This is a genomic window from Ornithinibacillus liuyingii, assembly GCF_055550225.1.
Genome location: NZ_JBPWOS010000001.1, coordinates 403,000 through 518,342, shown reverse-complemented (window position 1 = coordinate 518,342; position 115,343 = coordinate 403,000). Strand labels below are relative to the sequence as shown.

Genomic DNA, 115,343 nt, shown 5'->3' with positions numbered 1-115,343 from the left:
GAGCCATAATTTGGACTTGTGTGGGAGAAATAATTGGAATTAATCATATCTTCAGCTTTTTTCTCTGCCACAGCTTTAATATCTGCACGGTGTTTCAACGGAGATAATCCAGCTTTAGCTCTTTCCTGATTTACTAGTTGGGCCACTTGCTCCTCAAAGGTAGTAGGACTTGGTGCAGTAGCCCTTAGTCGAATGACAGATCCAATCTGCATGTTTGTTGGTACAACATCTGGATTTAACCGCATTAGTTCTCTATAATCCAACCCATACCGTTTGGCTATAAACCAAAAAGTATCTCCCTTAGAGACTTTATAAAAATCAAATGGAGCCTCTTTAAACATTTTAACCTCGGCACTGACTCCTATAGGAAATGTAATCAAAATCGCAAGAACCAGGGAAATGGTTCGCTTTAACATAATAAAGTCACCTCAAGTTACGTAATTTAGCAATCCCCTGCTTCCTAATGCCTGGTTATTCTTGGTACATTCTATCTTAGAAAAACATGGTTAAACCAATAAGGATTATCATTATATCCGCACAAATATGAATCATCCATGAAGCCCAAATCGTTTGATTTCGTTCATTCACCTTATGGAATATAAATCCAATCGTCCATAGCCCTACAAAACAAAGTGCTATAATCAGCGGACTAAACCATAGCATAATCATCGGAATATGATAACTAGCAAAAAGTAACGGACTATAGATGTAGCCAACTTTTTTCGGTAAATTAAAAAAGATAAATCCTCTAAAAAAGTATTCCTCTAAAAATGAATTTGCGAAAGTAATATAAATACCAACTATAATATAAGTCGTTGTTGTAATTCCTAATCTCTCTGTTAAATCATTTTTAATGGTATGAAGATCAATAAATGGTGAAAATAAGAGATAAGCAAGTAATACAATTCCAGCAGAGGAAAAACCAAGAATCACAATTCGCTTCCATTCTCTGACTGATATCTTTTCCATGCGAACTGGATTTTTGAACCGATAATTCTTAAACAGCCAAACAAATGACCCTACTGTTAGAAAAAATAAAAGTATTTTTAACCCCGATTTTATTAAATAATTCATCTCGAATCCATGTTCGATGAATGCAAGCAAGATACATGTAAATAAAGTACTGCTTACTAAGAAGTAATGTTTTTTCTCCATAAATTCCCCTAATATAACGTATTTGACATTCTTTTTCTCGATTATGACATATTAAGGAAGAAATGGTCAAAGTAAAAAATATAGGATAATTATGTTAAAAAAAATGAATTAAAAAAGATTTTCGGGGTAACATACATTTTGTAAGGTGAAATGGACAATGTCTATTTCACAAAAAAATTATAGGAGGGTCAGAAAAATGGCGAAAAACAATAAGAATCGCAACAACAACAATAACAACAATGATAATGTTGAATTTGCGAATGAGTTTCTAAATGATAATTTAGATAACAACAACAATAACAATCGCAATAACAACAACCGCAACAATAACAACAACAACAATAATAACAATAACAACAATAATCGTTAGTAGTCTTCAAAGCAAAAACCTGTATTTTTTAATACAGGTTTTTGTTTCGGCTTTATGATAAGAGCTTTATTACACTTTTTACTTGAAGCTCTTCTAATCTTTTCACAACGTTCTCCCGATTATAATTCCAGGTAGCTTGTTCTAAAGGAACCGTAACTGGTACGTCACAACGAATTTCTGCCAGGCTTCTGGATAAATGAAGCATATCTAAATTAGATTTAATCTTGGTTTGTACTCCCTTTGGCAGCTGGTCAATATTCTCGAGCAATTGATCAATAGACTCATTTTCTTGAAGAAGCTTTAAGGCTGTCTTTTCTCCAATACCTTTTACTCCAGGATAATTATCAGATGTGTCCCCCATCAATCCTTTTAAATCAATAATTTGACGTGGTGCAAGTCCCTTCTTCTCCAAGAAATTCTCCTCATTAAATACTTCATAATTTCCTTGCCCTTTTCTCATAATCGCAACACTTATGCCAGGCTCTACTAATTGTAAAATATCTTGATCACCAGTTAGAATCAATACTTGATGTTCGTTAGAAAATTGCTTCGCAAGTGTGCCGATACAATCATCTGCCTCAAAATTTTCAATTCCAATGTTTGGCATATCAAATGCAGCAACAACTTCCTTCACTAAATCGAATTGTGGAATAAGCTCTTCTGGTGGTGCAGAACGATTCCCTTTATAATCCTCATACATCGAAGTTCGGAAGGTCTTACTACCCATATCCCAACAGCAAATAACATGAGTCGGTTGAAACGTATTGACGGCATCTAATAAATATCTTACAAACTGATAGACACCATTGGTAGGTACCCCGTTTTCATTCTTCATAAAGTTTCCTCGAATAGATGTTGCAAAAAACCCTCTAAATAGCAAGGCCATCCCATCTACTAATAATATAGATTGCTGCATGGTTTACACGTCCTTTAATTTATACTTTCTAGTAGTACAGCTAAATGCTCTTCTTTACTTGTTAAAAGATTGATATCAATCGCATCATCTAGAATTGCCATGCTACTTTGAACATATTGGTTAATTTCACTATTAATTTCTTCTGTTATCGTAGTAACAATCGTCTGCCATTGCTTCCCATATGCCTCTTTCATGATGTCTTCTGTTTGCATTAAATAGCTTTGAATTCCTGGTTGCAAAATCTCATAGATGGATTCCTTCATTTTTTCTTTTTCATTCTTTTCAAAGAAAGACTTTGTACTTTTGAACAAAGCATAGGATTTTTGAAATGCATTTAAGTCCAAGTCTTGAAGTGGCTGAATGAATTCTGGCGTATCTAAATTAACTGTATCGAAAGCTGGTAAGCCAAAATTCTCATCTAGCTTTGTTAGCGTATGCTTGAAATTGTCAATCAGATCTATTTGCTGTTCCTTCATAAAAGCCTCCATACGAAGTGAAACAGCTCTTGCTTCCTGTAATGTTTCATATCCGGTGTAGTCTAGCAAATCAATCGTGTTTTTTTGTAATTGATGTACTGCCTTACGACCCGATTCTGTCACTGTAGTAGGGTTAAACTTATCCTTAAACATATCATGAAAACGAATTCCAATTCGTTCCATAACATAATGCAATTGTTTCGCTATTTTTTGATTGATTCTTTCCTGATAGACCATTCCATCAACAGTAAGAACTTCCTTAGAGAGCATTTCCTGTTTATCCAGTAGTTCCTGTTTATATTTCTCTTTTTCTTGTTTGTTTAAATTTGCCTTTTGTTTGAAATGGTTTAGCAGCTGTCTTGTTCTATGCAACTCGTGTATGCAAGATTTGATTGCTAAATGAGATAATTCATTCTCAAGGAAATGATAGAAATCTTCTTCGAACGTACGGAGTTGCTCATTTATTGGAGCTTTAACTAATTTTTCTTCCAGTGATTTTTTACTAGAGACTGGATATAGTTTTGGATTACGAATACCTAATTTCGTTAACTGCTCCTTCACATAATTGGTGACGAGCTGTAATTCTGTTTGATCAGATGCTAGGTCTGCTGCATTGATGATGAAGAACATTTTGTCTAATTGGAATGACTCTTTAACACGCCCAAGCTGCATGACAAAATCTTTGTCTGCTTTCGTAATAGCATGGTTATAATACGTGACATAGAGAATCGCATCAGCTGTTTTAATATAATCAAAAGCTACATTCGTATGTCTAGCATTCACCGAATCAGCACCAGGTGTATCTACTAATGTAATACCTTTTTGGGTTATCGAGCAATCATAATATAAATCAATTGTCTCTACAAAACATGCTTTCGATTCATCTGTTGCATACGCTGCAAATTCATCTAACTGAATGGTTATAGTCTTACCAATTAAATCTTTATGCGCGTCATATCCTTTAATAAGTGCTTGTAAATAGCTCTGATACATCTGACTTAAATCTTCATGATATTGAATCTGATGTTGTTTAATCCACCCCACATAAGTGCTTATATCCGCTTTTGTTGGCGGTGAAAAATGCTTTAGAATATTTGCTAAATCCATAGAAAGGGTATGTTCATTCTTTAATTGAATGACTACCGTTCCATGCTGATATTCGTCTGTAACCGGGGTAATCCGATTAATTACCGCAGTAGTAGGATTTGGTGATGAAGGTAATACGCCTTCTCCAATCAATGCATTAGCAAACGAAGACTTGCCGGCACTAAACGCGCCAAATAATGCAATAGTCATGTCACGATTTTCCAATCGCTCTTTTCTTATCCTTAATTCTCTTGTAATGGACTCAAATCCGGGTAATTCTTCTACTAATTGAGCCGTTTTATCGATTGCTTGAATCACCTTTTGTACATGTGGAACGTCATCTTCATTTGTTATAACGGAAGGTCTTACTTCCTCTCGTTGCGTTTCCGTATTAGAAGCAAGCTCTGATATCGTCTCTCCCTTTAAAAATATGGTGCTTTCTAATTGCTTATTTAAAATAGACTCCGTTTCGTTGGAATACTCAGGAGAATGCAACTGATTTTCAATCCGGGATAATTGTATATGATACGCTTCCTTCCACGACGCAAGATCATCATGAACTTTAATTAGCTCTTTGTGTTCTCGTAATTGTTTTTCATATTGGGCAATGGTCTGATGCCCGTCATTTTCCATCACAGCAACAATTCTACGTAGGAGCTTACGACTAGCGTTGCGGTATTTCGTTTTTATTGAATGGCCAAGATCATTTGCGTAATTCAGTACATAATCGCCATTGACGGTTGCCCCTTTCTTTACATGGGCATATAAGTCATCGGGACCGATGTTTACTGTCAATTGTTGCAGATCCGTATTTAGATCTTGGTTTACAACAGCATATGTTTTTAGTAGTGCTGTGAATTTTTCACGTAATTTCCATTCAATACTAGCCTGCATGCTTTCTGTTACAGCAGTAAGAAACTCCGTTAACCGTCTCTCTCTTTCTTCCTCGGTCTTTTTCTTGGCACCAAGAAAACCAACCTTAAAGTCCTTTTGTTGGGATTCTAGAAAATCTAATGCTTTGTCACGTACGGTTGCTGGCATGAGGTAAGCATTTTTTAATGTTTGGTCCAATGCTTCGATAAAATCCTTTTCTAAATTTATTGGCTTTTGTTTAATCGTTTCGATTGAGCTTTGTAGATTTTCAACTTGATAGATTAAATCCTCCTCTGTCCCAACCCTACTAGAAAGCTCCGCAACAGACTCCTCTAACTTCTCTTTTAAAAACTGCTTATGTGCTTCGATAATAGTTCGTACGGAAGAATCAATGCGTTGAACGTTTTCCTCTAAAAATAATTCGTTCACTTTTGCTTTAATTTGTTCAAATTGATTTATTGCCATCTCTTTCTTGAACAGGGAAGAGAAATATACTTCTTGTGGTGATAAGCCCCATTGGTCAAACGTTTGTTTGACACTATTCTCAAAGGATTCAAAAGTTAGTTCTTGTTCATTATGCTTATCAATCTGATTGATAATAATATAGAAAGGAATATTCATAGCTTGAACATTCTTCAAGAACATTAAATTAACTTCAGATTGTACGTGATTATAATCCATCACATAAAACAACACATCAACGATATGCAAAGAGGATTCCGTAATAATTCGGTCGGTATCATCTGCCGCATCAATTCCTGGCGTATCAATAATGGAACAATTTTCTGGGATGATTGGCTGACTAGAACTAATCTCTATCTTTTCGATGGAATCTTTGTCTTTACAATACTCCTTAATCATATCTAAGTCATACGGCTCTTCGTATTCAATCGGTGCTTCTTGATGGAAGAAAACACGTGCTACCCCTCTTCCAGAAGAAAGCTTCACTATATTAGCACTAGTCGGAATGGGACTTTTTGGTAATAATTCAGTTCCAATAAGCGCATTAATCATAGAGGATTTGCCAGCGGAAAAATGACCAGCAAAACTAATGATAAATTCATTCCTTTGTTTTTTCTTGTATAGATCGACTATTTTATCGGCATTAAACTGATCACCATGTTCCTTCATCACATGATAGATGCCTAGTAAATTATCATAATTCAATACAGATGTATGTTGTTGAGTTGCCTTCACGAAACTAAACCCCTTTATTTCTTCTTGTATCCTTATTATAGCTTAATCTCGTATCGGATTACTATACCTTTGGAGACCTTTTATCATAACACATATTCATTGTTATGTAGATAGTGACAATAAATCTCCATATGATTAGGAGAAGCAATTAAACGTTTTAAAGCAGAAAAGAAAACGGGACAAAAGAATTTATCTTAAAGGAAAAACCGAATGATACGCAAAGCCCCCGCTCTGGAATATACTCGCGGTTGCTTCCAGCAAAGAGGCGACATCTGCTCGAAAAAGACCTCGCAGTGTCTTCTTTACACTTTATAACAGTATAAGTGCGACATCTGCTCGAAAAAGACCTCGCAGTGTCTTCTTTACCGCCGGGCTGCTGCCTTAGCCAGGCTAATACTTGATAATCTGCCTTGCTGCCTTGAACCGAGGAAGCCCGCTTCGTAGCTTTGCTAGTAGACACAGGTGCATCTGGGGTCTCAACCTTGCCCTTTCCTCCCGCAGGAGTTTTCCGGAGCTAATATCGTGTATCATTGGTTATACATTTAATTCTTTTCGTTATGTCTAAGCCTCACTTACCCCTGAATAAGCTCATTGGTAATATGTCGAAGTAAGTCCCCTCTACTGACTACTCCAACGACTTTCTTTGCGGAATCAATGACTGGGATCTTTTTGAATCGATAATGTGAAAACATACGAAGTGCATCATCTATGTCATGGTTTGGTCTTAGCGTTTTGATATCCTTTGTCTTCATCATACTGGACACTGGCTTTGTTAACGCGTATTGTAGCTTATCGGTTAGTTTTTCCTGCTCATTTACCATAACAACAGCAAACATATCAAAAATCGTTCTACTATTGGGCTTCAAATAGCGAATGACATCGCCATCGCTTATGACACCAACTAGAACATTATCCTCATTTACAACCGGAACACCACCAATTTTATGTGAAACTAATAGTTTTAATAGGGCCTTCAAAGTAGTATCTTCTTTTACACTGATAACATCCGAAATCATGAACTCTTTTATTAACATTTTGTCACCATCTTACGTTAGAATATAGTTCATTCATGATTAGTCCAATCTATCCAATATTATTACCTTAAATAACAAGATTAACACTAAATGGAAGAACTATTATCAGTTTACATAATAATAATATTGTTAATTAAGGTGATATAGCGTTGCTTATTATAGGATATGTCAATACAGTCATTTTGTTAGGCAAATACCTAAAAAAAATGACCCAAATAAGCTTAAGCTTATCTGAGTCATCTACCCTATTTATACTGGGTAAACACCGTGTTTTCTTTCTGTAAAAACTACATTTTTTGCTTCGTATATACGGAAGCGTTTCATTAATTCTTCCCTTAATTCATTCGGCTCAATAATCGCATCAATTACCATTTCACTGGCTAGTCGATAAATATCAATATCATCTCGATATTCATCTTGTTTCTGTTTAATGAATGCAGCTCTTTCTTCTTCTGGTAACGCTGCTATTTTATTGGCATATACGGCATTTACAGCAGCCTCTGGACCCATAACTGCAATTTGAGCAGTCGGCAGCGCAATACAGCAATCCGGTTCAAATGCAGGGCCAGCCATGGCATATAAACCTGCACCATAGGCTTTACGCACAATGACCGAAATTTTAGGTACAGTTGCTTCACTCATTGCCGCTAGCATTTTTGCCCCGTGACGGATAATCCCTGCACGTTCCACTTTTGTACCAATCATAAATCCTGGGACATCCATCAGGAATAACAACGGAATATTAAATGCATCACAAAGCTGAATGAATTTGGCTGCTTTATCAGCAGAATCGGGGAACAATACTCCCCCCTTCATTTTGGGTTGATTCGCAATAATCCCCACCGATTTTCCATTGATTCTGGATAGCCCTGTAATTAATTCTGGTGCAAATTTCTTTTTAATTTCACAGAAGCTATCTTCATCAATAATTCGATTAATAAGATCATGCATGTTAAATGATGCATTTTGATTCTCAGGAATAATTTCTTCTATTGTTTTTTCAAATTGTTTGGCAGCAATCGGTTCATATGCTTCTGGTTTATATCTAAAATTCTTAGGGAAGTATGTCAAATACTTTCGTACATACGTTATAGCATCTGGTTCTGTTTTTACTAGGACATCACCAACTCCAGATACGGAACAATGCATCTTTGCTCCGCCCATTTCTTCTAAAGTTACCTTCTCACCAATAACCTTTTCTGCCATTCTTGGTGAGCCTAGATACATAGAAGCATTACCGTCCACCATGACAACGATGTCACAGAATGCAGGGATATAGGCACCTCCTGCTGCAGATGGACCGAACAATAAACAAACTTGTGGAACACGACCAGATAACTTTATCTGGTTATGAAATATTCTACCAGCCCCTCTTCGACCAGGAAACATTTCGATTTGATCCGTTATTCTTGCACCCGCAGAATCCACCAAATAAATAATTGGTAATTCTAGTGTTAATGCTGTCTCTTGAATTCGTAGTATTTTCTCTACGGTGCGCTTACCCCAAGAACCGGCTTTAACAGTTGAATCATTTGCCATAACGCACACATCTTGCCCGTTAATCTTCCCTATTCCGGTGACAACACCGTCTGATGGTAAACTATCATCCATACAATTAGCAAAAAATGCATCTTCTATATCTATTCCCTCATCTAATAGTAATTCCAAGCGATTACGAACAAATAATTTTCCTTTTTCTTCGTTTTGCTTGTGGTATTTTTCATTTCCACCTTTTTCAATCTGTTGAACTCTGTTACGTAGCTCTTCCAAATATGACATGTACAGGCCTCCCATTGGTTAGTTTCCTTGGTATACTGGAGATCGTTTTTCTCGGAAAGCTTCCAAACCTTCCAGTCTATCGTTAGTTGGAATCGTTTCTTTATAGCATAGGTGTTCTATCTCTAATGCTGTAGCAAGATTCACCTGACTTCCTTGATTGATAGCTGTTTTTGCTTGTCGCAATGCTATTGGCCCATTCTTAGCAATATCTAATGCCATTTGTATTGCTACATCATGAAGTTCCTCATTCGAAACTACCTGTTCTACCAGACCAATGGAAAATGCCTCTTGGGCAGTGATTGGTTTCGCTGTATAAATTAACTGCTTCGCCCGACCAATGCCTATTAATCTAGGAAGTCGCTGTGTGCCACCTGCGCCTGGTATGATGGCTAGGGAAGTTTCTGTTAATCCTAACTTCACATGATCCGCTGCAATCCGAATATCACAGCAAAGTGCAAGCTCTAACCCACCACCAAATGCGATACCGTTTAAAGCAGCAATTACGGGAACCTTCATGGCTTCTACTTCTGAAACCGTCTTCCCAATATTTCGAACCGCCGCAATTACTTGATCATCCGCCATGCCCCGGCGCTCCTTCAAATCCGCTCCTGCACAAAAGGCTTTTACACCGGCACCAGTCAATACGGCACAGTAAATGTTAGGGTCATGATTTACCTTTTGTATAACTTGATTTAATTCATCTAGTAAAGCTTTAGACATAGCATTTGCTGCCTGGGGCCGATTTAATGTGATGACCGCCACGTGACTGTTTACGATTTCTAATTCTACTAGTGTCATAGAATCCTCCCAAATACTATTCTTTTAGTCTATTTCTATAATAGCTAACGTATCCCCTTCATTAACAAAATCGCCTTCCGCTACCTTAATTTCCGTGATGGTACCAGCCTCTTCAGCAGCTATAGGGATTTCCATTTTCATCGATTCTAAAATGACAATATCCTGATCCTCTTCTACTGTATCGCCCACAGATACTAAAACCTTCCATACGTTACCTGCCATCATTGCTTTTATTTCTTCCATGTTTCTTCCTCCTCGTATAATGAACTAGTTTCGTTTAACTGGACTGAAATACGTTTCTATAAATTTTGTTGTCGTTTTACCAGATTGAAAGGCTTCATGTCGTGCAATATCTAATAGTATTGGGACATTCGTTTTAATGCCTCCTATCGTTGTTTTTGCTAATGTATCAATCAATAATTCTATTGCTTCCTTTCGAGTTGCCCCTTTGACAATCAACTTACTAATCATAGGGTCATAAAAAGGGGTGACCTGATAATTACTTGTCACAGCACTCTCTAAACGAATATTTTTCCCCATCGGGATATCAAAGGTTGAAATATAGCCTGGTGATGGGAAAAATGTCTTTGGGTCCTCGGCATAAATTCTTGCTTCAATTGCATGCCCTTTTATTTCTAAATCGTCTTGTGAGATGGAGAGCTTTTGACCGTTTGCTATGTGAATCTGTTGCTCTACGATATCAATTCCAGTGATTTCCTCTGTGACCGGGTGCTCCACTTGAATTCTAGTGTTCATCTCTAGAAAATAAAAATGTTCCTTCTCATCCACTAAAAATTCAATGGTACCTGCATTGGTATATCCAATTGCTTTAGCAGCCTCAATCGCAGCATTTCCCATTTTCCTTCTCGTAGTTTCGGAAAGAAAAGGAGATGGTGCCTCTTCTATTACCTTTTGATTACGGCGTTGTATCGAACATTCTCGCTCAAATAGATGAATAACATTGCCAAACTTATCAGCAAGTACTTGTATTTCAATATGTCTAGCATCATCAATCTTCTTTTCCAGGAACATGGCCCCATCGCCAAAGAAGCTTTTTGCACGTTTAGCATTATTATCAAATGCTTTTCGTAGCTCTTCATCACTGTTTACAACTTGCATCCCAATGCCCCCGCCACCTGCTGATGCCTTTAACATAATGGGATAACCAATTTGCTTTGCTAATTCTACTGCTTCCTCAGGAGTTTCTATTGCTTCCTCTGTTCCAGGGACGATAGGAACATTAGCCTGCTTCATTACCTTCCTTGCTTCAATCTTACTGCCCATCATATCCATGACCTTGCTTGAAGGACCGATAAATGTAATCCCGGCTTCCTCACATTTCTCTGCGAATCTACCATTTTCACTTAAAAAACCATAGCCTGGATGGATGGCATCTGCCCCAGATTGCGTTGCTATAGAAAGGATTTTATCCACATGTAAGTAACTTTCATTGACTCGTGATGGGCCAATTAAATAGCTCTCATCTGCCATCTTTACAAACGGCGCATTTTCATCTGCCTCCGAATAAACTGCAACGGTCTCAATTCCCATCTTTTTAGAAGTGCGAATAACTCTAGCCGCAATTTCACCACGATTAGCAATTAGTACTTTAGAAATCATCTCTTCACTCCTATCTACATCGTATTTCTCCTTAGCTAGCATCCTAGTTGTCTAGCAATAACAAGTCTTTGAACCTCCGATGTACCTTCGCCAATTTCTAGCAGCTTAGCATCACGTAAGTATCGTTCTACCTCATATTCACGCATATAACCATATCCCCCGTGTATTTGAATTGCTTGGTTCGCAGCACGGAAGGCTGTTTCTGTCGCGAATAACTTTGCATAGGCAGATTCTTTCGTAAATGGTTGATTATTATCTTTTAACCATGCGGCTTTGTAGACCATGTTTCTAGACAGCTCTACTTCCATGGCGATATCTGCGAGTTTAAATTGGATAGCTTGGAAGTTCGAGATAGATTTTCCAAATTGTTTGCGTTCTTTTGCATATTGTAATGCTTTTTCTAGTGAGGCTTGTGCTATTCCCAACCCTAAAGCAGCAATTGAAATTCTACCACCATCTAGCGTATATAAGAATTGGCTAAACCCTTTTTGTGGATCACCTAATAAGTTGGCTCTAGGAACACGGACATTATCTAACACAATTTCTGCTGTATCTGATCCACGAACGCCCATCTTATCGTAATTACTAGTTATTTTTACCCCTTCTGTATCGGTAGGGACGATAATAGCGGAAATAATATTTTTACCTTTTTCGTTTTTTCCTGTAACAGCTGTTACGATTAATGTCTTGGCATAACTTGCATTCGTAATGAAGCACTTTTCACCATTAATAATAAAATCATCACCATCAATTACTGCAGTTGTCTTCGTTCCACCTGCATCAGAACCAGCATTTGGTTCCGTTAATCCAAATGATCCTAAAGCCTTTCCTTCTGCTAATAGCTTTAAATACTCCTGCTTCTGTTCTTCTGTACCAAAGTAATAGATTGGACTAGCTCCTAAAGAGACTGCAGCAGCATAACTTAAACCAGTACTTCCACAGACACGCCCAATTTCTTCTACAGCAATTGCGTAGGATAAGGTATCCCCACCAGAACCACCGTACTCTTCTGGAAACGGAATTCCAAGTAAACCTAGCTCTCCCATCTGTTCAAAAATATCTACTGGGAATTTAGCTTCTGTATCAATTTCTATTGTTCTCGGTTTAATTACTTCTTCTGCAAAATCACGTACCATTTTCCGAATCATCGATTGTTCTTTTGTTAAATTAAAATCCATAAGTTCCCCTCCTGTTATCGTATAAGACCGACTGGTTGGTCGGTATTCAACGGAAAAATATAGCTTTCTCTAAAGCTATGATGGAAGTAGCCAAACTATTTAACCGCTTACATTTTGTTGGTTTATAATCGACCGCATAATTAATTCAACATAGATATCGCCAATCTCGTCAATTGATTTTTCACCAGACTGCTTATACCACTTATATGTCCAGTTAACAATGCCTAGAATGGCCATACCTGTAATTTCTTCTGATAAGTCTTTTCGAAATTCGTTAGCTTGTTTTCCTTCTCGAATAGTATCAATGATAATGTTCTTAAATTGATCCCGCTTCTTCTTAATCAATTCCTCATAATTCGCTTTTAAGTATACATTTTCTTGATAAAACACTGAAATATGCGGCTTATACAAGTCAAAGACTTGAACAAAGCTTTTAATAATTTGTTGCAGTTTCTTCGTTGGAGAGTCGTAGGTGTTCTTGGCTATGTATGCTTTTTCGAGCACATAAGTGATAAAAGTATCGTGGATAACAAATAACAATTCATCCTTCGATGAAAAGTGATGATAGAATCCCCCTTTGGAGGTCCCAATACTATCAACAATTTCATTAACTGTCACACCATGAAAGCCCTTTTTCTCAAATAAATGTAACGCTGCATCGACAATTTTATCTCTTAAATTCGTTACAAGCCCTCCTCTCTCTTTTCCATTTTAGCTTATCATAATTTTCGCAATATAGAAAGTTAAAAATAATCAACGTACTTCAATCGTTCCATAGTGAAACAAGGATGTCTTTCTTTTAAACTGGGTAAAACCTAACTCTTGAAACCTTTTGCTTTTCCAATGATCTTTTAATACCACTCTCTCTTTTGCTACTCTTTTTGCTTCCTCTATAATCTCGGCTGTTATGTCTGATGTAATAGCTTGTTCTCTTATGGTATTGATGCCATTCGATTCTTCAATTCCTTCTTGGAACATTGGATCAAAATATACAATATCAAACGAATTCGTTTCTGCATGTTGAAGGTAATGTAAATGATCCTCACGGACTACTTGGATACGTTGCATTGCTTGGTCTATATCTAGTTTGCCGGTTATATGTGAAGCTAGACCCTCTTTTACTAGTAAATAGAGTAGTTCGTTTCCTTCAATACCTGTGACCCGACCTGTAGATCCAACTACAAGACTTGCAATAATACTGTCTGATGCTAGTCCAAGTGTACAGTCAAGAAAGGACATCCCTTTTTTTAATTTTGCAGTTTCGATTAGTGGCTCTGTTTCCCCTTTTAGAACCCGTTTTGCTCGGATCATTGCTAAATTCGGATGAAAAAACAGTCGCGTGTCACTGTTTTTTGGTGCAATAACTAATTGCTCCTTTCCTACAATAAGCACGTCCTCCTGATAGATCATCTTCATCTCTTCAATCGATAAACCTTGTCTTTCCTTAAATGGTATATGATAAGTTTGTGCTAGATTCATTGCTCTTCGAATTAATAGGCTTGTTGCTTTTCCTGCAGTCGTAATAATCATAGCTTCTCCTTGTAAAGTTGTCTGTCTTATTTATTTCCATCTTACCTTAATTCCGCTTTTAACTGAATACATTAGTAGAGCTTTCTTAAGGATTTACCTTGATATGCTCAAGATAAAAAGACAGACTGCGAATATACAGTCTGCCTCCATTATATTACTCCATTGTCGGATCAAATGGTTTTTCGTAATTGGCTTCTCTCCATGCTTTCAGAACTTCACCTTGATTATCAGAATCAATGACAAACGAGCCATTACTATATCGATCACTATTTGGTAACTCTAATGGGAAGATTTGATGTGTTTCCCCTTTTGATGTGGTAAAGGAAATCGTATCCTGCTCATACGTAGCAAAGAACCCTACAATTCGATGTGGTTTATTCTTAAGCTCTCTCAACATCAGCAGACCACGTTTAGCTCTACTTGATTTTTCAAATTCCCGAAGCTTCATTCGTTTGCATGCGCCTCGCTGTGTAATAACGACAAGTGATGGTTCTGATAAGTCATCAAAGACTTGTCCACCAACTACAGATTCTCCGTCTTTTAGCTGAATCGCTTTAACACCTGCTGCACGCTGGCCTACAACCGGAACTTCTGATTCATGATACCAAAGTCCATAGCCTTTGTCAGACGTAATAAATACGTCAGAGTAACCTTTCGTTTGGCATACACTTACCACTTCATCATCTTTTTTCAAATTAAGCGCAACTAACGCTTTTGAATAACGCTGTGCTTCATATATTTTTAATTCACTTCGCTTAATCATACCGTTTTTCGTAAAGAATATGAGATATTCTTCCTCTTTAAATTCTCTTATAGGTAAAGCATGGACAATATATTCATCTTTATCTATTGAAACAATATTCGAGACGTGCTGACCGATATCCTTCCAACGAATATCTGGTAGCTCATGTACTGGAATATAAAGATACTTTCCTTTGTTCGTGAATAATAGAAGCTTATCGGTTGTATTTGCTTCGATCAATCCTACTAAATGGTCGTCTTCCTTGATGGCGAAATCTTCTCCATTCGATGCAGCATAGGAACGAATACTTGTACGCTTAATATAGCCCTCTTCTGTAACAGAAATAAGGACATCCTCACTTGCTACCGTCACTTCAATGTCGATTTTCAATTCTTCAATTTCCTCTTCAATGACAGTTCTGCGACGATCGGAGAATTGCTTTTTCATTTGTTTCAAGTCCATCTTAATCGTTTCTAATAATTTCGCTTCACTAGATAAAATAGACTCGTATTCAGCAATTTTCTGTTTTAATACCTCTGACTCTTCCTGTAGCTGTGTTACATCCGTATTGGTTAAACGGTAAAGCTGTAACATCACAATTGCTTCGGCTTGTTTTTCCGTAAATCCATATAAATCCATGATTCTTTTCTTCGCATCCTGCTTATCTTTTGATGCGCGAATCGTTGCAACTAGTTCATCTAAGATTGAAATCGCTTTGATTAAACCATCCACAATATGAGAACGATCCTTCGCATGCTTCAAATCGAATTTAGTTGATCTTGTAACAACTTCCTTCTGGTGGGTAATATAAGCATCTAGCATATCGGTTAAAGATAATAGCTTCGGTGTTCTATCTAGAATGGCTACCATATTAAAATGGTACGTAACCTGTAAATCGGTATTTTTATAGAGGAAATTCAAGACCCCTTCACTATTCACATCTTTTTTCAACTCAATCACTATACGTAGACCAGTACGGTCTGTTTCATCTCGAACTTCTGCAATTCCTTCTACTTTTCGATCATAACGTAGCTCATCTATTTTCTTAACTAGATTTGCTTTATTAACCTCGAATGGAATTTCATCAATTACAATTTGCTCCCGATTTCCACGAATCGGTTCAACAGATGCTTTTCCGCGAACAACTATTTTCCCTTTACCTGTTTCATACGCTTTCTTAATTTCATCGACACCCTGTATGATTCCACCAGTTGGAAAATCCGGGCCTTTAATAATCTTCATTAACTCATCAATCGTAGCATTTGGCTTATCGATACGCTTGATGACTCCATCGATTACTTCTCCAAGGTTATGTGGTGGAATATCTGTTGCATAACCAGCTGAGATGCCAGTTGAACCATTTACTAATAGGTTAGGAAACTTTGCTGGTAATACAACAGGTTCGTGATCGGTATCATCGAAGTTAGGCATGATGTCTACAGTTTCCTTGTTCATATCACGAAGAAGTTCAGAAGCAATACTAGAAAGTCTTGCCTCGGTATAACGCATAGCGGCAGGTGGGTCACCATCCATACTACCGTTATTTCCATGCATTTCAATTAGTACATTCCGCATTTTCCAGTCTTGACTTAAACGCACCATTGCATCATAAACCGAGGAATCACCATGTGGATGGTAATTACCAATAACAGTACCAACTGTCTTTGCTGACTTACGAAAATGTTTATCATGGGTATTTTTTTCACGAAACATGGCATACAGAATTCTTCGTTGAACAGGCTTTAACCCGTCTCTTGCATCTGGTATGGCACGGTCTTGAATAATATATTTACTATATCTACCAAAACGATCACCGATTACTTCTTCTAATGGAAGATCGAGAAATTTTTCTGACTGTGACAAGTCATTTCCCCCTTCTTGTTACATTTGGTCTTTATTATTCTTGGTGAATTTTATCATTTTCTAAAATATTTGGATCATCATCTAAACCGAATTCCACATTGGATTCGATCCATTTTCTTCTTGGTTCAACTTTATCACCCATTAATGTCGTCACACGACGCTCTGCTCGGGCAATATCCTCAATGGTTACACGGATTAATGTCCGTGTATCTGGATTCATAGTTGTTTCCCATAATTGGTCGGCATTCATTTCTCCAAGCCCTTTATAGCGTTGAATAATATATCCATTTTTAAACTTATTGATTGCCTCTCGCATCTCATCATCGTCCCATGCGTAGATGATCTGCTCTTTCTTACCTGATCCTTTCGATATTTTATATAAAGGTGGTAAGGCAATATATATTTTACCTGCTTCAATTAATGGTCTCATATAGCGGTAAAAGAAAGTCAATAACAATACTTGAATATGGGCACCGTCCGTATCTGCATCTGTCATGATGATGATTTTATCGTAATTGGTATCTTCAAGATTAAATTCAGGCCCAATTCCAGCTCCGATAGTATGAATAATAGTTGAGATTTCCTCGTTTTTAAATACGTCTTGGAGCTTCGCCTTTTCCGTATTGATTACTTTACCTCGTAGTGGAAGAACCGCTTGGAACTTACGATCTCTTCCTTGCTTTGCTGAACCACCCGCAGAATCACCCTCTACTAAGTATAATTCATTTTTATCCGGGTTCCTCGATTGAGCTGGAGTAAGTTTACCACTTAAGATGGTTTCCTTACGACGTTTTTTCTTACCAGACCTTGCATCATCACGGGCCTTCCTAGCCGCTTCCCGTGCTTCTTTTGCTTTTATAGCCTTTTTCACTAATAGTCCTGAAACATCTGGATTTTCCTCTAAAAAGAAATTCAGTTTTTCAGATACGACTGCATCAACTGCTGAGCGAGCTTCTGAAGTACCGAGCTTACCTTTAGTTTGGCCTTCGAACTGTAATTTTTCTTCGGGAATTCTAACTGATACGAGTGCCGTTAACCCTTCACGAATATCAGTTCCTTCCAGATTCTTATCTTTTTCTTTTAAGGCATTGGTTCTTCTTGCATAATCATTGAAACTTCTCGTAATAGCAGCCTTTGCTCCCGATTCATGGGTACCACCATCTTTCGTACGAACATGGTTAACGAAGGATAACATATTTTCTGAAAAACCGTCATTAAATTGAAAAGCAAACTCTACTTCAATTTCTTGTTGTTCCCCTTCAAAAAATACTACTTCATGTAGTGGATCCTTATCTTCATTTAAATATTTTACGAAGGACTTTAATCCATCGGGATATTCATATACGTCATTTTCTTCTGTCCGCTCATCCGATACCTCAATACGTAAGCCCTTTAATAAAAATGCAGCTTCACGTAATCGTTCAGAAATGGTGTCATAGCTGAAAACAGTAGTAGAGAAAATGGATGCATCCGGCTTAAAGTGTATTGTGGAACCAGTCTTTTTTGTCTTTCCAATCTTCTTGCTAGTTCCAATGGGAGTTCCACCATTTTCAAAGCGCTGAAAATAGACTTCTCCATCGCGGTGAGAAGTTACTTCTAACCACTCCGACAAGGCATTAACAACAGAAGCCCCAACTCCATGCAATCCACCGCTTGTCTTGTAACCACCTTGGCCAAACTTTCCGCCAGCGTGTAATACGGTAAATATAACCTCCATTGTCGATTTACCAGTACTATGCTTACCAGTAGGGATTCCTCTACCGCTATCCTCTACTGAAATACTATTATCTTTATGTATGGTTACTTTAATATTATTTCCATATCCTGCTAATGCTTCATCAACTGCGTTATCAACAATTTCAAATACTAGATGATGTAATCCTCGATGGTCGGTGCTACCAATATACATCCCTGGTCGTTTCCGAACAGCTTCAAGACCTTCCAGTACTTGAATGGAATCATCAGAATAATGTAAAGGTTTCTTGTCCAATTCCGTTAGCTCCCTTCACCAATAGTTCATTGTCATATTTAATATAGTAGAACAGGTGTTTGTTTTTGTAAAGGTCAATTACCAACACAATATTAATAAGTATACTACAACATATTTTAAAATGTATAGAAGTTCTATAATGATAGCTATTTTATCATGGTTTTTCACTATATCTTATCACTAAATAGCTTAGTCAAGGATCTGTTATTTGAAATCGGCATAAAAAAACCGAACTATTCCAATCCTTATAGAAGAATTGCCAAAGTTCGGATTACACTATGATAATTTCTTTTTGCTCCGTATCTAACTTACTTTTTAACTAATACAGCATGTGCAACTTTTATACATAGATCCATGATTACAGTAAAACCTTTTTCGGTTAAATAATCATATGCTTCTTCATTGGTAATTCCTTGTTGAGCCCAGAAAACGTTACAATCCGTTTCTTGAGCTTCTTTCGCTATTTCAGGCAAAAATTCTGGTCTTCTAAATACATTAATAATATCAATTGGTTCCTTAATTTCTGATAAGGAATCATAGGATTTTTCCCCTAATACTTCGTCAACCGTAGGGTTAACAGGAATAATGCGGTACCCTACATCTTGCATTATTTTTGAAATCTGATAGGATGTTCTTTCGGGATTATCAGATAATCCAACCACCGCAATGGTTTTAGCTGATTCTAATATTTCTCTTATGACATTATTACTAGGATTCTGCATATTTGGTAACTCCTTTCATTTCGATTATACTTATTATTAGTTTATCATGTAAGTAAAACACCTTTTGTGTTAAGATTTTATTTATCCTTCATAATTTAGTACCTAATATTAATAGTTCATGATAAACTATATATATAATTTTAAAGAAGAAAGTAGGAAGTTAAATGGAATATGTTCTATTTGCAATAATTGCGTATCTCTTAGGTTCCATTCCATCAGCACTTATTGTAGGTAAACTTGGCTATAAAATTGACATTCGCGAACATGGTAGTGGAAATCTTGGCGGGACGAATACATTTCGTGTGCTAGGAGTAAAAGCTGGGATTATTGTTACAGCAGCAGACATTTTAAAAGGTACTCTAGCTACCCTCATTCCATTATTTTTTGATGCGGATGTATATAGACTAGCGATTGGGATTTTTGCTGTATTGGGACATACTTACCCGATTTTTGCTCGTTTTAAAGGTGGTAAAGCCGTCGCAACATCAGGTGGGATTATATTAGGTGTCAATCCAATTTTATTTGGTGTAATGGTGTTGACATTTCTAGTATCATTAAAAATCTCAAAATATGTTTCACTTTCTTCTATGATTACTGGTCTAGTATCCTTTATTGTTTCTATTTTCTTTGGGGATATTGGTTTAATGATTGTGATAGCTGTTTTAACACTTTTTGTCATTTATCGACATTTAGCAAATATAAAACGGATTATAAATAAAACCGAGCCTAAAATTAAGTGGATGTAAAAGCGGTATAATTGAAATCGAATGAATACTTGCCTTATACTTTGGACAGAGACAAGTCTTGCACTAGAAAGGGAAATAGTCATGAATTCAAACAACATACCGCGTAAAACATTACCTACAAAAGAAGAAAGACATAAATTATTTGGAACTGTAGAACCTGGTCCCAAGCACAAACCAGTGGAAAAAGAAAAAATGGCTGATTTACAAAATATACAAAAAGACTTTTTATTTGAGCTTGATGAAGTTGGTATTACGAATGTGAAATACCCTATTATAATCGACAGTGCTACTGCACCACATTCACAAACAAGTGTTGCATCATTTACCTTTACATCAAGTATCCAACAATCAAGTAAAGGTACGAATATGAGTCGGTTTATGGAGCAATTAGCTGCCTATAGTGTAAATGGATTTCATGCTGATTTTTCCATGTTAAAGGAATTCACTAAAGAGCTTGCTGAACGATTAGGTCAAAAAGATGCGAAGATAACGATACAATTTCCTTGGTTTTATGAACGCAAAGGACCTAGTACAGGTATAGCGGGGTTAAATCATGCCGACTTAACGATGGAAGTTTCCTACAATCAGGATAGTGGATACATCATGAATGTTGGAATGTCTGTCCTGATTACAACACTTTGTCCTTGTTCAAAAGAAATTAGTGAATACAGTGCCCACAACCAACGTGGAAATGTAAGGATGGAGGTTTCCCTCTCCAATGATTTCACTGATTTAGAGGAGGATTGGAAGCTTGCTTTATTAGAGGCTGCTGAGAGTAATGCAAGTGCTAGATTACACCCAATTTTGAAGCGACCAGATGAAAAAATGGTAACCGAGGAAGCGTATGAAAATCCCCGATTTGTTGAGGATATGGCGAGATTAGTAGCTGCTGATTTATACGAATTACCTTATGTGACAGGATTTAAGGTATCATGTCAAAATGAAGAATCTATCCATATGCATGATGCCATTGCAACTATACGCTTCAATAAATAATATTAACTCCTTTTTAAAGAAGGTTCGTATATGAAATATCTATTTATAGGCCTTATTAAGTTTTATCGTAGTGCCATTAGTCCCTTTACACCATCTACATGTCGGTTTTATCCAAGCTGTTCCGAATATGGACTTGAGGCAATACGGAAGCATGGGGCAATAAAAGGCGGATACTTAACAATTAAACGAATAAGTAAATGCCATCCGTTTCATCCTGGTGGAGTGGACTATGTACCAGAAAAGAAGCAAAAGAAAAAGCGCTAAAATTAATGTACTTTAGCGCTTTTTATAAATCAAATTTGGTTATATGATCCCATTTACCCTCTTGGATTAATACCTCTTTTTGCCTTTGACCAAATAGGTCGAAGTGAGGGTATCTTTCATCAAGGTGGATATAGTTAGGATTCAGATGATATTGATTGCCCCACTCTATTAACTTCTCAACGTCTTTGCAACCTACTTTCGTTACACTTGTGCAACCTGGAAAACGATCATCTAACCAATAATGGGTCAAAATGGCAATTTCCCCTTTTGCCACTTTTCTTTTCCATTCTATTAATTCGTCTCTGTTCAATCCAAAAGCCATTACTGTTCCCCTTCTATACTCTGCATATATCGTTCATGCCAATTAGGAAATGCTTTTTTTAAAGAAACAGGTCTAAAGTTATCCTTTTTCACGATAACGTGTTTAGTCGTTCCTGTTACCCTTATTTCCCCTTCTTCATCAATAATTTGGTAACCATACACGGTTCTTAGTCCATCATATTTTTCTATCCATGTCTCTACAAATACGTTATCACCATAACGAACTGGTTTTTTAAAAGAAACTTGCGCATCCAAGACAGGAGAAACCACATTATTCTTTTCCATGTTTACATAGCTTAGTCCTAATTGCTCGATAAATTTGGTGCGTCCAATTTCGAACCAAACTAGGTAGTTAGCATGGTACACTACTCCCATTTGATCGGTTTCTTGATATCTTACTTCGATTGGTATTTTTACTTTATTCAATTGAAGTCCTCCCTTATTATGTATGATTAGTTTAGCATATACCCTGGTCGAAACATAAATAAAGAGGCTTCAGAATTTATCCTATTTACTAAAGGGAAAACCGAACTACTATACCATTCTGTTCGATTTCATAATAGTTCGGTTTAATACTTCAACAAAATTATAGATTGGTGGCGTATCCATGTTTAGTATAATTAGCCTCTTCAAAAGATATAACAAGGACAGCTATATATTATGAGGCTTTTACCAAGTGACTTCACAAATATTCCTATGGCTAACGATCATGCGCTTCATCTTGAATTTCAGAACGGAAGCCTTCAATTGCTTCTTCTCGACGTTTATTTTTTTCGATAATGTTCTGCTTTTCCTCACCTGAAGCAAATTGCATGGTTTCATGCGCTTCCTCGATATTTTGAATCGTGTTTTGAACCATATTTTGTAGTTTTTCTACATTATCACTGCGATCATCTGGCTTTGGTGTATGATTTTTTTCCGTCATGTTCATTCCTCCTTGTTGTATTCGATTGCCATTGGCAATGTTATTGTTTGATTTTCTGCTATAACTATTCAAGAAAACAATAAGCACAAAATGAAAAAGCTCCACCCTATGTAACAAATTTGCTACACATAGTGGAGGTCTGAAGTACTTGATACAAATAACTATGCTTCTTTTCGTTTTGATAGTAAATCTCTGGCTCTCTTTTCTAGGTTTTGCTCAATTCGGTCCAAGATTTCTTTATCATCTAGTATTTGCTGTCTATTCGCTTGAACCAATTCTTCAAATGAAAGTCGTTTTTTCAAAGAAATGGTAATCACTCCCTTTTTAATAGAAGTATTACCATTTCTGTTGGTTTGTATAATAATTTTTAGAAAAATATAATCCTTTAGTTTAAGGAATTCATCATTTCCACCATAAAATCATATGTCATCGGACCGACTTTTCGCGGTACTTGTATAACACCATCCGTACCAATAAAATAAGAAGTTGGAATCGTGTAAGCCATATAATTATCTGTCGTATCGTTATTTTTGTCAATTGCTACTGGAAATGTGTAGCCATATTCATCAATAAAATCACGAACAGCAGATTCATTACGTTCTGAACCGGTGGCATTAATAGCTATAATCGTAATATCATCTCCATATTCTTCGTACAACTGCTGCATCTCAGGCATTTCCTCTTTACAAGGCGGACACCACGTCGCCCAGAAGTTAATCAGTACTTTTTTGCCCTTTAAATCTGAGAGCTTTACTACATCCCCATTTAATAACGGTAGTTCAAATTCTGGTGCCTGATCTCCGACATTTAAGCCGTTAGTACCAGGAGATACGATGGTTACGCCTTCAACAGACGTGTCACCTGTTACATCGACTAAATTAGGACCAGATGTCTCTTTATTATTTAAATCCAATACGTTAATGACTAACGCAATACCTAGAGCTAGTAAGATTGTAATACCTACAAACTTTTTTATCATTAGTTAAACTCCCAACATTATGTATTCCATCTCTGCTATCTATGCTTATAGTATACAATCTTAGCTAAAATAATAAAGAAATAAACCTATCTGTCAAAGAGATTTCACAAATACAACTATTTCGTACGTCGTTATTTGACATATAATACATTTTATCCATGTAAAAACGAGCCCCAAAGGAGCTCGCTTTCTTGAGTATTAGGCTAGTTTATTACGTAATACCATTTGTAGGATACCACCATGACGGTAGTAATCAATTTCAACTTCACTATCGAAGCGTACTACAGCTTTGAATTCAGTTGTTTTACCATTTTCATCTGTAGCAGTAACCTTTACAAGGTCATGAGGTTTAACATCTTCACCAATTTCTAGATTGAATGTTTCTTTACCTGTTAGACCTAACTTTTCAGCATTTTGACCTTTTTCAAATTCTAATGGAAGTACTCCCATCATAACAAGGTTAGAACGGTGAATACGCTCAAAGCTTTCCGCAATAACCATCTTAATACCTAGAAGGTTAGTACCTTTCGCTGCCCAGTCACGAGAAGATCCCATACCATAATCTTTGCCAGCTAGAATAACTAAACCAGTACCTTCTTCTTGATACTTCATCGCCGCATCATAGATTGGCATGATTTCGCCTGTTGGCCAGTAGGTTGTATAACCACCTTCAGTACCTGGTGCAATCTGGTTACGAATTCGGATATTCGCAAATGTACCACGCATCATGACTTCATGGTTACCACGACGGGAACCATAAGAGTTGAAGTTTCTTGGTGAAACTTCTTTTTCTTGTAAGTAAAGTCCTGCAGGCATATCTTTAGCAATTGCTCCAGCAGGTGAAATATGATCAGTCGTTACCGAGTCACCAAATTTACCAATAACACGTAGGTTGTTTAAAGGTTTTACAGTACCTGCATTTTTGGATAACCCTTCAAAGAATGGAGGGTTTTGAATGTAAGTAGAATCTTCATCCCACTCGAATAACGGTTCATCAGTTGTATCGATTTCGTTCCACTTCTCGTTAGAATTGAATACATTCTCATACTCTTTACGGAAGATTTCTGGATTAACGACACGATTAACCTCATTCTTAATCTCTTCCATTGATGGCCAAATATCATTTAAATAAATTGGTTCACCATCTGCATCTGTACCGATAGCATCTTTAGCTAAGTCGACATCTACTGTGCCAGCAAGTGCATAAGCAACTACTAATGGTGGTGAAGCTAGGTAGTTTGCTTTTACTAATGGATGAATTCGACCTTCAAAGTTACGGTTACCAGATAATACAGATGCAACCGTTAAGTCATTGCTTGCAATTGCTTCTTCAATTTCAGGTAAAAGCGGTCCTGAGTTACCGATACATGTAGTACAACCATACCCAACTAGGCTAAATCCTAATTTATCTAGGTACGGCATTAAACCAGCATCTTCTAAGTAACGCGTTACAACTTTTGAACCTGGTGCTAGAGAAGTTTTTACATAAGCCGGTACTTCCAACCCTTTTTCAACTGCTTTCTTAGCAAGTAATCCAGCACCTAACATAACATATGGGTTAGATGTATTGGTACAAGAAGTGATTGCTGCAATTGCAATAGAACCGGTTTTCATCACGGTCTCTTTACCATTTGAAAGCTTAATGGTTACTTCTTTATCAAACTCTGATTTATCTAGTCCAAAGCCTTGGTTACCTTGTGGTGCCGTAATTGCCTTATTGAATTCTTCTTTCATTTTAGAAAGTGGAATCAAGTCTTGCGGACGTTTAGGACCAGAAAGGTTTGGTTCTAATTCTGATAAGTTAATTTCAACAACCTCAGTATATTCAGGATCCGTTACTTCAGGTGAATACCATAGGTTATTTTCTTTACAATACTTTTCAACTAATTTAATATGCTCTTCACTACGTCCAGTTAAGCGTAGGTAGTTAAGTGCTTCTTCATCTACTGGGAAGAATCCACAAGTAGCACCATATTCTGGAGCCATGTTAGAAATAGTCGCACGGTCTGCAAGCGGCATATCTTTTAGACCTGGACCAAAGTATTCTACAAATTTACCAACTACATTACGCTCACGAAGTACTTGAGTAACTTTAAGTGCTAAGTCTGTAGCAGTAGTTCCTTGTGGGAAGCTGCCAGTAAATTTAACACCAATTACTTCTGGTTGTGGGAAGTATGAAGGTTGGCCAAGCATTCCTGCTTCTGCTTCAATACCACCTACACCCCAACCTAGTACACCTAGCCCGTTAATCATAGTAGTATGTGAGTCAGTCCCTACTAATGTATCAGGAAATGCATCATACTCACCATTTCCATTTTCTACTTCATGAACTACATTGGCAATGTACTCTAAGTTTACTTGGTGAACAATCCCAGTTGCTGGTGGTACTGCACGATAGTTATCAAATGCTTTTTGAGCCCAATGTAAGAACTCATAGCGCTCCCCATTACGTTTGAATTCTAAATCCATATTTGCTTGTAATGCACTTGGAGAACCATATTGATCGACTTGAACTGAGTGGTCAATTACTAAATCAACCGGTACCTCTGGGTTAATTTGTTCAGGCTTTCCACCTAAATCTACCATCGCTTTACGTAAAGAAGCTAAGTCAACTACTGCAGGTACTCCTGTGAAGTCCTGTAGGATAACACGTGACGGTTTAAAAGGGACATCTACCCCTTTACCATCTTTTGTTCCCCATTTTACTAATCCTTTTACATGATCATCATTAATTACACGGCCATCGTATTGACGTACGAGAGATTCTAGAAGAACACGAATAGAAAATGGTAATCTATCAATTTTGCCTAAGCCAGATTCTTCTAATGCTTTAAGCTGATAGTAGTTATAAGACTTACCATTAAGTTCGAATTTCTTCTTTGCATTGAAGACACTATTCTCCCCCATTTTCATAAACCCCTTTCAAAACGGAATTCTCTAGATTTGGAACGTTTACTAAGATAACATAATTTCAACTACACATAAGCGCTTCCAAAGTCTATTAGTTTTCTTACATACTCATCTTAAATGAAAATCGAGTATAAAACAATTGTTTCATACTCGATTTACTATACAAAAATCTTATTCAAGGTGATAAGCATTACTTATACACAAGTTCGAATTAATTTCCTACTTAATTATATCAATAGCAGTAACAATGAGTCCTATTTTGGGAAAATAATCCGAAATGTACTCCCTTTAATTTCATTTTGTAAGATTTCTAACTTTGCATTATGTCTTTCCAATAATTGCTTTGTAATCATTAAACCTAGTCCAGTACCTTGCTGTTTAGTAGTGAAGAACGGTTCACCTAGCTTATGGATAACTTCTTCATCTATGCCTGGCCCTTCATCGACTATGTCAATCTTAATCTCATCAGCCATATCCTTTAGTATTACCGTAATCTTTCCAGCTTCCTCCATTGCCTCAATTGCATTCTTAATAATATTGATTAGTACTTGTTTTATCTGGGATTTATCACAATAGATAAATTGTTCATCCCCAATTATTTCTATTAATATATTTTTCAGATTTGCTTGGGGTTTAAGTAATTCCATTACATCTTTGATCATTTGTAAGATAGATTCTTGCTTCTTATTATCCGTAAGCGGTTTGGAAATAAACAACAGCTCTGATGTAATAGTTTCCATTTTTTCAATCTCATCAATCATAATCTTATAATATACATCTTTGCGATTTACCCCAGCCTGTAGTAATTGAAGAAACCCTTTAATGGATGTTAGCGGATTTCTAATTTCATGCGCAATACCAGCTGCTAGTTGACCGGCAATAGACATTTTTTCTGAACGAATCATCATTTCCTCGGTTTCTTTTTTTTCTGTAATATCTCTTGTCGTGCAAATATAGAGATGTTCCTCAGTTGTTGGATCGGTAATTTTTGCAACTTTAACTTCACACCATATGTATTTTTGATCATAATTAACGATATGTACATTAAAGGTTTGGTTTGTAAACGTGTCTTGATTAAAATCCTTCTTTATGTATGCAACATCTTCAGGAAGTATAAAATCCTGAAAAGATTTACCTACTAATTCTCTAGGTTTTAAACCGAGTATATGTTCAATCGATTTTGAAAAATATAGACCTATACCTCTACTATCCCATAAAGAGAAAAACTCATTACTATTTTGCTCTATCCAATCTGTGATAAACTCTGGTAACATATGAAGACTATCCGTTTCTGATAATACGCTTTCAAAAGGGCTGATTACCACTGCTGAATTTTGCTCTATACTGTCTTTATTTGATTCTTTCTCCATTGGATCCGCCCCTTTACTACAAAATTCTTACAATCTCACAAGCTTACTATACTATATGTTGATATTTATCCAAATATGAAAGTTGTTTAAAAAGTAAACTATAATTATAATAATATTAGCATAGATAATTATTAAAAGTAATAAGTTTATCAGAATTTTAACGCTTAGTAGTAAAATTACATAACTGCTACCTATAATTCAACTAAATTTTGATACGATAGTAAAGTAAAATGAAGGAAAAAGGTGGATATTATGTCATATTTTATAGTGTTTTGGGGATTTTTTATGATTGGATTTATGGCAATCGGTGGATACTTTATGTTCCGCAAATTCTTAAAACAGCTTCCAAAAGAAGATGGAAAATCCATGATGGATTGGGAGCTCCATTATATAGAGAAGTCGAAGCATATGTGGAATCAAGAAGAGAAAGATCTACTTGAGGAGTTGGTCTCCCCCGTCCCTGAATTATTCCGAGATGTAGCTAGGCAAAAAATTGCTAGTAAAATAGGGCAAGTGGCGCTTGAACAAGGGATGAGTAAAATTAATCAGGATGTTGTCATCGAAGGATATATTCTCGCAACACCAAAGCGAGATCATAAATTCTTACGAAAAAAATTAAAAGAAAAACAAATCGATGTATCTCCATATGAACATCTATTTAAACGATCTAAAGAGGATTATAGAACGAACTGGCAAGCTAGTTATAAGAAAAGCCAATAAGTATAGTGTGAAGTGCTAGAGAATTAGATGTCGATGAACAATACGTTTCGAATAAGAAAGGTGCCCTCAAGAAGATGAAGGCACCTTTAATTCTTTTTCTAATTGTTTATACTTATATAACATCGCTAGTCTCCAACTACCAAGCATGCCAAAAGCTAATAAGAAAAACATTCCGCTTGTTTCTCCTAATGTAATTGTTCCTCCTAATGCAATCTTTAAAATTAATCTGGCTATCAGTAAGCCAACTAATATAAATATAAAGGCTTTGGAAGGAATCAAATATATTCTATCATTTCGTATTTCAAAGTTAGAGGTTTTGATAAGAAAAATCGAGAAAACAACTCCAACAGTAAGGGCTTCTAATACTTGAATCCACTTTATCTGAAACTCTGGGAAAAGAAACATCAATGCCCCAGTACTCATAAACAAAGGTGGTAAAATAATTCTTTTTACAGAAGCGGGCTTTCTGGATGCTTTTAAGCGAACAACAATCATGACAGAAGCCATCACAAATGCTACAACTGTACTTGCTATTATCCAAAACATAGTAACACTCTTTCCCGGTGTATAGATTAGCTTGTAATGTGTGATAATACGCGATTAACCGTCTCCAACACACGGTGTTCATCGAATGGTTTTACGATAAAGTCTTTTGCCCCTAATTCTATCGCTTCTACAACCACTTTCTGATGCCCCATCGCTGAGCAAACAAGAATGGAAGCATTCGAATCAATCTTCATTATTTCTTTGATAGCTTCGATACCATTCATAATCGGCATGGTAATATCCATAATAACTAAATCAGGTTTTTCCTTTAAGAAAAGTGATATTGCTTCCTTCCCATTCTCTGCTTCCCCTACAACATCATGGTTATCCTTGGTTAGAATCGATTGAAGAGTCGTGCGCATAAATTTAGCATCATCAACTACCAAAATTCTTGCCATTTAACAAATCCCCCAATTATATAAAATCAAACTTCTGCTTTTGTATCATTTGCTATATTTATTATAATTGTTACGGTTACACCTACTACTGTTAAATACACTCCCAAGTCAAACAACATTGCAGTCGCTAGTTCCACTTCCCCAAATATAGGAAATTCAAAGTAACCAAATGTATGTGATAAAAATGGAACATCAAATAAGAATGAACCTACACCTGTTAAGAATGCAACTAACAATCCGACTGAAATCAGCGCTCGAAAATTGATTGGCAATATTTTGTTTACAAAATCAATACCATATGCCATATATAGTAATACTACAGCTGCTGCTGTAACAAGGCCACCAATAAATCCACCACCTGGAGAGTTATGACCTGCAAAAAACAAATATACAGAAAACCCTAGCAGTATAAAGGCAATAAGTGCAGTTGCAGTTTGTAAAATTAAGTTATTGGGTTTGCTCAAAAATAACACTTCCTTATGTAGAATCTATAGGTATTATAATAATATAGTTTACCGTTAAAATCCATTGAAACCTATCCAACCAGCTAAGAAAGCAGTGAGTTTCGTCATCCAATCAAAAAATAGGGCAATACCTAAAGCAATCATAATATAACCGCCGACTTTAACTAATTTATGGCTATTCCGTTTAATCCAACCTAATTTCCCAATAAAGAAGGAAAGGACAAGGAATGGGACTGAAAAACCTAAAATATATGCAATCATCATCACCATACCTTTACTAGGATCGGTTGCAGTTAATGTAAATACTACTGCTAGTATAGGTCCTGTACAAGGTGTCCACCCTAATGAGAAGGCAAACCCAATTAAGGCAGAACCTAAAAAGCCTGACGGACGGTTTTTAAAAGTTACCTTCCTATCCTTCATTAAAAACTTAAAATTTAAAATACCGACAATGACAAGTCCAAAAAATATAATTAATAAAGCACCCACTTGTCTTATTATATCCTTATAAGTCAAAAGAAATTGAGCTATAGAGGAAGTCACAAATCCAAAAATAATAAAAATACTAGAAAATCCGATTAAAAAGCATATCGTATGAATAATACTATTACGATTTAACATTTTATGGTCATCTTTTATTTCACTAACACTCATTCCTGTTATGTATGATAAAAATGCCGGGTAAAGTGGTAATACACATGGAGAAATAAAAGAAAGAAATCCAGCACCAAATGCAAGAAAAATATTTATCTCAGACATACTTAACCTCCTAATTTGCTTCTGCCATCCATTATATCAGATGGTTGACCAATTTATGCATCTGGAATTTGACAATTAGGTGGATAACCTATTGACAAAACTCTTATATGGTTAAAAGGATAATTATACTATCGCATGAAAAAACCCCTACTAGGAATAGTACGGGGTATCTTTGTGCAATGTATACTTGATTTTGTATAACATGATTGCAGTATGCTATTTATCCATTTGATTATTCATTGCACGCATCATTTGATTGATTTTCTTCTGTGAAGGCTTTTGCCCCATTTGCATCATTAACGTGCGTAGCATTTGCTCATTAATAGGTGGATTCTTTTTCAAATAGCTCATCATATACTTTCTTGCAATAAAAAATCCAAGAGCAACACCAGCAATTAAAGCTGCTATAGCAATTAATACGACCCAAATTACGTCCATCTATTCGTTTCCTCCTTCGTGTTGTCTCTTATACAGTATAGTAAAACAGTCCTAAGAATACAATACTTGATCATTATTATACGCTGTAATTGTCTTTGCAGGCGAAATCCAACCATAATCTTCATATTCGCTATTCATAATGAATAAATATGGATGAAACCGTCTCAAAGTAGGAAATAATAATGCTTCAGCATCCTGTAATGTTTCACAACGAAATTTTATATGTTTTTCTTCAATCTGTAAAGTAATAAATTCCCGTTTATTACCAAGCTCTAGCATTTCGCTACTATTAATTTTTCCAAGTGTGTTTTTAGGCTGTCTCCATAATTGTGAAGTTAAAGAATCCTTAGGGAAGTTCTCCGTAATATAATGGAATTGCATATGTAAATCATTTCTTAATTGATTCAAATGATACTCTTTGATAAAACGATATAAAATATCACTTTTATAGTAATAGTGTTTAGCAAATTCTTCTTTTATCCAATAAACAGTATATTCTTTCATTTTCTATAGCCCCTCCCCTTTTTCATCTATTATACGTTTTCTATTAAAAAAGAATGTCAAACGGTGAAATATATTATCACTAGTTTTGTCGAATGGATTAATAGATGAAAAATAGGTTGGAACTACATTTATGTTATTTTTAAATAGCCCCGAATGTTTTTCAGTCGGGGCTATTTTGCTTTTGGTTATCTTTTAACTAGAAAGAATATCTATGAACTCACTGAAGCCTCTCCTTCTGTTTGAGCCTATGCAATTCCTGAGCTTGTATCATGCACTGATTTAAAATAGATACGCTTAATACCATCTAGATCTAGCATGATTCCATTACATAACGATATCTTTTACATGCTTTACTACATTTTCAACGGTAAATCCGTATTCTTCGATTAACTTTTCTCCACTTGCGGATGCGCCAAAGGTAGAAATGCCAATAATTTTCCCTTCTTGCCCAATGTAACGTTCCCAGCCAAGTGGAGAACCCATTTCCATTGCAATTCGTTTGGTAACAGATTTAGGTAGAACTTTTTCTTTATAATTTTCTTCTTGGCGTTCAAAACGATCCCATGATGCAAGGCTAACCACTCGTACATCTATATTGTCTTCACGAAGTACTTTTTGTGCTTCCACTGCTAATTGAACTTCGGAACCGGAAGCAATTAAGATCGCATCAGGGATTGCTTTATTGGAATCACGTAAAATATATCCACCACGTTTTACACCTTCATATGCCTGTTCCTTTGTACCCTCTAATGTCGGTAAGTTCTGTCGTGTTAATACGAGAAGGGTTGGTTGATCTGTCGATTCCACCGCAAGTCTCCAAGCAGCATTGGTTTCATTTCCATCTGCCGGTCGAATTACGGAAAGGTTCGGCATGCTTCGGAACGCTGATAAATGTTCAATTGGTTCATGTGTTGGACCGTCCTCACCAACAGCAATCGAGTCGTGTGTAAATACGTATGTAACAGGTGTATTCATAATAGCAGATAAGCGTATTGCTGGACGTAAGTAATCACTGAAGACAAAGAACGTACCGCCATACACCTTCACCCCGCCGTGAAGTGCCATACCATTCAGTGCAGCACCCATTGCATGTTCACGAACACCGAACCATATATTTCTACCATTATAATTCTCTCTAGTAAAGTCCTCTTCTCCGGTAATGGTGGTTTTATTAGAGCCAGCTAGGTCAGCACTACCACCAAGGAAATACGGAATGGCTTTAGCAATACCATTTAATACTTCGCCTGAAGAAGCTCGCGTTGCAAGAGACTTTCCTACTTCATATACTGGAAGGTTATCAGCCCATCCTTGCGGTAATTCACCTGCAATGGCCATCTCTAGTTCCTTAGCCTCTTGTGGATATTTATCTCGATAAGTGGCAAAAAGCATATTCCATTCTGCTTCTAGTTTCTCGCCTTTTATTTGTATCTTCTCTTTAAAATCAGCATATACCTCTTCCGGAACACGGAATTCTTCATGCTGCCACTGATAGAATTCTTTCGTTAACAAGACCTCATCCTCACCTAATGGGGCACCATGTGAAGCAGAAGAAGCTGATTTATTAGGAGATCCATAACCAATAACGGTTTTCACTTCAATTAGCGTAGGTTGTTCGATATTTTCTCTCGCGTCTTTTAATGCCATGCGAATCGTTTCTACATTATTTCCATCCTCAACCCGAATAACCTGCCAACCATAGGATTTAAAACGTTCTTCCGTATTATCCGAGAAAGAGCGGTTTAATTCTCCATCTAGCGAAATATCATTAGAATCGTATAAAACAATCAATTTACCGAGCCTTAGATGGCCAGCCAGGGAAGCCGCTTCATGCGAAATTCCTTCCATTAAATCACCATCACCAACTAAGCAATAGGTATAATGGTCTATAATGTTCATATCACTTTTATTATACTTAGCAGCTAAATACACCTCAGCCATCGCCATCCCAACAGACATTGCAATACCTTGGCCTAAAGGACCTGTAGTTGCTTCTACACCATCGGTATGATGAACTTCTGGATGGCCTGGCGTCCTAGAACCCCACTGGCGAAACTCCTTTAAATCTTCTATTGTTACGTCATAGCCCGATAAATGTAACAGACTGTACAGTAGCATTGATCCATGTCCAGCAGATAATACAAACCGGTCGCGGTTAAACCATTTAGAATTTTTAGGATTGTGATTCATTATGTCTGCCCATAACGTATACGCCATTGGAGAAGCACCCATTGGTAATCCAGGATGTCCTGAATTAGCTTTTTCTATGGCATCAATGGATAGGGTGCGAATTGCATTAATGGACATTTGCTCTATATTAGTAGACATACGTAATACTCCTTTCGGTCAGAAGAATAGTAATACTTGTTTTCTGTAAAATGTAGATAGTTAACAAGTACTAGTATTCCTTATTATGATATTACTATGTCTAATGTTTTTGGTTTCTTTCCTGCATGTCACGTAACTTTTTAGGAGTCACGTCATTTCCTGCTGGATCAATTACCGTCATGGTCTTCAATTGATTCTTAAAAGAGTTGCGGACATTCCCTAAATACTCTTCTCGTAGTTTTTTTCTCTCTTTTTCTTCATCCTTTGTTAGTCCTTCTGCAGTCTTTGCCTTTTTAGCCAGTGCATTAATACGATCTAATTTTTCTTTTGAAATCATCTCATAACCTCCTAGAATAAATCTATCTTATTCATCATTATTAATATTAAAAAGCAAGAACACGACACGTTCTTGCTTTTTAATATTACCTGTTCAACTTATCTGAATCAATTATTTGATATTCTTGGTATCTTCTATGGACAGTAGCCTTTGAGATAGAATATCCCAATCCAGTTAACGTCTTTGCAATTTCACTGAAGGTAAGGCCATTATTTCGTAATCGAATGATTTCCTCGATTGGTACTTCCTTTCTCTCCCTACCTGGAGCTAAATGCTGATTAGCAAGATTCTTAGCTGGATTATAGCCATTCTCTATCGCTTTTTTCATACCTCGTTTTATTTTTACATTGTGAATTTTGCGTTGGTATTCCTCCACTATACCGACAATCTGTAATACCATAGAATCTGATTCGGATAATTCTAGCTTTCCATCGTGAATCGCAGTGTAGATGGAAATATTCAACTTCGCTAATTGATGAAACAATGCTATTTTTGTATTTCCTCGACCTAATCTTGTTTCATCTTGAATAAGGAGAGCATCTGCTTGTCCACGTTCAAACGTTTCAAGCATGTCAAATATTCCATCTCGTTCTACTTCATATCCACTCGCTTGCTCCTCTATACATTTTACAACATGGAATTGATACCGATTTGCCAATTGGCATAATTCTTCCTTCTGTCTAGCTAATGACGTTTCCTGAACTTTTTTATCTGTACTTACTCTGCAGTATATAATGACATTCAATTTATTAACTCCTATTATGCACTAATTAATGATACGTATAAGAAACCTAATGTTACAGCAAAAGCAACAATATAAAATAAATCTGTCTTGTTTACTTTACCAAACATTTTTTCATCATCCCTTCTCGATTATATCACAAGAACCTTTGTTCGTATTTTTATTATATCAGAACATATGATCTTGTCAATGATTTTTCGAACGAATGTTTGCATTATATGCCATACGATGGTAAACTAGCATTAATAAATAATATGTGCGAGGTGTTTAATAGATGACAAAATTATCAACTAGACAACAAGCTATACTTGAATACATAAAAGAACAAGTCAAATTAAAAGGTTATCCACCATCTGTTAGAGAAATTGCTGAAGCAGTGGGCCTTGCCTCAAGCTCAACTGTTCACGGGCACCTCTCTAGATTAGAAAGCAAAGGTTTTATTCGCCGAGATCCTACTAAACCCCGAGCAATAGAAATACTAGATTTGGATGAAGAAAGTAATATACCTAGGGAAGAAGCTCGCTATGCACCCGTTATTGGTAAAGTAACAGCTGGTATACCTATTACTGCTGTAGAAAATATTGAAGAATTTGTGCCAGTCCCTAGCTCAACTGCAGGTCCTGATGAAAATCTATTTGTCCTAGTAATTGATGGTGAGAGTATGATTGAGGCTGGTATTTTAGACGGTGATATGGTAATAGTGAAACAACAGAGTACAGCACAAAATGGAGATATTGTTGTAGCAATGACGGAAGATGATGAAGCAACCGTAAAGCGATTTTTCAAAGAAAAAGATTATATTCGCTTACAGCCTGAAAACGCAACAATGGAACCATTAATATATAAGAATGTATCGATTCTTGGTAAAGTAGTTGGGCTTTATCGTCATATTCATTAACGATATATCGAAATACAAAAACGCATTTGCTCTTCTCTTAGCAAATGCGTTTTTAATAGGATCGGAAAGCTAGTGTAAATTCTATCAAAATAAACCGGTGAGCTAGGAGGATTCTCCTATACTCACCGGTTTTCTTTTCTATTAGTAGTTAGTTAAATATTGATCTCTTTCCCATGGATGTACGCTTGTGCGGAACATATCCCATTCGATTTCTTTTGCTTCAATATAATGTTCAAATAGATGCTCCCCTAATGCTTCTACAATAACTTCATCATTTTTAAGTTCTTGTAATGCATCAATTAGCGATGATGGTAAATCTTTAATTCCAACTTCATCACGTTCTTCTTTTGTCATAACATAAATATTACGATCAACCGCAGGTGGTGGTGTCATATTGTTACGGATTCCATCAAGTCCCGCTGCTAATAAAACAGATAATGCCATATATGGATTAGCTGCTGGATCAACACTTCTTGCCTCAACACGTGTACTTAAACCACGAGAGTTTGGAATACGCATAAGACAGCTTCTGTTTGCTGCAGACCATGCAACATAGCTTGGTGCTTCATAGCCAGGTACTAGACGCTTATATGAGTTAACTGTTGGATTGGTTATCGCTGTAAATCCAGTAGCGTGCTTTACAATACCTGCAATAAATTGATAGGCTGTGTCACTTAATTCTAAATCTCCACTCGGGTTGTAGAATGCATTTTCTCCACCTTTAAATAGGGACATGTTAGTATGCATTCCAGAACCGTTTACTCCAAATAATGGCTTAGGCATAAACGTTGCGTGAAGATTATGTTTTCTAGCAATTGTCTTAACAACTAGCTTAAACGTTTGAATATCATCCGCATGTTTTAATGCATCAGAATATTTAAAGTCAATTTCATGTTGTCCAGGGGCAACCTCATGGTGAGATGCTTCAATCTCAAAGCCCATTTCTTCTAGTTCTAATACAATATCACGACGGCAATTTTCCCCTAAATCAGTAGGCGCTAAATCAAAATATCCACCATGGTCGTTTAGTTCTAAAGAAGGATCTCCCTTTTCATCTAATTTAAATAGGAAGAATTCCGGTTCAGTTCCAATATTGAAAGCATCAAAGCCAAGCTCTTCCATTTTCTTCAAATTACGTTTTAAGTTATAACGTGGGCACCCTTCAAATGGTGTACCATCAGGACGATAGATATCACAAATAAAACGGGCAACTTTTCCTTTTTCTGAAGTCCAAGGGAACACGACAAATGTATCTAAATCTGGATATAAATACATGTCAGATTCTTCAATACGCACAAATCCCTCAATAGATGAGCCATCAAACATCATTTTGTTATCAAGTGCTTTCTCTAATTGACTTAATGGGATTTCCACATTTTTAATTGTTCCTAGCATGTCTGTAAATTGAAGTCGAATAAATTTAACATTTTCTTCTTTGATTTTTCTTTCAATCTCTTCTCTCGAGTAACCCATAAATTTCTCTCCTCCTAAATTATAATCAGTATATTTTATAGGAATTCACTTCCCCTATACCTACCTATTCACAAAAAATCTAGCAAGTTCCCCTTGTCGTAGATTAGCTTTACCAAATCGATTCGCTTCGGTAATTTCTTGTCTTAAAATCGCTCGAAGCTCCTTATCTGTTAGAACAGATTTCTTCTCTTTTGGTAATGCTTTTTCCTTTTCTTCTGTTTTTTCTACATTAGAATCTTCATCAGTTAGTAATAATTTAATCCCTGCAAGGTTTAGACCTTTATCTAGATAATTCTTAATTTCTAGTAGACGATCTACATCATTGAATGAGAATAGTCGCTGATTCCCTTTTGTTCGCTCTGGATGAATTAAATCATTTTCTTCATAGTAGCGAATTTGCCTTGCGGTTAACTCGGTAAGCTTCATTACAATACCGATTCCAAACAAAGGCATGGAGCGTCGATCCTTATCATTCATGACTATGACCTCCCTTATCTACAAAATTATTATAATAAATGTCAGTTATTCTGTCAACCAGATGTTAGGAAACTTAACATATACCATGTATGTTAAGTTCAACCGTTATTTCTTATCTATAATAGCTTGTACAGCTTCCATTAACGCAATCTTTACATGAGCATACGTAAGTCCACCTTGTACGAACGCCGTATAAGGTTTTCGAATCGGGCCATCTGCTGACAATTCTATACTTGAGCCTTGAATAAATGTTCCAGCCGCCATAATGACATCATCCTCATATCCTGGCATTTCACTAGGATATGGTGTTACAAATGAATTGACAGGCGAGTTTTGCTGGATTGCTTGGCAAAAGGCTATCATTTGTTCTGCTGTTTCGAACGTTACGGACTGAATTAAATCGGTTCTCTTTTCTTGGTAATGTGGTGTTGTAATAAATCCTAGCAATTCCAATAATCTGGAAGTAAAGACTGCTCCCTTTAATGCCTCTCCTACCACATGTGGTGATAAAAAGAATCCCTGATACATTTCCTGTAGTAAATGGAAAGTAGCCCCTAATTCCTTCCCAAGACCTGGAGCAGTTAAACGATATGCGCACAACGTCACTAAATCTTCTCTTCCTACAATATAGCCCCCAGCTCGTACAATTCCACCACCTGGATTCTTAATTAATGAACCCGCCATGATGTCTGCTCCAACATGTAGAGGTTCTTTCTCTTCCACAAATTCACCATAACAATTATCTACAAACACAATTACATCATCACGAATCTCCTTGACAAAACGAACCATTTCTTCTATCTCTTCTATCGTAAAAGAAGGACGATCGGCGTAGCCCTTAGAGCGTTGGATAGCAACCACTTTCGTACGATCATGGATTACTTCTTTTATTCTAGGGAAATTGATATGACCCTCTTCTGTTAATGGTACCTCGTTGTATGTAATCTGGAAATCCTTTAATGATCCTGTCTTCTCCCCTGTAATGCCAATCACTGTTTCCAATGTATCATAGGGCTTTCCAGTAATATAGACTAATTCATCACCTGGTCTAAGTAACCCATACAACACCGTTGTAATGGCATGCGTTCCCGATACCAATTGTGGTCTAACGATTGCAGACTCTCCACCAAATACATCGGCATAGACTGATTCTAGCGTATCTCGTCCAATATCATCATAACCATAGCCACTTGTAGAATTAAAGTGGCTATCACTAACTTTATTCCTTCTAAAAGCATCCAAAACTCGTTTTTGATTTATTTCTACTGTTTTATTAATCTCTCGGTGTATTTCTGCGATATCATTTTCTGCTTGTTCTACGAATTTCTCTAACATGTTACGTATTTTTCTCCTTTACTATTCCATTAAGCGGATGCTCTGCACGAATAAATCCACTTAAACTATATGATTCTGTTTCTTCATCAAAGTTTTTCTCCAAAAGAATTGTCTCATGCTCAAAGCGATTTAGCAAATCACCCTTTTCCACTTCTACTAAAACGCGATAAGAATTCCATTCAGTCGTTAATACTTCCTCTATCTTTTTTACTAATCGATGTAAATCCCTGCTTTCTAGTGCACTAAGGACAATATAAGGGCGATTTCTTGGAATAAAATCATCTTTTAGTAAGTCATTTTTATTATAAACAGTCAGCATAGGTATCGTACTACATTCTAGCTCATCCAATAATTTGAGCACTGTTTCTTGGTGTTGCTCATTGTCCGGATGTGAACTATCGACAACATGGAGAATGAAATCTGCCTCACTGACCTCTTCCAAGGTGGAGCGAAAAGCTGCGATTAAAGTGGTTGGGAGCTGTTGAATAAAACCTACCGTATCGGTTAATAGCACATTCAAACCAGACGGTAATTGCACCTTTCGAGTAAGTGGGTCTAGTGTTGCAAATAATTTATCTTCTTCTAAAGAATCGCTGTTTGTCAACCGATTAAAAAGGGTTGACTTTCCAGCATTGGTATACCCAACAATGGCAATTTGAAACACTTCATTTTGTTTTCTACGTTTCCGATATTGATCACGCTGTTTCACTACTTGCTTCAAACGTCTTTTAATATCATCAATACGTCTTCTAATATGTCTTTGGTCTGTCTCTAACTTTGTTTCACCGGGTCCTCTTGTGCCGATACCAGCTCCCAAACGAGATAATTGGACACCTTGACCACGTAATCTCGGTAATAAGTATTGCAACTGTGCCAATTCGACTTGAAGTTTACCTTCTTTCGTTTTTGCTCTTGCTGCAAAAATATCTAATATTAGCTGGCTTCTATCAATTACCCTTCTATCAAAGTAATCACTTAAATTCCGTGACTGACCTGCAGATAATTCATCATTCGAAATAACTAAATCAACATTTAGTTCCTCTATCCTTTGCTTTATTTCCTCCATTTTACCTTCACCAATGTAAAAAGCAGGATGAATTCGTTCCCTATTCTGCGTAATAACATCTACTACGTGACCACCTGCTGTATCGACAAGTGACACAAGTTCTTCTAGAGAAGACGCAAAATAATCATCCTGCAGCTGCGGCTTTTTTACAGCGATTACTACCACTTTTTCTTCAGGCATTGTGCTCATACTCTCCTTAAATTACTATTATGATTCGTTTACTCTTGTAAATGACACTTATTACCAAATCGATTGAATGTCTTCTAGCTTTAAATCATTCCCTGTAAGTAAGATAAGCTCATCTGGCGAAATGTCATCTTTATATAATAAACGTACAGCTTGCATACGAATGGCGTGTTCTACTACATTACGAATAAAACGAGCATTGGAAAAGTTACGATTAGGATCGTTCCTTTGTTTATAGAGGAAATTTCTTAACTTCCATTCCGCATCCTTGGATAATTGATATTCTCTTTCCGATGCCATTTGTCTTGTTATATCCATTAATTGATCCACATCATAGTCAGGAAACTCAAGAATAAATGGAAAACGAGATTTTAGCCCCGGATTTAATGTTAGAAATCGTTCCATTTCATCAGGGTATCCAGCAAGGATGAGGACAAAGTCACCCCCATTATCTTCCATATGTTTTACGAGTGTGTCAATTGCTTCCTTACCGAAATCTCTTTCACCACCACGGGCTAATGAGTACGCTTCATCGATGAACAGTACTCCTCCAAGTGCTTTTTGAATAAGAGCACGGGTTTTTTGAGCTGTTTGACCAATATATTCCCCAACTAAATCCGCTCTCTCCGCTTCAATAAAATGACCCTTTGACAGTAAATTCATATCAAAATAGATGTTAGCTAATTTTCTCGCGACTGTAGTTTTACCGGTACCTGGATTCCCTTTAAAAAGCATATGCAATACTTGCTTTGTATTGGAAAGCCCCATTTGACTTCGCTTTTCATTTATGATGATCGTGGCATAAATTTCTTTTATTTTACGTTTTAAATCCGTTAATCCAACAAATGACGAAAGTTCTTGATCAATATGCGCAAAAGGGTCTTTGCCTACATATTCCTCATGATTATTGTTATCTATCTTAGTAACTTTATTATCTTGTAAAACAATATTAATTTTACCATTTTTGTGATGAATCTTTTGCGTAGCCAACTTTATCACTCCTTAGTCATGTTATTATACGTTTAGAAGGATAAAGTTGTGACAAATGCCTATAAGACCATAACCCATAGAGCAGAATAAAGGTCTGACCTAGACAATACAACAGATGAGAAAGTTGCAATGTCAAGGACAGACCTATTGTGCTCCACACTTTATTTGAAGGATACACCCTGTTTATTCTTTATCAAGATTGACATTTTTAGCTGGTGCAAAAGTGGAAATTGCATGTTTAAAAATTAGCTGCTGCTTTCCTTCTGATTCTAACAATACGGTAAAATTATCAAACGCTTTGACGATTCCTCTTAACTGAAAACCATTCGTTAAAAATACAGTAACGGAAATATGCTCTTTTCTTAATTGATTTAAATATTGGTCTTGAATGTTTACTGATTGCGCCACCTAAGTTTCCTCCTCTTTTCTATCTATACTATTATATTTCTACTTAACTTTTAAGAAATCCTGCTAAATCATGTAAAATCTCATTAACTTTTTCACTTACGGTTAATGGTGTAACATGATACCAATGAACATCCATTTTGTTTTTAAACCAAGTATATTGTCTTTTAGCATACCTTCTTGAATTACGCTTTAGTAATTCAACGGAGGTCTCTAATGACGCCTCTCCCTTAATATATGGTATCAATTCTTTATACCCGATTGCCTTCATAGATGAAGCATTCTCATATCCACAATTAATCAATTGTCGAACTTCTTCTAACAATCCCGCACGAATCATCTCATCTATCCGCAGATTAATTCGTTCATATAACAAGGAACGCTCCATTTCCAAGCCGATTAACATCGAATCATAGGGCATTTCTTCTTGTTGTTGTGATTGATATGCAGTCATTGTTAGCCCCGTTTTCTCATATACTTCTAATGCCCGAATAACTCTTCGATAATTATTGGGATGTATTTTTTCTGCTTGTGTTGGATCAATTTGTTTTAAACGATCATACAATGGCTCTATTCCATACTTGTTCATTTCAGCTTCAAGTGATTTCGTTAAAGCATCATCTCGCTTTTCTTTAGAAAAGTGGTAATCATATAGCACGGATTGTATGTAAAGACCACTTCCACCAACGATAATTGGAATGTGGTTTCGTTCTGATATTTCCTTTATGTATTTTTGAACATAGTATTGAAAATCCGCAACCGAAAAACTTTCGTGAGGGTCTTTTATATTAATCATATGGTGCGGAATCCCTTGCATTTCCTCTTTCTTAATCTTTGCTGTACCAATATCCATGCCTCTATATACTTGCATGGAATCGCCACTAATAATTTCCCCATTAAACTTTTTGGCAACTTCTATGCTTAAGTTTGTCTTCCCTACTGCAGTAGGACCAACAATAGCTATAACCTTTTGTTTCATTCTTCTTCCCCTAATAATTCATTCTATTATTTATATGCGCGATATACGGATAGCATCCAAACATATTTTTCATAGCTTCCTACTAGCGTAATTAATAAGTCTTTTGTAGGCTCGTCATTTCTTTCGTCTGCAAGCTTAAAACCGACTTCTTTAATCTCTGCAATGAGTTGTTTGTAATCGTCATGTAGTTGATCAAGTATTTCATCTTCTTTATCATCTGCGTTTGCTTCTACTAACGTCGCTTCTTTTAAGTATTTTGACATTGTCGCTAATGGTTTACCATCAATCATCAGTATTCTCTCTGCTACTTCATCAAGGTCTTCTGCGAATTTGGCATACATTTCTTCAAACAATGCATGTAGTTGAAAAAAATGCCTTCCTTGAACAAACCAATGATAACGATGTAGTTTTACATACATAACAAATTGATTCGATAGTAATTGATTTAAAAAATTTATCAGCTTTTGATTTTCCATCTGCACTCCACCTCTTTTGCTACTAGAAAAAGCAGTACCATTTTAAAACAGGGCATATCATCCCTTATTCTTAGGCTTTTATTACTAGCATTATCGAAGTGCAGATGAAATATACCTATTACATCACACGTTTAAACATTTTTTCTAACTCATACGTAGAAAAATGAATAATGATCGGCCGACCATGTGGGCATGTAAATGGATCAGTCGTTTTTCTTAAATCTTCCAGCAAGCGAAACATGTCATCATGGTTTAAGTGATGATTCGCTTTGATGGAACGTTTGCATGACATTAAAATGGCCGCCTCTTCCCGTATCGACTCAACATTAATTCGTTCATCATGCATAATTTGATCTATCATTTCACGAATGACTTCTTCTTCAAATCCCTTTGGAAACCAGTTTGGATAGGATCGAATAATATACGTTTGATTACCAAAATCTTCGAAGAATAGCCCAACACTTTCTAATTCATCCCGGTAATGGTCGATAAAGATAGACTCCTGCTTCGAAAACTCGAATGTTAATGGAATTAGCAATTCTTGAACCTCATTGGTCGTTTTTCCTAACTTTTTCTTAAAGAATTCATATTTAATCCGTTCCTGTGCAGCATGCTGATCAATCATATAAAATCCATTCTCATTTTGAGCAAGAATATAGGTGCCGTGTAGTTGGCCAATTGGATACATGGTTGGAACTCGGTCTTCAGAAGGAATGCCTTCTTCTTGTACTACAGGAGTCGGTGTAATTACTTCTTCCGGCTCAGAACCAAATCGTTCTTCTTTTTCTTGAACATGATGGTGCTTTCCATCTTGATCTACTATAATATCTTGTTTTACTTCTGGTTGGTACGCTGGATAATTATCCAATTTATTCGTAGGTTCTATCGTTTCCTTTAAAATTGTAGCAGACCGATCAAAATCCATTGTATGTTGAATGGATGGTCTAGGCTTTACCACCGGTTTTTGTTCAATCTCTGGAATTAGTCTAGTTTGTCTAAATGTATCTTGTATCAATTGCTCAACTAGTGTAAACAATTCTTTATCTTTACTAAAACGGGCCTCCAATTTTGTTGGATGGACATTAACATCAACTAAATAAGGATCCATTTCGATTGCTAGAACTGCAATCGGCGACCGCCCTATAGGTAGCAGCGTATGGTATCCACGAATTATCGCTTGATTTAACGGTATACTTTTAATATAACGACCATTTAATAGAATAGAAATGTAATTTCGTGATGCACGAGTGATTTCTGGCTTAGCTATAAACCCACTAATCTTGAAATCTAAAGTCTCGCCTTTAATAGGTAACATCTTCCTCGCGACACCCATTCCATATATTTGCGCGATAACTTGTAGTAAATCTCCAGTACCAGGCGTTTTAAATAAAGATTTCCCGTTATGTGTTGCCTCAAACCGAACTTCTGGATGGGATAATGCTAGCCTATTTAATAGATCTGTAATATGACCAAGCTCCGTGTGAATAGTCTTCATATATTTTAAACGTGCAGGTGTATTATAGAATAGGTCTGACACTGTTATCTCAGTACCTTTTCTAGCATCACTTTTCCCCCGCTCCGTTACGATGCCACCTTCAAGGGATAAGTACGTTCCAGCAGCATCCCCTTGAGAAGTTCTAATCGTTAATCTACTTACAGACGCGATACTCGCTAACGCCTCCCCACGAAATCCAAGCGTATGAACATGGAATAAGTCGGATTCATTTCTTATTTTACTAGTTGCATGGCGAAGAAACGCCCGTTCCACATCCTCTTCAACCATCCCTTCACCATCGTCTGTAATTTTAATTTGCTCTAAGCCTGCTTCATGTAATTCTATTTTCACCCAGGTACTACCAGCATCAATACTATTTTCAACTAATTCTTTGACAACAGAGGCGGGTCTTTCCACAACCTCTCCTGCTGCTATTTTATTCGCTAGAGAATCTGGCATTTGAAATATTTTCATTAGAAAGAACCCTTTCTATTAATTACTACTTTGATATCATGTTTTGTTTCACTAATTTTTGCAAGCGATGTAATTCGTTCATGGCCTCTAACGGAGTCATATCAAATAAATCGATTTGATTTATTGCATCTACTAGTTTCCTATCTTCCAGAGGAGGTGTAATCTTCTCCTTCACTGGTTTTACTTCCTCCTCAAATAAGGAAAGCTGATTGGACTCCTGGATATTCTCCTTCACTTCATGATTTTCCAATTGCTCTAAAATAACACTCGCCCGTCCGATTAATTTATCTGGTAGGTTTGCAAGTTTAGCTACATGAATTCCATAGCTTTTGTCTGCTGCCCCTTCTTTTATTTGGTGTAAAAAGACGACATTTCCCTCATATTCTTCCGCACGAACATGAATATTACGTAATCTAGGTAGATTTTCTTCTAGTGCCGTTAGTTCATGATAATGGGTAGAAAATAAAGTCTTGGCATGAATATGATCATGTATATATTCTACAATGGCTTGGGCAAGAGCCATACCATCATACGTACTAGTGCCTCGTCCAATTTCATCTAACAGGATTAGACTCCGATCTGTTGCATGCTCAATGGCATGATTGGCCTCCAACATTTCGACCATGAAAGTACTTTGTCCGGATACAAGGTCATCGGCAGCACCAATCCGAGTAAAGATTTGGTCAAAAATCATCAGCTCCGCTTCATCACATGGTACGAAACAACCAATTTGCCCCATAATAGCGATTAATGCTAGCTGTCTCATATACGTGCTTTTACCAGACATATTCGGACCTGTGATTAATAGAATACTTTTCTCATCATCTAACACGATGTCATTCGGGACAAATGTTCCATCATTCATCACCTGTTCAATCACAGGATGTCTACCATTTTTCACTTGAAGCTTATTTTCCGAAAACGTAGGACGATGATAATTATTTACTTCACTGACTGTCGCAAAAGCTTGTAAAACATCAATTTTACTTACAACATCTGCCAAAAATTGAATTCTAGGAATTTGCGCTTTAATTTGCTCCCGTATTTCTGTAAATAATGTGTATTCTAATTCAACACTTTTTTCTTCTGCTTCTAAAATCAACTGCTCTTTTTCTTTTAATTCAGGGGTGATAAATCTTTCTGCATTCGTTAACGTTTGCTTTCGCTCATATTTTCCTTCAGGTAACAGGTGTAAGTTAGCCTTCGTTACTTCAATATAATAACCAAACACCCGATTATACCCAATCTTTAATGATTTAATATTAGTTTCTTGCTTTTCTTTTTGCTCAAGTTCTGCAATCCATTTCTTTCCATTTCTAGATGCATCTCGATAGGTGTCGAGCTGCTCGTTGTAACCATTCTTGATAATGGACCCTTCTTTAATGGAAATAGGTGGATCTTCCATGATACTTTGTTCTAGCAAGTTAACTAAGTCCTCTGGATATTCTAGCAGTGTTGCTAAACCTCTAATTTCCTTATTGTCAATGGTTGAAAGTAGTCCTTTTATCTCCGGAATCCGTTTTAACGACTTTTTTAATTGTATAAGATCTCTTGCATTCACATTACCAAATGCAATCCTTCCAGCTAATCGCTCTAAATCATATACAGATTTCAAACTATCTCGAAGTGCATCTCTCTCCATAAATGACTGATAAAATCCTTCTACCGCTTCTAAGCGTTTCTCTATCTGTATGCGGTCTAGTAGTGGACGTTCTAGCCATTTTTTTAACATACGCGAACCCATTGCAGTGACTGTCTTATCTAACACCCACAATAGACTACCGTGTCTTCCTTTTCGAAGTATTGTTTCCGTCAGTTCCAGATTTCGTTTCGAATACATGTCCAAAGAAAGGAAGTGATCAAGCTCTAGTACTTCTGCCTGCTTTAGATGATCTAGTGACCTTTTTTGTGTATGTTGGACGTAATTTAATATCCTACTAAAAGCTTTCACTAATCTTTCGTCGTTTAGATTCTCACAAATGTCACGATACTCTCCATTGAATGTAACCTCATCCTGATAGGATAATGTTACGTGTAACCGATCTGTTAATTGCTTTTGTAATTCCTCAGGGAGTTCAGAAGAAATAACAATCTCTTTAATCGGTTGATTATAAAACTCATGAATGACACGGTCAAAACCAGAAGCAATCTGGGCAATGCGGCTCTCACCAGTGGAAAGATCACAGTATACAATAACAAATGATCCATCATGAAAATGGGATAAACTGGCGATATAATTATTGTTCCGTTCATTTAACATGGCACTTTCCATTACAGTACCTGGTGTGATCAGTTGTACCACTTCACGTTTCACAACACCTTTGGCCGTCTTGGGATCCTCCACCTGCTCACAAATGGCTACTTTATACCCTTTTTCAACTAGATTCTTTATATAGTTTTCCGCAGCATGGTATGGTACGCCACACATTGGAATAGGATCTTCTTTTCCTGCATCACGTTTCGTTAACGTGATTTCTAATTCTCTAGATGCCTGAATCGCATCATCAAAAAACATTTCGTAAAAATCGCCTAAGCGGAAAAATAGAAATGCATCTTTATATTCTGCTTTTATCTTTAAATATTGTTCCATCATCGGTGTATATTTTGCCATTACAAAATCCTCCAAAAGCCTACATATTATTCTATTATTATAGCATAAAATGAAAAGAAGGACTTATAGCTCAATTTACCAAAAAAAAACTTACGAGGAACATCCCCGTAAGTTGATTAATCTTTACTTCTACTACTTGAACTACTTTCTAGAAAGTCTGGATTTAAATCACTCAATTCATCTTCGGTAAGTGCGTAATCCCAGCTTTCCTCTTCATCTTGATGTTTGTGAGCTTTAGGTTTTACCTTAACAAATACTTTTGTTTCGCCTAGCACTTGAACCAAAAATTCTCTTTCAATATCTACAAGAATTTTATTTCCTTGGTTTGAAATTCTGCACTCCAAGCAATTAGGTTGTTGTAATACTTTACAAATCACATCATAATCATCGTTAATGCAATTCTCATCTAAAACACCTAGAGGAATATAGTCACAGTATGTTACTCGCTCTGTAACTACCTCCGTTTTTGTATTATCATTATAGGAATACCAAATATTAATCTCATAGCTTCCGTTAACTTCAATGGTATCCTCTGATTTTTTCTTTGCATTATATAGATGATTTATTACCCAGCATCCAAGGATACTTGTAGGTCTATGTGATGGCGAAACGGAATGAGTTGCCTGTGTGAATTTTTTACCCTTACCGATAACCGCTTTTGTAATTATTTCTCGGTAGTCTTTATCTAGAAAACTCATAATGACGTAAACCTCCTCTTTTTTCATAGTCATTTTATGCAAGACAAATACCTAAAGTGCATAATGAATGAAGAAAGAGTGAAAAGGAATTTCGTAAAATAGGCGATAACCGTTTCACAGCAGGTCTTTTAGGGTTTAGAATGGGAAAGCAAAAGAGCCTTTATAGCAGGCTCTTTAATTCTCATTATTTCCAAGTTATATAGATGGTCACTATTATGTTTTTTCAACTACTTAATCATGATTTCCTTTTTAGTGCGATTTTACAAAGTATTGGTAATGTGAAAAAGTGGCTGAAAATAAACTAAAAGACTTAAAAATAAATACTCTTGTATCCCAGCCACTTCCATTATTCTTTACGATTTACATGCTTATTTCTTTAAAACCGACCTCTTAATGGTCACAACCTACACTATTTTTTTCTCCTGTAGCTGTTTTCCCTGATAATGGATCTCCACCAGTTGATTCAATTACTTTATTCGTTACTTCGCGTGCGATCGTTTTAGACACGAGCTGCAATACGTCATTGACAACGATTTGAGTTTCTTTAAATTCCTGTACAATTGGAATTTCGTCAATTTCTGCTTGTAGACGATCTATCTCTTCCTCTATACGTTTTAGCGCCTCTCTTTTTTCATAGGCTTGGAAGTTAACTGCTTGCTTCTGTAACGTCTTAATTTTTTGGATCAATTTTTGGACCTTTTTATTTTCATTGATCTTTGCTTCCACTTGCTTAAACCGATCAATTTCTTCTGTATTAGCAAGCATATCGGCTAATTTTTTTGCTTCTTCTAATATTTGTGTACGAGTATATTCAGCCATTTATTTCACCTCTACTGTATTTTCAACCATAACACCGTTCAATGACCATGTCTTTGCTTCAGTTATTTTTACCTCTACAATTTTACCAATTGCAGACTTTGGTCCTTTGAAGTTAACTAGTTTGTTCTTCTCTGTATATCCAGCCAGAACATCAGGATCTTTTTTACTTTCGCCTTCTACCAGTACTTTGACAACTTTATTCTCATACGACTTCATGGAAGCAGCAGATTGCTTGTTGACAAGTTCATTTAAACGATAAAGACGTTTCTTCTTCACTTCTTCTGGCACATCATCTTTCTTTTTAGCTGCAGGTGTACCTTCACGAGGAGAGTAGATAAACGTATACGCAGCCTCGAACCCTACTTCTTCTACAAGTGACATCGTTTCCTCAAATTGTTCTTCCGTTTCATTCGGGAATCCTACTATAATATCTGTTGTTAATGTTACATTCGGAATAGCTTCACGGATTTTGCGAACTAACTCAAGGTAATCTTCACGTGTATATTTACGATTCATTCGTTTTAAAACTTCATTACTACCAGATTGTACTGGTAGGTGAATGTGGTCAAGTAAGTTTCCACCTTTTGCTAGAACTTCAATCAGGTGATCATCAAAGTCTCTAGGATGGGATGTTGTAAAACGAACACGTGGTATATCAATTTTATGGATATCATCCATTAAATCACCGAATCGATACTCGATATCCTCAAAATCCTTACCATAAGCATTAACATTTTGGCCAAGCAACGTAATCTCTTGATACCCTTGAGCAGCTAATTGACGGATTTCCTGTATAATATCTTCTGGTCTACGGCTTCTTTCCTTACCTCTTGTCATTGGAACTATACAGTAAGTACAGAATTTATCACAGCCATACATAATATTTACCCATGCTTTAATCTTCCCATTTCGGACCTTTGGAAGGTTTTCAATAATGTCCCCTTCTTTAGACCATACTTCAACCACTTGGGCCTTTCCAAACATTGCTTCTTTTAATAAATGTGGTAAACGATGGATATTATGTGTACCGAATACTAAGTCAATATGCTGATGTTTCTTCATGATACGATCAACGACAGATTCTTCTTGAGACATACAACCACAAACACCTAGGATTAGGTCCGGCTTCTCAACTTTTAGTGGCTTTAAGTGTCCAATTTCACCAAATACCTTATTCTCCGCGTTTTCACGTATAGCACAGGTATTGAGTAAGATGAGATCTGCTTCACTTGTTTCTGTGGTAGACTCATATCCCATTTCTGTAAGAATACCTGCCATGACTTCCGTATCATGTTCATTCATTTGACAACCATATGTACGGATGAGAAACTTCTTCCCTTTTCCGATTTCCTGCATATCTTCTGGAATACTAAAGTCATAATGAAATTGTACTTCTTCTCTACGACGCTTTCTAGCTTTCTTTAAATCAGGTGGTTGATAACTAGTTTGAAAATATTTGGCAATTAAATCATCACTAGACATTTTCTTTAAACGTTCCATATTATCTTGCTCTGAATTAAATTCAGTAGATTGAACTGGATTTATTTGTGCTTGTTCTAGTCGTTGTTTTTCATTCATCAGACGATCTCCTTTCTAATGGTCAGGAAAAAATATGTATCATTACTCATTATTACAGTATAAAGCCTTTCCATGAATTTAACAATAATTGTGAGAAAACGACACAATTAATTTTAATCTATTCTTCACTTGTAATAGTGGAGGCTGGTGCTCAATATAAACCGGAAGTAGCTACCGATGGCCTACAGTAGACTGCTCATATTTAACTAGCTACTTTCTTACAACGGGATAAAATACTTGGTCAATATTATTCCCCGAGCAAAAATAAAAGTGCTACGCATATTAGCGTAACACTATGTATTCAGTAGGCTATCTTGGTTCAACAATTAATTTAATTGCTGTTCTTTCCTCGTTGTCGATCATAATGTCTGTAAAGGCAGGAATGCAAATTAAATCCACTCCACTAGGGGCCACAAATCCTCTAGCGATTGCAACTGCTTTGACGGCCTGGTTAAGTGCTCCAGCGCCTATAGCTTGAATTTCTGCTGTGCCACGTTCGCGTAATACATTCGCAAGTGCTCCCGCTACTGAATTTGGGTTTGATTTAGCTGAGACCTTTAATATTTCCAATACTAGTACCTCCTTCATTTCCTATTATAGTTCCTACTGCTACTATATTCTCTTAACCGTTAGCTTATAACCTTATTATGCATCAACAATTCGAAAAATTCAAATATCCCCACTACTTGAAGACCTATGAAAAGAAAGGATGATCTTCATTAATCATGATTCTCTCAATTTTAGTTGCTTTTCCGCTTTCCTCATTAATAGATACTAAGACCCCATTTAATTGATTCCGCCCATTGGTATCTGGTTCAAATCGAACAGGTAAACTGGTTAAAAACCTTTTCAGTACCGCCTCCCGTTCAACTCCTAATATCCCATCATAAGGTCCAGTCATCCCTACATCTGTAATATATGCCGTACCACCTGGTAAAATGCGATTATCTGCTGTTTGTGTATGTGTATGCGTACCAACTACTGCACTTACACGGCCATCCACATACCAACCCATCGCTTGTTTTTCACTAGTAGCTTCGGCATGAAAGTCTAAAAAGATTAGATTAGTTCTCTTCTTAGCATCCGCAATTAATTCATCTGCTTTTGTAAATGGATCGTCTATTGCTGGTAAAAATGTGCGCCCTTGTAAGTTCATAACTGCTATTTCAATTCCATTTATGTTGATAAAGGTTAACCCCTTTCCTGGGGTTCCTTCTGGAAAATTAGCAGGTCTAATTAAATTCTTCGCATCATCTATAAATTCAAAGATGTCCTTCTTATCCCAAGTATGATTCCCCATTGTAATCACTTGTGCACCAAGTCCCATAAATTGTTTATAAATTTTCTCGGTAATTCCCTTGCCTGAAGCAGCGTTTTCTCCATTTATAATAATAGCATGCGGTTTATATTTGTCTTTTAATCTAGGTAAATATTCTTGTACCATATCTCTTCCAGGAGACCCAAAAACATCTCCAATAAATAAAATCTTCATCTTATTAATCATCCTTATCATTTCAATATGTTATTAGTTTTTCATATCCTTTACCTAATGTCAAAGTAATCCAATGAAAAAAAGGACATATAAAAAGTGGGGGCTATTATCCCCCACTTACTTCGTTACCTGTTATTTAGCATATTCTACTGCTCTCGTTTCACGAATTACAGTCACTTTAATATGACCTGGATAATCAAGCTCACTTTCAATACGTTTACGAATATCTCTTGCAATACGTGCAGAATCTATATCATCTATTTCATCCGGCTTCACCATGATTCGAATCTCTCTTCCGGCTTGGATGGCAAATGATTTTTCAACACCTGCGAACGACTCAGAAATTTCTTCTAACTTCTCTAGACGTTTAATATAATTTTCCAATGTTTCACTTCTAGCACCTGGTCGTGCAGCAGATAAAGCATCAGCAGCTGCTACTAGTACTGAAATGATAGAAGTAGGTTCTTCATCACCATGGTGAGAAGCAATCGCATTGATTACAACTTCGTGTTCTTTGTATTTCGTTGCAAGCTCTTTACCAATTTCAACGTGGCTTCCTTCCACTTCATGATCAATTGCTTTCCCAATATCATGAAGTAATCCAGCTCTTCTTGCCAATCTTACATCTTCACCTAATTCAGCAGCAAGTAAACCTGATAAATATGCAACTTCTGTTGAATGTTTCAATACGTTTTGACCATAGCTTGTACGATATTTTAGGCGACCGAGAATTTTAATTAGATCAGGATGTAGACCATGTACACCAACCTCAAATGTTGTTTCTTCCCCAACTTCCCGTATATACTCATCCACTTCACGACGAGCTTTATCCACCATTTCTTCAATTCTCGCTGGGTGAATTCTACCGTCTTGTACGAGTTTTTCTAACGCTATACGAGCAGTTTCTCTACGAATCGGGTCAAAACCAGATAGAATGACTGCTTCTGGTGTATCATCAATGATTAAATCGATTCCTGTTAACGTTTCTAATGTACGAATGTTTCGACCTTCACGACCAATAATACGACCTTTCATTTCATCATTAGGAAGATTCACAACAGATACAGTAGTCTCAGCAACGTGGTCTGCAGCACAGCGTTGTAATGCTAAAGATAAGATGCTTTTTGCTTTCTTATCTGCTTCTTCTTTGGCACGATTCTCAGATTCTTTAACCATAATTGCTGATTCATGTGCTAATTCCTTTTCAAGTCGCTCTAAAATGATGCTTCTTGCCTGATCAGTAGTATATCCAGAAATGCGCTCAAGCTCCGTTTGCTGCTCATGTAACATTGCTTCCACTTTGCTTTCCATTTCTTCAATTTGTTGTTGTTTTTCTGTAAGCGATTGTTCACGTTTTTCAAGCATCAACTCACGCTTATCCAATGTTTCACTTTTTCTATCCAGATTTTCTTCTCTTTGCATCAGGCGATTTTCTTGCTTTTGTACTTCAGAACGACGTTCACGTAATTCTTGCTCTGTCTGCTGACGAAGTTTATGATTCTCATCCTTCGCCTCAAGAAGCGCCTCTTTTTTAGCGGCATCTGCATTTCGATGTGCTTCTTCAACTATTTGCTTTGCTAAATTTTCCGCACTGGAAATTTTAGCTTCTGCTATAGATTTACGAATCAGATAACCAACAAACAAACCGACTATAAGGAATAATAAGGCAAGCAAAATGGAGATGAGTAGATTTAAATCTTCCACGTTTTCACCTCCTCTTGCTATAAAATTGTTTCGGTTCATTCATTTAAATTGTCGGCATGTACCATATTCAATGAATAATTTAAAATCGTATAATAAAAATATAAAATTATACAATTTAATTTTATCTGTCCAGAAAAATAATGTCAAGGAATCGACAAAAATAAAATGAATATGTTTTCCATTAATTAGTATACAAAAAAAGGTCTATTCACCCAACATAATACGCATTAAAGAATAGCATATATGTTAAAGGTGAAAGACCCTTTTACAATTTCAGTCAACAAATTGCTTAAACATCAAGTGTTTCTTGTTCTGGCTCGCCTTCTTCACGTTCCACTTCACCATCTAGTTGATAGTGATCACGAATAGCCTGATGAATTTCATCCATAATATCTTGATTTTCCTTTAAGAATACTTTAGCATTCTCTCTACCTTGCCCTAACCTTTCACCTTGGTAAGCATACCAAGCCCCACTTTTCTGAACAACATCTAAATCGGAACCGATATCAAGTATTTCACCTTCTATGGAAATACCCTCACCATACATAATATCGACTTCTGCTGTTTTAAATGGTGGTGCTACTTTGTTTTTAACTACTTTTATTTTCGCTCTATTACCAATCATATCATTACCTTGTTTCAATGTTTCCGCACGGCGCACTTCTAATCTAACAGATGAATAGAATTTCAAGGCACGTCCACCAGGAGTAGTTTCTGGATTACCAAACATAACACCGATTTTCTCACGGACTTGGTTAATGAAAATGGCAGTGGTTTTCGACTTATTGATCGCACCAGAAAGTTTTCTTAAAGCTTGTGACATCAGTCTAGCTTGTAGTCCCATATGGGAATCTCCCATTTCTCCCTCAATTTCTGCTTTCGGAACTAATGCAGCTACTGAGTCCACTACTAGAATATCTACTGCTCCACTACGCACTAATGCTTCCGCTATTTCTAGTGCTTGCTCACCTGTATCCGGTTGAGATAGTAATAATTCATCTATATTAACACCTAGTGCTCTTGCATATGTTGGATCAAGTGCATGCTCCGCATCAATAAATGCAGCTTGTCCACCTTCTTTTTGTGCCTCAGCAATCGCATGTAATGCGACGGTTGTCTTACCAGAAGATTCTGGTCCATAAATTTCAATAATTCTTCCTTTCGGATATCCACCTATACCTAGTGCTATATCCAATGCTAGGGAGCCACTAGAGGTGGTCGCTAGTTTCTGACCTGCTTGTTCTCCTAATTTCATAACGGAACCTTTACCGAACTGCTTTTCTATTTGCTTTAAAGCCATGTCTAAGGCCTGTTTTCTATCACTCAACGAAACTACCTCCTTAAATTAACTATATCTATCATACATTGTTTTTATCATTTTGCCAAGCAAAAAACGAATAAATGTTCCCCTTTTTTTAAGGTATTTTCCTTTTAAAAATCGATTACAGGCATTTCCATAGACCTATAATCGATTTTTCTTGAAATATTAATCGAATAAATTCTGTTTTAATAGATTAAATAAAAGTTCAAAACCTTTCATAACAGCACGATGGCGTATACTAGCTCTATCCCCTATCAATTCAAATTTCTCGACAAGGTGAACTTTATCTTGAACAAACACAGAAACATAAACCGTCCCCACTGGTTTCCCTTCGACAACATCTGGACCAGCAATCCCGGTAAAACTAATGCCAATACTAGAATGTAGCTTTTGAGCTACATTCTTAGACATTTCCAATGCACATTCTCTACTAACCGTACCATAAGATGTAAGAATTTCCTCTGAAACCCCTAATACATCTCGCTTTACCGATTCGTCATAGCAAACAATCGAACCTTTGCAGACTTCTGAGGCACCAGGTACGGAGATGATTTTCTCGATAAACTTCCCACCGGTTAGACTTTCTGCTGAGGCAAGGGTTAGTTTTAGCTCTTTTAAATTATTGATAATAGATTGTTCAATCGTTTCATCATTCATTCCGACATAGAATGGATGAACCTTAGCTAAAACGTTTGCCTTTGTTTCTTCCAACATAACGATAGCTTCATCTTCACTGGCTGCTTTAGCTGTTAATCGTAGTACAATGCCATTACTTTGTGCTAATGGTGCAATGGTTGGGTTTTGTTGCTGCTCCATTAACTCTTTTAGTTCATGTTCAAGTTTCGATTCTCCAATTCCTATAAATCTTAGAACATACGATTTAATGATTTCCGTTAGATTCAATTCTTTTCTTAAAATGGGTAAAACCTCATCTACCATAATAGCTTTCATCTCACGAGGAACACCTGGCAAGAAAATCCAAATCGTATCATTGTAGTGAACGAGCATACCTGGTGCCATTCCAACTGGATTATGAAAAACTAGAGAATCCTTAAATACCCTTGCTTGTTTACGGTTATTTGGGGTCATTTGACTATTCTGTTTAGCAAAAACAGCCTCTATCTTCTCCATGGAAGCAGGATGTTCTACCATTGTTAAACCGCTCATTAATTGAAATGCTTCTCGGGTTAAATCATCATCTGTAGGACCAAGCCCTCCCGTAACAATAACTACATCAGATCGGTCGTTAGCCAAAGCAAACGTATCTTTAACTCTGGTCAAATTATCTCCGACAACACCATGATAATAAACGTTTATTCCTTGGAGAGCGAGTTGTTCCGAAATCCATTGTGCGTTTGTATTAGCTATTTGGCCTAACAAAAGTTCTGTACCAACAGCAATAATTTCCGTTTTAATCTGCTTCATTATTTAGAATCCCTCATTACATGAATATTTTTGGCAAAATAGTCGTAACCAGAAAGTACGGTAAAGAATAATGCCACATAAAGCATGATTGTAGCAAAAGGAAAACCAACAAAAGAGAATGGGAAATTATGTAATAAAAGTGCTGCTATAGCAATCATTTGCGTAGCGGTTTTTAATTTCCCCATTTTCCCTGCCGCAAGGACAATCCCTTCACCAGCAGCAACTAATCGAAGTCCTGTTACAGCGAACTCTCTACTAATAATAATAATCACTACCCATGCAGGTGCCGCTCCAATTTCAACTAATAAGATTAAAGCGGCAGAAACTAATAATTTATCTGCTAAAGGATCTAGAAATTTCCCTAAATTGGTAACAAGATTATGTTTTCTAGCATAATGACCATCAATCCAGTCCGTTGCAGAAGCAATAATGAAAAGTAAAGCAGCGATAAAATGGGATACTGGTAAAGTATTATCACCAATAGACCACTCTCCCCAATTTAAGGGAAGGATCAGTAACAGAATAAAAATAGGAATTAATAAAATTCTAGATAGGGTAATTCGATTTGGTATATTCATCTTTCATACTCCTTCATAATAAAGGGACAAAACCCCTCTTTTAGCATATTGCTACTAGAAGGGTTTTTATCCTATTCATTTGATTCAACTACGTTTAACCATAAACGTTGATGGTCTGCTCCTCTTAATGTTGGATCAACAGGATATTCTAACTCAACACCATTTATTTTAACAGTTAAACCTGGTGTATTACCAATGTTCAATAAGATACGTGTTTCACCAGTTAAATCCAATTCAACCGGTTCATTAGCTGTTACAATTGCTCCATAGAATTTTTGTCCATCTGCATTATCTACATCAAGCCATACATCTTGGGTAGCAATAAACTCTAGAATTAATTCTTCACCAACATTGGTCAATTCAAGCTCCGATTGTGGTCTTGGTACTTGCCCTTCTTCAGTAACAACTATGCTAAGCTCTGGATCTTCTTCATTTTCTTCTGTATTATCACCAGCATCAGGAGGATCCTCGTTAGACTCTTCTTCTGTTTCGTTTTCACCATTCTCATCTACATTACCGGTATTCGGATTACTATTTTCGGACCGGTAAAACTCACCTTCATTTTGTTCGATTGGTGCCTCTTCATCTTTTGCATCATTCTTCGTTGTAAACCACCAAGCTAAAAAGAGAATACCAATGACTAATATAACAACAGTTAAAGTAGGAATAAATGAGAATATAGCACTACTTTTCGTTGGCATATTATCCTTTCTCGACCGTTGAATCCTTGTGTATTGCGTGGTAGTATCCTCCTCAGGGGAAGGAATATCTTCCTTATATTCCTCCATCAGTTCATTGGGATCTAGTCCAACCGCAATTGCATATTCCTTAATAAATGCCTTTGCATAAAACTTTCCTGGTAAAACAGAGAAATTTTCTTCTTCTATTGCAACAAGATATCTTTTCTGTATTTTTGTTGTATCCTGAAGCTCTTCAAATGAAATGTCATTTGCAATTCTTGCTTCTTTTAATCTCGCACCTATTCCCATATTAACACCATCCATTTAATAATCGAACATTGAAAAACCATTATCCTGATTAAATTGCGTATTTTCCACTACTTCATATGTAATTTCCTCATCCTCGTCACTCCGTAGTTCTATAATGTAATCAAAATCATCAATATTATACTCTGTAGATTGTACAAATATATCCGGATGCTCCACTACTTTAATTGCCGGAAGCTGCATTATTTCACGGATTAATTGCCAATGCTTTTCACTTGCCTTTCGGTGTGAAACAATACCATCAATAATATAAATATTATCACTACTATATTCTCCAGCTATTAGTTCATTACGTACTGTTTGTTTAATCAGCGTACTGGATACGAATAACCATCGTTTATTTGCACATACACTAGCAGCAACAATGGACTCCGTTTTCCCAACTCGAGGCATTCCTCTAATCCCAATTAATTTATGACCTTCTTGTTTATATAATTCAGCCATAAAATCAACTAAGATTCCAAGTTCATCACGAACAAAACGAACCGTCTTACGGTCATCTGCATCCCGATGTATGTATTTGCCATGTCTCACTGCTAAACGATCACGTAATTTTGATTTACGTAGCTTGGTCACTTGAATCGTGTCCATCGTTTGTAAGATTAGTCGTAAACGAGTAATCTGTTCGTTATTATCAGCAAGCAGCAACATACCTCTTCGACCGTTTTCGACACCGTTAATGGTTACAATAAAAATCGAAAGCATCCCTAGCAAAGAAGATATCTCCCCTAATAAACCAGGGCGATTAATTTGAATTTCATATTCTAAATACCATTCTGTTTTTGCCACTCAAAACTCTCCATTTCCCAAATTAACCCCAAAGTACCTATACCTTTATAATATATGATTTTGACTATTGTTTAAAGCTATTAATTCAAATTATCCTTAAAGATTTATATTTTTGAATATAAAAGAAGCTACGAATGATACGTAGCTTCTTTTATAGCAGTTGTTCACTTATTGATTAGCTTGATTTTGGACTAATTTTACCATGGAATTGGCGATTGCTTGCTGTTCTTCTTTGGAAGCTGCATTCCATAGTTCACGAAGCACCGCTTCCTCACTATTTTTTGCATCAACACTTTTGGCAAGATAATCTCCAACCTCATAAGCCACTTGTGAAATGGTGTCTTGAGACATCCCTTGTGACTGAGCTTGTTCTAATCTATTAGCTAAAAATTGCTTCCATGAGTCAAAGTTGTCAAGTACAGACATGTTCATTCCTCCTTCTCATAATACATCATGCATAGTATTTGATTTTTTCTATTGATTATGCATGATTTGCTAGGAAGAAAGAAAATATTTAGTCCCATCCACCACTAATACGCAATATTTCTCCATGTATATATGCACCTTGTTGACTTAGCAAAAAAGTAACCGCATTGGCTACATCTTCAGGCTTCCCTGGACGATTAAGAGGAATTTCTTCCATTAATTGCGCCTTTTCTTCCTGAGATAATGGATTCATCTTTGTATCGATAAAACCCGGACTAATTGCATTGACTGTAATTCCACTTGGTCCAACTTCCTTTGCTAAAGCCTTTACGAATGCATTTTGTGCTCCTTTAACAGTCGAATAAACCACTTCATAACTTGCGCCAATTTCCCCCCAAATAGAGGAAATCATAATGATTTTCCCAGATTTTCTTCTTATCATATCAGGTAGGATACTTTTCACTATAGCTAATGGCGCTTTTACATGAATGGATAACATGTCATCCATCACTTTTTCCGGCGTATCTTGTAATAGGCCGTAATATGCGATTCCACTTGAGAAAATTACTGCATCAATTGGATAAGCAATGTTTCCAATTAAACGGTTAATGCCTTGTTCATTTGTCAAATCAGCTTGAATACAGTCTAACAACTGATGATCTGGAATCTCTTTTATCAACTGTTCGAGTGAGTGATAATTTTGATGATAATGAAGGATGAGAGAATAACCTTCTTTCCCTAATTGAAGTGCTATTTGACTCCCAATCTCTCCACTTGCTCCAATAATTAATACGTTCCCCATTTCTTCTCCTTACTCTGCTACAATTTTGCAAACACCTAATCGCTCTTCTGTAATCCATTGTTTTAAAAATTTATTTGCATCCTCTACGGATAAGCTTTGTATCATAGGAATTAATTCGAAGTAATCCACACCAACAGTATGATAATGAATGTACTTACTTGCGATATTTTCAAGTGAATTCATAGAACGTAATAATTGACCAATTTTCTTTCGCTTCATTCGTTCGAAGTCATCCTCATGTATTTCATGTGTTGTAGTCGAAAGTAACAATTCTTTCAGCTTCGAAACAAATTGGTCTGGGTTATCTGAGTTTCCACCAAGAATAGAATAACCAAAGCTTTTTTCTAAATTCGTTTCAAAATAGAAGCTCGAATCGATGATTTTTTCTTGATATAGTTCTTCATAGAACTGCCCGCTCTTCGAAAAATAATACGTTAGTATCATATCCTGCAGAATGTCTTTCTTTACAAATTCTTCCCCTTTAAGTTCTTCTGTTGATTCTTTGATACCAACCGTACACTTAGCGACTGAAACCGGCATTACGATGTTGTTTTCCTTTTTAGCCACTTCAATAGGTTCTTTCGGATAATCGCGTTGAATCTCTTCCAGTTTTTCAAAGCTCTTTGAACGTTGATTATCTTCAATCAACTGCATCATATCATCCGGATCAAATTTACCCGCAATAAAAAGTGTCATGTTTTCCGGATGATAAAACGTGTTATAACATGTATATAAGTCATCCTTCGTAATTTCATTTATGGATTCGACTGTACCCGCTATATCGATATTGACAGGAGTTTCTTGAAATAAGCTTTTCAATGTTCCCATGAACGATTGCCAATCAGGCTGATCGTCATACATTTTGATTTCCTGTCCGATAATCCCCTTTTCTTTTTCAACTGATTCTTCAGAGAAATAAGGGTCTTGTACAAAGTCCAGTAATATTTTTACATTTTCTTCCACATTTGCCGTTGCAGAAAATAAATAAGCCGTTTTGGTAAACGATGTATAGGCATTTGCGGATGCTCCATTTTTTCCAAAATCAGCAAATACATCCCGGTCCTTCTTCTCAAACAATTTGTGCTCTAAAAAGTGGGCAATACCATCCGGAACCGTAATTTGTTCGCTTTCGCCAATTGGTACAAATGTCCGATCAATGGATCCATAATTGGTCGAGAATATGGCATAGGTTTTAGACATTTGTGGCCTTGGTAATAAAAATACTGATAATCCATTATCTAACTTGCGGTGATATAATGTTTCCTCAATATGCGTATACTGTTTCTTATCCATTATTTGATCCCCCTTCACTAGTCAGTAAGTAGACGGTATCTTCTACAATATGCTTACCTACTTCCACAACATCCTCCACTTTTACCTCTTTAATCTTTTCGATGAGTTGATCTGGCTGTAAGGTAGTACCTGCGATTACCTGCTGATACAGCATTTCTATAATTCCTTGGGGATGATCTAATGTTTCTAATAATTGATTGATTATTAAATCCTTTGTTTCTTTCAGTTCATCTTCTGTAATATCGCCATTTTTCATAGCTGTCATTTGCTTTTCCATAATTTCTCTTGCTTTTTCATAATCCTGAGGAGCGATCCCACTGAATACTAACAATAAGCCTTTATGACTCTCTAACCTTGACGATGCATAATACGCCAGACTATTCTTCTCCCGGACATTTATAAACAATTTAGAGCTTGGAAAAGCACCTAATATTCCATTAAAAACTTGAAGAGCAGGATACTTTTCATCTTGGAAACGGATATTTGTACGATAACCGATATGAAGCTTTGCTTGTTGTACATGTTGTTTATCAATTACTTCCTTTGGATCCTTTGAAGTAACTTTCGGTTCTTCCTCTACTACCTTATTGGAAGTACCTTCACTTTTTCTTTCAAAATTTACTCCGATTAGCTCTTGGATTTTATCTTCCTTCACATCACCAAGCACATAGATATCGATTTGGTCTTCTTTTAATAGCTTCTCATAATATTGATATAAATCAGTTGCTGATATATCATCTAAATCTTCTTCGTAACCACTAACATGTAATTGATATGCTTCCCCATCACACATTTCATCAATTAATCTCATATTGGCATATTTCATTTTATCATCAATAACCGACTTTATTTTTTGTCTGAGGGTTTCTTTTTCCCGATTGATAATATCTTCATGAAAGGAATCATTCCTAACATTCGGATGAAAGATGACTTCATTAAGCAGCCTAACCGCCTCTTCTATAATATTCGACTCATTCGGGATGAATTTTTCATTGGCAACTTCTAATCGAAAACTGAGGATATGATGATTACCTTTTTTCCCACCATCAATAGACAATACAGCCCCGTAAAGATTATCTAATGCGATTTGCAATTCCTTTCGGCTTGGATATTCTTTAGGACCTTGCTGCAACACATAAGGTAACAATGCCCTTTTCGTAATGGTTTCACGATTTAATGGAGCCTTAAATTTTATAACGATGTTTACCGTTTTGAATTTATCATTTGGTATCAAATGTAAATTTAAACCATTCAGATTCTTCACATCTTCTTGAATCATAACCATATCTCTTCCTCCAATTTTATACATTCAAAACAAGCTAATCTTTAGTTTGTACCTTTTTTCATAATCAATGAATGTTTTATTAATAACCATAGTTTACCATTTATAAAGAAAACAACCAAAAAAAAAAAACTGACCTGAATTAATACCTTCAAGTCAGTTTTAATATAGATTATCTACTTCCCTTAATGTAAGGAACTCCACTTGCCTTCGGTGCTTCAGCACGACCGATAAATCCTGCTAAGGCAAGAATAGTCAACACATATGGAGCGATTAATAAGTAAATTTGAGGAATATCTCCAAGTACAGGAATTCCAGAACTTACGATACTCAAGCTTTGTGCGAATCCAAAGAATAACGCAGCTCCCATAGCTCCTAGTGGATGCCACTTTCCAAAGATAACCGCAGCAAGTGCCATAAATCCTTGTCCGACAATGGTAGAATGGGAGAAATTAGAAACAATCGTCAGTGCAAATACAGATCCCCCTAAACCACCTAGCGCTCCAGATATAATAACTGCGATATAGCGCATTCTAGATACATTTATACCGTTCGTATCTGCCGCCATTGGGTGCTCACCCACCGCTCGTAAACGTAATCCGAAGGTAGTTTTATATAGTACATACCATGCTATAAAGGCAAAGATAATGGCGATGTAAGACGTTATATAAACCCCGTCAAAAAAGATAGGACCGATAATTGGGATTTTTGACAAGAATGGTATTGTAGTGGAATTAAATGGTTCTGCTACCATATCGGTTTGACCCTTTCCATACCAAATCTTTGTCAAATATATACCTAACCCAAGTGCCAACATATTGATTGCGACACCACTAACAGTCTGATCCGCATAAAATGACACAGATGCAACGGCATGGATTATAGAGAAAATAGCCCCTGCGATCATAGCAGCAACTAAAGAAATCCACGGTGTCCAAGCACCAAATACATCAGCAAATGTAAGATTAAAGACAATTCCAGTAAACGCACCGATAACCATTAAACCTTCAAGCCCAATATTGACGACTCCAGAACGTTCACTAAAAACTCCTCCCAATGCAGTAAAAATAAGGGGAGCGGAAAAGAACAGTACAGTAGGTATTATGGAATCTAATATATGAAGCATTTATTTCCCCTCCTTTTTAACACGCTGTAATGCCCAACGAATGATATAACTAGAAGCGACAAAGAATATAATGATAGCGATGATAATATCCACTAGTTCTGTCGGGACACCAGCACTAGGCATTTCTCCAGCACCCTCTTTTAACACTCCAAAAAGAATGGCTGCTAAAACTACGCCTAAAGGATTGTTTGCACCTAATAAGGCAACCGCAATTCCATCGAAACCAAGGTTCGTAAATCCTGAAATGACGGATACATTACCATACGTTCCTAATCCTTCCATCACACCAGCTAATCCAGCAAACGCTCCTGAGATAACCATGGACAGAATAATATTTTTATTAACGTTCATACCAGCATATTTGGATGCATGTTTATTAAAACCAACAGCCTTTAATTCATAACCAAGTGTAGTACGTTCAATGATAAACCACATAATGATAGCAGCAAATAATGCTATTAGGAATCCATAGTGCATACGCGAGTAAAATGTTAGGCTTTGCAACCATTCCGACCCTAAGGAGGCTGTGGATGCTATTCTATCTGTTGTGGTACTATTTTCAGTTAATACAGAGCGTACAATTTCATTTGAAACAAACATAGCGATGTAATTCATCATAATCGTTACAATTACTTCATGCACACCGATTTTCGCTTTTAACAGACCAGGTATAAATCCCCATAGTCCACCAGCTATCGCTCCGGCTAGAACAGCTAATGGTAAATGAATAACCATTGGTGCATCAATTGATAAACCAACCCAAACCGCAGCTAACCAGCCAACGATAACTTGTCCTTCTGCACCAATATTAAACAATCCAGTACGGAACGCAAATGCAATAGCAAGCCCTGTTAAGATTAAAGGAGTTATTCTTCTAATGGTCTCACCAATTGTAAACGCGTCATAAAAGGCACCATTCCAAAGGGCTTTATAACCATCTATTGGGTTGTGTCCAGAAGCAATCATAATAATTGCTCCAACAATTAATCCTAGAAGTACAGATATTATCGGAACAATAATACCAAATAGTTTTTTATTTGATGTCACTTGAATCACCTGCCCCATTTATTGTACTACCTGCCATTAACAGGCCTAATTCCTGTTCATTTGTCTCTTCAGGCTTTAGATTAGCGACAATTTTCCCATCAAACATTACTGCAATTCGATCACTAACATTCATGATCTCGTCTAATTCAAAGGATACTAGTAAAATTGCCTTTCCTTTATCACGTTCTTCTATTAACTTATTATGAATAAATTCGATTGCTCCAACATCTAATCCACGTGTTGGTTGAGCCGCAATTAATAAATCAGGAGAGCGGTCAATCTCTCTGCCAATTATCGCCTTTTGCTGATTTCCACCTGATAATGCACGGGCAGGAGTGTACTCACTCGGGGTACGCACATCATATTCATCAATAATTTCTTTTGCCTTCTTGTATATCGCTTTATAATTTAAAACTGAGGCTTTTGAATACGGCTTTTGATAATACGTTTGCAGTACAATATTAGCGCCAATTGGATAATCTAAGACTAAACCATATTTATGTCTATCTTGTGGGATATGCCCTAACCCACTTTTCGTAACATTCCTCGGGCTAAGATTCGTAATGTCTTTTTCTTTTAATTGAATTTTTCCAGAACGAGACTTTCGCAGTCCTGTAATTGCTTCAATTAATTCTGTCTGACCATTACCATCAACACCAGCAATTCCAACAATTTCACCGGCACGTACTTCTAAGTCCAGGCCTTTTACTAAATCTACTTTTCTCACATCCTGAACACATAAATCCTTAATATGAAGAACGACCCCTTTTGGATTAGCTGGTTGCTTCTCTGTCTTAAAGTTAACTTCTCTCCCAACCATTAGCGATGCAAGTTCATCTGGGTTAGTATCCTTGACTTCTACTGTGCCGATACCCTTCCCTTTTCGAATTACTGTACAACGATCACATACTTCCATGATTTCTTTTAATTTATGGGTAATAAGTATAATAGATTTCCCTTCTTTAACTAAGGAACGCATAATTTCAATTAGTTCTTTTATCTCTTGAGGAGTTAACACTGCAGTTGGTTCATCAAATATCAGCACCTCTGCACCACGATATAACGTTTTTAAAATTTCCACGCGTTGCTGCATCCCAACGGAGATATCACTAATCTTTGCGGAAGGATCTACCTTTAATCCATAACGATCTGATATTTCTTGTATTTCTCTTTCCGCTTTCTTGAGATTAATGCTACCAAATTTTCCTTTAGGTTCACTACCAAGGATGATATTTTGTGTAACAGTAAATGGTTCAACTAGCATAAAATGTTGGTGTACCATCCCAATACCTAAATTATTGGCGATATTTGGGTTTGTTATTTTGACTGTTTCACCCTTCACTCGAATTTCTCCAGCTTCTGGCTGATATAACCCAAATAAAACGTTCATTAAAGTAGATTTCCCTGCACCATTTTCACCTAATAATGCATGAATCTCACCTTTTTTTAATTGGACTGTAATGTTATCATTAGCTACTATCCCCGGAAATTCTTTTCGGATATTTAACATTTCAATCACATATTCCACTAATGTCACCCCTCTTAAATCTCTATTCTATTGCTATTATTTTTATAAAATATGATTTTATTGTAGAAAAAATAGGACATCTACCTTTCTGGTAAATCTTCCACCGAATCACTCATTCTGAGAACTTAAAACTTCAGACTACTAATTAGAAACTAGTACTAAAATTGTCTGAGTCCCATAGTAATCATTCTTCAGTAAAGTGTTCGTTTTTCTTATGCAATTGAAAAGGTTGCTACACTTTCCTATGCGAATAAAATCACCAAATGAAAAAGATGCTTCGCATCTTCTTCATTTGAGGATCTTAGGTTTGTATAAAGATTGAGGTGTCCAAAAGGACCCATTACCCAAGAGGGATTTGGTTCTTTCAGACAGCCTCAGGTGTTTCTTAAAGACTTTCTTCGAATGCTTTTAATTCATCACGAGTTGCTGGAACTGTTACTTCCCCGTTAAGGATTTTATCTTTCCATTCGTTCACTGTGTTAATAATGTCTTCAGTCATCGCGTCAGAGTTAGTAGTAGCAAAGCCAATTCCATCTTCTTCGATACCAAATTCTAATTGCTCTCCACCAGGAAACTCACCATTAAGAGACATCGTAGAAACAGATTCTACAGCAACATCTACACGTTTAATCATAGATGTTAATGTTACGTTTTGATCACCAACTTGTCCTTCTTCATGTTGGTCACGGTCTACACCGATTACCCAAATTTCACGATCTGGATCATTTTGTTTAATATCTTTTGCTTGGTTAAACACACCATTCCCTGTTCCACCAGAAGCATGATAAATTACATCGACATCATTGTCATACATGTTTGCTGCGATTAGCTTACCTTTTGCAGGATCACCGAAGCTCTCTGCATATTGCACTTCTACTTCAATATCAGGGTTTACAGATTTTGCACCTGCGACAAAACCAGCTTCGAACTTATTAATTAGTGGAGAATCTAGTCCTCCTACAAAACCTAATTTATTCGTTTTTGTTTTAAGCGCAGCTGCGACACCTACTAAGAACGAACCTTGGTGTTCTTTAAATGTAATACTAGCAACGTTTGGAAGATCAACTACTTCGTCTACCATACCGAAGTGAACATCTTTATTTTGTTCAGCGATTGTTGTTAAATCTTCTTTCAGTTCAAAACCAATTCCATAAATTAAGTCATAGTGATTACGGATAAGACGAGTTAAATTAGGAACGTAGTCTTCTTTTGCATTAGATTGTTCATAAGAATAACCTTCCCCTTCCGTTAAACCATTTTGTTCACCGAAAGATACTAAACCTTCCCATGCTGATTGGTTGAATGATTTATCATCTACGCCACCTAAATCAGTAACCATACCGACTTTAAAATCTCCCGCGTTTTCTGTTCCTTCTTTACTATCCGTATCTCCATTTGATTCATTATTACTATTGTTGCTATTGTCGCTACTGTTGTCATTGTCTCCACCACAAGCAGCTAATACTAATCCTAATCCAAGGATAAGCACTAATAGAAAGCTTAATTTCTTCATAGAAAATACCCCCATTATCATTTTTAAAATAAGTATTTATTCGTTTACTACTAAGCCTTTATTCCTATATTCCGAAAATCACCCCCTAAAAGTGATAGACATATTAAACCCGCTTCCTTAAAACGTGAAAACTAAATACATCAGACCGAAAATAATTTAAAGAATACAGAATTGGCTTATCATCTTCTGTATAATGCATTTGCTTTAGTAGTAAAAGTGATTGATCAAACTCACAATGTAATATATTGTAAATCTTTTCATGATAGCTAACTGGCTCGATATAAGTAATGGCATAGCTTATTCGTTTTCCAGAATGCTCTTCCATAAGCTTAAACAATGAATCGTCTTTATGTGCTACTTCAGTAGGAAGTAATTCCTCTGGTACCTTATCTATACAAAACACTACTGGCTTTCCATCGGCAGTTCGAATTCTTTCCATTTTTACTAGTTTAGTAAGTTCATATGGTTTAAATTTAATTCTCTCTTCCTCAGTAGGCTCAATGAGTTCAGTAGAATAATATTGCGAGCCCGGTTTCTTGCCTGCTTGCTCAATCATGGACGTAACACTACTAAGCTGCTCGATGCCAGAAGATACAATTGGCTTTTGATTGACAAATGTGCCTACTCCATGTCTTCTCGTCACAATATTATCCTCTTCTAATATTCGCAGTGCCTCGCGCAATGTTGCTCTTGAAACACCAAGCGATTTAGATAATTCAAATTCGGATGGTAATTTTTGATTTTCTTTATAATGTCCCGTTTGAATATCTTGTTTAATTTTATCAATTACCTGTAAGTATAAATGCCTAGAATCTGATTTTATGGACATAAGGTCCCCCCTAGTATTTGCTCAAAAACAGTAAGGTGTTTAATTTCCGACAAATACTGACAACTCATACCTTGAATAATATATCATTATTTTAAAAACAAATAAATAGTTTTAACTAAAATTACGAAGAATATTTCATTTAGTACATACTAATAGCCTATTCACTATCCTGAAGCGATTTCAATGTATCGAAAACTCATAATAATGGTGCAATTACACTTCCAAAAAAGGCTAGATGACATCCGTTAACGATGTCACCTAGCCATAATTTTACCCAAATAAAGGGTTTATGAAGTTTTTTCTTCTGTTTGCGTTACAAGGACTGCTCTCGGTTTACTTCCCTCATACGGTCCAACAATTCCTCTTGCTTCCATAGCATCAATTAGTCTTGCTGCTCTCGTATAGCCAATTCTAAAACGTCTTTGTAGCATCGATACACTAGCACTCTGCATTTCTGTAACGAGTTGTACTGCTTCATCAAATAGTTCATCATCCACTTCTTCTACTACATCATTCGTATCCTCTGGAATCATCTCTTCTTGATAACTAGCTTTTTGTTGTTCAATACAGTGGTCAACGATTCGTTCCACCTCATCGTCTGAAAGAAATGCTCCTTGAACACGAATAGGCTTTGAGGATCCAACTGGAAGGAACAGCATATCACCGCGTCCTAAAAGCTTTTCTGCACCACCAGAATCAAGAATAGTACGAGAATCCGTTGAAGAAGATACACTAAATGCAATACGTGACGGTATATTAGCCTTAATAACCCCAGTAATAACATCTACTGATGGCCGTTGTGTTGCGATGATTAAATGAATACCTGCAGCCCGAGCCATCTGAGCAAGCCTCGTAATAGAATCCTCTACATCACTGGAGGCAACCATCATCAGATCTGCTAACTCATCGACAATAACGACGATATACGGGAGGTTCGGCTGTTGTTCCGTCTCATCAACTGTTCGATTATATTTCCGAACATATTCATTATAGCCTTCAATATTTCTCGTACCTGTATCTGAAAATAGTTCATAACGTCTTTCCATTTCAGAAACTACTTTCTTCAATGCTCTTGATGCCTTCTTTGGATCAGTAACAACAGGAGCTAATAAATGTGGGATACCATTATAAACATTTAATTCCACTTTTTTCGGATCAATCATCATCATTTTCACTTCATGTGGTTTAGCACGCATTAATATCGTCGTAATAATCCCATTTACACAGACACTTTTACCACTACCAGTAGCACCAGCTATTAATAAGTGTGGCATTTTATTTAGTTCAGCTAAAACTGCATCTCCAGAAATATCTTTCCCTAATCCCACTAATAGTTTGGAGGCTTGGTTTGTTGTAATCGTATCTAGCACCTCGCGTAAAGAGACCATTGCAATTTCTTGATTTGGAACTTCAATCCCTACCGCAGACTTTCCTGGAATGGGAGCTTCAATTCGGATATCCTTTGCTGCCAGTGCTAATGCCAAATCGTCATGTAGACTAACGATTTTACTCACCTTTACCCCTGCCTCTGGATATACTTCATACTTCGTTACAGCAGGACCAACATTAACTTTTGTCACTCTAGCCTTTACACCAAAACTATGAAAGGTTCTCTCTAGCTTCCTAACAACGGATTGAATTTGTGCCTTATCATGATATTGCGAATTCTGAGCAGGTTCTGTTAATAGACTTGGCGAGGGTAAAATGTATTCCGGATTTTCCGCTTCTGTCATTGGCATGACTTCCACATCGTCATCCGCCTCATCTTCTATTTCCATATCCTTACTATCTCGTTGATTTTCCTTCGAATTAGGTGCTTGTTCAACCTGCTGCTCATCAAAAGCATAGGTAACGGTAGGATAAGCCTCCTCTTTCGTCTCGATTATTGGTTCCGTTGGGACATAGTCCTCTTCTATTAGCTCGTCTACCTTATCATCTGATTTTCCTGCTTTACTATTTTTCAATTTATCTAGTAATTTCTTCATGTTAGATTTGCTTTGTGAAACTAGTTTTGCAACAAAATCTCCCAATGAAAATTCTGTGAGAAAGATGATACCAATTAATATCGAAAAGATAGCTACGATTTTTGCTCCTACAGATGAAAATAAATAATAGCAAAATGCAAAAAGTATTGCCCCAATCATCCCGCCACCAACTTGACCAGCTGAGGCATTACCCGCTACATAATCAAAAAAGGTTGTCCATGTCACTTTTAAGATAGATGTATTACTGGATGAAGCAAGTAAATTCTCATAGGATTGAATATGTGTGTATAACAAAGTTCCTAGTAAAATAATATAGATTCCAATCCATTTCCTGTTCCAAAAATTAGGATAACGTCTCTTAATCATAATATATAGGCCAATACCTAATAAAAATAAAGATGCAGTAAAATACCATACTCCTAAAAAGAATCGAAAAATATGCTCTAAGCCACTTGGAATAGCACCACCACTAATCGCAGTAGCACCACTACCGAATATTGCTAAGAATACAAATAAAAGTCCAAGTAATTCAAACTGAACTTGTTTCTTTAATGTGCTTTTTTTCCTCTTTCTCCCTTTTTTCTTTACCATATACTCACCTCTTACAACTCGCTGCTGATATGAAAACAAACCCCTGCCGTGTTAGGCAAGGGTATTTATCATGTTGATTAACTATAGTATATCATAGACAACCTAATTAAACGATTCCCTTTTATGATAGAATCGTACCTGGTGTAAATTTTTGATTCAAATAATCTTGTGGATCAGTGGACAATAGTTGCACAATCTGGTATTCACCATGATCATTCTTTTCTACAAAACATGTTTTCCCCTCATATGTAATACATTGTCTATTACTGTATACATTTTCAGGTGTTGGGAATATCTCCGATTCTGAAAGTGGCGTATATAAAATCATTGAATAACCCCCTGTTCTTGATTTCCTTTTGTTTGATTGATAAGCTCTGTTACTTTTTTCATTGCTTCTTTCACACCGCCAACTTCATCAATTAAACCATATTCCACCGCATCTGTACCGACCACATTTGTTCCAATATCACGTGTTAAATTACCTTTAGCAAACATCAAATCTTTGAATTTCTCTTCTTTAATATTGGAATGATGAACGACAAAGTTAATTACTCTTTCCTGCATTTTATCTAAGTATTCAAATGTTTGGGGAACTCCAATAACAAGTCCTGTAAGACGTACGGGATGGATAGTCATCGTTGCAGTTGGCACAATAAAAGAATAATTAGTCGAAACAGCAATTGGTACACCGATGGAATGACCGCCACCTAATACAATAGAAACGGTTGGTTTAGACAATGACGCAATCATTTCAGATAAAGCAAGTCCAGCCTCAACATCTCCACCTACTGTATTTAATAAAATAATGACACCCTCAATTTTAGGATTTTGTTCAATCGCGATTAATTGTGGTAGTAAATGTTCATATTTCGTTGTTTTATTTTGTGGTGGAAGCTGTATGTGACCTTCGATTTGACCGATAATGGATAACACATGGATATTTGAATCTGGTGCTTGTGGGACATTCGTTTGACCTAGCGCTTGAATTTTTTGTACTAAGGAAGATGGGTTAGATTGTTCTTCTTGTCCCTCTTTCTTTTCTGTATCTTTTTCCATAAATAAACACTCCTTTCCAAAATTCACTATAAACATAGTATGGGCGTTTCCCTTCAAATACATTCCTATAGAAAAAAGGATTCCCGGTTAAGGAATCCTTTTTAAAGTAAATCTGTTATAATTTACTCTCCTGTAGAGCACAATTTCAATTGAACCAATCTTATTTAATGGAGATTTTCTAATAATGACTTTACTCTATTTTCTTCTTCTGCTGTCAGTGGCACTAGTGGTAGGCGAACACCGCCTGTTTGTATGCCTTTCATTTTAAGTGCTGCTTTTACTGGTGTTGGTGATGGTGCTTCAAATAATCCATTCATTACTGGTAGGAGCTTACGATGCAGTTTTGCTGCTTTTTTTGTGTCTCCTTGTTCGAATGCTCTAATCATTTCTTGCATTTCATTACCAATTACGTGAGATGCAACAGAGACAATACCATCTCCCCCAATGGAAAGCAACGGTAAAGTTAAACCGTCATCCCCGCTATATAAGGTAAAATCATCACTCGTATTTTCAATAATTTCAGCAGCTTGATCTAAGTCTCCACTTGCCTCTTTAACCGAAACGATATTGTCGATTTTGCTTAACTCAATAATCGTTTCAGCAGACATTTTCACTACAGAGCGCCCTGGGATATTATATAACATTATTGGTAAAGTCGTTTCTTCCGCTATAACTTTAAAATGCGTATAAAGTCCTTGTTGATTTGGTTTATTATAATAAGGAGCCACTAACATGATGGCATCGACACCGCATTTTTCCGCCTCTATTGTTAGCTCTATTGAACTTTGTGTGTTGTTTCCACCTGTTCCAGCTATGACAGGGATACGCTTATCGACAATTTTTACGACATGTGAAAATAGCTCTAATTTTTCTTTCTTTGTGAGTGTTGGGGATTCTCCAGTTGTTCCTGCAACGACTAAGCCTTCTGTTCCGTTGTCTATTAAATAATTTACTAATTTTGTTGTTTCGTCATAGTTGATTTCCCCGTCTTGATTAAAAGGGGTAACCATTGCCGTTAAAATCTTACCAAAATTCATATATACTCACCTTTCTATAATAAAGTCATGTAAAATTGTCGGCCCTTTTGCTAATTCGAATTCATCATGTAATGCATTTACTGCTTTATATACATCTTTGCTAGGAATTAATACCCAAATCGTTGTATGACTATCTGCGGATTGTAATATTTGCACACCATGATTAGTTAAAGCTTGCACGATTCTAGAGGCAACACCTGGAACACCGTTCATTCCAGCACCAACTACTGAAACTTTTGTACAATCCTGTATGACAGTTGGATTAAAGCCTTTTTCTTTCAACTTATTAATAGCCTTTTTACTTTGTAAATCTGGAACAGTATACACGACACCAGTAGGAGAAATATTGATAAAATCAATCGATATCCCCGCATCCGCCATAACTTTAAACACTTCAGATTGTAGTCTATATGCTTCCTTCTCTTTTGTTTGAACTTTAATCTGGGTAATGTTAGCTAAATGGGCGATTCCAGTAACTAATCGGTCTGATACATCGACTGCTTTATTTTTACTCGTTATATTGGTTACCAATGTTCCTCCGTCCTCCTCATAAGTGGAACGAACTAACATTGGGATTTTTTCTCTCATAGCAATTTCTACTGCTCTCGGGTGAATAACTTTAGCACCTTGATAAGCTAAATTACAAATTTCCTGATATGTTACCACATCAAGAGCACGGGCATTTTTAACTACTCGCGGATCGGCTGTCATAATGCCATTAACATCTGTAAATATTTCTATTCGTTCTGCATGTAATGCTACACCTAAAGCGGCAGCTGTTGTATCGCTCCCTCCACGCCCTAATGTTGTGAGTTCGCCAACTTCATTCTTACCTTGAAAACCTGCAACAACCACTACATCATGTGTCTTTAACTCATTGTAAATACGAATTGGATTCACTTCTTTTATTTTCGCTTGATTATAACCTGAATTCGTCATGATGCCTGCTTGCGCCCCGGTCAGCGCAATTGCTTTAATCGATTTTTTCCGAAGCTCATTCGATAAAACAACCGAAGAAATAATCTCACCACAAGCCATTAGCATATCCAGCTCACGATCTGAGATTGCATGCTCTGGATAATGAACTAAATTTAATAATGAATCCGTAGCATAGGCCTCTGGACTTCTTCCCATTGCAGATACGACTACTACAAGCTTATTATCATTCAGTAGTGCATGTTCTATATGATGAATAACATGTTGTCTAGTTCGTTCATTTTGTACAGAAGTTCCACCAAATTTCTGAACTAATATCTGCACGTTTCAAACACCTCTACCTAACTATTTTAATAAGAACCCCTTTTCAATCATACGTTCAGCAATTTGAACGGTATTCCATGCAGCTCCTTTAAGCAGATTATCAGAAACGATCCATAAGTGGAATCCTTTATCATCATCTAAGTCCTTCCTTACACGACCAACAAATACTTCTTTTTCTCCAGCAGCACTTTGGGGTGTTGGATAGACTTGGTTAGTTGGATCGTCCTGTAAAACAATCCCATCCGCATTGTCTAATACCTTCCAAAGATCCTCCGTTCGTAACCCTTCTTTCTCTACCTCAATATATACACTTTCAGCATGAGAGGTGAAAAATGGTAGGCGAACACAAGTTGCTGTAACTTTCAGTTCAGGTGCATGCAATATTTTTCTCGTTTCATTAATCATCTTCATCTCTTCAAACGTATAACCATTATCCTGGAATACATCGATTTGAGGCAGTGCATTAAAGGCAATTGGGTAATGGTTACGATCGCCATTTACTGGTAATATTTTTGGTGTAACCTCTTCATTATTCAAAAATCCCTCTGTTTGTCTTCTTAGTTCATCTACAGCCTGGTTTCCTGCTCCAGAAACAGCTTGGTAGGTAGATACGATAACTTTCTTCAAACCAAAAGCTTCTTTTAACGGCTTTAAAGCCGCTACCATTTGGATTGTCGAACAATTCGGATTGGCAATAATACCTTTATGCAATGCCAAATCCTCCTCATTTACTTCTGGTACAACTAGTGGTACTTCCTCATCCATCCGATAGGCACTTGTATTATCAACTACTACAGCACCACGTTTCACTGCTTCTGGTGCAAACTGCTTAGACACTGATCCACCAGCTGAAAATAAAGCAATATCTATATCGTTAAAACTTTCGTTCGTTGTTTCTTCTACCGTATATTCTTGCTCTTTGAACATAATCTTTGTTCCTTGAGAACGCTTTGAGGAGAGAAGCTTTAGTTCATTAATTGGAAAATTTCTTTCCTCTAGTAATTTCACTATGTTTTGACCAACAGCCCCTGTTGCTCCAACTACTGCTACATTATAAGTTTCTTTTGTCATGATGATAACCCCTTCCCCCAGAAGAATAAAAATTATTAAATACTATCTGAATCTTAACTATACATTCTATCACAATTTATTCCGAAAATGGTACTAATATCGGTTGTAATTGCTTACCTTCCAAAGCTAAAGAAACTGTATCAGATAATAACTCCATGTTAGCAACTAGTGAATTAGGCTTTTTGTATGGATCGTCTTGGCCATAGGGAACAAAATAAATATACTTACTTGCCATTAAACGCATTAAATTAACACCATTTAGACCTAAAGCATCATTCGTAGATATTCCTAGTACGACTGGAGCTCCGTTTCGCATGGTCGCTTTTGCAGCCATAAGTGGCGGAGAATCGGTTTGCGCATTGGCAAACTTACTCATAGAATTACCGGTTAAAGGAGCAATTACCATACAATCAAGTGGATTTTGAGGACCGAGTGGCTCCGCTTCTGGCATCGTAGAAATTACTTTCTTCCCAGTAATGGATTCGATTCGTTCAATATGATCCTTTGCTTTACCAAATTTCGTATCAACATTCATTACCGTATAAGTAACAACTGGAACAACCTCCGCTCCTAATTCCACTAGTCGTTCCATAGGACCAAATACTGCCTCATATGTGCAATGTGAACCTGTCACACCAAACCCAATTCTTTTCCCTTTTAAATCCATCATAATAACTCCTTTTCCTTTGTTAATATTTGAATGATGACATCTGCTAGTATTTTACCAGCAGTCTTAGGGGCTACTATACTAGGCAAACTTCTTGCTAGCATTGCTTCAATACCTCGTTGCTTTGCATAATCAAAATCTGTACCACCAGGCTTTGAAGCTAAGTCTATAATGACTGCGCTTGCTGGCAAATTTTGAATGGCATCCTTGTTTATTACCTTAGCTGGTATCGTATTAATCAAAAGATCACATTCACTAGTATAAGAAGACAATTTATTTAAGGCGATTGGGGTTAGACCCATTTCTGTAATTCTCGCTAAATCCGTTGAATTTCTAGTTGCTACCGAAACTTTTGCACCAAGCGCTGCAAATTTATTGGCAACCGTATTCCCTACCCTACCAAAGCCAGCAACAATTACTCTAGATGAATGAATGGTATAGTCCGTATTCTCAATAGCCATCATGATTGCACCTTCAGCTGTTGGGATTGAATTGTAAATTGCCACATCGTCCCGGTCCAGTAGAGGGATTAATGTTTTATTGGAATGCCCCACTAATTCTGTCAAATGATTGGTAGTTATTCCGGTGAAAATAACCGCACTCTCTTTCAGTCGATCAAGCCACTCCTTTGTAATATAGATATCTTGATCAGAAAAGACCGTCTCTACCTTGCCCCCTTCATCTGCACCGGTAATAGGTAATATAATAATATCTATATTTTCAACATCTAACTCATTAAAATCTTTTTGATTTAATCCTGTAAATCCTTGTTCTAATTTGTCGTAGCCTACTAGAACTAACTCTATATTTTCAATAGCTTGCAGTTGTCTAATTAGCTCTAAATATCTAGCATCTCCACCTATAACAGCTATGAATTGTTTCATTACCTAGAACACCCTCCAACCTCAAAATAAAAAGTCATCGATAAAAGCCAATATCTCCATATCAAGTTAAAGCATTTTTCTTTATAGCTTATGATTTTATAGGCGGATAGTGAATGCTAGTTATGAAAAGGGACAAAAAAAGGCTAGTATCTCTGTATCGATACTAGCCGTCATAACGCTATTCTGCTTCAATCATAATCATATCCTCGCCAATCTTTTTTATCGAATTCCAATGAATTTTAGCAACTTCTCCTTCTTTCTTTAGACCGAACCATTTATAGTTAGGCAAAATAAACGAATGAATTTGCCCCGTATGTTCATCGATTTCCAAATCTGTCTGTCCTAATATTCCTAATCGTTTACCGTTAGTAATATTCACTATTTCCTTATTACTTATATCATTGTAGCGCACGGATTCAGCCCTCCAATTCCTCCCGTTTTTATAAGTATATGCTAAAAAAACTAGCCCTATGTTACATTCATATTCTATTCTATTCATAATACGTAAAAATTTCACCATAAGTGTGAGATTCTTCATATTATTCTATATAATATAACTAGCAAATAATGGAGGGAATGAAAAGTGTGATAACACATGATTATCGAAAAAAGTACAGGGAAACTTATCTACCAAAAACAGAACAGATTACAATTCAACAACAACCAGAATTAACCTGTGTATCGCAACGAATGATTATATCCTATAATATGGATTGGAACGGGAGACCAGAGCCGATTGACGAAAAATGGCTAGCTTTTCACTATACCTCTAAAAAGAAAAATAGTGGGCAAAGTCACCCGTTGATGACCTTACCCAATAATCCTAGTACGTTTTAAAACTTATACACAAATGAATTTGTATTGGTTAACCAATTTTCGGAGCAATGAGTGCAGTAGATGGTGCTTTACTACCAAAGGTCAACTCGATAACCTGTTTAATCGACTCATGACTAACCGAATCAATCTCTTGAATCATTTCATCCAGTGTTCGATGACGGTTTAGCAACAACTCATTCTTCCCATTTCTGCTCATTCGACTATTAGTGCTTTCCAAACTCAACATTAAGCTTCCCTTTAATTGCTCTTTACTATTTCTTAATTCCTTATCTGTTAAACCTTTTTCCATTAAGTTATCAACCGTTTGTTCAATCGTATCTTTTAACAAAGGTAATTGTTCTTTCCCAGTTCCTGCATAAATAGTAAGTAACCCATGATCTAAAAACGATGAGTGATAAGAAAATACAGAGTATGCAAGTCCACGTTTTTCTCTTACTTCCTGGAATAGTCTGGAGCTCATACTTCCTCCAAGAACATTGTTAAGAATAATAAGACTATACACATCTTCTGAATCAACCGGTAAACCATTATAACCAATACATAAATGAGCTTGTTCTGTATCTTTATGCCTTTCAATCGTATCACTTAAGAAGGTTGGTTTAGTAACCATGGACCGTTTCGCATTTGAGCTATAGTTTCCGAAATAACTTTCAACTGTAGAAATAAACGATACATCAACGTTACCCGCTACGGAAATAACGACATTTTCTGGTGTATAATGACTAGATATGTACTCTCTTAATGTATCTGGAGTAAAGGTTTTCAAGTGTTCTTCGATTCCAAGTATTGGATAGCCTAATGGATGTTGGCCATACGATGCTCTAGCCAGTAAATCATGCACTATATCATCCGGGGTATCCTCATACATTTTGATTTCTTCATAAACAACTTTCTTCTCGCGTTCCATTTCGTCTGAATCAAACGATGAATTAAAGAACATATCTGCTAAAATTTCTAAAGCATGCTCCTTATGTGTATCCAATACTTTAGCATAAAAACATGTATATTCTTTTGATGTAAAAGCATTCACTTGACCACCTATGGAGTCAAAAGCTTCCGCTATGTCTGTTGCTGTACGTGTCTTTGTCCCTTTAAAGAACATATGCTCCAGAAAATGCGAAATTCCATTATTTATTTCATTTTCATTCCTTGAACCAGTTAACACCCACACACCAATCGTAACTGATCTTACGGAAGGTATTTTTTCTAGTACAATTCGTAGTCCATTTTTGCTAGTATGTTTTTCTATCAAGTTCGTTCCTCCTGTAACCAAGCTATCGTGTTTCTGATAATAATTTATCGATTGAACCTATTTTGTAATCCCTCGCCTTAATCTCTGTAATTAAGGAAGGTAATCCCTTCGCAACCGAGGCTGTTGGATGCATTAAAATCGTTGCACCAGGATGAAGTTTTCCAATTACACGATTCATCATAACATCTACTGTTGGATTCTTCCAATCAATCGTATCCACACTCCAAAGGATCGTATTCATATGTAATTCATCAGCAACTTTTACTACCTCGTCTGAATAGCTACCACTTGGTGGGGCAAACCATTTTGGATCTTCGCCTGTAATAGCATGGAGTACTTCATTTGTATCTTTGATTTGCTTTTCTATTTCAGCTCTCCCTAATCTTGCCATATCAGGATGGTTATAGGCATGATTACCAATAGTATGCCCTTGTTCCTTAATCATTTTCACGTATTCTACATTCTCTTTAGCCCATTTTCCTTCTATGAAAAAGGTGGCTTTAACCTTTTGTTCCTTTAAGGTGTTTAATATGTCCGGAATGTACTCTGTTCCCCATGAAACGTTAATTAGAAAAGAAACCATCTGCTTATCAGGATGTCCACGGTATATTGGGGCTGGCCCTAAATCGTTTAACGAAACCTTTGGTGGTATTGGTTGATAAACTAGTAAATCTTCATCAAATTCTCCAGCTTTTTTCATGCGTTCGTATGATGCAGCGATATCCACTTGACGACCATTTCTGCCTGGTATTTTCTTCCACACTCTATCTATATAGGCATCTTCCGGCTCCTCATTATATCGCTCACTTTTCTCCTCAATTTCTTGATATAGTGGATCTTCTCCTTTTGCTACTTCTACTGGAGAGAAAGTGGCCTGACTTTCCACTTGAAACGGATTATGTTCTATATTAAACGATACCATTACGATTATGACAAAAACAATGACATGTATATAATTTCGATAGTTATACATTAACATCACTCCTCCCTTTCATATATATGAAGGAGGAGGACAAGATATGAAATCTAGACATGAAAAAAGAAACTGGATTTCCAGCTTCTCTTCTTTGTCTTTATAATGTTGATTTTTCAGCTTTCTCTTTTTGTTCCTTTAATACAGCTTTACGAGAAAGATTTACTCTTCCTTGCTGATCAATTTCTTTTACTTTTACCATAATTTGGTCACCAATTTTCACTACATCTTCCACTTTGTTCGTTCTTTCCTCAGCCAATTCGGAGATGTGTACTAATCCATCTTTGCCTTTAAAGATTTCTACAAATGCTCCAAATTTTTCAATGCGTTTCACGGTCCCTAAATAAACTTGACCTATTTCCACTTCTCGAACGATATCTTCAATAATCTGTTTAGCTTTTTCATTCATAGCTGAATCAGTAGAAGAAATAAACACACTACCATCCTGCTCAATATCAATTTTTACACCAGTTTCCTCAATGATTTTATTGATTTGTTTCCCACTTGGACCAATAACATCACGGATTTTGTCTGGATTAATAGACATCGTTAAAATCTTAGGAGCATATTGTGATAATTCGTTCTTAGGTTCACTGATTGTTTGCATCATCGAATCTAAGATCTGCATACGACCTTTCTTCGCTTGTGTTAATGCTTCTTCTAGAATTTCTTTCGATAAACCATCGATTTTAATATCCATTTGAAGCGCTGTAACACCCTTTTCCGTTCCAGCAACCTTGAAATCCATATCTCCTAGCGCATCTTCCATCCCTTGGATATCGGTAAGAATCGTATAATCATCACCTGATTTAACAAGGCCCATTGCAATACCGGCAACTGGGGCTTTAATCGGAACACCAGCATCCATCATTGCCAACGTACTTGCGCAAATACTAGCCTGTGAAGTTGAACCATTGGATTCTAATACTTCTGATACTAAGCGAATCGTATATGGAAAGTCTTTTTCGGATGGAACAACTTTTTCAAGTGCCCTTTCACCTAATGCACCATGGCCAATTTCACGACGACCAGGCCCACGCATTGGTCCTGTTTCCCCTACACTGTATTGTGGGAAGTTATAATGATGCATGAATCGTTTAGACTCTTCTAGATCTAACCCATCTAAGATTTGAACATCTCCTAGAGCACCTAGAGTACATACACTTAAAGCTTGGGTCTGTCCACGAGTAAATAATCCTGAACCATGTGCACGTGGTAGGACACTAACACGTGATGATAATGGACGAATTTGATCTACTTTACGGCCATCTGGACGAATTTTCTCTTTTGTAATTAAGCGACGTACTTCTTCTTTCACCATTTTATCTAAAATAGCGCTAACTTGTGAGATAACATCCGCTTCTTCTTCTTCGTATCGTGCCAATACCTCTTTTTTCACTTCACTAATAGCATCTTCTCTAGCATGCTTTTCTTTCACCTGAATAGCAGCAAGTAACTTATCCTTTGCTTCTGATTCAACTTTCTCTAGTAGAGCACTATCATATTCAAATAATATTACTTCAGACTTTTCTGGTTGGATAGCTTGTACAATTTCTTCTTGGAAAGCAACTAAACGTTTAATTTCCTCATGCCCAAACATAATGGCTTCCAACATGACTTCTTCTGGTACTTCATTTGCACCTGCTTCCACCATATTGATAGCATCCTTTGTACCAGCGACTGTTAATTCAATATCACTCTTCGCCTCTTGTTCAATTGTCGGGTTAATAATGAATTCCCCATCCACACGTCCAACATGAACCCCTGCAATCGGCTGTTCAAATGGGATATTGGAAATGGAAAGTGCAATAGAAGACCCAATCATCGCAGCAATTTCCGTAGAGCAATCTTGATCTACACTCATGACAGTACTAATTACTTGTACTTCATTACGATATCCATCTGGAAATAGCGGACGAATCGGTCTGTCAATCAATCTTGATGCTAATATTGCTTTCTCACTAGGTCTACCTTCTCTTTTAATAAAGCCACCTGGGATTTTACCTACTGCATATAGTCGTTCTTCATAATTAACTGTTAACGGGAAGAATGGTAAATCCTTCGGTTCTTTCGATGCGGTTGCAACGGCGAGTACTGATGAATCACCATATTGCACCATACAAGCACCATTTGCTTGCTTTGCTAATTCTCCGATTTCAACAACGAACGGTTTACCGGCGATTTCTGTGGAGAATACTTGTTTATCTTCTGCCATTATTTATAGTACTCCTTTCATAAAAACACTTCTATTCTTATATTTTATACTTAATAAACAGGAATGTAAATTTCGTCTATGTATGAACGTAGAAAAAAAAGCAGGATTACTCCTGCTTTTTACATTATCTACGTAAGCCAAGCTTTTTAATTAGTTCACGATAACGTGTAACGTCTTTATTACGTAAGTAGTTTAGTAAGTTACGACGCTTACCAACCATTTTTAAAAGACCACGACGTGAATGATGATCTTTTTTATGAATTCTTAAGTGATCATTTAATGTATTGATTTCCTCAGTTAGTACAGCAATTTGTACTTCTGGAGAACCAGTATCATTTTCATGCACTTTGTATTCATTAATGATTTCATTCTTACGTTCTTTTGTAATAGCCATGTTAGGCCACCTCCTAATTTCATTGATATCCCCTGTCCCCTAGCAAACGTCGGAGTTTCGATTTGCCAAGCGAAGGTTTTAACTGTTATAGCTTACAACTTTTTGAGCAAAAAAGCAAGGGATTAATAGAAACAATCCTATCTTTTACTTAAATTTGTTTAGATAAATAGGTTCGGATTAATTGTTCATCCTGTTTCATTTGCTCTATTAATTCTTCTACTTGATTAAATTTTTCCTCATTACGAAAGAACTTATACCACTCAATGACAATTTCTTTACCATATAAATCATCGTGAAAATCTAAAATGTTCACTTCAAGTGAGAGGTCAGTACGATTTTCTGTAAAAGTAGGGTTTATTCCAAGACTAGCCATCCCATTAAATCGTGTTCCGTTAATCATCACACCTACCGCATAAATTCCCGGCTTCGGTAGTAATGCCTCTTCGGAATAGTTTATATTAGCAGTTGGAAAACCAATTTCCCTTCCGCGTTTATCCCCTTCAATTACGGTACCACTCGTTACAAGTGGTCTTCCTAACAATTCCGTTACTTTCTCTACTTCACCATCTGCTAATAAACTTCTAACCCTTGTAGAACTTACCTTTTCATTATCGATGGAAACTTGATCAATGATTGTATAACCAAACTTACCGCGAGAATACATCTCAATATTATCCATATTCCCTTTTCCTTTATGGCCATATGTAAAATCAAATCCAGCAACTACATGTTTAATATGTAATCCGATAATAAAATGATCGATAAATTCTTGCGGTGATAACGATGATAATTGTTTATTAAAAGTCACGATATATAATCGATCAACCCCAAGGCGCTCTAAAACCTCTTGTTTTTCATTAAGCGGGGTAATGTACTTTACATCATGGTTATTTTTCAAAACAACAGAAGGATGTGGATAGAACGTAATGACTGCACTTTCCATATGTTTCTCTTCTGCTTTAGATACTGCTTGTCTAATTACTGTTTGGTGACCTTTATGGATACCATCAAAGAACCCTAAAGCAACAACCGTCTCTGGCAATTCATCTGCTGTCATCGAATGGGGATAGGTTAATTCAATTGTTTTCATGTTTTCACCTGCACTTCCGTTATTCGTTAAATACACGAATTGGCTTAATCTCATCTTCCTTTTCAGGATGTATCGTGTAGATTGCTAATAATTCTTCACCATACATTACTTTAAAAGGATTCGTTTGCAACACTTGATCTGGTCTTCTGAGTTTCTGGCCATTCAATACTTTTCGCTTTACATTATCATCTACATAATACGTATCTAGATGGGTTAAACCTCTAGTAATTGGTAAAAGTAGTTCTTGTCCTTTTCCTACTAAGCATGCATTTTCGATGGTATCAAAATCTACTGTGTCACATTTTTTAATATCACCGGTTTCTTCCCGTACTAGCTGCGACATATGTGCTGGATAGCCAAGTTTTTTTCCTATGTCGACACATAAGGTCCGGATATACGTCCCTTTCGAACATGTCACTTGGAAACGAATGACTTCATCATCAGTTGGAAGATAAGTGATTTCATGTATCGTCACCTTTCTTACAGGACGCTCCACCTCTTGATTAGCACGTGCATACTCATATAATTTCTTCCCTCCAACCTTTACAGCTGAATACATCGGAGGAACTTGTAAGATTTCTCCCTTAAAAGATTGTAACACGTTTTTAATTTCCTGTTTAGAAGGAAATTGTTCTACGCTTACTTTTTCGATTATTTTTCCATGTGCATCTTCTGTTTCCGTTGCCATACCTAACGTAAGCTCTGCTACGTATACTTTTGTTGTATCGGTAAGAAATTGGACGATTTTAGTTGCTTGACCTATACATATTGGTAAGACACCTTCTACCTCCGGGTCAAGTGTTCCCGTATGACCAACTTTTTTTGTTTTAAATAATTTCCTGACTTTCATCACACAATCATGTGAGGTGAAACCTTTTGGCTTCCAAAGTGGTAAAATGCCATCCATTCCATTATAACCCCCAAAGGTCTATACTTTAAGCTATTTCAAATTTTCTTATGTAAAAAAGGGAATGAGACAATGGGTTTATGCTAAAATCCAAGCATTGTATCGCTTCGCTGAAACGCTACTTAAACCTCACTTTCCCCAAATCTCTAACCCTTTTCCGAATAAAAATCTGACCCAAAAGAGCCAGATTTTTTATCCGAGACATATTAACTTATTGCTTATTTATATCACGTAATATCGTTTCAATACGATTTCCGTATTCAAGTGCTTCATCAAATTCAAAGGTAATTTCAGGTGTTTTTCTTAAACGAATTCGATTCCCAATTTCTGAGCGGATAAATCCTTTCGCCTTTGCAAGGCCAAGTAATGTATCCTGTTTCTTAGCATCATCACCAAGAACAGAAATATATACAGTTGCTTGCTGCAAGTCACCTGTTACTTCAACATCAGTCACTGTTACAAAACCAACACGGGGATCTTTAATTTTTCTAGTTAAGATTTCACCAAGTTCTTTTTTCATTTGCTCTGCAACTCGATTAGCTCGTAAATTACTCATAGTAATCACCTCTTTACTTAAACACATGTATTCCCGATTGCTTATACGACTTCCATCGTAGTAATCGTTCTTTCCAATTCGGAATACGTATCGATAACTCGAAGTACTTCCTGCATTATTTGCTCACCATGATTACGCTCATTGGTTATCGTAACAACACCAAGCTTTGTTCGTTGCCATAGATCATGATAATCAAGCTCTGTTACTGCGACATTGAAATCATTCCGCAACTTAGCCAGTATCCTTTTGATAACTGAACGTTTATCCTTTAATGAGTGACCATCATACATCATGCATTCTACTTCAAGATAGAAGATCATTTTCGCTCAATTTCCTCCATGACAAATGCCTCAATAATGTCGCCTTCTTTAATGTCGTTATAATTTTTGATCGTTATACCACACTCATAGTTTTGTGCGACTTCTTTCACATCATCTTTAAAGCGTTTCAATGTATCGATTTCACCTTCGAATATAACGACACCATTACGGATTAAACGAATACCAGCATCACGTGTAAGTTTTCCATCCGTTACATAACCACCGGCAATTGTTCCAACTTTAGAAACTTTGAATGTTTCACGTACTTCTGCTTGCCCGATAACTTTTTCTTCAAATTCAGGATCAAGTAACCCTTTCATTGCTGATTCAATTTCTTCAATAACTTTATAAATAATTCGGTGAAGACGAATATCCACTTTTTCATTCTCAGCAGTGCTCTTAGCATTTGCATCTGGACGAACATTAAAGCCGATTACAATGGCATTAGAAGCAGAGGCTAAAATAATATCTGATTCTGTAATAGCACCTACACCCGTATGGATAATCTTAATTTTAACACCTTCTACTTCAATCTTTTGAAGTGAAGAAGCTAGTGCCTCAACAGACCCTTGAACATCCGCCTTAATAATAACATTGATTTCTTTCATTTCACCTTGCTTAATTTGCTCAAAAAGGTCATCCAAGCTAACCTTATTTGTTTCAGAGCGATTTTCTTGGATTTGTTTTTGTTGACGAGCTTCACCGATTTGACGGGCGGTTTTTTCGTCATCAAATACAAGGAATTGGTCTCCTGCTTGTGGTACATCATTTAATCCCGTAATCTCTACCGGAGTAGATGGACCTGCTTCTTTTACACGTTGACCAAGATCGTTGACCATTGCACGGACACGACCAAATGTATTACCTACAACGATCGGATCACCTACGTGTAATGTTCCATTTTGTACTAATAGTGTTGCTACTGAACCTCGACCTTTATCAAGCTGTGCTTCAATTACTGTACCAGTTGCATTACGTGTAGGGTTCGCTTTTAGTTCTTCAACTTCTGATACAAGGATAATCATTTCTAGAAGATCGTCAATGCCTTCCCCTTTAAGCGCTGATAGTGGAACGAAAATTGTATCCCCGCCCCAATCTTCAGGAACTAATTCATATTCTGTTAATTCCTGCATAACGCGGTCTGGGTTTGCTGCTTCTTTATCCATTTTGTTCACAGCAATAATAATCGGAACTTCTGCTGCCTTAGCATGGTTAATAGCTTCAACTGTTTGTGGCATGACACCATCATCTGCAGCCACTACGATAATCGCGATATCTGTTACTTGCGCTCCACGTGAACGCATACTTGTGAATGCAGCATGTCCTGGTGTATCAAGGAAAGTGATTTTTTTGCCATCTTTTTTAATTTGGTAAGCACCAATATGCTGTGTAATACCACCAGCTTCTCCAGCAGTAACCTTCGTATTACGAATAGAGTCAAGTAATGTTGTTTTACCATGGTCAACGTGACCCATTATCGTCACAACTGCAGGTCTCTCTACTAAAGCAGATTCATCATCTTCTTCCATGTATTTATCTAGGTCCGTATCTTCTAAAATAATTTCTTTTTCTACCTCAACATCATACTCTGCGCAGATTAACTCGATAGCATCGTCATCAAGGTCTTGGTTTTTTGTTGCCATTACACCAAGGAACATTAGCTTCTTGATTATTTCCGAAGCTTCCTTATTTAGCTTATCGGCTAGCTCACTAACCGTAAGTGTTCCAGAATACTTAATTTCTTTCGGTGTTTCCTTAACAGCAGGCTGCTCTACAAACTGCTTATTCTGCTGTTTGTTCTTTTTATTCTTTGGTCCTTTATTCTGCTGTTTATTATGGTTAGGTTTTGATTTATTATGGTTCATTTGTTTTTTATTATGTTGTTCTTGTTTGTTACTATTCGGTTTTGAATTCAAATTAGTCCCTTTTTCTTTCTTCGTTTCCTGGTCATTTGACTTCTTCTCAGGACTTGATTGTTTTTCTGAAGGATTACTTTGATTTTTCGAGAACTTTTGATCTAGTTTTGCAATCGTGTCACTTTCAATCGTAGACATGTGATTGGAAACTTCAATATTATTCTCTTTTAAAAAGTTTATAACATCCTTGCTTGTAACATTTTGCTGTTTTGCATATTCATATACACGCATTTTACGCATACGTTCACCCCCGAATTTATTTACCCGAGTAGAGATTCTAGTTTATTTGCAAAACCGTCATCTAATATTGCAATAGCTACTCTATGGGATTTTCCGATAGCATTTGATAATGTTTCTCGATCATCGGATACAATCACATATGGAACGCCATATGTGTGACATTTATCTGTCAGTTTTTTACGTGTTTGGGGACCTACATCATTTGCTATAAGTACTAATTTCGCTCTAGTTTTTTGTATGTCTTTAACAATCGTTTCTTCCCCTGTAGAACATTTACCGGCTCGAAATGCTATCCCAATAATATTTAAATAATTACTTTTCATGATTATCACTAATAGATGCTCTTAGTTCTTCATAGATGGATTCATCTATTTGTACATTTAAATGCTTACTAAGTACACCTGTCTTCTCTGCCTTATTAATTACTTCTAGGTCTTTTGTTAAATAGGCTCCTCTACCATTTTTCTTTCCGGTAGCATCTACAAAGACCTCTCCATCTTTATTCCGAACAACACGGATTAACTCTTTTTTTGGCTTCATTTCATTTGTTACTACACATTTACGCTCTGGAGTTTTTCGTTTTGCTACCATATATTTCTCTCCCCTATTCGAATAAATCCTCTTCGACAGCTGCGTAATCTGTATCGTTTTGCTCTGTTAACAGGCCTTCTTCACGAGCTTCTGTTTCACTCTTAATATCAATCTTCCAACCGGTTAGCTTAGCTGCAAGCCTTGCGTTTTGACCGCGTTTTCCAATTGCAAGTGATAACTGATAGTCAGGTACAATGACAGTAGTAGATTTTTCTTCTTCATTGACTAGTACTTCAATGACTTTAGAAGGGCTTAGTGCATTTGAAACATACACTACTGGATCTTCTGACCATTCTACTATATCAATTTTTTCCCCTTTTAATTCATTCACAATCGTTTGTACACGTTGCCCTTTTTGACCAACACAAGAACCAACCGGATCAATCTCCGGGTCCTCTGCAAATACTGCGATTTTAGAACGATCTCCCGCTTCCCTAGCCACAGATTTGATTTCAACAATTCCATCATAAATTTCAGGAACTTCCATTTCAAATAAGCGTTTCAGTAAACCTGGATGTGACCTAGAAATAAATATTTGCGGTCCTTTACTAGTGTTTTCAACTTTTGTTACGAACACTTTTAAGCGATCATGAACCTGGTATTCTTCCGTTGGCATTTGTTCAGACTCTGGTAATTTCGCTTCAATTTTACCTAAATTCACATATACGAATCTAGGGTCAATGCGTTGAATAATACCAGTCATTACATCTTCTTCACGGTCTGAGTACTCACTGAAGATAACCCCTCGTTCAGCCTCACGAACACGTTGTGTAACTACTTGCTTAGCAGCTTGTGCAGCAATTCTACCAAAATCCTTTGGCGTCACTTCAACTTCTATAATATCTTCAATTTCGTAATTAGGATTAATTTTCTTAGCTTCCTCTAACGAAATTTCTTGTTGGTTATCCAATACTTCCTCTACAACTGTTTTTCGTGAAAACACACGCATTGTACCAGATTTTTCATCTAATTCAACACGAACATTTGTAGCGGACTTGAAATTCTTTTTATAAGCAGATATTAAAGCAGCTTCTAAAGCTTCAATTAAGATCTCCTTATCAATACCTTTTTCTTTACCTAAATTTTCAATTGCATCAAACAATTGACTACTCATTTTCTTCTTTCCCCCTTATAATGTAACTGCGAGTCTCGCTTTTGCAATTTTCTCAAATGGTATCTCTACTTGATGCTTACGTGTTTTCACTTTGTATTCAATAGTAGCAACATTGTTTGAGAAATTTACTAAAATACCTTCGTATGCCTTTTCACCATTAATTGGTTCAAATAACTTTACATAAACATTTTTGTTTATGCTTTTAGCAAAGTCTTCCACAGTTTTGATGGGGCGTTCCACTCCTGGTGAAGATACCTCTAGGAAATACGCTTCCTGTATAGGGTCAACATCATCTAGCTTTTCACTCAATTGCTCGGACACTTCGCCACATTCGGTGATGTCTATTCCGCCTTCTTTATCAATAAAGACTCTTAAAAACCAATTTTTTCCTTCTTTTACATATTCGATATCGACTAACTCTAGATTCTTTTCTTCTAGAATTGGCCTAACTAGTTCTTCTGTTGTTTTGACAACCTGAGAGCTCAAGTCTAACCCTCCTCCTTTTAACTCTAGCTGTACTTACTATATCTTATTATTGACTAACTGCCTATTTTTCATTTAAAAAGATAAACCAATATAAAACCCTTGCCAATAGGCAAGGGAATGTTACACAACGTAGGCAGATTACGAAGAAAGAGTGGGAATGCCCACTCTTTTGTCCGATACTATCGATACTTACTACTAAAATATACCATAAGTAATATGGCTATGCAAGAAAATAACGAAGAAATAGCCCTTACATTTCTTTATTTGGAAAATAAATCAACTAGGGATTCCCTACTATGATTAGTATCGATTTTTAAATAATCTTGTAAAGCTTTTTGAAGGGAAGCCTTTGTAGTTGCTTTACCACCGAATTCTACATCTAGTTTAATCATATTGCGAACAATCTCTGGCCTTAAACCAGTGATGACTAATTTACTTCCCATCATACCTACACCATCTAACAATTTTAGGAATAACCGAATTGCTTCGTTGTCCATTTCGGCTATGCCAGATAGATCCATAATCAGTGTTTGAATTCTCATTCGACCAACTTCAAATAAGACTTTTTCCTCGATTACATTTGCCCGATTCGTATCAATCGTGCCGATCAGTGGAAGAATACTAACGTCTGGGGTTATCGGAATTATTGGCACAGAAAGATTGTTTACTAATTTTTGCTGTTTCTCAATTAACTCATCTTTATACTTGGAATAGCTAATAAAAAAGCTATTGGTGAATGAGTCGACCAGCTCATTATATATACTCGTTTCTGTATAGAAGTTTTCGCTATTCTTTACCTTATGACCGTTAAGGGTATCAAAATGGTATAAAAACTCCCAGAACGTTTTACGGATTGCTCGAATCCACTCCAATTTGAAGCTGAGTGTCATGGCATGCTTAGCCCAAACTATGCCTTCTTTTTTCGCAAACTCCTCTACTTCATCAAGCTTACCATCCACGATTAAAAGTACAAGTTGATGTGCATTATCCAGTAGATTTATATTACCAATTACATGTATCTCATTAATCTTATCCCGTACATTAACAGCAACACTAAGTAACCTTTCTTCAAATGAAGGCCGATTTAAAACTAGAAAATCATGAAGATCTTCACTTTTAATCAAATTAGGCACTAGACACACTTCCTTCTATATTTGAAATTATTATATCTGGATACAAACGTTATTTTCAAGAAAAATTATAGGTGAAACTTTCGACAGCTATGGTAGATGACATAGAAAAAAAGAGAGGTAGCACCCCAATGTATATACCACATTAAGTCACCTCTCAAACCTAAACTATTGTTAGAATAATGAAAGCTGATTTTTCTCTTCCATGCCTTCTAAACAACCATGATTATCTAAATATTCTAGTATTGTTTTAGAAATTTTACTTCTTTCTCGCAAATCTTCCTTGGATAAGAATTCTCCCTCTTCTCTTGCTTTTACAATGTTGATAGCTGCGTTCGTTCCTAGTCCTTCCACTGCATTGAATGGTGGGATTAACGTGTTACCTTCTACAACAAATTCACTAGCCTTCGATTTATATAGATCCACTTTTTGGAAAGAAAATCCGCGCTCACACATTTCAAGGGCAACTTCTAAAACCGTTAATAAACTCTTCTCTTTAGGTGGAGCATCATTTCCTTTTGCATTAATCCCTTCTATACGTTTACGAATAGCCTCCGATCCTTTAACCATTGTGTCCAAGTCAAAGTCACTTGCACGAACAGTAAAGTAAGCAGCATAGAAGAAAATTGGATAATGTACTTTGAAATAAGCAATACGGACTGCCATTAAGACATAAGCGGCTGCATGGGCTTTAGGGAACATATATTTAATCTTCTTACAAGATTCAACATACCAATCTGGTACATTATGCTTCTTCATTTCCACAATCCACTCATCCTGCAAGCCTTTCCCTTTACGTACGGATTCCATTATCTTAAAGGCAAGTGATGCTTCCAGCCCTTTATGCATTAAATACACCATAATATCATCACGACATCCAATAACCTCTGGTAATTGACATATACCATCGTTTATTAATTCTTGGGCATTCCCCAACCATACATCCGTACCGTGCGATAGTCCAGAAATAATAACTAATTCAGCGAAGGTTTTTGGTTTTGTATCTTCTAACATCTGACGAACAAACTTTGTTCCAAATTCTGGTACACCTAATGTACCTGTCTTACTATTTATTTGTTCTGGCTTAACACCTAACGATTCCGTGCTTGAAAATATTTTCATGACCTCTTTGTCATCCGTTGGAATCGTTTTAGGATCTATTCCACTTAAATCCTGAAGCATACGAATGACGGTCGGATCATCGTGTCCTAGTATATCAAGCTTCAACAAATTATCATGAATCGAATGGAAGTCAAAGTGTGTGGTTTTCCATTCACTTTTACGATCATCTGCAGGGAATTGAATCGGTGTAAAATCATAGATTTCCATATAGTCTGGTACTACAATGATACCACCTGGATGCTGACCAGTGGTACGCTTTACACCAGTACAACCTTTCACTAATCGATCAACTTCTGCATTTTTAAAGACTAGGTTCTTATCAGATGCATAGCCTTTTACATAACCATACGCAGTCTTTTCCGCGATTGTACCAATTGTACCCGCACGATACACATAATCCTCACCAAATAATACCTTGGTATAGTTATGAGCTTTTGGTTGGTATTCACCAGAGAAGTTTAAATCAATATCAGGTACTTTATCTCCTTTAAAGCCTAGGAATGTTTCAAATGGTATATCCTGCCCATCCTTATTAAGCGATGTTCCACAATTTGGACAAGCTTTATCAGGTAAATCAAATCCACTAGCATACGAACCATCTGTAATAAATTCATTATAATGGCAATCTGGACATACATAATGAGGTGGTAAAGGATTAACCTCTGTGATTTCCGTCATCGTCGCTACAAAAGATGACCCAACTGATCCCCTTGAACCTACCAGATATCCATCATCTAGCGATTTTTTTACTAGTTTATGAGAAATCAGATAGATAACAGCGAAGCCATTACTAATAATACTATCTAACTCTTTCTCTAAACGATCTGTCACGATTTTCGGAATGTCATCACCATAAATAAACTTTGCTCGTGAATAGCATAAGTTTCTAATTTCTTCATCGGCACCTTCTATTTTCGGTGTATATAAGTCATCTTTCACCGGTGAAATTTCTTCTATTTCATCTGCAAGTGCTTGTGTATTTTGAACGACAATTTCTTCTGCCTTCTCTTTTCCTAGGAAGCTAAAACATTCCATCATCTCATTAGTTGTTCGAAACGGCGTATCAGGTAATGTAATACGATTTAAAGGATTACCCGCTTGTGATGCGATTAAAATTTGCCGATACATTTTCTCATGATCATCAACATAATGAACATTACCACTGGCAATTACTTTTTTATTCATTCGCTCTCCTAGCGCCACAAGCTTTTTAATGATATCTAAAATTTGCGCTTCATTTTGAACAAGTTCTTTCTCTAGAAGATGGGTATAGTTACTCGGTGGCTGTACTTCAATATAATCATAAAATTCAGCGACTTTTTCCGCTTCTTCGGCTGATGTCTGCATCATCGTCTCAAACACTTCACCTTTATCACAAGCAGTACCAACTAAGATTCCCTCACGATGCTTTTGTAAAACAGAGCGTGGAATACGTGGTACCCGGTAAAAATAATCAATATGAGCATACGATACTAATTTATATAAATTCTTTAATCCTTCTTGTGTTTTGGCGATTAAGGTACAGTGGAAGGGTCTTGAGCGTTGATACGCATTCCCCTCTCCCATATGATCATTCAGTTGATTATGGTTCGTAATCTCTTTGTTTAGAACAGCTTGTACCAACTTCCATAGTAAATAACCAGTAGCCTCCGCATCATAAATAGCGCGGTGATGCTGTGTTAATTCAATGTCTAGGTGCTTACACAGCGTATTTAATCGATGGTTTTTTAATTCTGGAAATAAGAAACGAGCTAACTCTAGCGTATCAATCACCGGATTAGTTACTTTGTCATACCCAATTTTGTTATATCCTTGGTTTAAGAATCCGATATCAAAGCTTGCATTATGGGCTACGAATACTGCGTCACCACTCCAGTTGTAAAAATCTCTTAAAACGTCATTTATCTCTGGGGCATTCTTAACCATATCATCGGTAATTCCGGTCAAATCAATTGTTGTTTGAGATAGCGGGTGATGTGGATTAGCAAACGATTCAAAGCGATCGACTATCTCTCCTTGATGAATTTTTACTGCTGCAAGTTCAATTATTGTATCATATACAGCCGAAAGTCCGGTTGTCTCCACGTCAAAAACAACATAGGTTGCATTAAATAAATCGACATCACTTTCGTTATAAGCAATCGGAACACCATCATCAACCAAATTTGCCTCTACCCCGTATAACACTTTAACCCCGTGCTTCTTACCAGCACTATGCGCCTCGGGAAAGCCTTGTACTCCTCCATGGTCTGTAATCGCAATCGCCTTATGCCCCCACTTAGCTGCTTGTTCTACAAGTCTAGCTGGTGAAACGACCGCATCTAGTTGACTCATTGTTGTATGAGCATGAAATTCGACTCGCTTTTGGCCGTCCTCAGCGTTATCTTGGCGTGAAGCAACTTGTACTTCATGCATATCATTAGCCATCATGGCTAATTCGTTAGAGTACATATCCGTTTGAATACTTCCCCTTGCTTTAATCCACATTCCTTTTTTAAGCTGTTCGAACTTCGTTGCATCTTCGTCGTTTCTAGAAAACATTTTAATTTGTAAGGAATCGGTATAATCAGTGGCCTTGGCAATCAATAGGCTTCTTCCAGATCGTAATTTGCGGATCTCAACATCAAAGACATATCCCTGTACGGTAATCCGTTTTTCTTCCTCTTGGATTTCCTGCATCTCTACTACATCATCTTGGATTTTATATCCTATGACAAATGGCTGATTTTCTTCCACATTTCGATCTTTATCACGTTTTTCTTTTTCTTGTATCGTTTTTAGAATGAGTTTTTGGTCTTCAATAGACTTTTGCTCACGAAACTTCTGAATCTCTTCCATTTCCGTTTTAACATCTACTGTTAATGGGTAATAAGAGATTCCAACTTTTTGACAGAAGGCTTTAAAATTCTCATCTAAACGTTTCTTTAAAGCTGTCGCCTCTGCCTCGTTTCTAGCAGTTAACATAATCTTATTACCGTTAACTCTTGGTTTTTGATTAAAAACTAAATCTCTGTAAGCTGGAGATATATCTGGGGTTAACTGTAAAAATAATTGCCAATAATCACATAGCAATTCTTCACTACAGTGATTATCTCCTGGATAAAGGGTTAATTCTATAGCGGCAAGCTGCTGAAATGCATGCTTTAATCTTGTTAACAGCTCTTGATAGATTTTGGAAGGGAGAACCTTCTCAACTTCTATATGAAAATGCCATATTTTTTTTATCTTAAAGATTTCTAACTTGGTTAATGAACTGTCTTGAAAATACTGTTGAACATGCTCCCCAGGCATTTCAATTTGCTGAAGCAATAATTTCATTTTCTCTTTTTTTGATATGTCCATTCTTATATTCCTCCTGCCTCTTAAGCAAATCAGGATATTATGAAACGATGGAAACCCTTGTCATTAAAATGAAGACAAGGGTCCCAGTTACTCTACCTATTCTGTTTCTATACTACCTTCTTTAATCAATAGATACAACCATTTCTTAATGGTAATATTTTTAATTTACTATACCCTACCTGAATTAACGGTAAGTGGTTGAGTGTATCGCGTTGTATCAACTTATTACAAGAACAATCGTTGTATATCATTCCAGGTTACGATAATCATCAGTAGCATTAGTAGCGCAAAGCCAACAAAGTGGAATATCCCTTCTTTTTCTGGTTCCATTGGTTTTCCGCGAACAAGTTCAATTCCAACGAATAACAGCCTTCCACCATCTAGTGCTGGTAACGGAACAAGGTTAACAACACCTAAGTTAATACTTAAAATTGCCGTCCACATTAAGAAATTCATAAAACCAGTTTGTACCACTTGGTCTGTTGCATCATATATACCAACTGGTCCAGATAGCATATCAATTCCTAACTGACCTGTTATCAGCATCATTAGGTTCGTTAAGATCATTGAAGTTGTTTCATAGGTTTTTTCAGCACCATATTTAAAGGAACCCCAGAAAGTTTTTTCCATTGCCTGGGTAACACCAACCTGGCCAATTGGTTCTCCTTCTCCCTCTATAGGAGCTACTTCATTCGGAACTACCATTAAGTTAAGTGTCTCACCATCACGTAATACCGTCATTTCAAGTTCTTCACTAGGATTTGCCCGTACAATGGTTGTAAATTCTTCCCAAGTAGAAATCGATTGCTCATCAATTTGAATAATCTCGTCATTTGGTTGGAATCCCGCTTCTTCAGCAGGACTACCGGATTGAATTTGGCTTATTTTTGCCTCATCCACCGGAACACCTTGTACAACACCAAGTATAATAAAGATAACTATTGCTAAAAGAAAATTCATCATTGGACCAGCAAACAATTGCATTGCTCGTTGGCCAGGTGTTTTCGATGCAAATTGTCGGTCATATGGAGCAATTAATGTTTCTTTTTCGTCCATTACAAATAATGCCTTACGATCTACATCGAAATGTAAAAGCTCATCTTCTTCATCAATTTCATAACCTTGAATGATTAATTCATGGTCTAAATCCACTTTTTCTACTTCAATTACTCTGGCATTGGGGTGTTTCGATTTGTTGTTTACAATTATTTTATTTACTTTACCTTCATCATCAAATTCCAAACCGATATGATGACCTGGCTTTAGTTCGATGATTTCTGGATCATCTCCTGCAACCCGCACATACCCACCAATTGGAAGTAACCGAATTGTGTATAAGGTATCATTTTTCATAAAGGCAAATATTTTTGGACCGAATCCAATTGCAAACTCGCGAGCTAACATACCAGCACGCTTTGCAAAGATTAGATGTCCCAATTCATGGACGAATACTAAAAGCCCAAACATAAATATAAACGCAATTACTGTTGTCAAGCCTAACACCTTCCTTTATTGAAGTAGAAAAAAGTATCTAACCCTCACTTAGTTTCCAGTTATTAGTTGTAGGATTAAATGGAGAACAGGAAATACAAATATAGCACTATCAAACCTATCCAAAATCCCACCGTGTCCTGGCAAAATCTTCCCTGAGTCTTTAATGTCGTAATGACGCTTAAATGCTGACTCAACTAAATCTCCAATTTGACCAAAAACGGAAACCATTATCGAAATAATAATAATCGCAGTTATACTATATGGAAAGCCATAAATCAAATGAAAAATTACCCCAACTACTATCGCAAGGATAATCCCACCGACAGCCCCTTCAATTGTTTTGTTTGGGCTTATTTCTGGCCATAATTTATGCTTTCCTAAAGCCCTTCCTGCAAAATATGCCCCTGTATCAGTAGACCATATTAATAAGAAGGCAAAAAAGATATAAGCTAGTCCATCACTACCATTTCTTGTTTGGAGTAAATAGAAAAACCCCATTCCAACATAAAATACAGCTAATAAGACAAAGCCGACATCATCAAACGTAAATTTGTTTTTTAGTAATACTGTATAAGCAAGTAAGACAAAAACAAATACTACGATTATTTGTGCAGTGTTATTAAGGAAAGAAATGGTAAAGTCTACATCCGCTGCCGGGAATAATAGTAACCATAATAATATAATAGCTAGTAAACCCGGTGGGGAAAACCAATTTATTTTATGCATTTTAAGGAGTTCGTACAATCCTACCGTTGCTAATAAATATACTACAATCGTAAATGGCTCGTTACCAATTATTAAAAGTGGTATAAATAAGATTAGTGCGATAACTCCTGTCAGAATTCGTTGCTTCATATACGATACATCACCTTAAATACCTCCAAATCGCCTAGACCTATTCTGATAGTCCATAAGTGCTTCGACAAATATTTCTTCATTAAAGTCAGGCCATAATACATCAGTAAACCAAAACTCTGTATAGGCTGATTGCCAAAGGAGGAAGTTACTAAGTCTTTGTTCTCCACTTGTACGAATTAATAAATCCGGATCTGATAGATGATTAGTATATAAATATTGCGATAATCGTTCCTCATCTAATTGCTCAAGGGAAAATTTGTCTTCATCAAAATCCTTCATGATTAGTTTAATGGCGCTTAATATTTCATCTCTACTTCCATAATTCAATGCAAAGTTGAGTAATAATCCATCATTATTCTTCGTTTTTTCCTTCGCATACCTTACCGCTTCTTTCGTATAATCTGGTAAGGAATCAAAATCACCTATCGTCTCAATACGTACATTATTTTTCATTAGATCAGGTAAGTAAATATGTAAAAATTCCTTTGGTAATCGTAATAAGTATTCTACTTCCTGTTTTGGCCTTCTCCAATTTTCAGTTGAAAACGCAAATAAAGTTAGAACCTTAATGTTGTATTTAACGGCCGTTTCGACCGTTTTTTTCACGACATCCATCCCTGCTTTATGACCTGCAATTCTTGGTAGGCCCTTTCGTTTTGCCCAGCGCCCGTTTCCGTCCATAATAATCGCTACATGTTCTGGTACGTTGGTTAACTCTTCAGATTGTATAAATCTTTCTTCATTCTTCGATTTAAAAAAAGGAAGTTTCATTGGCATAGTTCCTCCGAACACTGGTGTTAATGCATATAGAAATTCTATAATATGTATGTATCATAACTAACAGATATGACTGGACATATTATTACTATATTTTAACATAAAATCGTTCACTCTTTACTATTAAACATCATCAAATGTATAAATCCCATTATAACGTTAATGAAAAGAGAATACAAAAGAGGATGGGACAAAACTATTTCTAACATAGGATAAACCGAACACGAAAGTTAGCGCATCAAACCCGCCCCGGAAATATACTTGCGGTTGGTGGGCGGCTGGTGAGCCTCCTCAGAGCTAACGCTATTCCGGGGTCTCAACCGTGCCCTTTCCTCCCACAGGAGTCTCCGTATATTTCCGGGGCTAATGTAGTGATTGTTCGTTTTTTATTACCTTTGTTTTTGTTTTGTCCCAGCCTCTTATTTATACGTTGGTAAGCTATATACTTTTAACAATTTAGCCTCTCGACATAGTATAATTTATTGTACCAACTATTAGTAATACTAAAGTTCGCTAATAAGTAGCGAACATAAGGCTTCTACTATTTCATTAGTTAAAATAATAGAATATTACAAGCTTAAACTTCCATAATTTCTTGTTCTTTTTGCTTCGCTAACTGATCAATTTCAGCTATATGCTTATTGGTTTGTTCTTGAACATCGTCCTGAGAAGCTCTTAGTTCATCCTCTGTGAGGTCGCCATTTTTTTCTGCCTTTTTCAGTGCATCATTTGTATCACGGCGAATATTCCTAACTTGCACACGATATTCTTCGGCATATTTTCCAACTACTTTCACAAGATCTTTTCTACGTTCTTCTGTAAGTGGTGGGATGTTAATACGGATCACATTTCCATCGTTGGATGGGGAAAGACCTAAATCAGCCTTTTGAATAGCCTTTTCGATATCCCCCATTGCTGTTTTATCATAAGGAGTAATAACAAGTAAACGAGCTTCAGGAGCAGATATAGTTGCTAACTGATTAAGTGGTGTGTTAGCACCATAATATTCAACAAATACACTGTCTAGAATAGCAGGATTCGCTCTACCAGCTCTTACCGTTGCAAGATTTCTAGAAAATGCTTGTACAGCCTGATTCATCTTATCTTGGCATTCATTCATAATTTGATCTGTCATGATTATTTCCCCCTTATTATCGTTCCGATTGTCTCACCTTGGACAACCTTTTTAATATTTCCTTCTTCTGTAATAGAGAATACAATTAGTGGAATATCATTTTCCATACATAATGTTGAAGCTGTGGAGTCCATGACCCCAAGGCCTTCATTTAACATTTCCATATACGAAATGTTCTCGTATTTTTTAGCATCTTTATTTAAGCGAGGATCATCTGAGTAAACACCATCTACATTATTCTTAGCCATTAAGATTACTTCTGCTTCTATTTCAGCTGCTCGTAATGCTGCTGTGGTGTCTGTTGAAAAGTAAGGATTACCAGTACCCGCAGCGAAAATGACAACACGCTTTTTCTCTAGGTGGCGAATTGCTTTTCTCCGAATATATGGTTCTGCTACTTGGCGCATTTCAATGGATGTTTGTACACGTGTCGGAATATCGATTGTTTCTAGTGCATCTTGTAATGCAAGTGAATTCATTACGGTTGCAAGCATTCCCATATAATCAGCGGTTGCTCGATCCATTCCCATTTCACTACCAACTTTACCACGCCAGATGTTGCCACCACCGACAACAATAGCAACCTCTACACCAAGACTAACAACATCTTTTACTTGTTCTGCAATAGACTGAATAATTTTAGGTTCAATGCCATATCCTTGGGTTCCACTTAAAGCTTCACCACTTAATTTAAGTACAATTCTACGGTAACGAGCTGTTGTCATAATAACCTCCACTTGAAATAGATTTAAACATAGTACCATAATCTATGTGCTCATGGTGAAATAGGGAACATTAGATGTCCCCTATTGTTTTTTATCATTATTTTTTAACTTGGCTCATTACTTCTTCTGCGAAGTTTTCAGAACGTTTTTCCATTCCTTCTCCAACTTCATAACGAACAAATGTTTTAACTGAAGCACCTTTTGCTTCTACATATTTTTTAACTTTTTGATCTGGATCTTTAACGAAGCTTTGTTCAAGTAAGCAAATTTCTTCGAAGAATTTACCTAAGCGACCTTCCACCATTTTTTCAACGATGTTTTCTGGTTTACCTTCGTTTAAAGCTTGTTGTTTTAATACTTCACGCTCATGGTTAATCACATCTTCAGATACTTCTTCACGAGAAACATATTTAGGATTTACTGCTGCAACATGCATCGCCACATCTTTAGCAACTGCTGAGTCAGTAGTTCCTTCTAATAGAGTTAGAACCCCAATACGGCCTCCCATATGAAGGTATTCACCGAATGCATCATTATCAGTTTTTGTTACAAGTTCAAAACGACGTAGAGAGATTTTTTCACCGATTTTTGCAACAGCAGAGTTGATGTAAGTTTCTACTGTTTCACCGTCACCATTTAGCTTTTGTTGTAGTGCTTCTTCAACAGTAGCAGGCTTTTGAGATAGTAAATGACTTCCTAAATCTACTAGTAGTTGTTTGAATTGTTCATTTTTGGTAACGAAGTCTGTTTCACAGTTCACTTCTAAAAGTACTGCTGTATTGCCTTCAGATGCAATGTATGTAGAACCTTCAGCTGCAATACGGTCAGCTTTTTTAGCTGCTTTAGCAATTCCTTTTTCACGTAGATAGTCAATTGCTTTCTCAATGTCACCATTTGTTTCTGTTAGTGCTTTCTTACAATCCATCATTCCAGCACCTGTTTTTTCACGTAATTCTTTTACTAATTGTGCAGTTATAGCCATTGTGAATCCTCCTTATAATTGTCTCTATTAACATTATCTTTGTTATTGTTAATATGCTTTCGGTTTATAAATTTACTTCTTTAAAAAAGGTGATAAAAGGCTTATCCTCTTATCACCTGACCTTTTCAGAAATTAAGCTTCTTCCGTTGCAACAGCTGTTTCTTCTTCTGGTTGAGCTTCTTCAGCTACTTCTAGTTCTTCACCTTGTTTTACTTCAAGGATAGCATCTGCGATTTTACCTGTTAGAAGTTTTACAGCGCGGATAGCATCATCATTTGCTGGGATCACATAATCAATTTCGTCTGGATCACAGTTCGTATCAACGATTCCGATAATTGGAATGTTTAATTTATGTGCTTCAGCAATTGCAATACGCTCTTTACGAGGGTCAATTACAAATAAAGCATCTGGAAGTTTTTTCATGTCTTTAATTCCACCAAGGAATTTAACAAGACGTTCTTTTTCTTTTAATAAACCGACAACTTCTTTTTTAGGAAGAACTTCGAACGTTCCATCTTCTTCCATTTTTTCAATTTCTACTAAACGGTTAATACGTTTACGAATTGTTTGGAAGTTTGTTAATGTACCACCTAACCAACGTTGGTTGACATAGTACATTCCAGAACGGATTGCTTCCTCTTTAACAGAATCTTGTGCTTGTTTTTTAGTACCTACGAAAAGAACAGTACCACCATTTGCAGCCAGATCCTTCACATAGTTATAAGCTTCTTCAACCTTCTTAACTGTTTTTTGAAGATCGATGATATAGATGCCGTTACGCTCAGTGAAGATATATTTCTTCATTTTTGGGTTCCAACGGCGTGTCTGATGTCCAAAATGTACACCAGCTTCTAGTAATTGCTTCATAGAAATTACTGACATTATTTTTTCCTCCTTGGTTTTTTCCTCCGTTTGCATCATTTCTGTATAAAGACCTATACGGCACCATTTTATACAAATCAACAAACGTGTGTGGTTATAAATAATTAGTTTGTATTTACACCAGAAATAAATATATCATACTGAATTATTGATATCAAGCTATATATTACTTTTTTCTTGAAACTTTATAATTAATTCTACTTCTGTTTTCCCACAGCCTAATTTTCGCGCTATTTCTTCGGCGCCTAATCCTTCTTTATAAAGTTGTAGAATTCTGGGATGCTGTGATACTTCTACCTCATCTTTTACAATATCGCTCCCTGGTAGACTGGTTGGTATTTCTTCATGTTCTTCCACTTTTAAAGAAGGTTCATCCTCTACATTTATAGGGGCATCTTCATTCTTGGCAGTGGGCTGGATATTGGCTAATTCCTTCTGCAAGCGTCTATTTTCTTCCTTGATTTCTTCTAGATAGTTTTCCATTAGACTTATAAATTCCGAACTATCTTTCGACTTATTCATGGATAGTTGTTTACTTAATGCATAGATAGCTACAATAGAAATAATATGTAATAAAAAGCTCACAATAAATAAAAATGATGTCATAAATCAATTAGCTCCTAATGTCGAAGTTATTCCCAAGGTAAGGGTGTTTGATTGTAGGGTCTTGCTCTGTGTTATCCTCTTGATTATGTTGCTTCTTATCCCCAGGTACAGGACCACCCTTCTGGCTATCTTTTTGTAATTGGATATCATCAAACTCTTGTACTTTTTTTCGTTTTTGATTGTCTTGTTTCACTTGGCTCTGGGCCAATGCTTCCTGAAAATGCTGATTTGATTTAAGCATTTGTTCTTGTAGTTTACCTGCATCTTGTGTTCTTGGAAGCGCAACCTGCATTTCAACAGATTTCCAACTCATCCTATATCACTTCCTTCACTATACAAACAAGCTATCAGTAAATTTTGGAACATTTGTTAAATAGAACGCATATAGATTTCATTTCGAAGAAGCTCAAATTCCACTTGTGCATGTTCCGTATTCATTACTCTAGTATATTTACCAAATGTAATGGTGGTATTACCATATAAATTTCCAGTGACAGTTAATTTAGCCTGATTCAAATCGGAGTTGCTAGCCATAGAACGTAGCTGTTCGTTTACTGAGTTTAACTGTGCTTGATTTTTATCATAGGATGCTTTTTGCCTTTTTAACGTCGCAACCAATTGGGGATTGGATTCAAGATTAGGAGTTTGGCTCAATTTATCACCAATTATAGATAATTTCTCCAGCGTATCTTCAATTTCCTTCTTTTCAGCCTCTAGTTTCTCTAACTTTTCTAATTCTTTATGACTTCTTCCAAGGACGAGGACTGTTTTGGTATTCATATGATTTCCAACATGGTTCACTTGAATCGATTCCCCTGCAGATATTTGCCCACCGATAATACTACCTCGTTCACAAACTAATTCACGGCCAACCACACAATCACTATGAAGTATAGAGTTTTCAACATATAAATTCCCCGCCGTCTGAACCATTCCTTGGTTAATATAGCCAATATGAATATTCTCACCGGCTTCCATATATCCCTTATGGAGACCTGAAAATCCTTCTGAAATGTAAACCGATCCTTTAGCTAATATAGTAGCAGCTTCAACCATGCCATATATTTTCACGTCTCCCCCAGCATGTACCCTAAAACCTGAAGGGACATTCCCTCGAATGACAATAGTTCCAGGAAAGTCCAGGTTACCCTCTTTCATCGATAAAGTATCCGTTACCTCATATACAGGATGAACTTGAATAAGGTTCCCATGCATACTTGCCTGACCAACTTCTTCAGCAAAGAAGGATTGACTTTTCTCATCAAATTGAACATTTTTACCGGGTTTCAAATTTACTGGTTTTCCAGGTTTACTAGAAACTACATTCCCATACACATCTATTCCCTCAACACCAGTAGTCGGCATCGAAATTTCTACTAGCTTGTCCCCTTTTTCTACGGAGGGGATCTGCATGACATCTCGAAAGTTCCAATTATCCGTTTTCTCAATCTCAGGATGAAAATTAATCTTGTAATCTACTTTGCCATCTATTCCGTGAATAGGTTCTTTTCCTTTTGCAATCTTTAACGGAAAATCCTCCAGCGTAATATTGGAAACCAATTGGTCTACATTCGATTGTTGAATGCCATATTTGATATTATATTCTGCAAGTAGTTTCGTAACAGACTCAGCTGTAACTTCCAATTCTTGATTTGCAAGATACTCCTCCGTATATACGAGTTCGGCTACCATACGATCTGCTGAGATGTTTATATTGAAAAATTCGCGAAGATCAATCATTACTTTATTGCTCCTTTAAATAGACATCAACCTTATAAAGCTTCTTGAAGCTTGTTTCTTAATTTAAAAATTGCCTTCTTATGAATTTGCGAGATTCTAGAAGTTGTTAAGCCAAGAACCTGCCCTATCTCGGTAAAGGTTAATCCATCTTGATAAAAAAGACTAATAATCATTTGTTCATTCTCTTTTAAACCTTTTATACTATCAGCTAAATCTTTGTATTGTTCATTCTTTACAATATGTTCATCAGGTTGAACCGATTTGTTATCAGGAATGGCATAGCCGATTCCTTCTTTATGTTCGGATTTACCATCCTTTGGTTTATCCTCGATGGAAAGCATATTAGCAAAAAGCGAATCTCGTACGTACGTTTCAACTTCTTGAACAGACATATCTAGAGCATTGGCTAATTCCATTGAAGTTGGTTCTCGTTGGTATAGCTGCTCAAGTTTTTGAGTAGCTTGTTCAATTTTTTTCGTTTTTTCCCGAATAGAACGTGGCAACCAATCTTCTTTTCTTAATCCATCTATAATGGCTCCTCGAATTCGAAAGGATGCATACGTATCAAATTTTAAATCCCTGTCAAGATCAAACTTTTTTAATGCATCATATAATCCGAATAATGCTAAGCTTTTTATATCATCTTTCATGACACTATTTGGCAAATGACTCATCGTTCTTTCTACATGGTAATGAACCAAATGCATATACTGTTGGATTAACTGATTTGCTGCATCGTCATCTTGATTATGTTTCCATTTATTCCATAAATCTTGTTCTAGAGGAGAGATTTTTGTACCCAAAGGAAATGCTCCTCCCTGTCCTAGTTTTTGTCATCCGATCTTGTACGATTAAATTACGTGTTCACCTTTGGTAATCGTCCGTATTTTTAAAAGGCCAGTCTGTGGGTCAAATTCAATTGTACGACCAAAATTCCCGCCTACATCAGAGGAAATAACAGGAATTTTATGTTCTGCTAATTTAGTCAAAACCGCCTCTACATTGCGTTTACCAATTCGCATCATGTCATTCCCCGTATTAATTTGGAACATCTGTGCACCACCAGCAATTTTCGCTTGTAATTGTGGTTTCCGGATACCTCTACTCATCAGTTCTTCAACTAAGATATCAATAGCGGTATCTGCATATTTATATCGATTTATTGTCGCTTGTTTACCGAGATTAGAATCTGGTAGCATGACATGTGCCATGCCTGCTATTTGTTTATTTTTATTAAAAATGACTACTCCTACACAGGATCCTAACCCTGACGTTCTAATAACATCAGGAGCTGTTACAATATTTAAATCCGCTATTCCTACTTTTACGACAGACTGTTTACTCATAATTCTTGAATTCCCAAAGCTTGAAAAATTTTGTTGAATGATTCTGGCGATGGAAGTAACAGCAACTGTCCATTTATACCTTTTTGTACTTTCTCCGCATCATTCATTTTCGTGTTGATGATAATAGCATAATCATAAACCTCGGATACCTGTAATAACCCAACAGTCAAAATTGCACCAGCCATATCTACACTAAAATGCGGCACAGATGGTTGCATATTAATATTTGTAAAATCAGAAAGCGCGGATAAATAAGATCCAGCTATCATATTTCCTGCTTCTTGAAGAGCAGAGACAGCTAATTCATCCTGCTCACCTTCAGGAAATAACGTAAATTCATTATTGTTGGTCATCTCCTGTACAAGCGTCTCTGCTTCCTCCATAGAGAACAATAAGTAAACCATTCCTGGTGCCTCGCCCAGTATTTGAAATAAAATACCTACGATAATTTTTTCAGCACCACCAACCATTTCCATCACTTCATCAAATGCGACAATATCAATACTTGGTACTTCCATGTCAACCTTTTTTTGTATTAGCTTTGACATGGAAGTTGCAGCATTACCTGCACCAATGTTTCCAATTTCCTTTAATGCGTCTAGCTGTAAATGGGAAAGTTGTTGATAATTCATATGATTTAACCTTCTACATTTTTTAACTCATTAATTTCCTCGTTCGTTAGAACCTTTCTAAGGTCTAGCAAGATTAATAATCGGTTTTCTAGCTTAGCTACACCTTCGATATAATCTGCATTAACAGCACCAATCACTTCTGGTGCAGGCTCAATTGTTTCGGTTGAAATATCAATTACATCATTAGCTGCGTCTACAATCAATCCTACTTCCATATCTTCTAAATTAACGATGATAATACGAGTGGATTCTGTATATTCTGCCTCTTCTATTCCTAAACGGGAACGAAGATCAACGATTGGTGTCACAACACCTCTTAAGTTAATAACACCTTTTACGAAGTGTGCCGTATTGGGCACGCGTGTAATGGTTTGAATACGCTCAATTGACCCAATTTGTTGTACAGATACTGCAAATTCTTCATCCTTTAATTGAAATACGATCACTTTCTTTTCCGTTACTGTTTCATTACTCATTTCTTTTCCCCCTCAAATTAAAATTCCTTATTTAATAATTGCGTTACTATCAATAATTAATGCCACTTCTCCATCTCCTAAAATAGTAGCTCCAGAGATGGCAAAAGTATTGCTTAATAATGATCCTAGTGATTTTAAGACGATTTCTTGCTGTCCAATGAATGAGTCAACGACTAGCGCTGCGATCTTTTCACCTTTTTTCACAAACACAATCGATGTATATTCATCTGGGGCTGCTTCTTGTTCCACACCAAAGATACCTTTTAAATCTACTAAAGGAACTACTTTTCCTCTAAAATCAATAACTTTCTTATGATGTGCTGATAAAATCTGTTCTTTTGAGATAATTGCCGTTTCAATAATAGAAGACAATGGAATGGCATACTTTTCTTTATTTAATTCAACTAACAATGCCGAGATAATGGTTAGGGTAAGTGGTAATTGAATCGAGAACACCGAACCTTTATTATATTCTGAGTCAATGGAAATACGTCCACCTAGTGACTCAATTGTATTTTTCACAACATCAAGTCCGACACCACGACCCGAAATATCAGAGATTTTATCGGCAGTTGAAAATCCACTTTCTAGGATTAATTCATAAATTTGTTGTTCGGATAAACCTTCTGCAGCGGATTCTGTCAAAATGCCATTGTTAATCGCTTTTTGTAAGACTTTATCTTTATTTATTCCAGCACCATCATCTGAGATTTCGATGAAAACATGATTTCCACTATGGTATGCTTTTAATTCAATCGTACCTTTCTCAGGCTTCCCTTTACGAATTCTTTCCTCCGGAGATTCTACCCCGTGATCAATAGCGTTTCTTAGCAAGTGAACAATTGGATCACCGATTTCATCTATTACCGTTCGATCTAACTCCGTATCTGCACCGATAATTTCGATATCAATTTGTTTATTTAAGTCTCTAGCTAGTTTACGAACCATTCTAGGGAATCTACTAAATACGGTATCAATTGGTACCATGCGCATTGTAAGAATGATGTTTTGTAGATCACTTGATATTCTCGCCATGCGTTCCACTGTTTCTTTCAGATCAGCATTTTGTAAATCTACTGAAATTTGTTCTAATCTCCCACGGTCAATAATAAGCTCTTCAAATAAATTCATTAGTACATCTAATTTATCAATGTTAACCCGAATCGTTTTATTGTTGTGGGATGCTTTTTTCGTTTCTTGCTCCTTATCTTTCTTCTCAACCTTATTTTCCGTTACAGAAGTATTTTCCTCTTCAGTTGGTGCTGGTAATACTTCACTCTCATTTGTTTCTCGATAATTGCTAACAGAAAAATCAGATATCGAAACTTCTTCTATTTCGGATACTTTTTTAATCTTTTTCGCGATTTCTTCTGTATCTTGATTACTTACTAAAATGACAGAAAATGTGTCATCAAAGTTCTCCTCTTCTAGATCATTAACAGAAGGCTCGGACTTGATTACTTCTCCTAGTTGCTCAAGGACTTCAAAAACCATGAAGACTCGTGCACCTTTTAATAAACAATCCTCGCGTAATTGAACTGTAATCTCGTAATTTTGGAATCCTCGTTCTTTTGACTCATTTAAAATAGATAACTCAAATGCATCTAAGTTTGTAAATACATTGGATATAGTCGGAGATTCAACCTCTAACTTAATCTCTTTATTCGGTTCTGAAATAGGCGTACCCTTTTCAATCATTTCTAGTTTGCTAGCAATTTCCTTTACATTTAGTGAACCAGTTCCCCCACTTGCAATATCTTCTACCATCGTATTTAAGTGATCTACCGTATCAACCAATAAATCAATCATATCAGACTGTACTTGAACACGGTCATAGCGTATTGCATCAAATGCATTTTCTAGTGTATGGGTCAACGTTGCTAAGTCATTATAACCCATTGTTGCAGACATACCTTTGAGCGTATGTGCCGCTCTGAAAATCTCTTCTATGATGGCTTTCTCGTTAGGGTCCTTCTCTAATTCTAGTAACTTCTTATAAAGCACTTCTATATGCTCATTACTTTCATCGATAAAAACATCTAAATATTGTGTAGTATCCATTTTACATCCCCCCAGATCTATTGGTTAACTTGTAAATCATTTCTCCCATTTGATGTAAGTGAACTATATAATTAACAGCATTTGTTTTAATTGCTGCTTTTGGCATTCCATAAATAATTGCTGATTCCTCTGATTCAGCTAATACAATGGCATCAGGATCGTGCATTTTTAATGTTTCAATCCCTGATGAACCATCACTCCCCATTCCTGTAAGTACTACTGCTACTTTATTCATACGAGCTATTTCAGCAGCAGATTCAAAAAGCACATCAACCGCTGGGCGGTGCCCTGCTCTCTCCTTTTCTCCTGTTAGTTCAATAGCATGGGAAGTTCCTACTCTTCTAATTTTCATATGGTAATCGCCTGGTGCTATATAAACTGTTCTTTCTTTTATTATTTCTCCATGTGTTGCTTCCTTAATATGTAGTGCAGAGAGATTATTTAATCTTTCAGCTAATGACTTCGTAAATCCAGCTGGCATATGTTGTACGATAAGTACTGGACTAGAAAAATCATTGGGTAGGTCCATTATTAACCGCTGCAGTGCCCGTGGACCACCGGTCGATGCACCTATTAATACTAGTGTCTTGGCATATAATTGTTTCGTAGCAACTAGTTTAGGTGTTTCTGTAGTCTCACGTTTTTTGGTTACATCAACCTGTGAGGCAGCAATTACTTTTGTAATAATTTCCTGCTTAATCGTAGCGATATCTAAGGATATGGAACCTGATGGCTTCGTGATGAAATCTACAGCACCACTCGTAATCGCTTGTAATGTACTATTTGTTGCATCCTTTGTTAAACTAGATAGCATAACTACCGGTAATGGATTTGTATCCATGATTTGTGTCAGGGCAGTGATGCCGTCCATAACTGGCATTTCAACATCTAGTGTTACGACATCTGGTGATAACTCCTGTATTTTCTTCAGTCCGTCTTCCCCATTCCTAGCTGTTGCAATTACGTGTATACGACTATCACTTTCTAGTATATCGGTAATCATTTTCCTCATAAATGCCGAGTCATCGATCACGATTACGCGAATGGGAGTCACTATCTTCACCTTCCTTTTATAGTTAATAGACCCTTTAGTCTTTCAACAAAAGTAGAAGATTCCTTTATACTTGTTTCTACTTTTCTATTTAAATAGCTATCTACTAGCTGCTTAATAGATTTAGCAATGGATGATTTGTCATTGCTAATGGAAAACGGAGTCTGCTGAATAACAGAAGCTGTCACTGTTTTGTCCTCGGGTAATATGCCAAGTACTTTTACATCTATTTCAAGAAACTGCTCTATTAATTTCTGAAATCGATTTACCGTTGTTTTGCCCTTCTTAAGATTATCTGAACGGTTTAGAACTAATTGTATTGGCAATGTTCTATTGTAACTTGCAATATATTTAATCATGCTATATGCATCTGTTATGGAAGTTGGTTCTGGCGTCGTAATGACAATACATTCATCTGATGCTAAAACAAAATCAATACTAGATTGAGTGGCACCCGCTCCCATATCAAATATAATATAATCAAATGATGCTAGAACATTGTTGTATTGCGCTAGAAAGTAGTTCATCTTATCCTGATCCACAGAAAAAATATCAGTCAGCCCTGCTCCTCCTGCAATAAACATTAGATCATTTGGTCCTAGTTCCATAATATCATAAATAGGTAATTGGTCCTGAAGTAAATTTACAATGGTTCTCTTTGCTTGAAGACCAAGTAATATCTCTACATTCCCCATCCCGATATCTAAATCGATTAATAGGACCTTTTTCCCCTGTTTACAAAGCTCTAATGAGAAATTTACAGAGATATTGGTTTTGCCAACGCCACCCTTTCCACTTACAAAAGAAATCGTCTTCGCTTGTATTGGTTTATTTGATGCTTCCTCTAGTTTTCTTCTTAAACCCTCTGCTTGATCATGAATCAAATAAATCACCTACTAATAAATCGCTAATGATTTCTTTTGTTGGATTCAAAATATTATCTGGAACTTCTTGGCCGTTTGTCAGATAAGCTATTCCGATATTTTCTCCTAGAGGAATGTTGAGTAAGCTTCCATATTGTCTTGTTTCATCTATTTTCGTAAAAATTAGTCCTTCCATATTGATGTGGCGGAAGTTGTAATAAATATCAGAAATATCTTTCGGTTTTGACGTTAACGATAGTACTAAATAATGGATGACGTTTTCTTGTTGCTTCAAGTTTGCGGACAATTCCTTCACATACTGTTCATCACGATAGTTTCTTCCTGCAGTATCAACTAAAATCAAATCATAGTTTTTTAACTTCTCCATTGCATTCTTATAATCTTCTACCGAATAAGCCACTTCAACAGGTGTATTTAAGATTTTGGCATACGTCTTCAATTGATCAATCGCTGCAATTCGGTATGTGTCCATGGTGATGAAAGCGACCTTCCTTTTGTCCTGAAGGATACTTTTTGCAGCTACTTTTGCTATGGTTGTCGTTTTTCCTACACCTGTTGGACCAACAAAGTGAACAATTTTCGCATTTTCAGAGATCCCTTTGAAGGAAAGTCCGTCAAGTTGGGACTCAATTTCCTTTTTTACATCATTTATAATCGTTAGAGAATCTGGCAATACTTTATTTTCTCTATGGCGTTCTACCACATTCATCACAATCGGAGTAGCTAAGTCTTCTTTTACTTCTTGATCAAGTAAATGCTGATATACTACTTGATATTCTAACGGGAATAATGAAGGATTTTGCTGACTTGATTGGTTCTCTAACATACGACGCATGTTCTTCATTTCCAAGATAAGTTCTGTCTCTACTGAATTCTTCAGCTTAGATGGACGAGTAGGGCGTACTCCTAGTTTCTCACTTGTTCGCGACTTTGAGACGATAGGATTATGATCCAGTGCCGCAACCACCTCAATCTTACTTTTCTTAAAGAGACCTAAAAATCCACCTTCTTGGATTTCCTTAGAGCTTAAAATAACCGCATCGGCTCCTAGTTCCTTCCGAATTTGCTTCATTGCCTCAGGCATTGTTGGTGCTACATATTTTTTTACTTTCATGCTACATTCACCACTCCAACACTTTGAACTTGTACAGTAGGTTCAAGCTCGTTATAGGATAATACGACAACTTGAGGTAGAAATCGGTCTAGTAATTGCTTTAAATACATTCGAATTGCTGGTGAACATAATATAACTGGATTCTCTTCTTGAAGCGCTAAATTCTCTACCTGTTCACTAATCGCTTTTATAATAGACTGCTGTGAATCAGGGTCTAATGCTAAATAGTTACCATGTTCTGTCGTTTGAATATTATCCGCAATTATTTTTTCAACCCTACCAGAGACAGTGATTACCTTTAATGAATTATCTTGATTGGCATATTGCTTAGTCAGTTGTGCAGATAATGCTTGTCTAACATATTCTCCTAGGAGTTCAGGGTCATTCGTTAACTTACTAAAGTCTGCTAATGTTTCAAAGATGATAGGCAAATTTCGTATCGATACATTTTCTCTAAGTAGTTTTGCTAAAACCTTTTGTATATCTCCAATCGATAACGGATCCGGTGTAGTCTCTTCTACTAGTATTGGATAGCTTTCTTTTAAGTGATCGACTAATTCTTTTGTTTCTTGTCTACCCAATAATGTGTGTGCTTGACGTTTTATCACTTCGGTAATATGGGTTGAAACAACAGAAGGAGGGTCTACCACGGTATAGCCAGACAATTCCGCTTCATCCTTATTTTCTTCACTAATCCACTTAGCTGGTAATCCGAAAGCAGGTTCCTGTGTTTCAATACCATCAATGACATCATTATCTATATCAGGTGTCATAGCTAAATAATGATCGAGTAAAATTTCGCCTGAAGCCACTTCATTCCCTTTTATTTTCAATCGATACTCATTCGGATTCAGTTGAATATTATCTCGTATCCGTACAACTGGAATAACAATTCCTAGTTCAATTGCTAATTGTCTACGAATCATAATTACTCTATCTAATAGGTCCCCTCCCTGTTTCGCATCAACTAAGGGTATAAGGGCATAGCCAAATTCAAACTCAATTGGATCCATATTAAGTAGATTAATGACATTTTCTTGCGTTTTCATCGCAGTTCCTTCAGCTTGATCTTCTTCCTCCTCATCTTTCACAACTGGTATTTTTTGCTTCCGCATCATCAGGTAAGCGCCTAATGCCAGAACAAGAGCTATAATCGTTGTTAAGAAAAAGTTGATTGGAGTAAGGCCTAATAAGAATATAGTACCTGCAGCTATTAGTAATAACTTAGGATATTGCAATAATTGCTCTGCAACATCACTACCTAAATTATTACCGGATGCAGAACTACGAGTCACCACGATACCTGTAGCAGTAGATATTAATAGGGCAGGTATTTGACTAACTAATCCATCCCCTACTGTTAATCGCATATACGTATCAATAGCCTCTTGAAACGTGTAACCTTTATCCATCATTCCAATCGCAATACCGAATAAAATATTGATGAGAACTATAATGATACCGGCAATGGCATCGCCTTTAACGAACTTACTTGCACCATCCATAGAACCATGAAAATCCGCTTCATTTTCTACCTTTTTCCTTCTATCTTTTGCTTCTTGTTCTGAAATAAGTCCCGCATTTAAATCTGCGTCAATACTCATTTGTTTTCCTGGCATCGCATCCAGTGAGAATCGAGCTGCAACTTCTGATACACGTTCTGACCCTTTCGTAATAACCAAAAAGTTAATAATGACAAGAATGACGAACACTACAAAACCAACTAGTGGACTGTTTCCAATAACAAACGTACCGAACGTATCCACAACACCACCAGCATCAGCATTATTTAGAATGGAACGTGTTGTAGAAACATTCAACGCTAATCTAAACAAAGTTAGTAACAGTAAAAGGGTTGGAAATACCGAGAACTGCAGTGGCTCTTGCGTGTTCATGGAAACTAATAGAACGATTAGTGCCAGAATAATATTAATTAAAATAAGTACACTGAGTAGCCATCCAGGTAGTGGAATGACTAACATGATAATGACTACTATTACAGCGATTAAAACGGAAAAATCACGGGCTTTCATGGAAGTCTCTCCTTAAGGTTTAAACTTTTTTCTCCATGCGGTATACATATGCTAATACTTCAGCAACCGCTTGATAAAATTCTTCTGGAACTACCTCACCAATCTCTACCGAGGCATAAAGCGACCTTGCTAATGGTCTATTTTCTACAGTGATCACATTATTTGCTTTGGCAATCTCACGAATTTTAAATGCAATATGATCTACTCCCTTTGCTACAACATAAGGAGCACTTGCTTTTTCTTCATCATATTTAATGGCAATTGCGTAATGCGTTGGATTTGTAATTACTACATCGGCATTAGGAATTTCACTCAT

112 protein-coding genes (2 of these 112 only partly in view) are annotated in these 115,343 nt (G+C 36.5%); 7 read left to right on the top strand and 105 right to left on the bottom strand.

Going from position 1 to position 115,343, the window contains the following annotated elements; genetic code table 11:
- Nucleotides 1-416 carry the 5' portion of a CAP domain-containing protein gene (locus tag ACSKT4_RS02595; RefSeq protein ID WP_186868791.1) on the bottom strand. It extends 205 nt beyond the left edge of the window, so the window shows 416 of its 621 coding nt (coding positions 1-416); it begins with the start codon at nt 414-416; its stop codon lies beyond the left edge, outside the window.
- 76 nt (nt 417-492) lie between these two features.
- Nucleotides 493-1,155: a CPBP family intramembrane glutamic endopeptidase gene (locus ACSKT4_RS02590; RefSeq protein WP_186868790.1), complete on the bottom strand. Its 663-nt coding sequence runs from the start codon at nt 1,153-1,155 to the stop codon at nt 493-495.
- Between the two features lie 196 nt (nt 1,156-1,351).
- On the opposite strand from ACSKT4_RS02590, the gene ACSKT4_RS02585 reads away from it, so the two are divergent.
- Nucleotides 1,352-1,525: a hypothetical protein gene (locus ACSKT4_RS02585; RefSeq protein ID WP_465822762.1), complete on the top strand. Its 174-nt coding sequence runs from the start codon at nt 1,352-1,354 to the stop codon at nt 1,523-1,525.
- Nucleotides 1,526-1,577: 52 nt separating this feature from the next.
- Here ACSKT4_RS02585 and ACSKT4_RS02580 read toward each other — a convergent pair whose 3' ends face one another.
- From ACSKT4_RS02580 to ACSKT4_RS02520, 13 genes are all read right to left on the bottom strand, one after another.
- A complete protein-coding gene (locus ACSKT4_RS02580) occupies nt 1,578-2,441 on the bottom strand; it encodes a 5'-3' exonuclease (RefSeq protein ID WP_186868788.1) in 864 nt (287 codons plus the stop codon).
- A gap of 14 nt (nt 2,442-2,455) precedes the next feature.
- Nucleotides 2,456-6,073, bottom strand: a complete 3,618-nt coding sequence (locus tag ACSKT4_RS02575) for a dynamin family protein (protein ID WP_186868787.1) — start codon at nt 6,071-6,073, stop codon at nt 2,456-2,458.
- A 572-nt stretch (nt 6,074-6,645) separates the two neighbouring features.
- On the bottom strand, nt 6,646-7,107 hold the full coding sequence (locus ACSKT4_RS02570; RefSeq protein ID WP_186868786.1) for a CBS domain-containing protein: 462 nt from the start codon (nt 7,105-7,107) through the stop codon (nt 6,646-6,648).
- Nucleotides 7,108-7,356: 249 nt separating this feature from the next.
- Complete coding sequence (locus tag ACSKT4_RS02565) at nt 7,357-8,886, bottom strand: acyl-CoA carboxylase subunit beta (protein WP_186868785.1); 1,530 nt, start codon at nt 8,884-8,886, stop codon at nt 7,357-7,359.
- Nucleotides 8,887-8,904: 18 nt separating this feature from the next.
- Entirely contained in the window at nt 8,905-9,684 is a 780-nt protein-coding gene (locus ACSKT4_RS02560) for an enoyl-CoA hydratase (protein ID WP_186868784.1), read from the bottom strand.
- 24 nt (nt 9,685-9,708) lie between these two features.
- Nucleotides 9,709-9,927, bottom strand: coding sequence for an acetyl-CoA carboxylase biotin carboxyl carrier protein subunit (locus tag ACSKT4_RS02555; RefSeq protein WP_186868783.1), 219 nt, complete (start codon nt 9,925-9,927; stop codon nt 9,709-9,711).
- A gap of 24 nt (nt 9,928-9,951) precedes the next feature.
- The gene (locus tag ACSKT4_RS02550) at nt 9,952-11,304 is read right to left on the bottom strand and encodes an acetyl-CoA carboxylase biotin carboxylase subunit (protein ID WP_186868782.1); all 1,353 of its coding nucleotides are present in this window, start codon (nt 11,302-11,304) and stop codon (nt 9,952-9,954) included.
- A gap of 35 nt (nt 11,305-11,339) precedes the next feature.
- A complete protein-coding gene (locus ACSKT4_RS02545; RefSeq protein ID WP_186868781.1) occupies nt 11,340-12,482 on the bottom strand; it encodes an acyl-CoA dehydrogenase family protein in 1,143 nt (380 codons plus the stop codon).
- A 99-nt stretch (nt 12,483-12,581) separates the two neighbouring features.
- The gene (locus ACSKT4_RS02540) at nt 12,582-13,100 is read right to left on the bottom strand and encodes a TetR/AcrR family transcriptional regulator (protein WP_436262593.1); all 519 of its coding nucleotides are present in this window, start codon (nt 13,098-13,100) and stop codon (nt 12,582-12,584) included.
- Between the two features lie 135 nt (nt 13,101-13,235).
- Nucleotides 13,236-14,012 carry a class I SAM-dependent methyltransferase gene (locus ACSKT4_RS02535; RefSeq protein WP_186868780.1) on the bottom strand — a complete coding sequence of 259 codons (777 nt, stop codon included), beginning with the start codon at nt 14,010-14,012 and terminating at the stop codon, nt 13,236-13,238.
- A 154-nt stretch (nt 14,013-14,166) separates the two neighbouring features.
- Nucleotides 14,167-16,617 (bottom strand): DNA topoisomerase IV subunit A, encoded by a 2,451-nt coding sequence (parC, locus tag ACSKT4_RS02530; RefSeq protein ID WP_186868779.1) that lies wholly within the window; start codon nt 16,615-16,617, stop codon nt 14,167-14,169.
- A gap of 34 nt (nt 16,618-16,651) precedes the next feature.
- Complete coding sequence (parE, locus tag ACSKT4_RS02525) at nt 16,652-18,607, bottom strand: DNA topoisomerase IV subunit B (protein WP_186868778.1); 1,956 nt, start codon at nt 18,605-18,607, stop codon at nt 16,652-16,654.
- Nucleotides 18,608-18,915: 308 nt separating this feature from the next.
- Nucleotides 18,916-19,329, bottom strand: coding sequence for a CoA-binding protein (locus ACSKT4_RS02520; RefSeq protein WP_186868777.1), 414 nt, complete (start codon nt 19,327-19,329; stop codon nt 18,916-18,918).
- Nucleotides 19,330-19,493: 164 nt separating this feature from the next.
- Here ACSKT4_RS02520 and plsY point away from each other — a divergent pair, with 164 nt between their 5' ends.
- The 3 genes from plsY (at nt 19,494) to yidD (ending at nt 21,335) form a co-directional block, all read left to right on the top strand.
- Nucleotides 19,494-20,075: a glycerol-3-phosphate 1-O-acyltransferase PlsY gene (gene plsY / locus ACSKT4_RS02515; protein ID WP_186868776.1), complete on the top strand. Its 582-nt coding sequence runs from the start codon at nt 19,494-19,496 to the stop codon at nt 20,073-20,075.
- Between the two features lie 81 nt (nt 20,076-20,156).
- A complete protein-coding gene (folE2, locus tag ACSKT4_RS02510) occupies nt 20,157-21,071 on the top strand; it encodes a GTP cyclohydrolase FolE2 (RefSeq protein ID WP_186868775.1) in 915 nt (304 codons plus the stop codon).
- Between the two features lie 30 nt (nt 21,072-21,101).
- Nucleotides 21,102-21,335 carry a membrane protein insertion efficiency factor YidD gene (gene yidD, locus ACSKT4_RS02505; protein WP_186868774.1) on the top strand — a complete coding sequence of 78 codons (234 nt, stop codon included), beginning with the start codon at nt 21,102-21,104 and terminating at the stop codon, nt 21,333-21,335.
- A gap of 22 nt (nt 21,336-21,357) precedes the next feature.
- On the opposite strand, the gene ACSKT4_RS02500 is transcribed toward yidD, so the two are convergent.
- The 7 genes from ACSKT4_RS02500 to ACSKT4_RS02470 form a co-directional block, all read right to left on the bottom strand.
- Entirely contained in the window at nt 21,358-21,657 is a 300-nt protein-coding gene (locus ACSKT4_RS02500; RefSeq protein ID WP_186868773.1) for a hypothetical protein, read from the bottom strand.
- Nucleotides 21,657-22,082, bottom strand: a complete 426-nt coding sequence (locus tag ACSKT4_RS02495; RefSeq protein WP_186868772.1) for an acyl-CoA thioesterase — start codon at nt 22,080-22,082, stop codon at nt 21,657-21,659. The genes ACSKT4_RS02500 and ACSKT4_RS02495 overlap by 1 nt, the downstream gene beginning before the upstream one ends.
- Before the next feature lie 274 nt (nt 22,083-22,356).
- Nucleotides 22,357-22,581: a small acid-soluble spore protein Tlp gene (tlp, locus tag ACSKT4_RS02490; protein ID WP_186868771.1), complete on the bottom strand. Its 225-nt coding sequence runs from the start codon at nt 22,579-22,581 to the stop codon at nt 22,357-22,359.
- 161 nt (nt 22,582-22,742) lie between these two features.
- Nucleotides 22,743-22,889, bottom strand: coding sequence for an FbpB family small basic protein (locus ACSKT4_RS02485; RefSeq protein ID WP_186868827.1), 147 nt, complete (start codon nt 22,887-22,889; stop codon nt 22,743-22,745).
- Nucleotides 22,890-22,966: 77 nt separating this feature from the next.
- Nucleotides 22,967-23,560 (bottom strand): TlpA family protein disulfide reductase, encoded by a 594-nt coding sequence (locus ACSKT4_RS02480; RefSeq protein ID WP_186868770.1) that lies wholly within the window; start codon nt 23,558-23,560, stop codon nt 22,967-22,969.
- A gap of 198 nt (nt 23,561-23,758) precedes the next feature.
- Nucleotides 23,759-26,467, bottom strand: coding sequence for an aconitate hydratase AcnA (gene acnA, locus ACSKT4_RS02475; protein ID WP_186868769.1), 2,709 nt, complete (start codon nt 26,465-26,467; stop codon nt 23,759-23,761).
- A 257-nt stretch (nt 26,468-26,724) separates the two neighbouring features.
- On the bottom strand, nt 26,725-27,840 hold the full coding sequence (locus ACSKT4_RS02470; protein ID WP_186868768.1) for an ATP-binding protein: 1,116 nt from the start codon (nt 27,838-27,840) through the stop codon (nt 26,725-26,727).
- 252 nt (nt 27,841-28,092) lie between these two features.
- Here ACSKT4_RS02470 and ACSKT4_RS02465 point away from each other — a divergent pair, with 252 nt between their 5' ends.
- Nucleotides 28,093-28,560 (top strand): DUF2621 domain-containing protein, encoded by a 468-nt coding sequence (locus ACSKT4_RS02465; RefSeq protein ID WP_186868767.1) that lies wholly within the window; start codon nt 28,093-28,095, stop codon nt 28,558-28,560.
- Between the two features lie 66 nt (nt 28,561-28,626).
- On the opposite strand, the gene ACSKT4_RS02460 is transcribed toward ACSKT4_RS02465, so the two are convergent.
- The 9 genes from ACSKT4_RS02460 to ACSKT4_RS02420 all read right to left on the bottom strand — a co-directional run bounded on the left by ACSKT4_RS02460 (nt 28,627) and on the right by ACSKT4_RS02420 (nt 35,076).
- Complete coding sequence (locus ACSKT4_RS02460; RefSeq protein ID WP_186868766.1) at nt 28,627-29,106, bottom strand: CcdC family protein; 480 nt, start codon at nt 29,104-29,106, stop codon at nt 28,627-28,629.
- A gap of 26 nt (nt 29,107-29,132) precedes the next feature.
- Entirely contained in the window at nt 29,133-29,504 is a 372-nt protein-coding gene (locus ACSKT4_RS02455) for a response regulator (protein WP_186868765.1), read from the bottom strand.
- Between the two features lie 26 nt (nt 29,505-29,530).
- Entirely contained in the window at nt 29,531-29,968 is a 438-nt protein-coding gene (locus ACSKT4_RS02450) for a Na(+)/H(+) antiporter subunit B (RefSeq protein WP_186868764.1), read from the bottom strand.
- A gap of 54 nt (nt 29,969-30,022) precedes the next feature.
- Nucleotides 30,023-30,727 (bottom strand): cytochrome c biogenesis CcdA family protein, encoded by a 705-nt coding sequence (locus tag ACSKT4_RS02445; RefSeq protein WP_186868763.1) that lies wholly within the window; start codon nt 30,725-30,727, stop codon nt 30,023-30,025.
- 216 nt (nt 30,728-30,943) lie between these two features.
- Nucleotides 30,944-31,165: a YneF family protein gene (locus ACSKT4_RS02440; RefSeq protein ID WP_026907542.1), complete on the bottom strand. Its 222-nt coding sequence runs from the start codon at nt 31,163-31,165 to the stop codon at nt 30,944-30,946.
- Between the two features lie 51 nt (nt 31,166-31,216).
- Complete coding sequence (gene sirA / locus ACSKT4_RS02435) at nt 31,217-31,669, bottom strand: sporulation inhibitor of replication protein SirA (RefSeq protein WP_186868762.1); 453 nt, start codon at nt 31,667-31,669, stop codon at nt 31,217-31,219.
- 324 nt (nt 31,670-31,993) lie between these two features.
- Nucleotides 31,994-33,994 (bottom strand): transketolase, encoded by a 2,001-nt coding sequence (gene tkt, locus ACSKT4_RS02430; protein WP_186868761.1) that lies wholly within the window; start codon nt 33,992-33,994, stop codon nt 31,994-31,996.
- A gap of 100 nt (nt 33,995-34,094) precedes the next feature.
- A complete protein-coding gene (locus ACSKT4_RS02425) occupies nt 34,095-34,331 on the bottom strand; it encodes a DUF896 domain-containing protein (protein WP_186868760.1) in 237 nt (78 codons plus the stop codon).
- An 85-nt stretch (nt 34,332-34,416) separates the two neighbouring features.
- Nucleotides 34,417-35,076, bottom strand: a complete 660-nt coding sequence (locus tag ACSKT4_RS02420) for a YneB family resolvase-like protein (protein ID WP_186868759.1) — start codon at nt 35,074-35,076, stop codon at nt 34,417-34,419.
- Nucleotides 35,077-35,347: 271 nt separating this feature from the next.
- On the opposite strand from ACSKT4_RS02420, the gene lexA reads away from it, so the two are divergent.
- A complete protein-coding gene (gene lexA, locus ACSKT4_RS02415) occupies nt 35,348-35,971 on the top strand; it encodes a transcriptional repressor LexA (RefSeq protein WP_186868758.1) in 624 nt (207 codons plus the stop codon).
- Nucleotides 35,972-36,112: 141 nt separating this feature from the next.
- Here the strand turns inward: lexA and glnA are convergent, their stop codons facing one another.
- From glnA to ACSKT4_RS02220, 39 genes are all read right to left on the bottom strand, one after another.
- Complete coding sequence (gene glnA / locus ACSKT4_RS02410) at nt 36,113-37,444, bottom strand: type I glutamate--ammonia ligase (protein WP_186868757.1); 1,332 nt, start codon at nt 37,442-37,444, stop codon at nt 36,113-36,115.
- Nucleotides 37,445-37,504: 60 nt separating this feature from the next.
- Nucleotides 37,505-37,921 (bottom strand): MerR family transcriptional regulator, encoded by a 417-nt coding sequence (locus ACSKT4_RS02405; RefSeq protein WP_186868756.1) that lies wholly within the window; start codon nt 37,919-37,921, stop codon nt 37,505-37,507.
- 105 nt (nt 37,922-38,026) lie between these two features.
- Nucleotides 38,027-39,256 carry a methionine gamma-lyase family protein gene (locus tag ACSKT4_RS02400; protein ID WP_186868755.1) on the bottom strand — a complete coding sequence of 410 codons (1,230 nt, stop codon included), beginning with the start codon at nt 39,254-39,256 and terminating at the stop codon, nt 38,027-38,029.
- Between the two features lies 1 nt (nt 39,257).
- The gene (hflX, locus tag ACSKT4_RS02395; RefSeq protein ID WP_186868754.1) at nt 39,258-40,502 is read right to left on the bottom strand and encodes a GTPase HflX; all 1,245 of its coding nucleotides are present in this window, start codon (nt 40,500-40,502) and stop codon (nt 39,258-39,260) included.
- Nucleotides 40,503-40,562: 60 nt separating this feature from the next.
- Nucleotides 40,563-41,498: a stage V sporulation protein K gene (spoVK, locus tag ACSKT4_RS02390; RefSeq protein WP_186868753.1), complete on the bottom strand. Its 936-nt coding sequence runs from the start codon at nt 41,496-41,498 to the stop codon at nt 40,563-40,565.
- A 183-nt stretch (nt 41,499-41,681) separates the two neighbouring features.
- Nucleotides 41,682-41,906 (bottom strand): RNA chaperone Hfq, encoded by a 225-nt coding sequence (gene hfq / locus ACSKT4_RS02385; RefSeq protein WP_186868752.1) that lies wholly within the window; start codon nt 41,904-41,906, stop codon nt 41,682-41,684.
- A gap of 43 nt (nt 41,907-41,949) precedes the next feature.
- Complete coding sequence (gene miaA / locus ACSKT4_RS02380) at nt 41,950-42,882, bottom strand: tRNA (adenosine(37)-N6)-dimethylallyltransferase MiaA (protein ID WP_186868751.1); 933 nt, start codon at nt 42,880-42,882, stop codon at nt 41,950-41,952.
- Nucleotides 42,883-42,908: 26 nt separating this feature from the next.
- Nucleotides 42,909-43,358: a Dps family protein gene (locus tag ACSKT4_RS02375; RefSeq protein ID WP_465822760.1), complete on the bottom strand. Its 450-nt coding sequence runs from the start codon at nt 43,356-43,358 to the stop codon at nt 42,909-42,911.
- Between the two features lie 118 nt (nt 43,359-43,476).
- Nucleotides 43,477-45,327: a DNA mismatch repair endonuclease MutL gene (gene mutL / locus ACSKT4_RS02370; RefSeq protein WP_211741468.1), complete on the bottom strand. Its 1,851-nt coding sequence runs from the start codon at nt 45,325-45,327 to the stop codon at nt 43,477-43,479.
- A 25-nt stretch (nt 45,328-45,352) separates the two neighbouring features.
- Nucleotides 45,353-47,938: a DNA mismatch repair protein MutS gene (mutS, locus tag ACSKT4_RS02365; protein ID WP_186868748.1), complete on the bottom strand. Its 2,586-nt coding sequence runs from the start codon at nt 47,936-47,938 to the stop codon at nt 45,353-45,355.
- Nucleotides 47,939-48,054: 116 nt separating this feature from the next.
- The gene (cotE, locus tag ACSKT4_RS02360) at nt 48,055-48,636 is read right to left on the bottom strand and encodes an outer spore coat protein CotE (RefSeq protein ID WP_186868747.1); all 582 of its coding nucleotides are present in this window, start codon (nt 48,634-48,636) and stop codon (nt 48,055-48,057) included.
- Between the two features lie 390 nt (nt 48,637-49,026).
- The gene (locus tag ACSKT4_RS02355) at nt 49,027-49,455 is read right to left on the bottom strand and encodes a YlbF/YmcA family competence regulator (RefSeq protein ID WP_211741469.1); all 429 of its coding nucleotides are present in this window, start codon (nt 49,453-49,455) and stop codon (nt 49,027-49,029) included.
- Nucleotides 49,456-51,033 (bottom strand): tRNA (N6-isopentenyl adenosine(37)-C2)-methylthiotransferase MiaB, encoded by a 1,578-nt coding sequence (gene miaB / locus ACSKT4_RS02350; RefSeq protein WP_186868745.1) that lies wholly within the window; start codon nt 51,031-51,033, stop codon nt 49,456-49,458. It abuts the gene before it with no gap.
- A gap of 309 nt (nt 51,034-51,342) precedes the next feature.
- On the bottom strand, nt 51,343-51,603 hold the full coding sequence (gene spoVS, locus ACSKT4_RS02345) for a stage V sporulation protein SpoVS (protein WP_010093295.1): 261 nt from the start codon (nt 51,601-51,603) through the stop codon (nt 51,343-51,345).
- 124 nt (nt 51,604-51,727) lie between these two features.
- Nucleotides 51,728-52,525, bottom strand: coding sequence for a TIGR00282 family metallophosphoesterase (locus tag ACSKT4_RS02340; protein WP_186868744.1), 798 nt, complete (start codon nt 52,523-52,525; stop codon nt 51,728-51,730).
- A 132-nt stretch (nt 52,526-52,657) separates the two neighbouring features.
- Nucleotides 52,658-54,268 carry a ribonuclease Y gene (gene rny, locus ACSKT4_RS02335; RefSeq protein ID WP_186868743.1) on the bottom strand — a complete coding sequence of 537 codons (1,611 nt, stop codon included), beginning with the start codon at nt 54,266-54,268 and terminating at the stop codon, nt 52,658-52,660.
- Between the two features lie 250 nt (nt 54,269-54,518).
- The gene (gene recA / locus ACSKT4_RS02330; RefSeq protein WP_186868742.1) at nt 54,519-55,556 is read right to left on the bottom strand and encodes a recombinase RecA; all 1,038 of its coding nucleotides are present in this window, start codon (nt 55,554-55,556) and stop codon (nt 54,519-54,521) included.
- Between the two features lie 159 nt (nt 55,557-55,715).
- Nucleotides 55,716-56,975, bottom strand: a complete 1,260-nt coding sequence (locus ACSKT4_RS02325; protein ID WP_465822757.1) for a competence/damage-inducible protein A — start codon at nt 56,973-56,975, stop codon at nt 55,716-55,718.
- The gene (gene pgsA, locus ACSKT4_RS02320; protein ID WP_186868740.1) at nt 56,975-57,553 is read right to left on the bottom strand and encodes a CDP-diacylglycerol--glycerol-3-phosphate 3-phosphatidyltransferase; all 579 of its coding nucleotides are present in this window, start codon (nt 57,551-57,553) and stop codon (nt 56,975-56,977) included. The genes ACSKT4_RS02325 and pgsA overlap by 1 nt, the downstream gene beginning before the upstream one ends.
- A gap of 71 nt (nt 57,554-57,624) precedes the next feature.
- Nucleotides 57,625-58,557: a helix-turn-helix domain-containing protein gene (locus tag ACSKT4_RS02315; RefSeq protein WP_186868739.1), complete on the bottom strand. Its 933-nt coding sequence runs from the start codon at nt 58,555-58,557 to the stop codon at nt 57,625-57,627.
- On the bottom strand, nt 58,558-59,349 hold the full coding sequence (locus ACSKT4_RS02310; RefSeq protein ID WP_186868738.1) for a DUF3388 domain-containing protein: 792 nt from the start codon (nt 59,347-59,349) through the stop codon (nt 58,558-58,560).
- A gap of 168 nt (nt 59,350-59,517) precedes the next feature.
- Nucleotides 59,518-59,775 carry a DUF3243 domain-containing protein gene (locus ACSKT4_RS02305; RefSeq protein ID WP_186868737.1) on the bottom strand — a complete coding sequence of 86 codons (258 nt, stop codon included), beginning with the start codon at nt 59,773-59,775 and terminating at the stop codon, nt 59,518-59,520.
- 88 nt (nt 59,776-59,863) lie between these two features.
- Nucleotides 59,864-60,577: an elongation factor P 5-aminopentanone reductase gene (gene ymfI, locus ACSKT4_RS02300; protein ID WP_186868736.1), complete on the bottom strand. Its 714-nt coding sequence runs from the start codon at nt 60,575-60,577 to the stop codon at nt 59,864-59,866.
- 9 nt (nt 60,578-60,586) lie between these two features.
- Nucleotides 60,587-61,870: an EF-P 5-aminopentanol modification-associated protein YfmH gene (gene yfmH / locus ACSKT4_RS02295; RefSeq protein ID WP_186868735.1), complete on the bottom strand. Its 1,284-nt coding sequence runs from the start codon at nt 61,868-61,870 to the stop codon at nt 60,587-60,589.
- Complete coding sequence (yfmF, locus tag ACSKT4_RS02290; protein WP_211741471.1) at nt 61,863-63,155, bottom strand: EF-P 5-aminopentanol modification-associated protein YfmF; 1,293 nt, start codon at nt 63,153-63,155, stop codon at nt 61,863-61,865. The genes yfmH and yfmF overlap by 8 nt, the downstream gene beginning before the upstream one ends.
- Nucleotides 63,156-63,324: 169 nt before the next feature.
- Nucleotides 63,325-64,278: an ABC transporter permease gene (locus ACSKT4_RS02285; RefSeq protein ID WP_186868733.1), complete on the bottom strand. Its 954-nt coding sequence runs from the start codon at nt 64,276-64,278 to the stop codon at nt 63,325-63,327.
- Nucleotides 64,279-65,343 (bottom strand): ABC transporter permease, encoded by a 1,065-nt coding sequence (locus tag ACSKT4_RS02280; protein WP_186868732.1) that lies wholly within the window; start codon nt 65,341-65,343, stop codon nt 64,279-64,281. It lies immediately after the preceding gene.
- Nucleotides 65,312-66,853 carry an ATP-binding cassette domain-containing protein gene (locus ACSKT4_RS02275; protein ID WP_186868731.1) on the bottom strand — a complete coding sequence of 514 codons (1,542 nt, stop codon included), beginning with the start codon at nt 66,851-66,853 and terminating at the stop codon, nt 65,312-65,314. Before ACSKT4_RS02275 ends, ACSKT4_RS02280 begins: the two co-directional genes overlap by 32 nt.
- A 385-nt stretch (nt 66,854-67,238) precedes the next feature.
- The gene (locus tag ACSKT4_RS02270) at nt 67,239-68,366 is read right to left on the bottom strand and encodes a BMP family lipoprotein (RefSeq protein ID WP_186868730.1); all 1,128 of its coding nucleotides are present in this window, start codon (nt 68,364-68,366) and stop codon (nt 67,239-67,241) included.
- Between the two features lie 103 nt (nt 68,367-68,469).
- Nucleotides 68,470-69,195: a GntR family transcriptional regulator gene (locus tag ACSKT4_RS02265; RefSeq protein ID WP_186868729.1), complete on the bottom strand. Its 726-nt coding sequence runs from the start codon at nt 69,193-69,195 to the stop codon at nt 68,470-68,472.
- A gap of 287 nt (nt 69,196-69,482) precedes the next feature.
- Complete coding sequence (locus ACSKT4_RS02260) at nt 69,483-71,771, bottom strand: FtsK/SpoIIIE family DNA translocase (protein WP_186868728.1); 2,289 nt, start codon at nt 71,769-71,771, stop codon at nt 69,483-69,485.
- A 121-nt stretch (nt 71,772-71,892) separates the two neighbouring features.
- Entirely contained in the window at nt 71,893-72,099 is a 207-nt protein-coding gene (locus ACSKT4_RS02255; protein ID WP_186868727.1) for a YlzJ-like family protein, read from the bottom strand.
- Nucleotides 72,096-72,827, bottom strand: a complete 732-nt coding sequence (locus ACSKT4_RS02250; protein ID WP_186868726.1) for a ClpP family protease — start codon at nt 72,825-72,827, stop codon at nt 72,096-72,098. The genes ACSKT4_RS02255 and ACSKT4_RS02250 overlap by 4 nt, the downstream gene beginning before the upstream one ends.
- Before the next feature lie 164 nt (nt 72,828-72,991).
- Nucleotides 72,992-73,864, bottom strand: a complete 873-nt coding sequence (gene dapA / locus ACSKT4_RS02245) for a 4-hydroxy-tetrahydrodipicolinate synthase (protein ID WP_186868725.1) — start codon at nt 73,862-73,864, stop codon at nt 72,992-72,994.
- Nucleotides 73,865-73,870: 6 nt separating this feature from the next.
- Entirely contained in the window at nt 73,871-75,124 is a 1,254-nt protein-coding gene (dapG, locus tag ACSKT4_RS02240; protein WP_186868724.1) for an aspartate kinase, read from the bottom strand.
- A 21-nt stretch (nt 75,125-75,145) separates the two neighbouring features.
- On the bottom strand, nt 75,146-76,195 hold the full coding sequence (gene asd, locus ACSKT4_RS02235; protein ID WP_186868723.1) for an aspartate-semialdehyde dehydrogenase: 1,050 nt from the start codon (nt 76,193-76,195) through the stop codon (nt 75,146-75,148).
- A gap of 76 nt (nt 76,196-76,271) precedes the next feature.
- Nucleotides 76,272-76,862: a dipicolinate synthase subunit B gene (gene dpaB / locus ACSKT4_RS02230; RefSeq protein ID WP_186868722.1), complete on the bottom strand. Its 591-nt coding sequence runs from the start codon at nt 76,860-76,862 to the stop codon at nt 76,272-76,274.
- Nucleotides 76,862-77,746: a dipicolinic acid synthetase subunit A gene (gene dpaA / locus ACSKT4_RS02225; RefSeq protein ID WP_186868721.1), complete on the bottom strand. Its 885-nt coding sequence runs from the start codon at nt 77,744-77,746 to the stop codon at nt 76,862-76,864. The genes dpaB and dpaA overlap by 1 nt, the downstream gene beginning before the upstream one ends.
- 178 nt (nt 77,747-77,924) lie before the next feature.
- A complete protein-coding gene (locus tag ACSKT4_RS02220; protein ID WP_186868720.1) occupies nt 77,925-78,158 on the bottom strand; it encodes a YlmC/YmxH family sporulation protein in 234 nt (77 codons plus the stop codon).
- 164 nt (nt 78,159-78,322) lie between these two features.
- Between ACSKT4_RS02220 and ACSKT4_RS02215 the strand changes: the two genes are divergently transcribed.
- Nucleotides 78,323-78,583: a hypothetical protein gene (locus ACSKT4_RS02215; protein ID WP_211741472.1), complete on the top strand. Its 261-nt coding sequence runs from the start codon at nt 78,323-78,325 to the stop codon at nt 78,581-78,583.
- A 28-nt stretch (nt 78,584-78,611) separates the two neighbouring features.
- On the opposite strand, the gene ACSKT4_RS02210 is transcribed toward ACSKT4_RS02215, so the two are convergent.
- The 35 genes from ACSKT4_RS02210 to flhB form a co-directional block, all read right to left on the bottom strand.
- Entirely contained in the window at nt 78,612-79,835 is a 1,224-nt protein-coding gene (locus ACSKT4_RS02210; protein WP_465822750.1) for a M16 family metallopeptidase, read from the bottom strand.
- 22 nt (nt 79,836-79,857) lie between these two features.
- Nucleotides 79,858-80,808 (bottom strand): polysaccharide deacetylase family protein, encoded by a 951-nt coding sequence (locus ACSKT4_RS02205; protein ID WP_186868717.1) that lies wholly within the window; start codon nt 80,806-80,808, stop codon nt 79,858-79,860.
- 100 nt (nt 80,809-80,908) lie between these two features.
- On the bottom strand, nt 80,909-83,023 hold the full coding sequence (locus ACSKT4_RS02200; RefSeq protein ID WP_186868716.1) for a polyribonucleotide nucleotidyltransferase: 2,115 nt from the start codon (nt 83,021-83,023) through the stop codon (nt 80,909-80,911).
- Nucleotides 83,024-83,147: 124 nt separating this feature from the next.
- The gene (gene rpsO, locus ACSKT4_RS02195; protein WP_186868715.1) at nt 83,148-83,417 is read right to left on the bottom strand and encodes a 30S ribosomal protein S15; all 270 of its coding nucleotides are present in this window, start codon (nt 83,415-83,417) and stop codon (nt 83,148-83,150) included.
- A gap of 148 nt (nt 83,418-83,565) precedes the next feature.
- Nucleotides 83,566-84,507 carry a bifunctional riboflavin kinase/FAD synthetase gene (locus ACSKT4_RS02190; protein WP_465822778.1) on the bottom strand — a complete coding sequence of 314 codons (942 nt, stop codon included), beginning with the start codon at nt 84,505-84,507 and terminating at the stop codon, nt 83,566-83,568.
- Nucleotides 84,508-84,526: 19 nt separating this feature from the next.
- On the bottom strand, nt 84,527-85,414 hold the full coding sequence (gene truB / locus ACSKT4_RS02185; RefSeq protein ID WP_186868714.1) for a tRNA pseudouridine(55) synthase TruB: 888 nt from the start codon (nt 85,412-85,414) through the stop codon (nt 84,527-84,529).
- 211 nt (nt 85,415-85,625) lie between these two features.
- Nucleotides 85,626-85,970, bottom strand: coding sequence for a 30S ribosome-binding factor RbfA (gene rbfA / locus ACSKT4_RS02180; protein ID WP_186868713.1), 345 nt, complete (start codon nt 85,968-85,970; stop codon nt 85,626-85,628).
- 41 nt (nt 85,971-86,011) lie between these two features.
- Nucleotides 86,012-86,290 carry a DUF503 domain-containing protein gene (locus ACSKT4_RS02175; RefSeq protein ID WP_186868712.1) on the bottom strand — a complete coding sequence of 93 codons (279 nt, stop codon included), beginning with the start codon at nt 86,288-86,290 and terminating at the stop codon, nt 86,012-86,014.
- Nucleotides 86,287-88,446, bottom strand: coding sequence for a translation initiation factor IF-2 (infB, locus tag ACSKT4_RS02170; RefSeq protein ID WP_186868711.1), 2,160 nt, complete (start codon nt 88,444-88,446; stop codon nt 86,287-86,289). The genes ACSKT4_RS02175 and infB overlap by 4 nt, the downstream gene beginning before the upstream one ends.
- Before the next feature lie 20 nt (nt 88,447-88,466).
- Nucleotides 88,467-88,769, bottom strand: coding sequence for a L7Ae/L30e/S12e/Gadd45 family ribosomal protein (locus ACSKT4_RS02165; protein WP_186868710.1), 303 nt, complete (start codon nt 88,767-88,769; stop codon nt 88,467-88,469).
- Nucleotides 88,759-89,037, bottom strand: coding sequence for an RNase P modulator RnpM (gene rnpM, locus ACSKT4_RS02160; protein WP_186868709.1), 279 nt, complete (start codon nt 89,035-89,037; stop codon nt 88,759-88,761). Before rnpM ends, ACSKT4_RS02165 begins: the two co-directional genes overlap by 11 nt.
- A 13-nt stretch (nt 89,038-89,050) precedes the next feature.
- The gene (gene nusA, locus ACSKT4_RS02155) at nt 89,051-90,151 is read right to left on the bottom strand and encodes a transcription termination factor NusA (RefSeq protein WP_186868708.1); all 1,101 of its coding nucleotides are present in this window, start codon (nt 90,149-90,151) and stop codon (nt 89,051-89,053) included.
- Nucleotides 90,152-90,166: 15 nt separating this feature from the next.
- Nucleotides 90,167-90,637, bottom strand: a complete 471-nt coding sequence (gene rimP / locus ACSKT4_RS02150) for a ribosome maturation factor RimP (RefSeq protein WP_186868707.1) — start codon at nt 90,635-90,637, stop codon at nt 90,167-90,169.
- A gap of 260 nt (nt 90,638-90,897) precedes the next feature.
- Nucleotides 90,898-91,770: an STAS domain-containing protein gene (locus ACSKT4_RS02145; protein ID WP_186868706.1), complete on the bottom strand. Its 873-nt coding sequence runs from the start codon at nt 91,768-91,770 to the stop codon at nt 90,898-90,900.
- A 171-nt stretch (nt 91,771-91,941) separates the two neighbouring features.
- Nucleotides 91,942-96,231, bottom strand: coding sequence for a PolC-type DNA polymerase III (locus tag ACSKT4_RS02140; RefSeq protein ID WP_186868705.1), 4,290 nt, complete (start codon nt 96,229-96,231; stop codon nt 91,942-91,944).
- A gap of 225 nt (nt 96,232-96,456) precedes the next feature.
- Nucleotides 96,457-97,725 carry an RIP metalloprotease RseP gene (gene rseP / locus ACSKT4_RS02135; protein WP_186868704.1) on the bottom strand — a complete coding sequence of 423 codons (1,269 nt, stop codon included), beginning with the start codon at nt 97,723-97,725 and terminating at the stop codon, nt 96,457-96,459.
- Nucleotides 97,726-97,773: 48 nt separating this feature from the next.
- The gene (locus ACSKT4_RS02130; protein ID WP_186868703.1) at nt 97,774-98,580 is read right to left on the bottom strand and encodes a phosphatidate cytidylyltransferase; all 807 of its coding nucleotides are present in this window, start codon (nt 98,578-98,580) and stop codon (nt 97,774-97,776) included.
- A gap of 15 nt (nt 98,581-98,595) precedes the next feature.
- Entirely contained in the window at nt 98,596-99,360 is a 765-nt protein-coding gene (locus ACSKT4_RS02125; protein ID WP_186868702.1) for an isoprenyl transferase, read from the bottom strand.
- A 577-nt stretch (nt 99,361-99,937) separates the two neighbouring features.
- Nucleotides 99,938-100,495: a ribosome recycling factor gene (gene frr, locus ACSKT4_RS02120; protein WP_186868701.1), complete on the bottom strand. Its 558-nt coding sequence runs from the start codon at nt 100,493-100,495 to the stop codon at nt 99,938-99,940.
- A gap of 2 nt (nt 100,496-100,497) precedes the next feature.
- A complete protein-coding gene (pyrH, locus tag ACSKT4_RS02115) occupies nt 100,498-101,220 on the bottom strand; it encodes a UMP kinase (RefSeq protein ID WP_186868700.1) in 723 nt (240 codons plus the stop codon).
- 97 nt (nt 101,221-101,317) lie between these two features.
- Nucleotides 101,318-102,202 (bottom strand): translation elongation factor Ts, encoded by an 885-nt coding sequence (gene tsf / locus ACSKT4_RS02110; RefSeq protein ID WP_211741478.1) that lies wholly within the window; start codon nt 102,200-102,202, stop codon nt 101,318-101,320.
- 132 nt (nt 102,203-102,334) lie between these two features.
- A complete protein-coding gene (rpsB, locus tag ACSKT4_RS02105; RefSeq protein ID WP_186868698.1) occupies nt 102,335-103,084 on the bottom strand; it encodes a 30S ribosomal protein S2 in 750 nt (249 codons plus the stop codon).
- A gap of 159 nt (nt 103,085-103,243) precedes the next feature.
- Complete coding sequence (locus tag ACSKT4_RS02100; protein ID WP_465822748.1) at nt 103,244-103,690, bottom strand: DUF6115 domain-containing protein; 447 nt, start codon at nt 103,688-103,690, stop codon at nt 103,244-103,246.
- Between the two features lie 7 nt (nt 103,691-103,697).
- On the bottom strand, nt 103,698-104,003 hold the full coding sequence (locus tag ACSKT4_RS02095; protein WP_186868696.1) for a hypothetical protein: 306 nt from the start codon (nt 104,001-104,003) through the stop codon (nt 103,698-103,700).
- 56 nt (nt 104,004-104,059) lie between these two features.
- Nucleotides 104,060-105,430 carry a DUF342 domain-containing protein gene (locus ACSKT4_RS02090; protein ID WP_211741480.1) on the bottom strand — a complete coding sequence of 457 codons (1,371 nt, stop codon included), beginning with the start codon at nt 105,428-105,430 and terminating at the stop codon, nt 104,060-104,062.
- A gap of 32 nt (nt 105,431-105,462) precedes the next feature.
- Nucleotides 105,463-106,233 (bottom strand): FliA/WhiG family RNA polymerase sigma factor, encoded by a 771-nt coding sequence (locus tag ACSKT4_RS02085; protein WP_186868694.1) that lies wholly within the window; start codon nt 106,231-106,233, stop codon nt 105,463-105,465.
- 48 nt (nt 106,234-106,281) lie between these two features.
- Nucleotides 106,282-106,776, bottom strand: coding sequence for a chemotaxis protein CheD (locus tag ACSKT4_RS02080; RefSeq protein ID WP_186868693.1), 495 nt, complete (start codon nt 106,774-106,776; stop codon nt 106,282-106,284).
- Nucleotides 106,773-107,408, bottom strand: a complete 636-nt coding sequence (locus ACSKT4_RS02075) for a chemotaxis protein CheC (RefSeq protein WP_186868692.1) — start codon at nt 107,406-107,408, stop codon at nt 106,773-106,775. Before ACSKT4_RS02075 ends, ACSKT4_RS02080 begins: the two co-directional genes overlap by 4 nt.
- Nucleotides 107,409-107,413: 5 nt before the next feature.
- Nucleotides 107,414-107,884 (bottom strand): chemotaxis protein CheW, encoded by a 471-nt coding sequence (locus ACSKT4_RS02070; RefSeq protein WP_211741481.1) that lies wholly within the window; start codon nt 107,882-107,884, stop codon nt 107,414-107,416.
- 27 nt (nt 107,885-107,911) lie between these two features.
- Nucleotides 107,912-109,945 (bottom strand): chemotaxis protein CheA, encoded by a 2,034-nt coding sequence (locus ACSKT4_RS02065; RefSeq protein WP_186868690.1) that lies wholly within the window; start codon nt 109,943-109,945, stop codon nt 107,912-107,914.
- Between the two features lies 1 nt (nt 109,946).
- On the bottom strand, nt 109,947-110,999 hold the full coding sequence (locus tag ACSKT4_RS02060) for a protein-glutamate methylesterase/protein-glutamine glutaminase (RefSeq protein ID WP_186868825.1): 1,053 nt from the start codon (nt 110,997-110,999) through the stop codon (nt 109,947-109,949).
- A 5-nt stretch (nt 111,000-111,004) separates the two neighbouring features.
- On the bottom strand, nt 111,005-111,889 hold the full coding sequence (locus ACSKT4_RS02055) for a MinD/ParA family protein (RefSeq protein ID WP_366480699.1): 885 nt from the start codon (nt 111,887-111,889) through the stop codon (nt 111,005-111,007).
- Nucleotides 111,870-112,994, bottom strand: coding sequence for a flagellar biosynthesis protein FlhF (gene flhF / locus ACSKT4_RS02050; RefSeq protein ID WP_186868689.1), 1,125 nt, complete (start codon nt 112,992-112,994; stop codon nt 111,870-111,872). The genes ACSKT4_RS02055 and flhF overlap by 20 nt, the downstream gene beginning before the upstream one ends.
- Complete coding sequence (flhA, locus tag ACSKT4_RS02045; protein WP_186868688.1) at nt 112,991-115,027, bottom strand: flagellar biosynthesis protein FlhA; 2,037 nt, start codon at nt 115,025-115,027, stop codon at nt 112,991-112,993. Before flhA ends, flhF begins: the two co-directional genes overlap by 4 nt.
- Nucleotides 115,028-115,046: 19 nt before the next feature.
- Nucleotides 115,047-115,343, bottom strand: the 3' end of a protein-coding gene (flhB, locus tag ACSKT4_RS02040) for a flagellar biosynthesis protein FlhB (RefSeq protein ID WP_186868687.1). Its footprint extends 783 nt past the window's final position; 297 of the gene's 1,080 nt are visible here — the last part of the coding sequence; the start codon falls outside the window, past its right edge; it ends in the stop codon at nt 115,047-115,049.

What these genes read in the sequence shown, in the direction of transcription:
- ACSKT4_RS02095 (WP_186868696.1), bottom strand. Translation starts at nt 104,003, where the DNA reads ATGAGTTGGAAATCTGTTGAAATGCAGGTTGCGCTTCCAAGAACACAA.
- cotE (WP_186868747.1), bottom strand. Translation starts at nt 48,636, where the DNA reads ATGAGTTTTCTAGATAAAGACTACCGAGAAATAATTACAAAAGCGGTT.
- hflX (WP_186868754.1), bottom strand. Translation starts at nt 40,502, where the DNA reads ATGCCTGAAGAAAAAGTGGTAGTAATCGCTGTAAAAAAGCCGCAGCTG.
- miaB (WP_186868745.1), bottom strand. Translation starts at nt 51,033, where the DNA reads ATGAATGAAAAACAACGACTAGAACAAGCACAAATAAATCCAGTTCAA.
- plsY (WP_186868776.1), top strand. Translation starts at nt 19,494, where the DNA reads ATGGAATATGTTCTATTTGCAATAATTGCGTATCTCTTAGGTTCCATT.
- ACSKT4_RS02325 (WP_465822757.1), bottom strand. Translation starts at nt 56,975, where the DNA reads ATGAAGCAGATTAAAACGGAAATTATTGCTGTTGGTACAGAACTTTTG.
- ACSKT4_RS02465 (WP_186868767.1), top strand. Translation starts at nt 28,093, where the DNA reads ATGTCATATTTTATAGTGTTTTGGGGATTTTTTATGATTGGATTTATG.
- asd (WP_186868723.1), bottom strand. Translation starts at nt 76,195, where the DNA reads ATGACAAAAGAAACTTATAATGTAGCAGTAGTTGGAGCAACAGGGGCT.
- ACSKT4_RS02255 (WP_186868727.1), bottom strand. Translation starts at nt 72,099, where the DNA reads ATGATTTTATATACGCCACTTTCAGAATCGGAGATATTCCCAACACCT.
- frr (WP_186868701.1), bottom strand. Translation starts at nt 100,495, where the DNA reads ATGACAGATCAAATTATGAATGAATGCCAAGATAAGATGAATCAGGCT.
- dpaB (WP_186868722.1), bottom strand. Translation starts at nt 76,862, where the DNA reads ATGGATTTAAAAGGGAAAAGAATTGGGTTTGGTGTGACAGGTTCACAT.
- yidD (WP_186868774.1), top strand. Translation starts at nt 21,102, where the DNA reads ATGAAATATCTATTTATAGGCCTTATTAAGTTTTATCGTAGTGCCATT.
- yfmF (WP_211741471.1), bottom strand. Translation starts at nt 63,155, where the DNA reads ATGGTTATGATTCAAGAAGATGTGAAGAATCTGAATGGTTTAAATTTA.
- ACSKT4_RS02280 (WP_186868732.1), bottom strand. Translation starts at nt 65,343, where the DNA reads ATGGGGCAGGTGATTCAAGTGACATCAAATAAAAAACTATTTGGTATT.
- mutS (WP_186868748.1), bottom strand. Translation starts at nt 47,938, where the DNA reads ATGGCAAAATATACACCGATGATGGAACAATATTTAAAGATAAAAGCA.
- ACSKT4_RS02500 (WP_186868773.1), bottom strand. Translation starts at nt 21,657, where the DNA reads ATGGCTTTTGGATTGAACAGAGACGAATTAATAGAATGGAAAAGAAAA.
- rny (WP_186868743.1), bottom strand. Translation starts at nt 54,268, where the DNA reads ATGAACCGAAACAATTTTATAGCAAGAGGAGGTGAAAACGTGGAAGAT.
- ACSKT4_RS02480 (WP_186868770.1), bottom strand. Translation starts at nt 23,560, where the DNA reads ATGATAAAAAAGTTTGTAGGTATTACAATCTTACTAGCTCTAGGTATT.
- ACSKT4_RS02425 (WP_186868760.1), bottom strand. Translation starts at nt 34,331, where the DNA reads ATGATTTCAAAAGAAAAATTAGATCGTATTAATGCACTGGCTAAAAAG.
- lexA (WP_186868758.1), top strand. Translation starts at nt 35,348, where the DNA reads ATGACAAAATTATCAACTAGACAACAAGCTATACTTGAATACATAAAA.
- ACSKT4_RS02560 (WP_186868784.1), bottom strand. Translation starts at nt 9,684, where the DNA reads ATGACACTAGTAGAATTAGAAATCGTAAACAGTCACGTGGCGGTCATC.
- ACSKT4_RS02545 (WP_186868781.1), bottom strand. Translation starts at nt 12,482, where the DNA reads ATGGATTTTAATTTAACAAAAGAACAATCGATGATTCGGAAAATGGTA.
- ACSKT4_RS02075 (WP_186868692.1), bottom strand. Translation starts at nt 107,408, where the DNA reads ATGAATTATCAACAACTTTCCCATTTACAGCTAGACGCATTAAAGGAA.
- ACSKT4_RS02140 (WP_186868705.1), bottom strand. Translation starts at nt 96,231, where the DNA reads ATGGACATATCAAAAAAAGAGAAAATGAAATTATTGCTTCAGCAAATT.
- ACSKT4_RS02125 (WP_186868702.1), bottom strand. Translation starts at nt 99,360, where the DNA reads ATGCCAATGAAACTTCCTTTTTTTAAATCGAAGAATGAAGAAAGATTT.
- ACSKT4_RS02175 (WP_186868712.1), bottom strand. Translation starts at nt 86,290, where the DNA reads ATGATCTTCTATCTTGAAGTAGAATGCATGATGTATGATGGTCACTCA.
- ACSKT4_RS02090 (WP_211741480.1), bottom strand. Translation starts at nt 105,430, where the DNA reads ATGATTGATCTTCGCGAATTTTTCAATATAAACATCTCAGCAGATCGT.
- ACSKT4_RS02460 (WP_186868766.1), bottom strand. Translation starts at nt 29,106, where the DNA reads ATGTTTTGGATAATAGCAAGTACAGTTGTAGCATTTGTGATGGCTTCT.
- ymfI (WP_186868736.1), bottom strand. Translation starts at nt 60,577, where the DNA reads ATGGGGAACGTATTAATTATTGGAGCAAGTGGAGAGATTGGGAGTCAA.
- ACSKT4_RS02130 (WP_186868703.1), bottom strand. Translation starts at nt 98,580, where the DNA reads ATGAAGCAACGAATTCTGACAGGAGTTATCGCACTAATCTTATTTATA.
- ACSKT4_RS02580 (WP_186868788.1), bottom strand. Translation starts at nt 2,441, where the DNA reads ATGCAGCAATCTATATTATTAGTAGATGGGATGGCCTTGCTATTTAGA.
- nusA (WP_186868708.1), bottom strand. Translation starts at nt 90,151, where the DNA reads ATGAGTAGTCAATTGTTTGATGCAATTGAAAATTTAGGTAAAGAAAAA.
- yfmH (WP_186868735.1), bottom strand. Translation starts at nt 61,870, where the DNA reads ATGGATAAGAAACAGTATACGCATATTGAGGAAACATTATATCACCGC.
- ACSKT4_RS02205 (WP_186868717.1), bottom strand. Translation starts at nt 80,808, where the DNA reads ATGTATAACTATCGAAATTATATACATGTCATTGTTTTTGTCATAATC.
- truB (WP_186868714.1), bottom strand. Translation starts at nt 85,414, where the DNA reads ATGGATGGCATTTTACCACTTTGGAAGCCAAAAGGTTTCACCTCACAT.
- ACSKT4_RS02265 (WP_186868729.1), bottom strand. Translation starts at nt 69,195, where the DNA reads ATGTCCATAAAATCAGATTCTAGGCATTTATACTTACAGGTAATTGAT.
- folE2 (WP_186868775.1), top strand. Translation starts at nt 20,157, where the DNA reads ATGAATTCAAACAACATACCGCGTAAAACATTACCTACAAAAGAAGAA.
- ACSKT4_RS02200 (WP_186868716.1), bottom strand. Translation starts at nt 83,023, where the DNA reads ATGGCAGAAGATAAACAAGTATTCTCCACAGAAATCGCCGGTAAACCG.
- tlp (WP_186868771.1), bottom strand. Translation starts at nt 22,581, where the DNA reads ATGACGGAAAAAAATCATACACCAAAGCCAGATGATCGCAGTGATAAT.
- rnpM (WP_186868709.1), bottom strand. Translation starts at nt 89,037, where the DNA reads ATGGTAGCAAAACGAAAAACTCCAGAGCGTAAATGTGTAGTAACAAAT.
- ACSKT4_RS02565 (WP_186868785.1), bottom strand. Translation starts at nt 8,886, where the DNA reads ATGTCATATTTGGAAGAGCTACGTAACAGAGTTCAACAGATTGAAAAA.
- ACSKT4_RS02270 (WP_186868730.1), bottom strand. Translation starts at nt 68,366, where the DNA reads ATGAAGAAATTAAGCTTTCTATTAGTGCTTATCCTTGGATTAGGATTA.
- ACSKT4_RS02080 (WP_186868693.1), bottom strand. Translation starts at nt 106,776, where the DNA reads ATGAGTAAACAGTCTGTCGTAAAAGTAGGAATAGCGGATTTAAATATT.
- ACSKT4_RS02355 (WP_211741469.1), bottom strand. Translation starts at nt 49,455, where the DNA reads ATGGCTGAATATACTCGTACACAAATATTAGAAGAAGCAAAAAAATTA.
- glnA (WP_186868757.1), bottom strand. Translation starts at nt 37,444, where the DNA reads ATGGGTTACTCGAGAGAAGAGATTGAAAGAAAAATCAAAGAAGAAAAT.
- ACSKT4_RS02260 (WP_186868728.1), bottom strand. Translation starts at nt 71,771, where the DNA reads ATGGTAAAGAAAAAAGGGAGAAAGAGGAAAAAAAGCACATTAAAGAAA.
- ACSKT4_RS02100 (WP_465822748.1), bottom strand. Translation starts at nt 103,690, where the DNA reads ATGACATCATTTTTATTTATTGTGAGCTTTTTATTACATATTATTTCT.
- ACSKT4_RS02250 (WP_186868726.1), bottom strand. Translation starts at nt 72,827, where the DNA reads ATGGAAAAAGATACAGAAAAGAAAGAGGGACAAGAAGAACAATCTAAC.
- rpsB (WP_186868698.1), bottom strand. Translation starts at nt 103,084, where the DNA reads ATGTCAGTAATTTCTATGAAGCAATTACTAGAAGCTGGTGTACATTTT.
- infB (WP_186868711.1), bottom strand. Translation starts at nt 88,446, where the DNA reads ATGCGTAAAATGCGTGTATATGAATATGCAAAACAGCAAAATGTTACA.
- flhF (WP_186868689.1), bottom strand. Translation starts at nt 112,994, where the DNA reads ATGAAAGTAAAAAAATATGTAGCACCAACAATGCCTGAGGCAATGAAG.
- ACSKT4_RS02315 (WP_186868739.1), bottom strand. Translation starts at nt 58,557, where the DNA reads ATGGATGGTGTTAATATGGGAATAGGTGCGAGATTAAAAGAAGCAAGA.
- ACSKT4_RS02305 (WP_186868737.1), bottom strand. Translation starts at nt 59,775, where the DNA reads ATGTCTGTACTTGACAACTTTGACTCATGGAAGCAATTTTTAGCTAAT.
- pyrH (WP_186868700.1), bottom strand. Translation starts at nt 101,220, where the DNA reads ATGACAACAGCTCGTTACCGTAGAATTGTACTTAAATTAAGTGGTGAA.
- ACSKT4_RS02165 (WP_186868710.1), bottom strand. Translation starts at nt 88,769, where the DNA reads ATGAAAAGTAATTATTTAAATATTATTGGGATAGCATTTCGAGCCGGT.
- ACSKT4_RS02535 (WP_186868780.1), bottom strand. Translation starts at nt 14,012, where the DNA reads ATGATTATTACGACTGCAGGAAAAGCAACAAGCCTATTAATTCGAAGA.
- ACSKT4_RS02520 (WP_186868777.1), bottom strand. Translation starts at nt 19,329, where the DNA reads ATGCAGAATCCTAGTAATAATGTCATAAGAGAAATATTAGAATCAGCT.
- ACSKT4_RS02555 (WP_186868783.1), bottom strand. Translation starts at nt 9,927, where the DNA reads ATGGAAGAAATAAAAGCAATGATGGCAGGTAACGTATGGAAGGTTTTA.
- mutL (WP_211741468.1), bottom strand. Translation starts at nt 45,327, where the DNA reads ATGAAAATATTTCAAATGCCAGATTCTCTAGCGAATAAAATAGCAGCA.
- ACSKT4_RS02190 (WP_465822778.1), bottom strand. Translation starts at nt 84,507, where the DNA reads ATGAAAACAATTGAATTAACCTATCCCCATTCGATGACAGCAGATGAA.
- ACSKT4_RS02590 (WP_186868790.1), bottom strand. Translation starts at nt 1,155, where the DNA reads ATGGAGAAAAAACATTACTTCTTAGTAAGCAGTACTTTATTTACATGT.
- ACSKT4_RS02285 (WP_186868733.1), bottom strand. Translation starts at nt 64,278, where the DNA reads ATGCTTCATATATTAGATTCCATAATACCTACTGTACTGTTCTTTTCC.
- dapA (WP_186868725.1), bottom strand. Translation starts at nt 73,864, where the DNA reads ATGAATTTTGGTAAGATTTTAACGGCAATGGTTACCCCTTTTAATCAA.
- ACSKT4_RS02065 (WP_186868690.1), bottom strand. Translation starts at nt 109,945, where the DNA reads ATGGATACTACACAATATTTAGATGTTTTTATCGATGAAAGTAATGAG.
- flhA (WP_186868688.1), bottom strand. Translation starts at nt 115,027, where the DNA reads ATGAAAGCCCGTGATTTTTCCGTTTTAATCGCTGTAATAGTAGTCATT.
- ACSKT4_RS02445 (WP_186868763.1), bottom strand. Translation starts at nt 30,727, where the DNA reads ATGTCTGAGATAAATATTTTTCTTGCATTTGGTGCTGGATTTCTTTCT.
- ACSKT4_RS02550 (WP_186868782.1), bottom strand. Translation starts at nt 11,304, where the DNA reads ATGATTTCTAAAGTACTAATTGCTAATCGTGGTGAAATTGCGGCTAGA.
- sirA (WP_186868762.1), bottom strand. Translation starts at nt 31,669, where the DNA reads ATGAAAGAATATACTGTTTATTGGATAAAAGAAGAATTTGCTAAACAC.
- ACSKT4_RS02215 (WP_211741472.1), top strand. Translation starts at nt 78,323, where the DNA reads ATGAAAAGTGTGATAACACATGATTATCGAAAAAAGTACAGGGAAACT.
- ACSKT4_RS02070 (WP_211741481.1), bottom strand. Translation starts at nt 107,884, where the DNA reads ATGAGTAATGAAACAGTAACGGAAAAGAAAGTGATCGTATTTCAATTA.
- miaA (WP_186868751.1), bottom strand. Translation starts at nt 42,882, where the DNA reads ATGAAACAAAAGGTTATAGCTATTGTTGGTCCTACTGCAGTAGGGAAG.
- ACSKT4_RS02340 (WP_186868744.1), bottom strand. Translation starts at nt 52,525, where the DNA reads ATGAAGATTTTATTTATTGGAGATGTTTTTGGGTCTCCTGGAAGAGAT.
- ACSKT4_RS02470 (WP_186868768.1), bottom strand. Translation starts at nt 27,840, where the DNA reads ATGGAGAAAGAATCAAATAAAGACAGTATAGAGCAAAATTCAGCAGTG.
- acnA (WP_186868769.1), bottom strand. Translation starts at nt 26,467, where the DNA reads ATGGGGGAGAATAGTGTCTTCAATGCAAAGAAGAAATTCGAACTTAAT.
- rbfA (WP_186868713.1), bottom strand. Translation starts at nt 85,970, where the DNA reads ATGAGTAATTTACGAGCTAATCGAGTTGCAGAGCAAATGAAAAAAGAA.
- ACSKT4_RS02585 (WP_465822762.1), top strand. Translation starts at nt 1,352, where the DNA reads ATGGCGAAAAACAATAAGAATCGCAACAACAACAATAACAACAATGAT.
- tkt (WP_186868761.1), bottom strand. Translation starts at nt 33,994, where the DNA reads ATGTCTACTAATATAGAGCAAATGTCCATTAATGCAATTCGCACCCTA.
- rpsO (WP_186868715.1), bottom strand. Translation starts at nt 83,417, where the DNA reads ATGGCTATTACAAAAGAACGTAAGAATGAAATCATTAATGAATACAAA.
- tsf (WP_211741478.1), bottom strand. Translation starts at nt 102,202, where the DNA reads ATGGCTATAACTGCACAATTAGTAAAAGAATTACGTGAAAAAACAGGT.
- ACSKT4_RS02455 (WP_186868765.1), bottom strand. Translation starts at nt 29,504, where the DNA reads ATGGCAAGAATTTTGGTAGTTGATGATGCTAAATTTATGCGCACGACT.
- pgsA (WP_186868740.1), bottom strand. Translation starts at nt 57,553, where the DNA reads ATGAATATACCAAATCGAATTACCCTATCTAGAATTTTATTAATTCCT.
- ACSKT4_RS02440 (WP_026907542.1), bottom strand. Translation starts at nt 31,165, where the DNA reads ATGGACGTAATTTGGGTCGTATTAATTGCTATAGCAGCTTTAATTGCT.
- ACSKT4_RS02405 (WP_186868756.1), bottom strand. Translation starts at nt 37,921, where the DNA reads ATGAATGATAAGGATCGACGCTCCATGCCTTTGTTTGGAATCGGTATT.
- dpaA (WP_186868721.1), bottom strand. Translation starts at nt 77,746, where the DNA reads ATGAAACAATTCATAGCTGTTATAGGTGGAGATGCTAGATATTTAGAG.
- ACSKT4_RS02570 (WP_186868786.1), bottom strand. Translation starts at nt 7,107, where the DNA reads ATGTTAATAAAAGAGTTCATGATTTCGGATGTTATCAGTGTAAAAGAA.
- ACSKT4_RS02375 (WP_465822760.1), bottom strand. Translation starts at nt 43,358, where the DNA reads ATGGAAAATCAAAAGCTGATAAATTTTTTAAATCAATTACTATCGAAT.
- ACSKT4_RS02400 (WP_186868755.1), bottom strand. Translation starts at nt 39,256, where the DNA reads ATGTTAGAGAAATTCGTAGAACAAGCAGAAAATGATATCGCAGAAATA.